The organism is Thiocapsa bogorovii, assembly GCF_021228795.1.
Taxonomy (GTDB): domain Bacteria; phylum Pseudomonadota; class Gammaproteobacteria; order Chromatiales; family Chromatiaceae; genus Thiocapsa; species Thiocapsa bogorovii.
In genome coordinates, this window is sequence record NZ_CP089309.1 from 3,717,501 (window position 1) to 3,832,843 (window position 115,343).

95 protein-coding genes and 3 pseudogenes (2 of these 98 cut by a window edge) are annotated in these 115,343 nt (G+C 64.3%); 53 read left to right on the forward strand and 45 right to left on the reverse strand.

What is annotated here, in order from left to right:
* From coaE to LT988_RS16680, 12 genes and pseudogenes are all read right to left on the reverse strand, one after another.
* On the reverse strand, positions 1 to 559 hold the 5' portion of the coding sequence (coaE, locus tag LT988_RS16625; RefSeq protein WP_232406651.1) for a dephospho-CoA kinase. 59 nt of this gene lie to the left of the window's left edge; the window shows 559 of its 618 coding nt (coding positions 1-559); the start codon lies at positions 557 to 559; the stop codon falls past the left edge of the window.
* 114 nt (positions 560 to 673) lie between these two features.
* The gene (locus LT988_RS16630) at positions 674 to 1,552 is read right to left on the reverse strand and encodes a prepilin peptidase (protein WP_232406652.1); all 879 of its coding nucleotides are present in this window, start codon (positions 1,550 to 1,552) and stop codon (positions 674 to 676) included.
* 320 nt (positions 1,553 to 1,872) lie between these two features.
* On the reverse strand, positions 1,873 to 3,120 hold the full coding sequence (locus LT988_RS16635; RefSeq protein ID WP_232406653.1) for a type II secretion system F family protein: 1,248 nt from the start codon (positions 3,118 to 3,120) through the stop codon (positions 1,873 to 1,875).
* Between the two features lie 11 nt (positions 3,121 to 3,131).
* Positions 3,132 to 4,847, reverse strand: a complete 1,716-nt coding sequence (gene pilB, locus LT988_RS16640) for a type IV-A pilus assembly ATPase PilB (protein WP_232406654.1) — start codon at positions 4,845 to 4,847, stop codon at positions 3,132 to 3,134.
* 20 nt (positions 4,848 to 4,867) lie between these two features.
* Complete coding sequence (locus LT988_RS16645; RefSeq protein WP_232406655.1) at positions 4,868 to 5,701, reverse strand: LabA-like NYN domain-containing protein; 834 nt, start codon at positions 5,699 to 5,701, stop codon at positions 4,868 to 4,870.
* 159 nt (positions 5,702 to 5,860) lie between these two features.
* A complete protein-coding gene (gene acs, locus LT988_RS16650) occupies positions 5,861 to 7,807 on the reverse strand; it encodes an acetate--CoA ligase (RefSeq protein ID WP_232406656.1) in 1,947 nt (648 codons plus the stop codon).
* Between the two features lie 151 nt (positions 7,808 to 7,958).
* Positions 7,959 to 8,636: an exonuclease domain-containing protein gene (locus tag LT988_RS16655; RefSeq protein WP_232410603.1), complete on the reverse strand. Its 678-nt coding sequence runs from the start codon at positions 8,634 to 8,636 to the stop codon at positions 7,959 to 7,961.
* A 9-nt stretch (positions 8,637 to 8,645) separates the two neighbouring features.
* The gene (locus LT988_RS16660) at positions 8,646 to 10,511 is read right to left on the reverse strand and encodes a putative nucleotidyltransferase substrate binding domain-containing protein (protein ID WP_232406657.1); all 1,866 of its coding nucleotides are present in this window, start codon (positions 10,509 to 10,511) and stop codon (positions 8,646 to 8,648) included.
* A 399-nt stretch (positions 10,512 to 10,910) separates the two neighbouring features.
* A complete protein-coding gene (locus LT988_RS16665) occupies positions 10,911 to 12,716 on the reverse strand; it encodes a sodium:solute symporter family protein (RefSeq protein WP_232406658.1) in 1,806 nt (601 codons plus the stop codon).
* Positions 12,717 to 12,729: 13 nt separating this feature from the next.
* The gene (locus LT988_RS16670) at positions 12,730 to 12,999 is read right to left on the reverse strand and encodes a DUF4212 domain-containing protein (protein ID WP_232410604.1); all 270 of its coding nucleotides are present in this window, start codon (positions 12,997 to 12,999) and stop codon (positions 12,730 to 12,732) included.
* A 369-nt stretch (positions 13,000 to 13,368) separates the two neighbouring features.
* Positions 13,369 to 14,763: an IS1380-like element ISTro1 family transposase gene (locus LT988_RS16675; protein ID WP_232406659.1), complete on the reverse strand. Its 1,395-nt coding sequence runs from the start codon at positions 14,761 to 14,763 to the stop codon at positions 13,369 to 13,371.
* Between the two features lie 98 nt (positions 14,764 to 14,861).
* Positions 14,862 to 15,041 (reverse strand): annotated as a pseudogene (locus LT988_RS16680) (DUF4212 domain-containing protein); the annotation flags it as partial.
* A 480-nt stretch (positions 15,042 to 15,521) separates the two neighbouring features.
* On the opposite strand from LT988_RS16680, the gene thrC reads away from it, so the two are divergent.
* From thrC to LT988_RS16725, 9 genes are all read left to right on the forward strand, one after another.
* Complete coding sequence (thrC, locus tag LT988_RS16685) at positions 15,522 to 16,907, forward strand: threonine synthase (protein ID WP_232406660.1); 1,386 nt, start codon at positions 15,522 to 15,524, stop codon at positions 16,905 to 16,907.
* On the forward strand, positions 16,904 to 18,517 hold the full coding sequence (locus LT988_RS16690) for an alpha-isopropylmalate synthase regulatory domain-containing protein (protein ID WP_408648011.1): 1,614 nt from the start codon (positions 16,904 to 16,906) through the stop codon (positions 18,515 to 18,517). Before thrC ends, LT988_RS16690 begins: the two co-directional genes overlap by 4 nt.
* Positions 18,518 to 18,601: 84 nt before the next feature.
* Complete coding sequence (locus LT988_RS16695; protein ID WP_232406661.1) at positions 18,602 to 18,985, forward strand: DUF6394 family protein; 384 nt, start codon at positions 18,602 to 18,604, stop codon at positions 18,983 to 18,985.
* 191 nt (positions 18,986 to 19,176) lie between these two features.
* On the forward strand, positions 19,177 to 20,895 hold the full coding sequence (locus LT988_RS16700; RefSeq protein WP_232406662.1) for a potassium channel family protein: 1,719 nt from the start codon (positions 19,177 to 19,179) through the stop codon (positions 20,893 to 20,895).
* 108 nt (positions 20,896 to 21,003) lie between these two features.
* Positions 21,004 to 21,555, forward strand: coding sequence for a hemerythrin domain-containing protein (locus LT988_RS16705; protein WP_232406663.1), 552 nt, complete (start codon positions 21,004 to 21,006; stop codon positions 21,553 to 21,555).
* Between the two features lie 8 nt (positions 21,556 to 21,563).
* A complete protein-coding gene (locus LT988_RS16710) occupies positions 21,564 to 21,986 on the forward strand; it encodes a hypothetical protein (protein ID WP_232406664.1) in 423 nt (140 codons plus the stop codon).
* The gene (gene hemH, locus LT988_RS16715) at positions 21,964 to 23,064 is read left to right on the forward strand and encodes a ferrochelatase (protein WP_232406665.1); all 1,101 of its coding nucleotides are present in this window, start codon (positions 21,964 to 21,966) and stop codon (positions 23,062 to 23,064) included. The genes LT988_RS16710 and hemH overlap by 23 nt, the downstream gene beginning before the upstream one ends.
* 35 nt (positions 23,065 to 23,099) lie before the next feature.
* Positions 23,100 to 23,564 (forward strand): gamma-butyrobetaine hydroxylase-like domain-containing protein, encoded by a 465-nt coding sequence (locus LT988_RS16720; RefSeq protein ID WP_232406666.1) that lies wholly within the window; start codon positions 23,100 to 23,102, stop codon positions 23,562 to 23,564.
* Positions 23,561 to 24,721: a PQQ-dependent sugar dehydrogenase gene (locus tag LT988_RS16725; protein ID WP_232406667.1), complete on the forward strand. Its 1,161-nt coding sequence runs from the start codon at positions 23,561 to 23,563 to the stop codon at positions 24,719 to 24,721. The genes LT988_RS16720 and LT988_RS16725 overlap by 4 nt, the downstream gene beginning before the upstream one ends.
* A 221-nt stretch (positions 24,722 to 24,942) precedes the next feature.
* Here the strand turns inward: LT988_RS16725 and LT988_RS16730 are convergent, their stop codons facing one another.
* The 4 genes and pseudogenes from LT988_RS16730 to LT988_RS16745 form a co-directional block, all read right to left on the reverse strand.
* Positions 24,943 to 26,166: an argininosuccinate synthase gene (locus LT988_RS16730; protein WP_232410606.1), complete on the reverse strand. Its 1,224-nt coding sequence runs from the start codon at positions 26,164 to 26,166 to the stop codon at positions 24,943 to 24,945.
* Between the two features lie 285 nt (positions 26,167 to 26,451).
* Positions 26,452 to 27,021, reverse strand: a pseudogene (locus LT988_RS16735) (ERCC4 domain-containing protein); the annotation flags it as partial.
* A 78-nt stretch (positions 27,022 to 27,099) separates the two neighbouring features.
* Positions 27,100 to 27,546: a hypothetical protein gene (locus LT988_RS16740; protein ID WP_232406668.1), complete on the reverse strand. Its 447-nt coding sequence runs from the start codon at positions 27,544 to 27,546 to the stop codon at positions 27,100 to 27,102.
* 199 nt (positions 27,547 to 27,745) lie between these two features.
* Positions 27,746 to 28,183: a CoA-binding protein gene (locus LT988_RS16745; protein WP_232406669.1), complete on the reverse strand. Its 438-nt coding sequence runs from the start codon at positions 28,181 to 28,183 to the stop codon at positions 27,746 to 27,748.
* A 305-nt stretch (positions 28,184 to 28,488) separates the two neighbouring features.
* Between LT988_RS16745 and LT988_RS16750 the strand changes: the two genes are divergently transcribed.
* Both LT988_RS16750 and LT988_RS16755 read left to right on the forward strand, forming a co-directional pair.
* A complete protein-coding gene (locus LT988_RS16750; protein WP_232406670.1) occupies positions 28,489 to 29,424 on the forward strand; it encodes a Gfo/Idh/MocA family protein in 936 nt (311 codons plus the stop codon).
* On the forward strand, positions 29,421 to 30,284 hold the full coding sequence (locus LT988_RS16755; protein ID WP_232406671.1) for a glycosyltransferase family A protein: 864 nt from the start codon (positions 29,421 to 29,423) through the stop codon (positions 30,282 to 30,284). The genes LT988_RS16750 and LT988_RS16755 overlap by 4 nt, the downstream gene beginning before the upstream one ends.
* Here the strand turns inward: LT988_RS16755 and LT988_RS16760 are convergent.
* Positions 30,262 to 30,804 (reverse strand): dTDP-4-dehydrorhamnose 3,5-epimerase family protein, encoded by a 543-nt coding sequence (locus LT988_RS16760; protein WP_232406672.1) that lies wholly within the window; start codon positions 30,802 to 30,804, stop codon positions 30,262 to 30,264. The two genes, LT988_RS16755 and LT988_RS16760, sit on opposite strands and share 23 nt — an antisense overlap.
* Before the next feature lie 268 nt (positions 30,805 to 31,072).
* Between LT988_RS16760 and LT988_RS16765 the strand changes: the two genes are divergently transcribed.
* The 3 genes from LT988_RS16765 (at position 31,073) to LT988_RS16775 (ending at position 32,869) form a co-directional block, all read left to right on the forward strand.
* Entirely contained in the window at positions 31,073 to 31,462 is a 390-nt protein-coding gene (locus LT988_RS16765; protein ID WP_232406673.1) for a hypothetical protein, read from the forward strand.
* Positions 31,462 to 32,505, forward strand: coding sequence for a D-2-hydroxyacid dehydrogenase (locus tag LT988_RS16770; protein WP_232406674.1), 1,044 nt, complete (start codon positions 31,462 to 31,464; stop codon positions 32,503 to 32,505). Before LT988_RS16765 ends, LT988_RS16770 begins: the two co-directional genes overlap by 1 nt.
* A 187-nt stretch (positions 32,506 to 32,692) precedes the next feature.
* On the forward strand, positions 32,693 to 32,869 hold the full coding sequence (locus LT988_RS16775) for a hypothetical protein (protein ID WP_232406675.1): 177 nt from the start codon (positions 32,693 to 32,695) through the stop codon (positions 32,867 to 32,869).
* Between the two features lie 49 nt (positions 32,870 to 32,918).
* Here LT988_RS16775 and LT988_RS16780 read toward each other — a convergent pair whose 3' ends face one another.
* From LT988_RS16780 to nhaR, 4 genes are all read right to left on the reverse strand, one after another.
* Entirely contained in the window at positions 32,919 to 36,140 is a 3,222-nt protein-coding gene (locus tag LT988_RS16780; protein ID WP_232406676.1) for a glycoside hydrolase family 15 protein, read from the reverse strand.
* Entirely contained in the window at positions 36,098 to 36,598 is a 501-nt protein-coding gene (locus tag LT988_RS16785) for a cation:proton antiporter domain-containing protein (RefSeq protein WP_232406677.1), read from the reverse strand. The genes LT988_RS16780 and LT988_RS16785 overlap by 43 nt, the downstream gene beginning before the upstream one ends.
* A gap of 297 nt (positions 36,599 to 36,895) precedes the next feature.
* Positions 36,896 to 37,207 (reverse strand): HvfA family oxazolone/thioamide-modified RiPP metallophore, encoded by a 312-nt coding sequence (locus LT988_RS16790; RefSeq protein WP_232406678.1) that lies wholly within the window; start codon positions 37,205 to 37,207, stop codon positions 36,896 to 36,898.
* A 147-nt stretch (positions 37,208 to 37,354) separates the two neighbouring features.
* Positions 37,355 to 38,263 (reverse strand): transcriptional activator NhaR, encoded by a 909-nt coding sequence (gene nhaR / locus LT988_RS16795; protein WP_232406679.1) that lies wholly within the window; start codon positions 38,261 to 38,263, stop codon positions 37,355 to 37,357.
* A 522-nt stretch (positions 38,264 to 38,785) separates the two neighbouring features.
* On the opposite strand from nhaR, the gene LT988_RS16800 reads away from it, so the two are divergent.
* The 9 genes from LT988_RS16800 (at position 38,786) to LT988_RS16840 (ending at position 49,550) form a co-directional block, all read left to right on the forward strand.
* On the forward strand, positions 38,786 to 39,433 hold the full coding sequence (locus LT988_RS16800; protein ID WP_232406680.1) for a CDGSH iron-sulfur domain-containing protein: 648 nt from the start codon (positions 38,786 to 38,788) through the stop codon (positions 39,431 to 39,433).
* Positions 39,434 to 39,632: 199 nt separating this feature from the next.
* Positions 39,633 to 40,277 (forward strand): HAD hydrolase-like protein, encoded by a 645-nt coding sequence (locus tag LT988_RS16805; RefSeq protein WP_232406681.1) that lies wholly within the window; start codon positions 39,633 to 39,635, stop codon positions 40,275 to 40,277.
* Positions 40,278 to 40,547: 270 nt separating this feature from the next.
* On the forward strand, positions 40,548 to 41,483 hold the full coding sequence (locus LT988_RS16810) for an AAA family ATPase (protein WP_232410607.1): 936 nt from the start codon (positions 40,548 to 40,550) through the stop codon (positions 41,481 to 41,483).
* Between the two features lie 12 nt (positions 41,484 to 41,495).
* Complete coding sequence (locus tag LT988_RS16815; RefSeq protein WP_232406682.1) at positions 41,496 to 42,497, forward strand: DUF58 domain-containing protein; 1,002 nt, start codon at positions 41,496 to 41,498, stop codon at positions 42,495 to 42,497.
* Complete coding sequence (locus tag LT988_RS16820; protein ID WP_232406683.1) at positions 42,494 to 43,153, forward strand: DUF4381 domain-containing protein; 660 nt, start codon at positions 42,494 to 42,496, stop codon at positions 43,151 to 43,153. The genes LT988_RS16815 and LT988_RS16820 overlap by 4 nt, the downstream gene beginning before the upstream one ends.
* A 31-nt stretch (positions 43,154 to 43,184) precedes the next feature.
* Complete coding sequence (locus LT988_RS16825) at positions 43,185 to 44,201, forward strand: VWA domain-containing protein (RefSeq protein WP_232406684.1); 1,017 nt, start codon at positions 43,185 to 43,187, stop codon at positions 44,199 to 44,201.
* Entirely contained in the window at positions 44,191 to 46,251 is a 2,061-nt protein-coding gene (locus tag LT988_RS16830; RefSeq protein ID WP_232406685.1) for a VWA domain-containing protein, read from the forward strand. Before LT988_RS16825 ends, LT988_RS16830 begins: the two co-directional genes overlap by 11 nt.
* A gap of 56 nt (positions 46,252 to 46,307) precedes the next feature.
* Entirely contained in the window at positions 46,308 to 48,290 is a 1,983-nt protein-coding gene (locus LT988_RS16835) for a BatD family protein (protein ID WP_232406686.1), read from the forward strand.
* 300 nt (positions 48,291 to 48,590) lie between these two features.
* Positions 48,591 to 49,550, forward strand: a complete 960-nt coding sequence (locus LT988_RS16840) for a DUF368 domain-containing protein (protein WP_232406687.1) — start codon at positions 48,591 to 48,593, stop codon at positions 49,548 to 49,550.
* A gap of 170 nt (positions 49,551 to 49,720) precedes the next feature.
* Here the strand turns inward: LT988_RS16840 and LT988_RS16845 are convergent, their stop codons facing one another.
* Entirely contained in the window at positions 49,721 to 50,641 is a 921-nt protein-coding gene (locus tag LT988_RS16845; RefSeq protein WP_232406688.1) for a LysR substrate-binding domain-containing protein, read from the reverse strand.
* Positions 50,642 to 50,861: 220 nt separating this feature from the next.
* Between LT988_RS16845 and LT988_RS16850 the strand changes: the two genes are divergently transcribed.
* From LT988_RS16850 to LT988_RS16880, 7 genes are all read left to right on the forward strand, one after another.
* Entirely contained in the window at positions 50,862 to 52,160 is a 1,299-nt protein-coding gene (locus LT988_RS16850; RefSeq protein ID WP_232406689.1) for an IS256 family transposase, read from the forward strand.
* A 257-nt stretch (positions 52,161 to 52,417) separates the two neighbouring features.
* Complete coding sequence (locus tag LT988_RS16855; RefSeq protein WP_232406690.1) at positions 52,418 to 52,933, forward strand: hypothetical protein; 516 nt, start codon at positions 52,418 to 52,420, stop codon at positions 52,931 to 52,933.
* 88 nt (positions 52,934 to 53,021) lie between these two features.
* On the forward strand, positions 53,022 to 53,483 hold the full coding sequence (locus tag LT988_RS16860) for a hypothetical protein (protein WP_232406691.1): 462 nt from the start codon (positions 53,022 to 53,024) through the stop codon (positions 53,481 to 53,483).
* 9 nt (positions 53,484 to 53,492) lie between these two features.
* Entirely contained in the window at positions 53,493 to 54,302 is an 810-nt protein-coding gene (locus LT988_RS16865) for a hypothetical protein (protein WP_232406692.1), read from the forward strand.
* 457 nt (positions 54,303 to 54,759) lie between these two features.
* Complete coding sequence (locus tag LT988_RS16870) at positions 54,760 to 57,729, forward strand: peptidase associated/transthyretin-like domain-containing protein (RefSeq protein ID WP_232406693.1); 2,970 nt, start codon at positions 54,760 to 54,762, stop codon at positions 57,727 to 57,729.
* 45 nt (positions 57,730 to 57,774) lie between these two features.
* Complete coding sequence (locus tag LT988_RS16875; RefSeq protein ID WP_232406694.1) at positions 57,775 to 58,131, forward strand: BrnT family toxin; 357 nt, start codon at positions 57,775 to 57,777, stop codon at positions 58,129 to 58,131.
* Positions 58,088 to 58,411: a BrnA antitoxin family protein gene (locus LT988_RS16880; protein WP_232406695.1), complete on the forward strand. Its 324-nt coding sequence runs from the start codon at positions 58,088 to 58,090 to the stop codon at positions 58,409 to 58,411. Before LT988_RS16875 ends, LT988_RS16880 begins: the two co-directional genes overlap by 44 nt.
* Before the next feature lie 231 nt (positions 58,412 to 58,642).
* Here LT988_RS16880 and yhbY read toward each other — a convergent pair whose 3' ends face one another.
* Positions 58,643 to 58,945, reverse strand: a complete 303-nt coding sequence (yhbY, locus tag LT988_RS16885; RefSeq protein WP_232406696.1) for a ribosome assembly RNA-binding protein YhbY — start codon at positions 58,943 to 58,945, stop codon at positions 58,643 to 58,645.
* Positions 58,946 to 59,513: 568 nt separating this feature from the next.
* Here yhbY and aroA point away from each other — a divergent pair.
* From aroA to LT988_RS16910, 5 genes are all read left to right on the forward strand, one after another.
* The gene (gene aroA / locus LT988_RS16890) at positions 59,514 to 60,863 is read left to right on the forward strand and encodes a 3-phosphoshikimate 1-carboxyvinyltransferase (protein ID WP_232406697.1); all 1,350 of its coding nucleotides are present in this window, start codon (positions 59,514 to 59,516) and stop codon (positions 60,861 to 60,863) included.
* Positions 60,864 to 61,010: 147 nt separating this feature from the next.
* The gene (gene cmk, locus LT988_RS16895; protein ID WP_232406698.1) at positions 61,011 to 61,688 is read left to right on the forward strand and encodes a (d)CMP kinase; all 678 of its coding nucleotides are present in this window, start codon (positions 61,011 to 61,013) and stop codon (positions 61,686 to 61,688) included.
* A gap of 138 nt (positions 61,689 to 61,826) precedes the next feature.
* Positions 61,827 to 63,506, forward strand: a complete 1,680-nt coding sequence (rpsA, locus tag LT988_RS16900) for a 30S ribosomal protein S1 (protein WP_232406699.1) — start codon at positions 61,827 to 61,829, stop codon at positions 63,504 to 63,506.
* A gap of 86 nt (positions 63,507 to 63,592) precedes the next feature.
* The gene (locus tag LT988_RS16905; RefSeq protein ID WP_232406700.1) at positions 63,593 to 63,934 is read left to right on the forward strand and encodes an integration host factor subunit beta; all 342 of its coding nucleotides are present in this window, start codon (positions 63,593 to 63,595) and stop codon (positions 63,932 to 63,934) included.
* Between the two features lie 267 nt (positions 63,935 to 64,201).
* The gene (locus LT988_RS16910; RefSeq protein ID WP_232406701.1) at positions 64,202 to 65,734 is read left to right on the forward strand and encodes an aminotransferase class V-fold PLP-dependent enzyme; all 1,533 of its coding nucleotides are present in this window, start codon (positions 64,202 to 64,204) and stop codon (positions 65,732 to 65,734) included.
* Here LT988_RS16910 and LT988_RS16915 read toward each other — a convergent pair.
* The 5 genes from LT988_RS16915 to putP all read right to left on the reverse strand — a co-directional run bounded on the left by LT988_RS16915 (position 65,710) and on the right by putP (position 73,509).
* Positions 65,710 to 68,520, reverse strand: coding sequence for a response regulator (locus tag LT988_RS16915; protein ID WP_232406702.1), 2,811 nt, complete (start codon positions 68,518 to 68,520; stop codon positions 65,710 to 65,712). The genes LT988_RS16910 and LT988_RS16915 overlap by 25 nt on opposite strands.
* Positions 68,521 to 68,675: 155 nt before the next feature.
* Complete coding sequence (locus tag LT988_RS16920; RefSeq protein WP_232406703.1) at positions 68,676 to 69,569, reverse strand: transporter substrate-binding domain-containing protein; 894 nt, start codon at positions 69,567 to 69,569, stop codon at positions 68,676 to 68,678.
* A 65-nt stretch (positions 69,570 to 69,634) separates the two neighbouring features.
* On the reverse strand, positions 69,635 to 71,044 hold the full coding sequence (gene phoR / locus LT988_RS16925) for a phosphate regulon sensor histidine kinase PhoR (RefSeq protein ID WP_232406704.1): 1,410 nt from the start codon (positions 71,042 to 71,044) through the stop codon (positions 69,635 to 69,637).
* A gap of 50 nt (positions 71,045 to 71,094) precedes the next feature.
* Complete coding sequence (gene phoB / locus LT988_RS16930) at positions 71,095 to 71,781, reverse strand: phosphate regulon transcriptional regulator PhoB (protein WP_232406705.1); 687 nt, start codon at positions 71,779 to 71,781, stop codon at positions 71,095 to 71,097.
* Between the two features lie 225 nt (positions 71,782 to 72,006).
* Positions 72,007 to 73,509: a sodium/proline symporter PutP gene (putP, locus tag LT988_RS16935; protein ID WP_232406706.1), complete on the reverse strand. Its 1,503-nt coding sequence runs from the start codon at positions 73,507 to 73,509 to the stop codon at positions 72,007 to 72,009.
* Between the two features lie 297 nt (positions 73,510 to 73,806).
* Here putP and LT988_RS16940 point away from each other — a divergent pair, with 297 nt between their 5' ends.
* On the forward strand, positions 73,807 to 74,373 hold the full coding sequence (locus LT988_RS16940) for an NUDIX hydrolase (RefSeq protein WP_232406707.1): 567 nt from the start codon (positions 73,807 to 73,809) through the stop codon (positions 74,371 to 74,373).
* A gap of 185 nt (positions 74,374 to 74,558) precedes the next feature.
* On the opposite strand, the gene LT988_RS16945 is transcribed toward LT988_RS16940, so the two are convergent.
* The 4 genes from LT988_RS16945 to LT988_RS16960 form a co-directional block, all read right to left on the reverse strand.
* Positions 74,559 to 75,389, reverse strand: coding sequence for a metal ABC transporter permease (locus LT988_RS16945; protein WP_232406708.1), 831 nt, complete (start codon positions 75,387 to 75,389; stop codon positions 74,559 to 74,561).
* A complete protein-coding gene (locus tag LT988_RS16950) occupies positions 75,386 to 75,985 on the reverse strand; it encodes an ATP-binding cassette domain-containing protein (RefSeq protein ID WP_232406709.1) in 600 nt (199 codons plus the stop codon). The genes LT988_RS16945 and LT988_RS16950 overlap by 4 nt, the downstream gene beginning before the upstream one ends.
* On the reverse strand, positions 75,982 to 76,875 hold the full coding sequence (locus tag LT988_RS16955) for a metal ABC transporter substrate-binding protein (RefSeq protein ID WP_232406710.1): 894 nt from the start codon (positions 76,873 to 76,875) through the stop codon (positions 75,982 to 75,984). The genes LT988_RS16950 and LT988_RS16955 overlap by 4 nt, the downstream gene beginning before the upstream one ends.
* A 165-nt stretch (positions 76,876 to 77,040) precedes the next feature.
* The gene (locus LT988_RS16960) at positions 77,041 to 78,699 is read right to left on the reverse strand and encodes a TonB-dependent receptor (RefSeq protein WP_232406711.1); all 1,659 of its coding nucleotides are present in this window, start codon (positions 78,697 to 78,699) and stop codon (positions 77,041 to 77,043) included.
* Between the two features lie 457 nt (positions 78,700 to 79,156).
* On the opposite strand from LT988_RS16960, the gene dksA reads away from it, so the two are divergent.
* On the forward strand, positions 79,157 to 79,582 hold the full coding sequence (gene dksA, locus LT988_RS16965; RefSeq protein ID WP_232406712.1) for an RNA polymerase-binding protein DksA: 426 nt from the start codon (positions 79,157 to 79,159) through the stop codon (positions 79,580 to 79,582).
* Between the two features lie 46 nt (positions 79,583 to 79,628).
* Here the strand turns inward: dksA and LT988_RS16970 are convergent, their stop codons facing one another.
* Positions 79,629 to 80,231, reverse strand: a complete 603-nt coding sequence (locus LT988_RS16970; protein ID WP_232406713.1) for a 2OG-Fe(II) oxygenase — start codon at positions 80,229 to 80,231, stop codon at positions 79,629 to 79,631.
* 173 nt (positions 80,232 to 80,404) lie between these two features.
* Here LT988_RS16970 and LT988_RS16975 point away from each other — a divergent pair.
* Positions 80,405 to 81,793: pseudogene (locus LT988_RS16975) on the forward strand (IS1380-like element ISTro1 family transposase); the annotation flags it as partial.
* Between the two features lie 521 nt (positions 81,794 to 82,314).
* Here LT988_RS16975 and LT988_RS16980 read toward each other — a convergent pair.
* The 5 genes from LT988_RS16980 to LT988_RS17000 form a co-directional block, all read right to left on the reverse strand.
* Entirely contained in the window at positions 82,315 to 82,794 is a 480-nt protein-coding gene (locus tag LT988_RS16980) for a CreA family protein (RefSeq protein ID WP_232406714.1), read from the reverse strand.
* A gap of 33 nt (positions 82,795 to 82,827) precedes the next feature.
* Complete coding sequence (locus LT988_RS16985; protein WP_232406715.1) at positions 82,828 to 84,021, reverse strand: protoporphyrinogen/coproporphyrinogen oxidase; 1,194 nt, start codon at positions 84,019 to 84,021, stop codon at positions 82,828 to 82,830.
* 22 nt (positions 84,022 to 84,043) lie between these two features.
* On the reverse strand, positions 84,044 to 84,664 hold the full coding sequence (locus LT988_RS16990; protein WP_232406716.1) for a hypothetical protein: 621 nt from the start codon (positions 84,662 to 84,664) through the stop codon (positions 84,044 to 84,046).
* 60 nt (positions 84,665 to 84,724) lie between these two features.
* Positions 84,725 to 85,297: a Tll0287-like domain-containing protein gene (locus tag LT988_RS16995; RefSeq protein WP_232406717.1), complete on the reverse strand. Its 573-nt coding sequence runs from the start codon at positions 85,295 to 85,297 to the stop codon at positions 84,725 to 84,727.
* Between the two features lie 272 nt (positions 85,298 to 85,569).
* Positions 85,570 to 85,905, reverse strand: a complete 336-nt coding sequence (locus LT988_RS17000; protein WP_232406718.1) for a YebG family protein — start codon at positions 85,903 to 85,905, stop codon at positions 85,570 to 85,572.
* A gap of 205 nt (positions 85,906 to 86,110) precedes the next feature.
* Here LT988_RS17000 and LT988_RS17005 point away from each other — a divergent pair, with 205 nt between their 5' ends.
* The 7 genes from LT988_RS17005 (at position 86,111) to LT988_RS17035 (ending at position 94,039) form a co-directional block, all read left to right on the forward strand.
* The gene (locus LT988_RS17005) at positions 86,111 to 86,392 is read left to right on the forward strand and encodes a helix-turn-helix domain-containing protein (protein ID WP_232406719.1); all 282 of its coding nucleotides are present in this window, start codon (positions 86,111 to 86,113) and stop codon (positions 86,390 to 86,392) included.
* Positions 86,389 to 88,404, forward strand: a complete 2,016-nt coding sequence (gene hyfB / locus LT988_RS17010) for a hydrogenase 4 subunit B (protein ID WP_232406720.1) — start codon at positions 86,389 to 86,391, stop codon at positions 88,402 to 88,404. The genes LT988_RS17005 and hyfB overlap by 4 nt, the downstream gene beginning before the upstream one ends.
* Before the next feature lie 28 nt (positions 88,405 to 88,432).
* Positions 88,433 to 89,398, forward strand: coding sequence for a respiratory chain complex I subunit 1 family protein (locus LT988_RS17015; RefSeq protein ID WP_232406721.1), 966 nt, complete (start codon positions 88,433 to 88,435; stop codon positions 89,396 to 89,398).
* Entirely contained in the window at positions 89,395 to 90,093 is a 699-nt protein-coding gene (locus LT988_RS17020; RefSeq protein ID WP_232406722.1) for a formate hydrogenlyase, read from the forward strand. The genes LT988_RS17015 and LT988_RS17020 overlap by 4 nt, the downstream gene beginning before the upstream one ends.
* On the forward strand, positions 90,090 to 91,586 hold the full coding sequence (locus tag LT988_RS17025) for a hydrogenase 4 subunit F (protein ID WP_232406723.1): 1,497 nt from the start codon (positions 90,090 to 90,092) through the stop codon (positions 91,584 to 91,586). Before LT988_RS17020 ends, LT988_RS17025 begins: the two co-directional genes overlap by 4 nt.
* A complete protein-coding gene (locus tag LT988_RS17030; RefSeq protein WP_232406724.1) occupies positions 91,583 to 93,217 on the forward strand; it encodes a hydrogenase large subunit in 1,635 nt (544 codons plus the stop codon). The genes LT988_RS17025 and LT988_RS17030 overlap by 4 nt, the downstream gene beginning before the upstream one ends.
* Before the next feature lie 297 nt (positions 93,218 to 93,514).
* Positions 93,515 to 94,039, forward strand: coding sequence for an NADH-quinone oxidoreductase subunit B family protein (locus tag LT988_RS17035; RefSeq protein WP_232406725.1), 525 nt, complete (start codon positions 93,515 to 93,517; stop codon positions 94,037 to 94,039).
* A gap of 162 nt (positions 94,040 to 94,201) precedes the next feature.
* On the opposite strand, the gene uvrA is transcribed toward LT988_RS17035, so the two are convergent.
* The gene (uvrA, locus tag LT988_RS17040) at positions 94,202 to 99,796 is read right to left on the reverse strand and encodes an excinuclease ABC subunit UvrA (protein WP_232406726.1); all 5,595 of its coding nucleotides are present in this window, start codon (positions 99,794 to 99,796) and stop codon (positions 94,202 to 94,204) included.
* A gap of 44 nt (positions 99,797 to 99,840) precedes the next feature.
* Positions 99,841 to 100,902 (reverse strand): GGDEF domain-containing protein, encoded by a 1,062-nt coding sequence (locus tag LT988_RS17045; RefSeq protein WP_232406727.1) that lies wholly within the window; start codon positions 100,900 to 100,902, stop codon positions 99,841 to 99,843.
* A gap of 311 nt (positions 100,903 to 101,213) precedes the next feature.
* Here LT988_RS17045 and LT988_RS17050 point away from each other — a divergent pair, with 311 nt between their 5' ends.
* Positions 101,214 to 101,375 (forward strand): hypothetical protein, encoded by a 162-nt coding sequence (locus LT988_RS17050; RefSeq protein WP_232406728.1) that lies wholly within the window; start codon positions 101,214 to 101,216, stop codon positions 101,373 to 101,375.
* A gap of 189 nt (positions 101,376 to 101,564) precedes the next feature.
* On the opposite strand, the gene LT988_RS17055 is transcribed toward LT988_RS17050, so the two are convergent.
* On the reverse strand, positions 101,565 to 103,175 hold the full coding sequence (locus LT988_RS17055; RefSeq protein WP_232406729.1) for an AlbA family DNA-binding domain-containing protein: 1,611 nt from the start codon (positions 103,173 to 103,175) through the stop codon (positions 101,565 to 101,567).
* Between the two features lie 193 nt (positions 103,176 to 103,368).
* Between LT988_RS17055 and LT988_RS17060 the strand changes: the two genes are divergently transcribed.
* Positions 103,369 to 103,836, forward strand: coding sequence for a PH domain-containing protein (locus LT988_RS17060; RefSeq protein WP_232406730.1), 468 nt, complete (start codon positions 103,369 to 103,371; stop codon positions 103,834 to 103,836).
* 37 nt (positions 103,837 to 103,873) lie between these two features.
* Here the strand turns inward: LT988_RS17060 and LT988_RS17065 are convergent, their stop codons facing one another.
* On the reverse strand, positions 103,874 to 105,364 hold the full coding sequence (locus LT988_RS17065) for a leucyl aminopeptidase (RefSeq protein ID WP_232406731.1): 1,491 nt from the start codon (positions 105,362 to 105,364) through the stop codon (positions 103,874 to 103,876).
* A gap of 254 nt (positions 105,365 to 105,618) precedes the next feature.
* Here LT988_RS17065 and lptG point away from each other — a divergent pair, with 254 nt between their 5' ends.
* A complete protein-coding gene (lptG, locus tag LT988_RS17070) occupies positions 105,619 to 106,683 on the forward strand; it encodes an LPS export ABC transporter permease LptG (RefSeq protein ID WP_232406732.1) in 1,065 nt (354 codons plus the stop codon).
* A gap of 8 nt (positions 106,684 to 106,691) precedes the next feature.
* Here the strand turns inward: lptG and LT988_RS17075 are convergent, their stop codons facing one another.
* On the reverse strand, positions 106,692 to 107,156 hold the full coding sequence (locus tag LT988_RS17075) for an RDD family protein (protein WP_232406733.1): 465 nt from the start codon (positions 107,154 to 107,156) through the stop codon (positions 106,692 to 106,694).
* Between the two features lie 303 nt (positions 107,157 to 107,459).
* Between LT988_RS17075 and LT988_RS17080 the strand changes: the two genes are divergently transcribed.
* The 4 genes from LT988_RS17080 (at position 107,460) to LT988_RS17095 (ending at position 113,199) form a co-directional block, all read left to right on the forward strand.
* Complete coding sequence (locus tag LT988_RS17080; protein ID WP_232406734.1) at positions 107,460 to 110,060, forward strand: PAS domain-containing sensor histidine kinase; 2,601 nt, start codon at positions 107,460 to 107,462, stop codon at positions 110,058 to 110,060.
* A complete protein-coding gene (locus tag LT988_RS17085; RefSeq protein ID WP_232406735.1) occupies positions 110,057 to 110,683 on the forward strand; it encodes a response regulator transcription factor in 627 nt (208 codons plus the stop codon). The genes LT988_RS17080 and LT988_RS17085 overlap by 4 nt, the downstream gene beginning before the upstream one ends.
* A 75-nt stretch (positions 110,684 to 110,758) precedes the next feature.
* The gene (locus LT988_RS17090; RefSeq protein ID WP_232406736.1) at positions 110,759 to 111,742 is read left to right on the forward strand and encodes an aldolase catalytic domain-containing protein; all 984 of its coding nucleotides are present in this window, start codon (positions 110,759 to 110,761) and stop codon (positions 111,740 to 111,742) included.
* 167 nt (positions 111,743 to 111,909) lie between these two features.
* The gene (locus LT988_RS17095; RefSeq protein ID WP_232406737.1) at positions 111,910 to 113,199 is read left to right on the forward strand and encodes a citrate synthase; all 1,290 of its coding nucleotides are present in this window, start codon (positions 111,910 to 111,912) and stop codon (positions 113,197 to 113,199) included.
* Between the two features lie 45 nt (positions 113,200 to 113,244).
* On the opposite strand, the gene LT988_RS17100 is transcribed toward LT988_RS17095, so the two are convergent.
* On the reverse strand, positions 113,245 to 113,742 hold the full coding sequence (locus LT988_RS17100) for a DUF7931 domain-containing protein (protein ID WP_232406738.1): 498 nt from the start codon (positions 113,740 to 113,742) through the stop codon (positions 113,245 to 113,247).
* Positions 113,743 to 114,189: 447 nt separating this feature from the next.
* On the opposite strand from LT988_RS17100, the gene LT988_RS17105 reads away from it, so the two are divergent.
* Positions 114,190 to 114,771, forward strand: a complete 582-nt coding sequence (locus LT988_RS17105) for an OmpA family protein (RefSeq protein ID WP_232406739.1) — start codon at positions 114,190 to 114,192, stop codon at positions 114,769 to 114,771.
* Positions 114,772 to 114,993: 222 nt separating this feature from the next.
* Here LT988_RS17105 and purB read toward each other — a convergent pair whose 3' ends face one another.
* Positions 114,994 to 115,343: the end of an adenylosuccinate lyase gene (purB, locus tag LT988_RS17110; protein WP_332460488.1), read on the reverse strand. Its footprint extends 1,018 nt past the window's final position; the window shows 350 of its 1,368 coding nt (coding positions 1,019-1,368); its start codon lies off the right edge, out of view; the stop codon is at positions 114,994 to 114,996.

The window sequence follows — 115,343 nt, forward strand, 5'->3', positions numbered from 1 at the left end:
CTTCGACCTGTGCCAGAAGGGCAGGGCGATCACGGCTGTTGTCGAGAATGTCATCGGCGCGGGCAAGCCGTTCGGCACGACTGATCTGACTAGAGACGATGCGGTCGATTTCCCCGTCTGTGAGGCCGCTGCGCAGGCGCACGCGTTGGCGCTGCTCCGACTCAGGGAGGTCGACGACGAGGACGCGATCGACGAGTGTGTGTTGGTTGGTCTCGAAGAGGAGTGGGATGACCAAGACGGCGTAGGGTGCGTCGGTCTCGGCAAGTTGCTTGAGCATCCGGTCTTTGATCCGCGGATGGAGGATACCCTCCAGTCGAGCGCGTGCATCCGAATTGGAGAATACCAGCGCACGCAGCGCATCGCGGTTCAGTCGTCCGTTCGGTCCGATCAGGTCAGCACCGAAGGTGGCGGCGATCTCGCGGAGCGCGGGTTGCCCCGGTTCGGTCAATTCGCGCGCGATGACATCGGTGTCGATGACGGCCGCGCCACTCGCGGCCAATGCGTCCGCAACGGTCGATTTGCCGCTGCCGATACCGCCGGTCAAGCCGATAACAAGCATCTCGTTGTCCGAATCCCCGCGCCGCGCAGCGGACGCTTTCGAAAAAGCCGTTTGAAGTTGCGCTTGGTCCCCTACTCATGGTCCATGCCGGGCGCACGCCCCGAGGGGCGCGGTTCAGAGTCCAACCATCTTTAGATAGGTCTGGTTGATCTGCTCCCCCCACATCAGGCTGATCCAGCCCGCGGCCGCGAGGAAGGGACCGAAAGGCATGGGTGCCCCACGCTCATGGCGTCCGCTCAGGATCAGGGCGACCCCCACCACCGCTCCGGTCAAGGCGGACAAAAGGATGATCTGCGGTAGGAATTGCCAACCGAGCCAGGCCCCGAAGAGCGCCAACAGCTTGAAGTCGCCGTAGCCCATGCCCTCCTTGCCGGTGGTGAGGCGAAACAGATGGAAGACCGACCAGAGGCTTAGGTAGCCCGCGACCGCGCCGATGATCGCCGAATGACTATCGGTGAAGACCGCGAAAAGGCTCAGGATCAATCCGAGCCAGACCAGCGGCAGTGTGATGCTGTCCGGCAGAAGCTGGGTGTCGACGTCGATCGCGGCGAGTGCGATCAGAGCCCAGGTGAGCAGAAGGGCTGGGCCGGTTTGCCAGTCGAGGCCGAACTGCAGGACGACGATCAAGGTCAGCACCGCGGTGAAGCTCTCGATCAATGGGTAGCGCAGACCGATCCCCGCGCCGCAGGCCGAGCATCGACCGCGCAGGAGGAGATAGCTCACCACCGGGATGTTCTCGTGGGCGCGAATCCGATGACCGCAGTGCGAGCAGGTGGAGGGCGGGTGGGCGAGTGAAAGCCGTTCCTGATTCGGTTGGCCGGCCGAACTCGGCGTGCCGGAGAGCTCGGCACAGTCCCGAGCCCATTCGTCCTCGAGCATTCGAGGAAGCCGCAGGATGACGACATTGAGAAAGCTGCCGACGATCAGCCCGACGAGGATCGAAACCGCATAGAGCAGAAGCGGGGTTTGCTCGAAGACGTCAATCCAATCCATGCAAGGCCCCCTTGGCCGGCGAGTCGGTGGTCGATGAAGGCAGATTGCCGAGACATACCCGCAACCGCGACCGCGTGCCGGGCGTCACGGTGCCCGGACGCGAGCGGCATCGGCAAGGCCCGATGCGAACAAAGTCGCGCCCAGGGCAACATGCGCAATTTTCATTTTGCGTTTGGCTCTGGAGATGTCTTCGATCTCAGTGAGACGCGGCTTAAACTTGAATCTTTTTTAATACTTTAAACCGCGCCAGCTCCGACAGTCGCCGGAGCTGGCGCGGCCAATCCACTCCAACACAGGACTCATATCGCACCGGGCGCGGTTTAAACCACCGAGGCGAGCTTGAAGATCGGCAGGTACATGGCGATGATCAAACTGCCGACCAGGCCGCCGATGACAACCATGATCAGCGGTTCGAGCAGACTACTGAGGCTGTCGACCGCATTGTCGACCTGCTCCTCGTAAAAGTCGGCGACCTTCGCGAGCATGTCGTCGAGCGATCCGGATTCCTCGCCGATGGATGTCATCTGAATGACCATATGCGGAAACAAGTCTTGCTGGCGCATCGACAGTTGCAGCGATTGCCCGGTCGCGACCTCTTCGCGCATCTTCAAGACCGCGTTCTGGTAGACGATATTGCCGGTGGCACCCGAGACCGAATCCAGCGCCTCGACGAGCGGCACGCCGGCCGCGAACATGGTGGATAGGGTTCGGGCAAAACGCGCGAGCGCGGCCTTGTTCAGGATCGGCCCGATGATCGGGATCTTCAGCGCGGTGCGATCGATCGCCTCGCGGAACGCACGGGAGCGTTTGTAGCTGTTGCCGATGACATAGCCGATCGCGCCGAGTCCGAGCAGGACCGCCCACCACCATTTCTGCAGTGCATCGGACAGGCCGATGACCATGAGCGTGAAGGCGGGCAGATCCGCACCGAAACTTGCGAACAGATCCTTGAACTGCGGGATGACGAAGATGAGCAGAACCGCGCTCACGATAATGGCCACGCCGATGACCGCCACCGGGTAGAACATGGCCTTCTTGATCTTGCCCTTGATCGACTCGGTCTTTTCCTTGTAGGTCGCGATCTTGTCGAGCAGGACGTCCAGTACGCCGGCCTGCTCGCCGGCGGCCACCAGGTTGCAGACCAGGTCGTCGAAATAGAGCGGATATTTTCCCATCGCGAGTGCCATGGCGGTGCCGCTCTCGATGTCTTGCTTGATGCCTAGGATCAAGTCCTGCATCGCCGGGTTTTCGTGGCCGCGACCGACGATATCGAACGCCTGAACCAAGGGAACGCCGGCGGACATCATGGTTGCGAGTTGCCGGCTGAAGATGGCGAGATCGGTGCTGGTGATCTTCTTTTTGCCGCTGAAGAGCGGTTGGGGCTTTTTCTTGACCTTGGTCGGGCTCACGCCTTGCCGTCGTAGATCGGCTCGCACCATCGTCATACTGGGCGCGCGGGTCTCGCCCGTCACCTTGGCTCCCCGCCGATCGCGACCTTCCCAGGTAAAGACGTAAGCCTTCTCGGCCTGCGGTTTGGGTTTCGGCTTCGTCTTGAGTGCGGTTGCCATGAGCGTTTTCGTCACTCCTTGGTGACTCGGTTGAGCTCTTCGAGGCTCGTCATCCCTTCTTTGACCTTACGAAGCCCCGATTCTCGCAGGTCCGCGACACCTTCGCGATGAGCCTGCTCGGCGAGCTGCATGGAATTGCCGCCCTCGAGAATCAGTCGCCGGATCGACTCCGTGACGGGCATCACTTGAAAGATACCGACACGCCCGCGGTAGCCCTTGGTGCAGCGTTCGCATCCGACGGGTCCGAAGACGACGATCCCCTCCTCGATATCCGCTTCGCTGAACCCTTCCTGGCGCAGGACCTCGCGGGGAAGGTCTTCGGGCGCCTTGCAGTGCGGGCAGAGGCGCCGCGCGAGACGTTGCGCCATGATGAGCAGGACAGAGGAGGCGATGTTGAAGGGCGCCACGCCCATATTGGCGAGACGTGTCAGCGACTGCGGGGCGTCGTTGGTATGGAGCGTCGAAAGCACGAGATGTCCGGTTTGCGCGGCCTTGACCGCGATCTCGGCGGTCTCCAGATCGCGAATCTCGCCGACCATGACGATGTCCGGGTCCTGACGCAGGAATGCACGAAGCGCGGCGGCGAAGGTCAGCCCCGTCTTTGGGTTCATGCTGACCTGATTGATCCCCGGAACCTGGATCTCGACCGGATCCTCGACTGTCGAGATATTGATGTCCGGCTGATTCAGGAGATTGAGCGCGGTATAGAGCGACACCGTCTTCCCGGATCCGGTCGGGCCGGTAACCAGGATCATGCCGTACGGCTTATGGATAGCCTCCAAGAATGCCGTACGCTGGTCGAGCTCGAAACCCAGGGCCTCGATGCCGACCTGAGCAGACGCGGAATCGAGGATCCGCAGGACCACCTTCTCGCCGTACAGGGTGGGCAAGGTATTGACGCGGAAGTCGATGTCGCGTGTGCGGCTGACCTTGAGCTTGATGCGTCCGTCCTGAGGCACACGACGCTCTGCGATATTCATCCGCGACATGACCTTAAGTCGTGCGACCAGGCGCCCGGCGATATTCATGGGTGGACTCGCCACCTCGCGCAACATGCCGTCTTGTCTGAAGCGCACGCGAAAGAACTTCTCGTAGGGCTCGAAGTGGATGTCCGAAGCGCCCGCCGCGATGGCGTCGACCAGCACCTTGTTGACATACCTAACGATCGGTGCGTCGTCGATGTTGATGTCGGCGTCTTCGCGAAGATCCTCGTCGTCCGGGGTGATCTCGAGTTTCTCCAGGTCCGCGTCCATGAGCTCGGTCATGGTCGTGTCCTGGGCCTCGATCGCCGTCTCGATCGCGGCCTTGAGCTTGTCCTCTTCGACCAGCACCGCGTCGGTCGCCAGACCCGTGTTGAAGCGGATCTCTTCGAGCGCCTGGTCGTTGGTGGGGTCCGAAAGGGCCAGGAAAAGGCGGTTGCCGCGGCGGAAGATCGGAAGCGCCCGGTGTTTGCGCACCAGACGCTCGTCGACCAGGTTCACCGGAAGGTTGAGCAAATCCAGTGCATGGAGGTCGAGCAGCGGCACCCCGAACTCGTGTGAGGCCGCGACCGCGATTTGCCGGCTGCCGAGCAGCTTCTGCTCGACGAGATATGACACGAACGCTTGACGACGACGGGTCGCGTCGTCGTAGGCGGCGATCGCTTCACGCTCGGTGATGAGGTTGTCTCGCACCAGGCGCAGTGCGAGGCCCGAGAGCTTGTTCTTGGCTGTTTGATCCGTCGCCATAGCTCGTGTGTCGTCGGACCTCAGCGGTTGACGGAAAAGGCGAGTCGGACATTGCTTGCAACCAGGCCGTTGTCCTTCTGCTCGCTCTCATTGAGGTAAAACTCAAGCACCGTCTCGCGGCTCATCAGCATGTCCTCTGTGACATCGTCTGCCAACTCGTTGGCATGACAAAAGACACTGATGTAGGGAGAATCCGCCTCCCGCGGATCCGTGACCCAGAGCGACGGCGAGATGCGGTCCATGATCCTCAGGAAACCGTAGCCTTTGTCCGCGAACCATTTGGTACAGACCCCGCGTACGCAGGATCCGGGCTTGCCCCACTCGTTGCGCGGTTCGTAGGAGATCGGCAACAGGTCTGGGATCAGGAATCCGGAGTAGTAGGCGTCAACCTGCTGCTGAAGTTGGCGCGAGACGTTTTTGAACCCCATCAATTCGACCCGGCAGCCGGTGTTCTGCAGTGCTTCGACGACTTGTAGAAAGTCGCCGTCGCCCGTCACCAGCAGGACTTGATCGAGTTTGTTGGCCTGCAGCATGGCATCGACCGCCATATCGAGATCGGCGTTCGCCTTGGTGGTGACATTGCCACTTTCGTCAGTATAGCGCCGGACCAACTTCACGGTGATCTTCCAACCGAAGTCCCGCACCATCTGTTGATAGGTCTGTGCCTTTTTTCTGTATTCCAGGTCCTCGCGAGCCCGCTCGGCATCAAAGGCCATGTAGGTGTTCAAGCGTTGCAGGATGCCGCCTTCACGCGCGGCGAAGCGTCGCAGCACGTCGTAGCGCATCTGAAAACCGCCGTTGTAGCGGACATTCTCGGCATCGACGAAGACGCCGACTCGGAAGCTGGAGCTCATAGGGATGATGATTTCGCGTTCGATGCACGGCAAGCGCGGCCCTCGTCCTCTCGGATATCGAGTCCGGGGGTCGCGTGTACCCTGCGGTCCGCCGCCGGCGGACCGCTTCGTCTGGTCGGTCGTGTCCGCCGTGAGCGGCGCACGACCGACCCCTTCGCGCTACTGATTGGCCCGATTCTCGATCAGATCGTTCACCACGGTGGGATCGGCAAGCGTGGAGGTGTCGCCCAGCGAATCGATTTCATTGGCGGCGATCTTGCGTAGGATCCGACGCATGATCTTGCCCGAACGGGTCTTGGGCAGGCTGGGCGCCCACTGGATGATGTCGACGATGGCAATCGGACCGATCTCACCGCGCACCATGGCGACCAGCTCCTTCTTCAGGTCGTCGGTCGGCTCGACGCCGGCCATCGGCGTTACGTAGGCATAGATGCCCTGACCCTTGAGGTCATGCGGGTAACCGACCACAGCCGCTTCCGCGACATGCGGGTGCAGGACGAGCGCCGACTCGATCTCGGCGGTGCCCAAGCGATGGCCGGAGACGTTCAACACGTCGTCGATGCGTCCGGTGATCCAGTAGTAGCCGTCGGCGTCCCGACGTGCGCCGTCACCCGTGAAGTAATAGCCCGGATATTGCTTGAAGTAGGTGTCGATGAAACGCGCGTGATCGCCGTAGACGCTGCGCATCTGCGCCGGCCATGGCTGACTGATGACCAATGCACCCTCGCCCGGACCCTCGATCAGTGTCCCTTCGGCCGGATCCACCAACGCAGGCACGACCCCGAAGAAGGGCAGGGTGGCCGAACCCGGCTTGAGCGCGGTTGCGCCGGGCAGCGGGGTGATCAGGTGGCCGCCGGTCTCGGTCTGCCACCAGGTATCGACGATCGGGCAACGCTCGTCGCCGACCACGCGGTGGTACCACTCCCAAGCCTCGGGATTGATCGGCTCGCCGACCGAGCCGAGGATGCGAAGCGACTTACGCGAGGTCTTCTTCACGGGCTCTTCGCCCGCGCGCATCAAGGACCGGATGGCGGTCGGAGCGGTGTAGAAGATATTGACCTGGTGCTTGTCGATCACGTCCCAGAAGCGGGACATGTCCGGATAGTTCGGGATCCCCTCGAACATCAGCGAGGTTGCGCCGTTGGCCAGCGGGCCATAGACGATATAGGTGTGACCGGTGACCCAGCCGACGTCGGCGGTGCACCAATACACCTCGCCGTCCTGGTAGTCGAAGGTGTACTTGTGGGTCATGGCGGCGAAGACCAGATAGCCGCCCGTGGTATGCAGGACACCCTTCGGTTTGCCGGTGGAGCCGGAGGTATAGAGGATGAACAGCGGATCCTCGGCGTCCATCTCCTCCGGCGGGCAATCCGCAGATGCGCTTGCAAGGGCTTCGTCGTACCAGATGTCGCGACCTTCGGTCCACTCCACGGCGCCGCCGGTACGGCGCACGACCACGACGGTATCGACGTTGGGGCACTCCTGCAGCGCGGTGTCGGCGTTCTTCTTCAACGGGATGTGACGCCCGCCGCGCACGCTTTCGTCGGACGTAATGACTAGGCGGCACTCGGAGTCGAGCACGCGATCGCGTAGCGAGTCCGGCGAGAAGCCGCCGAAGACGATGGAGTGGGTTGCGCCGATGCGGGTGCAGGCGAGCATGGCGACTGCGGCCTCCGGGATCATCGGCAGGTAGATACAGACCCGGTCACCTTTGCGCACGCCGCGCGACTTGAGCACGTTCGAGAGTTTGCAGACCTCCGCATGCAACTCGCGGTAGGTGAGCTTGCGATCTTCGGCCGGGTTGTCGGCCTCCCAAATAATAGCGACCTGATCGCCGCGCGTCTCGAGATGGCGGTCCAAGCAGTTGTAGGAGACGTTCAGTTTTCCGCCTTGAAACCACTTGATGTGCAGATCTTCGGCCTGGTAGCTGTAGTCCATCACAGAGTCCCATTTCTTGGACCAGGTCAGGAACGCCTCGGCCTGCTCAGCCCAAAAGCCCTGCGGATCCTCGACCGACCGCTTGTACATGGCGGCATACTGCTCGGCGTTGACGTGGGCCTTCGCGGCGATGGCCGCGGGAACCTGGTAGACCTTCTCTTCCGACATGGTTGTTGTCTCCTCGACGTGGTGGAGTGATCTGTGCCGGCGCACTGTGGACTTTCATCGGTGCCGGCTTGAGCGAACGACTAATAGTAAACGCTCCAATAGGGCGCAGCTAGCCGGGATATGCCGGTGCCTGCCCGGGGCGCGTCGACTCTCAGCACAGGAAGTCGCGCAGCGGCAGTCCGTTGCCGTTGTCTCGATAGGCGGCCTGGGCGAGGAACAGCTCGGCCGAGGCCAAGGCGTCGCTCAGTGCGTTGTGTGCGCTGTAATGGGGCAGATTGTAGCGATCCCCGAGCGCGTGCAGACGTAGATCGGAGGCCTTAAACGGCGTTTGGCGGCGCTCGAAGGTTCGGTAAGCCAATGTCTGGGTGTCGACGACCGGCATCAGAAGTCCCTGCTTCCAAAGTCGTTTGCAGGCGTTGGTGAGGAAGCCGCGCTCGATGCGTGCGTGATGGGCAATCATGACCTTACCCGCCAGTGTCTCGAGAAGCTCCTCGAGGACGTCGGAAAGCTCGCTGCCTTCCGCGGACTCGTCGTCCGTGATCTGATGGATGATCGCCGTTGCCTCCGGGATGGATCGATCGATCCGCACCACCCGATGACGGGCGCTCGATAGGTCGATGGATGTGCCTCTGACCCCGACATAGCCAACGCTCAGGATCAGATCATCGGCGATATTCAGTCCAGTGGTTTCGAGATCGATGGCGAGATACTCCACCTCACGATAGTCCGTTCTCGCCGGCGGAAACGGATGTTCCAGGTAGGAGCGCAAGGGCCCCGGTGGGGTCCGGCGCAGTTGCCATCGGCGGCGCCAATCAAGCAGTCGCGACATCATCCGGCCCTACGCGAAGCGGCCCGCTTGATAGCGCTGTCCGAGGGACTCCTGCATGGTGTTGATGAGGAGAAAGGCGTCCTTCAGATGTCCGCGTTCAAGCGGAGAGAGCTCGTCCGGCGACAGGAAGTTATCCGCTTTTTTCCCGTGCGCGAGCTGATTGGCCTGATGACGCATCCGCAGCGTTCCGACCAGCTCGATGGCGTCGGTCAGGTTGGCAGCTCCGTCCTTGCTCAAGGTCCCGTACTGGGCAGCGGCGCTCAGGCGCTCGATCGTGTTGGTCTCGGGGAGTCCGCCCGAGAGTGCATAGATCCGCGCCAGGTCGACGATGGGTACGATGCCCTTGTGCTTGATGTCGAAGGTGTGGTCGTGGTCGCCGCCTTGAATCAACACGATGTTCCGGAAAAACCCCAGCGGCGGCCGATATTTGAGCGCATTCGCGACCATGTAGGCGATGAAGATTCGGTTGGCCTTGGAGCGTTCGAGAACGCGCTCCTGAAGCTCGGCGAAGAGATTGTCCGGGTCATAGACGGCGCGCAGGTCGAAAAAGACGTTTGCGAGCATCAAGGACATCGGTTCGGGCTTCAGGATCCAGTTGGTGAAGTACTTGTGCCAGATCCGCAAGGGCTGGCGCCATTTCGGGTTCGAAGCCATGACATCGCCGGGGCAGTAAACGAAGCCGCAAGCATCGAGACCGTCGTTCACGATCTTGGCGAGTGCGGCGAAGTAGGCGTCGTCGTCCGGTTGTGCGTGGTCCGCGATCAGGAGCGCGTTGTCTTGGTCCGAGTGTGAGGACTGCTCCCGGCGCGCCTGCGAGCCCCCGACGATCCAGGCGTAGGGCACGGGCGCGCTGCCGAGATCCGCTTCGGCCAGCGTGATCAGTCGCTGCGTGATGGCGTCGGTGACGGCGCTGATGGCCTGACCGACGTGGTTTGCGGTTGCGCCCCCGTTGACGAGATGGACCTGAAGCTCGGGGATCTTGGCGCTGATCTGCACCAGCGTCTCGATCGATGTCGCGCGGTGGATATCGCCGACGAGATAGACCGCGTTCGCGCTCTGAAAGCGGGTAAGGTCGGTTGTCGAGATCAGGCCGGCGACACGCTCCCCGTCTAGGACCGGCAAATGATGCACGTTGAGGCGTGTCATCGTGATCAGGGCCTGGAAACCCAGTGTATCGACCTGCGCCGTCTGCAGTTTCTCGGTCATGATCTCGCGGACCGGTCGGTCCGTCGACAGACCGACCGCGACGCAGCGACTGCGCAGGTCCCGATCCGTAATCATGCCGGCGAGTCGATCGCTTTCCATGATCAGCAACGAGGAGACGCGATGCTCCGACATTACCTGAGCGGCCTCCCGAATACTCGTCTCCGGGCTCGCGACGATCGGTGTGCGGTTGATCATATCGCCGATCTGGACCGTCATCAGGCCGGTGCCGGCGGCCGGGGCGTCCACCATGATGTCAAGAGCCTTGCGCAGGCGACTGGAGATGGATTGATCGAAATGCTCGGCGAACTCGGCGTGACGCTCACGCAGATCCGCCAGCTCGGCGCAGGGCAGGGCGTAGACGAGCGTATCCTCGGAGGTGTTGCCGAAAAATCGACCACCTTCGGGTGTGGGCCGACAGGGCATGTCGCATAGGTCGCCCTCGGCCAGTTTTCCGACCAGCTCGCCATTGGAGTCACGCAGCTCCACTGCGCCGCGACGCAGGAGATAGACGCAGGACGGATCGGCGTTTTCGGGCGGAAACGGCGTGCCGCGTCGAAAATATCGGACGGAGAGGCGCTGGGGAAGACGGTCGAGCGTCTCCTGCGGAAGTTGGTCGAAGGGCGGGTGAGTGGCGAGGAAGTCTCGGATCTCGATCAGCTCGATGTTCATCGCGCGACTCTCTGTGGTCTAACGAAAATGATGGTCCGTGGGTCCAGCGGCCGATGCCGCAGGGCTTTAAACCCCGCCCGGTAGGGTATGGGTAACTTGTTGGAGTGGCTTGGCCGCGCCGGTTCCGACGACTGTTGGAGCCGGCGCGGTTTAACCTATTCAAAAATATTAAATTCTAAACCGCGTCTCACTGGGATCAAGGATATCTCCGAAGCCAAACGTACAAAGAAAATGACGCATATCGCTCTGGACGCGGTTTGGCTGACCCGAAATCAACAAAAAGCCCCGCCGAAGCGGGGCTGGAATCTTGGGCGAGTGACCTTGCGGATCCGTCCTTCGGTTACCCGCTCACGCGCCGGCAGGACACTTGCTTCGGGTGCCTGCCGGATCGCGTCGCGCTCAGTGGCCGGTTGCCACTCCCGAGCCGCGCGGGATGCGCACATCCTCGACGAGGTGCTGGATGTGCTCGGGGGGCGCAGCCGCGAATTTCGACACGACGATCGCGACGATGAAGTTCACCAGGGCGCCGACCGCACCGAAGGCGTTCGGCGAGATGCCGAAGAACCAGTCAGGCCCCATGCCGAGCTCCGGCGCGAGGAACTCTGTACCCGGGATGAAGAAGATCCCTTTGTGCTGGAACACGTAGAGCAACGTCACCGAGATACCCGCGATCATTCCGGTGACCGCGCCCGCCGTATTCATGCGCTTTGCGAAGATGCCGAGCATGAGGGCAGGGAAGATCGACGAAGCGGCCAACCCGAAGGCGATGGCCACGGTTCCTGCCGCGAATCCCGGTGGATTCAGACCCAAGTAGCCGGCCAGGATGATCGCACCGATCATCGACAGACGCCCCGCCATCAGCTCGCGCTTCTCCGAGATCTTCGGCATGAAGACGCCCTTGAGCAGGTCGTGAGAGATCGAGGAAGAGATGGCGAGCAGGAGACCCGCAGCCGTCGAGAGCGCCGCCGCGAGTCCGCCCGCAACGACCAAGGCGATCACCCAAGCCGGTAGATTCGCGATCTCCGGGTTGGCCAACACCATGATGTCGTTGTTGACGGTGACCATCTCGTTGCCCTTCCAGCCGAACCCTTCGGCCTTCGCCGCGAACGCCTCGTTCTTGTCGTCGTAGTACTGGATACGGCCGTCGTCGTTCTTGTCTTCCCACTTGAGCAGACCGGTGGTCTCCCAACGCTTGAACCACTCGGGACGCTCGTCGTAGACGAGGTTTCCGGTCTCGCTGCCGACCGGGCCGATTTGGATGGTATCCATCAGATTCAGGCGAGCCATGGCGCCGACAGCCGGTGCCGTGGTGTACAGGATTGCGATGAAGACCAGTGCCCAGCCGGCCGAGAAACGTGCGTCACGCACCTTCGGAACCGTGAAGAAGCGGATGATGACGTGCGGCAGCCCGGCCGTACCGATCATGAGCGACAGGGTATAGACGAACATGTTGAGCGAGCTGCCCATGACCTGCGTGGTGTATTCCTTGAAGCCGAGGTCGGTGACCACCTGGTCGAGCTTGGCGAGCAAGGTCAGGCCGCTTGCCGTGCCGTCGGCGACGTATTCACTGCCGAGACCGAGCTGCGGGAGCGGGTTGCCGGTCAGATTCATGGAGATGAAGATCGCCGGGACCGTGTAGGCGAAGATCAGGACGACATACTGTGCGATCTGAGTGTAGGTGATGCCCTTCATGCCGCCGGTGATGGCGTAGATGGCGACGATGCCCATGCCGACCAGGATGCCCATCTCGTAGGTGACGCCAAGAAATCGCGAGAAGGCCACGCCGATACCGGTCATCTGGCCGATAACATAGGTGACCGAGGCCAGGATCAAGCAGATGACGGCAACCACGCGCGCGGTCTGTGAGTAGTAACGGTCGCCGATGAATTCAGGCACCGTAAACTTGCCGAATTTACGCAGGTATGGGGCCAAGAGGAGCGCGAGCAGCACGTAGCCGCCTGTCCAGCCCATCAGAAAGACTGATCCGCCGTAACCGCCGAAGGCGATCATTCCGGCCATGGAGATGAATGACGCGGCCGACATCCAGTCTGCTGCTGTTGCCATGCCGTTGGCGACCGGGTGCACGCCCCCACCCGCGACGTAGAAGTCCCCGGTGGTCTTCGCTCGGGCCCAGACCGCGATCCCGATATAGAGCGCGAAGGTCACGCCGACGATACTGTAAGTCCAAAGTTCAAGTGTTGTCATAGTGTTGCGCCCCTTATTCCTCGCCGAAGTCGTATTTTTTGTCCAGACGGTTCATCGATGTCGCATACACGAAGATCAAGACGACAAAGATGTAGATGGATCCCTGTTGTGCAAACCAGAAACCGAGCGGATAGCCGCCGAGCATGATGGCATTCAACGGCTCGACCAGGATGATGCCGAAGCCGAAGGACACCACAAACCAAATCGTCAGCAGGATGGCGAGTAGACGCAGATTCTCACTCCAATACTGCGCGTGCTTGCTCGGTTGCGCGGGTGAATGCAAGGACTGCGTCTCATCGCTGCCGGAGTGATAGGGCGTCCCGCTCACGGAATCCTCGCCGACATCGAATTTATTGTCGAGCGTATTCATCGATACGGCATAAATGAAGATCAGCGCAACGAAGATGTAGCCCGGATGTTTCATAAACCGACACAGCCGACACTGGCCTCGCGGATTTGCGCGGCGCTGGGCGTCACCGAGGGCGATGACCGGGACGCCGCGGGGGTTGAATGGTGGAAATACCGAGCGGCAACGGGCTTGATCAACGGGGCACGAGTAGTTTTGTCGCCGCGCAGGCGTACGATGCCCTGCCCGAGGTGGGCATAGTCGTCGTGCGCGTGCTGAAATCCCCGTGCGGGGATGTATGTGCGTCTAGGCGGGCGCCGCCCGGGGCTGCGCGTTGAAGAGCCTCTCGGTGACCTGCTGCAACAGCGTCTTGACCGGACAGCTCGAGGGCAGGTGCAGGCGCACGCGGTCTTTGTACTGCACCACGCGCACGGCGAGCTTGAACAGTTTGATGATCACGGTGGCAGGCTGGGCGTTGGCCAGTTCCGTGCCGACGAGGACCTCGGTGCGCAGCGTTTGGTGCAAGACGTAAGCGGCGCAGGAGAAGAACAAGCGCATCTGATTGGCCAAGAAGGTGCTGTCGGAAGTGCGATCGCTGGCCAGATCGTTCTTGATCATTTTGATGAAGTTCTCGTCCTGGCCGCGCGCGCAGTACAGATCGCGGTAGACGCACTCGGGACTGGGCAAGTCCAAGGAGGTGACGACGAAGCGGAGGTTGTCGCCGCGCGCCGTCACCTCGGCTTTGAGGATGGTCCGACACGCGCCGGGCCAGGAACCGGCACGGTAGTCAACCTCGTGGTAGGTGCGGGTCCGCTCGGGTACGTCGGCGTCGGCGCGCCGGGCGTTCTCGATGCGCAGCGCATGGAGCTTGCGGGCGTCGGCCAAGAACGGCTCGGCCCGTGGCGTGAGAGCCCGGTTACCCGCCAGGCCGAAGATGAAATCCGTCAACGGATCGGCCATCGCCAAGGCCATCAACTCGGGGTTGGAGAAGTGTCCGTCGCCGCGCAGGATGATGCGTGTGCGTGGCCACGCGGCCCGCAGCCGCTTGAGCACGCGCTTGAGGATCATCGCGTTCTCGGCGCCGGTGGGGCGCTTGCCGGGACGCAGCACCGCGGTGATGAACTTCCCCGAGAGGCCCTCGAAGAGAAACAGCGGCAAGTAGCAATGGTTGCCGTAGTGATGATTGTAGAACGCGAACTCCTGCTGGCCATGGGTGGCGTCTTCGGAGTGGTCCATATCGAGCACGATCACCTGCGGCGCCTTCGGGTAGCTGGCGATGAAGGCCTCGACGAAGGCCTGCGCCATGCGGTAGAGGTCGCGCGCGCCGACCCCATTCTCCAAACGCGAGAAGGTCGGCCCGCTGGCCAGGTCCGTCGTCGCATCCAGCGGCTTGCGCTCCAGCCCCAGCTTGAACAGCGCATCACGGCGCAGCGCATTGGCGTCGTTGCCGTCTTCGTAAGCACAGGCGATCTGGTAGACCCGTTGCGCGATCAGCTCACGCATCGGATGGGTGGTGTAGGACGGATGGCGCCAATCATCGATCGCTGCGCTCAACCGCTCGGTCAGGCCGATCTGCCGATCAACCCCGCGCAGAATCATGGGGCCAAAGTCAGACGACATGGCGCCGCCGTCGAAGTCGCCGCGGACCGTGAAACCGGCGACCGGGGGAAAACGCAGCTGTTCCGGGGTAGACTCGGGCATGGGCGACCTCGTTTAGCTTCTTCCGAAGCGTTCTTGGCGGAACAGCCATTTTATCAATGGGTTGAACGAGAGTCGCCCTTTTTTATGAAATATTCGGGGTAGATGGATCCCTGTTGAGCGAACCAGAAACCGAGCGGGTAGCCGCCAAGCATAATGGTGTTCAACGGCTCGACAAGGATGATGCCGAAGCCAAAGGAGACAATGAACCAGATCGTCAGCAGAATCGCCAGGAGACGCAGATTTGCGCTCCAGTATTCCGCTCGTTTGCCAGGAGTCATGGATTGTGTCACTCCGTAGTGTCGGATGAGTGTTTTGGGTCGGGGTGACGGGGCGATGACGGAACCCTTAAATGCGGCTGGCTCGTCGGCCTTGAACAGTGCCCCCTCGGTCGATCTTGTTGTTGTCGACTGCTCGCCGCGCGCATCCAGCCTAGCGAACAGTCGGTCGCGCAACCCGAACCCGTGCTCTCATATCGAGTTGCGAAGCCGGTCTCGCCCAGTGGCGTGGCCCGGCAATTTTCCTTTCTTGCCGCGTCCGAATCTCCGGGCGAGGCGCCGGCATTGTCTGGCGCGCCACGTCATGCTGTCAACGACGGCGCGGTCTTTCCGGTGTCGCGAATGTATCGGTAAAGCACGATCTTCGGCAACATCGCGTCACACATTCCCGAGCTCGGACGGAATCTCGGTTGCCAACGGTCGCGGTGTTTCTTACCCTGCAGCGCGATCATGTCACAACATTGAGCGGTGGGTTCGATCGATATGCAGTATTCAAGCACGCGCGGCGGGATTGAACCGGTCGGTTTTGCCGAGGCCGTCTTGATGGGCTTGGCGACCGACGGGGGGCTCCTGGTCCCGACGGATCTGCCGCGAGTGGATGCGGCGACCCTGCGCGCATGGTCCGGCCTGCGTTTTCAGGACTTGGCTCTCGAGGTCATGGTTCCCTTCGTCGGGGAAGACATCCCGCGGGACGATCTGCGTCGGCTGATCGAGTGCTCCTACGCGACCTTTACGCACCCCGAGGTGACGCCGATCGTCGATGTCGGCGATCGACGGATCCTCGAGCTTTTCCATGGGCCGACCGCGGCATTCAAGGACGTTGCGCTTCAATTCCTCGGAAATCTCTTCGAGTATCTCCTGGAACGCGACGGCGGGGAGCTCAATATTTGCGGCGCCACCTCCGGGGATACCGGCTCCGCGGCCATCTACGGCGTTCGCGGCAAGGCGCGGATCAGCATCTTCATGCTTCATCCGAAGGGTCGCATCTCGCCGATCCAGGAACGTCAGATGACGAGTGTGCTGGATGCCAACGTTCACAATATCGCCGTGAGGGGGAGTTTCGATGATGCCCAACGCATCGTCAAAGAGCTCTTCAACGACCTGCCGTTCAAGTCCGAATTCAGCCTGGGCGCGGTCAACTCGATCAACTGGGCACGGATCCTCGCCCAGATGGTTTATTACGTCTTCGCTTGGGCGCGCTGCAGCGGCGGCGATCCGGAGCGTCGGGTGAGCTTTGCGGTGCCGACCGGCAACTTCGGGGATGTCTTCGCGGGGTATCTCGCCAAGCGGATCGGTGTGCCCATCCATCGGTTGATCATTGCGACCAATCGCAACGACATCCTCACGCGATTCGTCGACGCGGGCGTCTACGCCGTCGGCGAGGTCTTTCAGACCCTCAGCCCCGCCATGGACATCCAGATCGCGTCGAATTTCGAGCGCTACCTCTATTTCCTGCACGACGAGGACGCCGGGAAGGTCCGCGCTCTTCTCGAGACGCTGCAGACAACCGGCCGGCTCGAAGTGGATACAGCGCATCATGACCGCGCCCGGGCCGATTTCGACGCCGTCGCGGTGAGCGATGCGGAAACGCTGGAGCAGATTCGTCGGACTTACGCCGCCAGCGATTACATCCTTTGCCCCCACACCGCCGTCGGGGTCAAGGCGGCAGGTTCAGGCGACGCCATCTGCCTCGCCACGGCTCACCCGGCCAAGTTCAACGAAGCGATCCGTTTGGCCATCGGCCGCGATGCCCCGGTGCCGCCCGCGCTGCAGGGGCTGATGGATCTGCCGACGCGTTGTCTCGAGCTCGATGCGGGTGCCGCGACGCTCAAGGCGCATATCCGGGAAACCTTGAAGGACACCCGATGAGCCCGTCGACACGCGCACCGCACGACGAAACCCCGGCCGCAAGCGTGCCGGGTCGCGATGTCTACATCATGGACACAACCCTTCGCGACGGCGAGCAGACCCAAGGCGTCTCCTTCTCTCCGGATGAAAAGGTCAATATTGCCAAAGTTTTGCTTGAGCTTGTTCGGGTGGACCGAATCGAGGTGGCGTCGGCCCGAGTGTCCTCCGGCGAGGCCTATGCCGTTGCTCAAATCATCGCTTGGGCCGAAGAGCGTGATCTGGCGAGTCGCGTCGAGGTGTTGGGTTTCGTCGACGGCGGGCGCAGCGTCGACTGGATCCGCGATGCCGGCGGGCACGTGATCAACCTGCTGGCCAAGGGCAGCGAGAAGCATTGTCGCGGCCAGCTCGGCAAGACGCTCGATCAGCACGCCGCCGACGTCAGGAACACCATCGCCATCGCCCATGACCGTGGCCTATCCGTCAATCTCTATCTTGAAGACTGGTCGAACGGCTACCGCGACAACCCGGCCTACGTGTTCGGGCTGGTGGAGCGATTGGCCGATTGCGGGATCGGTCACTTCATGCTCCCCGATACGCTCGGCGTCATGACGCCCGAGCGTGTGTTCGATGCCTTTACCGACATGCTCGGGCACTTTCCCGGCATCAAGCTCGATTTTCATCCGCACAACGACTACGGGCTCGCGACCGCCAACGTGCTCGCCGCCGCTCGAGCCGGTGCGGCGGCTGTTCACTGCACCGTGAATTGTCTCGGCGAGCGTGCCGGCAATGCCTCCCTGGCCGAGGTGGCCGTGAATCTGCGTGACCAACTCGGCTTGCGGATCGGGATCGACGAAAGCCATCTGGCTCGCATCAGTGAGTTGGTTGAATACTTCTCTGGCAAGCGCATCGCCGACAATGCGCCCATTATCGGCGCCGATGTCTTCACGCAGACCGCCGGTATCCATGCCGACGGCGATCGCAAAGGCAGCCTTTACCACACGCGTCTCTCACCCGAGCGTTTCGCGCGGCGGCGCAAATATGCACTGGGCAAGCTCGCCGGCAAGGCATCGCTTGCGAAGAATCTGGAGCGTCTGGACATTACGCTCTCCGAGGAAAACCAAGCCAAGGTCCTGAGAAGGATCGTCGAGCTCGGCGATTCGAAAAAGACCATCACGATCGAAGACCTGCCCTTCATCATTGCGGAGGTCCTGGAGAGCAAGGATTACAACTATGCCGAGCTGCTGGCCTGCTCGGTCTCCTCGACCCTGGATCTGGAGTCGACGGCGAGCATCAAGATCCGCATTGCCGAGGAGATCCTCACCGCCGCCGGCAGCGGCAACGGCGGCTTCGACGCTTTCAACAATGCACTGGCCAAGATCCTGAAGAAGCGCGGTTTGACACTGCCGACGCTGCTCGACTACGAGGTCCGCATTCCCAAGGGCGGGCGCACCGATGCACTCACCGAATGCAGCATCACCTGGGCGACCGACCAGGGCGAGCTGCGTACCCGCGGGGTCCATGCTAATCAGGTCTTTGCGGCGATCGGGGCGACCGTGCGAATGCTCAACATCGTCATGCATCGTGCGCTTGCCGCGCAGCGGGCCGCCGAAGCGGCCTCCTCGGCGGCCTAGAGGCATGCAGCCGTTCATGCGACACGCCCCGACGAGCACCCTGAACACGACAACCGCGAGACACCGCGCGAGGAGCCCCGCCGCATGAATCCCGAAAAAGTCGTCTTCGGCTTCTTTATCGTCTTGGCCTTGACCCTGAACTTCGGGTTCTTCGTCGGCGAGATCGACAATCCGGAACACCATCATGTCTGGGAGCTGTTCGCCGTGATCTTGGTCAACTTGGTCGCGACCGTGCTGAAGTTCGGCGACCGCACCCACATGGGCGCCTTGCTGTTGGCCACCAGCCTGGTCGCCATCCTACAGCTGATCGGTGCGGCCCTGATTTGGACGATTGCGGTTCACGCGACCGAGGCCGGTATGACACCCGCGATCATGGCCAGCATCGTCTCCTTGAGCGGCGGGGCCATGATCGCCAACGTGGTGTCGGTAGTGCTTCTGGTGATCGAGACCTTCACGCTGCGTCGCTAAACCGCGTCCAGAGCGAGATGCGTCATTTTCATTTTGCGTTTGGCTTTGGAGATGTCCTCGATTTCGGTGAGGCGCGGTCTAAACTTCAATATTTTTAATATCTTAAGCCGCGCCGGCTCCAGCGGACGTCAAGTCTGCCGGGGCCGATCCCATCCAAAAACATCGCATACCGCGCCGGGCGCGGTTTAATTATGGACAACGTCGTCTATCTCATCATGCGGCGGATGCGCGCACCGCTGTTGGTTCTGATCGGGACCTATGCCGTTGCGATGGCGGGCATGGCGCTGATTCCGGGGCAGGACGCGGCCGGCAATCCCGCGCCGATGAGCGTCTTCCACGCCTTTTACTTCGTCAGCTACATGTCGACCACCATCGGTTTCGGCGAGCTGCCGAATGCCTTCACGGATGCACAGCGGATTTGGGTCGCCTTCAGTGTGTTCGCGACGGTGGCGGTCTGGCTCTACGCGATCGGGACCCTGATCACGCTGCTGCAGGACACGACCTTTCAGCGGGCCATCACGGAGGCGCGTTTTCGTCGGCGCGTCCGGGCACTGCGCGAGCCCTTCTACCTCGTCTGCGGCTATGGGCAAACCGGCACGGCATTGGTGCGGAGTCTGACCGACCGACACCAACGCGTGGTGGCGATCGACGTCGATCCGGAGCGGGTGAATCTGCTTAAGCTCGATAACTTGCGCGAATATGTTCCCTCCTTGTGCGCCGATGCCCGGCAGCCGTCCAGCCTCGAGGGCGCAGGTCTGCGACATCCGCTCTGCAAAGGGGTCGTGGCGCTGACCAACGTCAACGAGGCCAATCTCAAGATCGCCATCGCGGCGAAGCTCCTTCATCCGGAGATCACCGTGATCTGCCGGGCCGATTCGCATGAGGTCGAGGCCAACATGGCCTCGTTCGGAACCGATCACATCTACGACCCGTTCGATACCTTTGCGCTCGACATGGCTGTCGCCATTCAGGCGCCTTGTCTCGCCCTGTTGAGCAAATGGCTGGCCGGCTACGAGGATCAAGCGCTCGATGCGCCCATCTTTCCGCCGGCAGAAGGGCGCTGGGTACTCTGCGGTTTCGGCCGCTTCGGCAAAGCGATGTACCGGCACCTGAGCGAACAGGGCCTGGACCTTACCGTGATCGAGGCGCTTCCGCACAAAACCGGCATCCCGAAGGAAGGCGTCGTGCACGGGCGCGGCACCGAGGCCGTAACGCTCGAACAAGCGGGGATCGGCGAGGCAGTCGGCCTCGTGGCCGGCACCGACAGCGACGCGGACAACCTCTCGATCATTATGACTGCCCTCGCGCTGAACCGGTCCCTGTTCGTCGTGGCGCGACAGAATCAACGCCACAACAAGATCCTGTTCGAGCGCGTCGGGGCGCAGGTCGTGATGATGCCCAGCAGCATCATCGCCGACCGCATCCGGGTGCGCCTGGGCACGCCCTTGCTGGCGGAGCTCACGGTGCTGGCTCGCCATCGCAAGGACGATTGGGCCTGCGAGCTGGTCAGTCGGGTTGTCGCACTGGTCGACGATCACGCGCCGCATGTCTGGGAGATCAAGATCGACGAGATCGATGCACCTGCCCTTTGCGCCATGGATCGACGGGGCATCCCCGTCACCGTCGAACAGCTCGCGCGCGATCCACGCGACCGCGAGCGGACGCTGCCGCTGATCGTCTTGTTGCGAATGGACGACGACGAGCGCGAGCTGCTCCCCGCGCCGGACGTGCCGGTGCGCAGGGGTGATCGTCTGTTGTTGTGCGGACGCGCCGATGCAAACCGCAGCCTGGCGTGGACGCTGCGAAACCTCAATGTGCTCGATTATGTCCTGACCGGGAACGCCGCTCCGGGCGGGCTGGTCTGGCGTTGGCTGGCACGGCGTCGCGCGCGCACCGCCTCCGGCACCTGATCCGCCTGCGGAGCGCCCCGATGCGGCGCTTCGGCGCGATGCTCGTTACGGGGACAAGGATGATGGCATACTGCGGCCACGTCGACCGCTGTCACGAGGAAAAGGCCTATGTACCCGGTAATGACTCGACTCGCCGAGGACCACGTCCGTCTCGCAAGGCTGCTCGATCTGTTCGAAGATCTCCTGAACCGCTTTCACGATGGCGCGGAGCCCGACTACGAGCTGATGGCGGAGATGCTCGAGTACATGGACAACTACTCCGACATCGTCCATCACCCGACCGAGGACCTCATCTTCGAGCGTGTTTTGGAGAAAGGTACCGAGCGACGCGATGTCTTCGAGGTTCTGATGCGGCAGCACAATGCGCTCGGGCAGCTGAGCAAGCGCTTTCGCCAATCGCTCGACGGTATCCTCCACGAGGAGGTCTTGTTGCGCGAAGACGTCGAGGCGCACGGGCGCGAGCTGATCGGGACACTGCGTGCACACAAGCGGCTCGAGGACGAGGAGGCATTTCCGATCGCGCTCGAACGCCTGTCCGAGGAGGATTGGGCACAGATCGAGGCGCAGGCACCCACTCAAGACGATCCTTTGTTCGGGACCCTGGATCCGTTGCGTTATCAAGCACTCTACGCGCGCCTTTCGGCCGAATCCAAGGGCTGAGCTGCGCGGTGGTTGAAGACGTTCGAGCGGTCTGTCCCGGTCTGCGGCGCGGCAACACGTCTCCGGGCGTGGTCGCGGCGGTGCGCCGCCTGGAGTCCGTTGCGATCGGCATCGATGCGGTCAACGGGCGCGAGGACGTTGATCGGCGCCTGTTCGACGCTTTCCCCATCTGGCTTTCGCTCGATCTCCCGGACCTCCCCCATCTCTCCTGCGCGACCCGCCGCGGGCTCGAGCGCGCGGCGTTCGAGCATGCGCGCCTTGTCGATGCCATCCGGCGCCTATACCCCCGCTTTTTCGACAGAGACATCTTCAGCCGGACTCGGGTCGAGCCCGGGCTCGGACGCGATCGCGCCCGAGATCCGTTCGCGCGACCCATCCCCGGATCCACTCCAAAGCCGAGACGGAGTCATGACGTTCGTAAGTACCCCTGATTTTCGCCACGATACCCCGGAATGCCTTGGGGTCCTGCTCGTCAACCTCGGCACCCCGGATGCGCCGACCGTGCCGGCCGTGCGCCGCTATCTGGCCGAGTTTTTGGCCGACCCGCGGGTCGTAGAGCTGCCGCGCGCGCTGTGGCTCCCGATCCTGCACGCCGTCATCCTGCGCCTGCGTCCGGCCCGCTCCGCAAAGGCCTACCGGGCGGTGTGGGAGGAGGATGGCTCGCCGCTTCTGAGTATCGCCCGGCGGCAGGCCGCCGCCGTTCAGACCCGTTTGAGCGAGCGGTTCGTCGGACCGGTCAAGGTCGCCTTGGGCATGCGCTACGGTAATCCGTCCATCCCTGCAGCGCTGGCCGAGCTGCGCCAAGCCAACGCGCGCCGAATCTTGGTCTTTCCGCTCTACCCGCAGTATTCCGGGTCCACCACCGCCTCCGTGTTCGACGCCGTCACGCGCGAGCTGCAGCGTTGGCGCTGGCTACCCGAGCTGCGTTTCATCAACCATTACTACGACGAGCCGGCCTATATCGACGCGGTGGCCGAGAGCATCCGCACCCACTGGGCCGAGCGGGGTGAACCCGAGCGCCTGCTGTTTTCTTTCCATGGGATTCCCAAGGATTATTTCGAGAACGGCGACCCCTATTTTTGCCATTGCCAAAAGACGGCGCGTCTGGTCACCGATCGTCTCGGTCTGCCGTCGGATCGCTGGGCACTCACCTTCCAGTCGCGTGTCGGTTTCAAAGAGTGGCTCAAGCCTTACACAGACGAGACTCTGAAGGCATGGGGCGCCGAAGGTGTGCATTCGGTCCAGGTCTTGTCGCCCGGTTTCTCGGCCGACTGCCTGGAAACCATCGAGGAGATCGATGAAGAGAACCGCGGTTACTTCCTCGGTGCGGGCGGCGAGACGTTCAGCTACATCCATTGTTTGAACGACGCCACCGCGCACATCGAGATGTTGGCCGGTCTCGTGGAACGACACGCGTCCGGCTGGCCGGAGGTCACCCGGGTCGCGGCCGACGACGCGGCGCTGGCCGCGCGACACGGCCGCGCCGCCGCCCTCGGCGCCGCGGCTTGATGCCCTGAACGATCGCCAGTTTCGAGGAGTGGACCATGGACCAACGCGCCCGACCGACCGAAATCAACCTGCATCAAAAGTCACGCATCCTCGAGGTCGCCTTCGACGACGGGGCACGCTTCAGACTGCCGTGCGAGTACCTGAGGGTCTATTCGCCGTCCGCCGAGGTCCGGGGGCACTCGCCGAGCACCGCGAAGCTCCAGGTCAAGAAGGAAGAGGTCAATATCACCGACCTGCAGCAAGTCGGTAGCTATGCGGTGAAGATCTTCTTTGACGACGGCCACAAATCCGGGCTCTATGACTGGGAGTACCTCTACAAACTCGGGCGGGCCTGGCAGCCGTTTTGGTTCGACTATCTGGAGAAGATCGGCGCGGCGGGGTACAAGCGTACGGCACCGGATCCCTTCGAGGCCATGAAGGCGCGCGGGGAGGCGCCGTCCGAGCTGCCTGACCGCTCCACGGCGAGCCCGACCGAGACCGCGGAGGAGGCGACACCGTGATCCGCCCAATCCTTCTTGCGGTCCTCGGATCGATCTGGCTTCCGCTTGCCCACTGCGCACCGGTCGAAGGCCCTGTGAAACCTACCGGGGATGTGCCCGAGGCGAAGGGGTGGGGCAGCGAGGTGATCGTGGATGGGCTCGAGCATCCCTGGTCCATCGCCTGGCTCCCGGACGGGTCGGCCCTGATCACCGAGCGACCGGGGCGTCTGCGGATCCTGCGCGACGGCGTCTTGGTGCGCAAACCCGTCCCTGGACTACCTTCGGTGTTGTCCCACGGCCAAGGCGGGCTGTTGGATGTCGCCCCGCATCCGGATTTCGAGCGCAACCGGTTGGTCTACTTCACCTTCGCGACCGGAACCCCGAACGCCAATCGAACCGCGCTCGCACGTGGACGGCTCGAAGCGGATCGGCTTCGGGATGTCGAGGTCATCTTCGAGAATGCCGACGTGAAGAGCGGCGGGCAACACTTCGGCTCGCGCCTGCTTTGGCTGCCGGACAAGAGCCTGCTGATGAGTATCGGCGACGGCGGCAATCCGCCCGTCTCCTTTGCGGGCGGCAACATCCGCGACCAAGCCCAGCGTCTGGAGACGCACTTCGGCAAGATCCTGAGATTGACCGAAAACGGACGCCCTCATCCCGATAACCCCTTCGTCGATCGAAAGGGCGCGAGTCCCGAGATCTACAGCTACGGTCACCGCAACATCCAAGGCCTCGCCCTGGATCCAGCAAGCGGGCGCGTCTGGGCCGCCGAGCACGGCGCCCGAGGCGGAGACGAACTCAATCTGATCGAGCCAGGCAAGAACTACGGATGGCCCGAGGTCACCTACAGCATGGAATACCGGGGGGGGCGCGTTTCAGAGGAGACCAGTCGCCCCGAGATGGTCGACCCGCTGATCAACTGGACACCCTCCAAGGCGCCGAGCGGCCTCGCCTTCTACACGGGCGATCGCTACCCCGGCTGGCAAGGCAACCTCTTCAGCGGCGCCTTGGTCTTCGGCGAAGTTCGGCGCATCCACTTGGACGGCGCGCGAGTCTCCGATGAGGAGAAGCTCACCATCGGCAATCGCGTGAGAGACGTCCGGCAAGGGCCGGACGGTTATCTCTATGTGCTGATCGACTCGGGTGAAGGGTCTTTGCTGCGCATCGAGCCCCGCTGAAGCGCGCTAAAGCGCGTCCCGAGTGCCTCCGCCATGTCGGATGGATACGCGATTCGCGGTGCATCGACGCAAGGCATCATCGGACGCGCTTTAGGATTCAAAAACACCTCTCCCGAAACGCTTTTTGATCCTAAACCGCGTCGCGCCAACGCAATGGATGGCGAGGAGGTTGGAATCGTCTCCGGCCAAGCAGATCGCCTCGGACGCGGTTTAGCAGCGGTCTAGCGGCGGTTTTTGCGCCCCGCCACCCGCAACCGCAACGCATTCAACCGAATGAACCCCGTGGCATCCTTCTGATCGTAGGCCCCGGCATCCTCCTCGAAGGTCGCGATCGAGGCGTCGAAGAGGCTGTTGGTCTCGGACTTGCGCCCGACCACCATGACGTTGCCCTTGTAGAGCCGCAGGCGCACAACGCCGTTCACCACCTCCTGGGTCGCGTCGATCGCGGCCTGAAGCATCAGCCGCTCGGGCGCGAACCAATAGCCGTTGTAGACGAGGCTCGCATACCGCGGCATCAACTCGTCCTTCAGGTGCGCGGCCTCGCGGTCGAGCGTCAAGGATTCCATGGCGCGATGGGCCTTGAGCAGGATGGTGCCGCCGGGGGTCTCGTAGCAGCCGCGCGACTTCATGCCGACATAGCGGTTCTCGACGATGTCGCTGCGCCCGATGCCGTTGGCACCGCCGATGCGGTTGAGTTCCGCGAGGACCTCGGCCGGTGACATGCGTTGTCCGTCGATCCCGACACAGTCGCCGCGCTCGAACATCAGCTCGATCAGGGTTGCACGGTCCGGTGCATCCTCGGGCGCAACACTCCAGCGCCACATGTCCGCACCCGGCTCGACCCAGGGATCCTCCAGGTCGTAGCCTTCATAGGAGATATGCAGCAGGTTGGCGTCCATCGAGTAGGGCGACTTGGTGCCGTCGCGCTTCATCTCGACCGCGATCCCGCGGCTCGCCGCATAGTCCATGAGCTTCTCGCGCGAGAGCAGATCCCACTCGCGCCAGGGCGCGATGATCTTGATGTCCGGGTTCAGCGCATAGGCGGTCAGCTCGAAGCGGACCTGGTCGTTGCCCTTGCCGGTCGCGCCGTGCGAGATGGCGTCGGCGCCGGTCTCGGCGGCGATCTCGATCAGACGCTTGCCGATCAAGGGCCGCGCGATCGAGGTGCCGAGCAGATACTCGCCCTCATAGATGGCGTTGGCGCGGAACATGGGGAAGACGAAATCGCGCACGAACTCCTCGCGCAGATCGTCGATATAGATCTCCTTCACCCCCGCCGCGGTGGCTTTGGCGCGCGCCGGCTCCAACTCCTCGCCCTGCCCGATGTCGGCGGTGAAGGTCACGACCTCGCAGCCGTGCTCCTCCTGCAACCACTTGAGAATCACCGAGGTATCCAGACCACCGGAGTAGGCCAGCACCACCTTCTTGATTGCGCCTTGCGCCATCGTTTTGCTCCAACTCGGAAAAGTCGGTGAGTATATACCGAGCGCACGTGGCTTTTTCGGAAAGCAGGTTACCTCTCGCGCGCGCCGGGACAAAGCCAGTCGACGGGGCGTAGTGGCCCTTCGGGCCGGAGGCGCGCGCCGGTCCCGGCTCATGCGGGGCGTACAATGCGGCGAAAAATCCGTGTGTGCTCGGTATATGCCGGCGGGGCTCTCCCGCACCACCCAACGGATCGTCTCGGCGACTGCATCGCCGATGCCGGGCACCGCGGTCAAGGCATCGGTATCCGCCGCGATCACGGCCTCGATACTGCCGAAATGCTCGATCAGTCGTTTCGCCCGTTCAGGCCCGATCCTCGGCAGTCCTTGCAGAATATGGCTTTGGAGACGCGCTTTCCCGCGTGGTCGTTTGCCGTGACGCGGGATGGCGCCCCGGGCGAATGCCCGTTGCTGGCGCGCGGCGAAGAGCATCAACCGCGCCGATTCCTCCGGATCCCGAGCGCGTAGAAGCGGCAGACCGAAGAACAAGGTCAGGGTCACGAGTGCACCCTGGATCGCCTCGCGCCGCATGTGGCTCTTGGTCAGGTCTCGTGTGGTGCCTTCGAGGATCAGCGCACCGCGCGGCCCGGCAGTCGCCAGACGTTCGGCCTGCGCGAAAAGACGCCCGTCCTTGATCGAGGCCACCAAATCAATCAGTGTCTTGCGCTCGAAGAGCAGGCTGTCGTCGATCAGGTAGTCGCCGACCGGGAGGCGCTCGATCCGAATTCGGAATTCCGGGTGACGACGCAAGGCCGCGAGGACCGGGCTCGATGTCTCGCGATCGTCCACATGTATCGAGAACGCCTGACTCGGATCCATCGCGTCGTGCCTCCATTCAGGGATCCCCTCGCCGAGGCGCGATGTCGAATCGCCGCCTCGTTCAGGTCCGAGCTCCTCCTATCCGAACAATCGGTTCCACCAGTGCCGCCGGTTCTTCGGCGGGGGACGTGTGCTCGGTAGATCAACCGGTGGAATCAGGCTCATCACCCAGCCGGGCAGCGGAGGGGCGTTGCTGAAACCGCACACCACACCTAAGTTGTTCGGGTCATAGATTTTGACGAAGGTCGGTGCCTGTAAATCGTCGGCATAGACGATGCCGCAATAATCCTCGCGATGCTCGGCGCGCAGCAGTCTGTCGATCTCCGCCACGAAGGTCCTGACGCCGGTCGCATCGGTCGCGGCTGCCGGCGGTGGCTCGCCGACCGCGTAGATAAACCAACCCGCATCCGCGCGCGCGTCGATCCGCGCCCAGAGAGCGTCGAGCTGATGCCAGCGCAGTGCGGAGGTGAAGCTGCCGCGAAAGGCACGCAGGTAAGGGTCCTCGGGGGTGTCAGGTCGGCTCATGTTCGTCTCGGGTCGTGATCGGTATGCTCAGGGTTCGCGCCGTCGCGGAATGCGGGCCTGGAACCCTTTCCCGCGACGCCACGACATGCGGTCCCGAAGTTCACGGATCGAGGCTCCGGTAGTTGGTCGGCCGAGGCGCCCGCGTCCCGGGCACTGCGAGCGGGACGGGCCACCTTCGGGCCGAATCGACGGGCGCGCGTCAGTACTTCCCGGTCAGCTTCATGACGAGCTTGTGGATGCCGTGAACGGACGGTCCGGGATTGAGATACATGACGGCGCAGGTGCCGGTGCGCAGATTGATGCCCTTCTCCGCGGCGATTGCGACTGCCTCCGGTGTGTCGTGGGCCATGTGGATCCAGACATGCCCGATCCCGGCATCCGCGGCCGCGGAAACCCAGCCTGCGGTCTCGGCCTTCGGAACCTCGATGATGAGTCCATCGACGGCTTGGGGTAAAGATGCAAGCGTCGGATATGCGGGATCACGGTCGACGAGCATGGTGCTGGGGTCGATCGGATAGACGGTCTTGCCCATCGCCTTCAGTCGCCGATAACTGAGGATCGGAAAGGGCTTGGTTACGGTGTGTCCGACGATGCCGAAGCGGCCGAGGTTAAAGAAGTCTTCGTAGTTCGAGGCCATGAGGGCGTGGTTCCGGTTGAATGGGTGGTTGAGGCATGCGTACCGACGGGGCCGGAACAAAGCGCGAGCCTGTTGCGGATGGATTGTTCTCGGTAGTTTGCGGGGTACCCGATACTACTCGGTCGGAGTGAGGCTGTAACGGGCGGCGTGCGAATCCCCGCGGCGGCGTGGAGGGCGGCGCGATACCCTTGTCTCGGTCACGCGCCTCGATGTGGCCGCGGATTGCGTTATGCTCTCGCATCCGCGACGCCATCGCGGTGCAGCGTGGGATCCGGGGATTATTGCTGAGGGGATCGGTAGTGCCGATGAAAAACGATACGATGCGTCTCGGCCTGATCGGATACGGCATCTGGGGCGAGGCGATTCTGCAAACACTCCTTGCGCTTGGGGTGCAACCCGACATAGTGGAAACATCGGAGTCGCGCCGCAAAGCGGCAATCGCGGCGGGCGCACGCAGCGTTTCGGCCGAGATCGCCGCTTTGCCGGCAGTCGACGGTATCATCGTTGCTACTCCGGCGACGAATCATTGTCGGCTCGTTCTTCAGCTCCTCGACCAATTCTCCTGTCCGCTGTTCGTCGAGAAGCCCCTTACGGCGGATGCAGAGGAGGCTCGCCTGATCGTTCGCCAAGGCGGTACGCGCGTCTTCGTGATGCATATTTGGCGCTATCATCCGGGCATCCGGGCGCTCGCCGAGATTGCACGAAGCGGCGAGCTTGGCTCGGTTGCAGGTGTGCGGACGGTAAGAACCAATTGGACGAGTCCTCGCACGGATGTCGATAGCCTCTGGAATCTCGCGCCTCACGATATCAGCATCGCCCTTGCCGTCTTGGGGTTCATTCCTGCTCCCAGGTTCGTGCTCGCCGAACGGCAAGGCTCGCGCATCTGCGGCCTCGTCGGGGTATGCGGCGAGTCGCCCTGGCTGGCCCTGGAGGTGTCCAACCGCTATCGCGATAAGCGTCGCGAAGTCCGTTTGCATTGCGAAGGTGGTGTCGCCGTAATGACGGATCCGGACGCGGGATTCATCGAGATCACGCGCGAGGGCGACACGCGGATCCCATTTGATTCGAGGACCGAGCGACGCCCTGTCTCGCGTGAGTCCGCGTTGAGTCTTGAGCTGGGCTGTTTCATCGATTATTTGGGCGGCGGCCCGGTGCCGCCGACCGATGCCGCCGAGGGTCTCGCCGTTGTCGAGACACTGATGTGCCTTCAGCAGATGGCCAACAGCGGAGGCGCTTCATGAGCTGCCGGGCGACCGTCATCGTACCGACCAGTATCGATCGAGGTCCATTGCTTCGATACTCGGTCGGCAGCGTCTTGCGTCAGACGGTTACGGACCTCGAGGTCTTTATCGTCTGTGACGGTGCCGAAGACGACACGCGTGCGGCGTCCGAAGCGCTCGCGCATCAGGACTCGAGGGTTCGCGTCTTCGATTTCCCCAAGGGCACCCGGCGCGGCGAGACCAACCGTCATAAGATCCTGACCAATCACGCCGACGGGGAGATCGTCTGCTATCTCTGCGACCGGGACCTCATGCTCCCGCATCATGTCGATCAGATGCACCGAGCACTGACGCGCCATGACTTCGCCAACTGCGGATATCTCGATGTCAAGGAAGACGGTCGGGTTGTCCCCGAGTTCAAGCTCGACAGCGGAAACTCGGCGCAGCGTGCGCGACTCGTTCGCAATGGCCGTATGGGTGTCATGTTGTCGACGATGGCGCATCGTCTGGATTTTTATCGAAAACTCCCGTTCGGGTGGCGAACGACGCCGGACGACTGGTTTACCGATCATTACATGCAGCATCAGATGCTGTCGCAGCCGGGTTGCAGAGGTGTCGGTCTCGCAACGCCCTCGATCGTCTACTTCAAGCGCGGCCATCATCCCGGATGGCCGACGCAGCAGCGTGCCGAAGAACTGAAGGTCTGGTCGGCCCTAATCAACGATCCCCCGGCGCTCGCCGAGAAGCTTTATGGCGCGCTCGGCGAGGTGCTCACGGATCGGCTCACGCTGCAGGAGCGTCTCAAGCGCGCGCTGCTCGTCGGCGGGCATCCTCCCGCCATTGCGTTCCGCCGCTGGCTTAGGCGTCGATTGCGTCGGTGAGTCTGGCGCGGAGGTCCTGAAGGGTCGGGAAATTTGCAGCCGAATTGCTTAGAATCGCATGCGTCTGCGGCCATGGAATCTCCAATTCCGGGTCGGCCCAGTGGCACCCCCAATTGTCGTCGTCGCCATAGTCGCAGTAGGCTTCGGAGACGGCTTGGATATGCAACGAGCGCTCGGGGAAGTACCAGCCGTGCAGGATCCCACGCGGGAATGTCAGCGCGGCAGGGTCCTCGCCGTGCAACTCGTAGAGGGACCATTTATCGCGGGTCGGGGATGTACCTCGAAGATCACGAAGACCAAGTAAGACCTTTCCTTCCAGACAGCAGAAATACTCGTCGTGACGGAGGTGTAAATGCATCCCGCGCAGCACTTCTGCCTCGGAGCGCACGAAGCTCCATTGCACGGGGGAGATGCAGCTCCCCCAGTGTTCTTGGAAGATCTCCGCAAATGATCCTCTTCGATCCTTCTGGGCTGCGATTCGGTGCAGCTCAGCGCCCTCAAGCGGATGTCCGGCAATCAATCTCGATCTCGATAAGGGTTTTGTCATGCGTCGTTGACTCTCTTTTTTATCGTACAAAAGGAATGTAAAGCATATGAAGCATAGGGGTTCGATCACCACGGCATCCGACGACGCCCTTTTCGCTTCCGCACTTCGAGTGGCCCGGCGAATACTTGCGCGTCTCAAGGAAAAGACGAGGCGTCAGGCATGCGCGATGTTGCGTCGTGCGGATTCGGCCGTCCTCGACGGTTTGGCGTCCGCGGCACCTAAGCGGGTTGGGGTTTCTGATTTGCGCACCTACCCAATGGGCCCGAGGGTCGAGCTTACCGTCTACTGGCTCGATCGACCAGGCGTGCTCGGGCCATCGGCATCCGTGTATTGGAAAAACCAAGAACTCTTGCGGTTGGATCTGCACGAGGCCAGTCCGCATGTCCACTACGGAATGGCTCAGTCGAGGCTTTGGCATGCGGGTGGGGAGCGTATTTACCTCCCGGAGACACCGATCGAGACGCGCGCCGGCTTCGCCGCCTATCAGATCAACCGGAACCTCGCCTGGTGCTTTGCCAACCATCCCGACCCTCAAGTCAGCGTAGATCTGCCCGATCACGCTGTCCTTCAAGAGGCGGCCGCATGGCTGAACGAGTGCATCCTTGAGCTTGACCGATCCAATAGACGCTGATGGAGATTCGCCATGCCCTCGTGACCGTCCGTTGGCCGGAGTCCTTACGCCTTGAGCTGGTCCAGCGACTCGGGGCAGCGCAGGTTACGCTCGCCGATCCGGGCAGCACGGCGGCGCGGGAGGCACTCCGAGAGGCGGACGTCGCGATCCTGAACGGCAACCCGGACCGTCACGTTTTGGAGGCACCCTGTTTGCGTTGGCTCCACTGCGACCATGCCGGCATCGACGGCTTTGCACCGCCCGAATTGCTCGACGGCCGATTCATCGTCACGACCTCGGCCGGTCGCTCGGCCTCGGCGGTCGCGGAGCACGCGCTCTATTTCATGCTCGCACTCTCGCACGAGGCGCCCCGCCTGTGGCGAGCGCAACGTCGCCGTGTGTGGGGATTGCCGGGACTCGAGAATCGACGGAGCCTCGAGGGGCGCACCCTCGTGATCGTCGGTTGCGGGCATACGGGGAGCCAACTGGCACGCTATTGCCGGGTCATGGGGATGACGGTAATTGGCTATCGTCGTCGTGTCGCGCCCGTTCCAGACGGTTTTGATGAAGTCTACGCCGCGGATGCGGGTGACCGATTGAGCCCCCAATTAGAGCGTGCGCAAGTCCTTGTGCTGGCGGCATCCCTCAACGACGTAAGCCGGGGGTTGGTCGGCTCGGCGGAATTGGACGCCTTGCCTCGGGGTGCATACCTGATCAATGTCGCGCGCGGTGCTTTGGTCGACGAGCGGGCGTTGCTGGCCGCACTCAAGCGCGGACACCTCGGCGGAGCAGGACTCGATGTTGTGGCAATGGAGCCTTTGCCGCCTACGAGCCCGCTCTGGACCGCCCCTCGGACACTCATCACGCCGCATGCGACGCCCCGAGTCGCCGACCGTGACCAGGCGTCGTTCGAGATCATCGGCGCTTTGATCGCCCGCTATCTTCGCGGAGAGACGCTCTCAGGCGCGCTCGATTCGCGCGACGTCTATACCTCCGTGCGTAAGCCAAGCCCGCTGCAGCGGCGCCTTACACGCTTATGGGCTCGCTTTGGATCGCCGCCATGAGCGGTCGTCTTGCTTGGGAGCTCTGTTGGGTTCGTACTGCTTCAAATGGACACGGCTCGGCGTATCCAGCCGGCAGATGGCGTGTGGTTAACGGAGATCATCGGCCTGCACGCTCTGGAAAGGTCAGCAAGACCTCAGTGCTCCTCTAGGGACCGGTGCGACGCGCATCTCGTCGACGTGCTGCTTGATGCTGTCGATCCAGTTACCGACCGGAACCGCACCGGGGCGCGCCGAAGTGGCGTTGCAAGCCCTTACCACCGCGATGATGTTGCCGCGAACTGAACAGGAATCCCATCAGATGAAACGGTTCAAGAACATCCTATTCGTCGTGGATCCGAGGCACCCCATCGCGGACATCGCTTAAGGTCATCTCACGCATCGCGAAGGTCCAGATGTCCCGACGCCGCCTCTGCTCATCCGCGCTCTTCGCCGGCGGCAAGCCGATCGCTCTCGCTCAGCAGAAACACCAGCGCATCCATGACATGGTTGGCCACGGCGGACGGCGGGTCGAGATAGAGCGCGTTCCATGCCTCGGCGCGATGCTGGTCGTAGTCCGGCGCCTGCCGCGGGTGACGTTGCTCCCAAGCGAGGCGCACGGCATGGCCGATCACGACGTCCAGATAGAGGGTGTCGTCGATGCGCAGCTCGGGATTCTTGCTCATCACAAGCATCAAGACGTGCAACGCCTCTTTGTAGAGTTGGAGGCTGTCCGGTGCCGGAGTCTTGTTGAGGATGTGGGTGACGCGGTCTTTGAAGAGCTTCTCGCCGCGTGTCATGTCGGCGCACAGCTTGTGGTCGAGCCGCAGCTTGGGGTTCCACTGATCGCCGATGACCAGGCCGAGGCTCTGATTGACGATGTCCCAAACCCCTTCGAAAAAGCCGTCGCTGAAGCGCGCGAGGTTGCCTTGCGCGGTGCGCCATTCGTGCCAGTCCCCGGCGTCTGCGAGGTCCGGGTCCATGCTGGCGTCGAAGTTCACGCGGACCATGCCGCTCGAATCCGACGACACCTGCATGAGCTCCCTCTTTTGCAGGGAGTCCGTGGCATCCTGGTAGTGCTCGAGCACGTCCCGAATCGCTTTGGCGAACCGGTGCGGCGGCAGAGCGAGCAGTTCATCCAGCGCATCGCTGATCGACAAGCGGGCCTCCGGCCGCTGCCGCACCGCGATCAATTGCAGCAGCCGTCCGGTGCGGATCAGCGTCATGTCGCTGAAGAGGTCCGAGTGCGAGCGCAGGAGCAGGCCGAGGTTGAGGATCAGCTCCTGCGTCAGGATCTGGGCGCGGAGATCATCGGGGTTGAATTGGCGGATGGCCTGCAGCAGCTCGGCCGCCCCCATGGGGCGGCGAAAGGTCGAGTGACGGCTGTAGGAGCGGGACACACTCAGCGCGATCTGGTGCACGACGATCTCGGTGGCGGCGCCCTCGAGATTGATGTCGTGCTTGCCCAGCACCGCCGCGCTGAGGCGGATCAGGTCCCAGCGGCGTGCCTCGCAGGCACGCATGTAGACCTCTTCGAACAGGTCGCTGAGACGGGCCGGTCTGTTCTCCACGTCCTGGAGTCCGGTGTCGAATGCGAGACCATGTCGGGAGGCCAATAGACGCAAGACATCGAACTGGGTGTGCAGATCCGTGCGCGTGATCAACAGCCGCATCAACGCATCGTCATCCAGGGCGTCGAGGGGCTCTGATCGGTGCACCGCCGGATCACCGTCGGTCTGGTCCCCGGCGCTTGGCAGTAGTGGGTAGCAGGGGCGGTCGTCCTGCTCGCCCGCGTCTTCGGGGAATTGGTAGCCGTGCAGGATGTCGATGCGCTCGCGCCCAGCCGTGGGCAGAAATGCCGCAACGCGGCCGAGCTGTACCGGTGTCCCGCCGACCTGGCCCTCTCGGCAGGCGTTCATAAAGTCGAGTAACGCAACGTGACCATCGTCCGTCAGCATGCGCTGGCTCACCACCAAGACGACCAACGGCCTGCCGGGCTGATCCCACTGCTTGCTGACATAGGTCAGTGCCATCTTCAGCCGCTCGACCAGCATGGCGTTGTCGAGGGCCAGGTAGAAGTCGTGGCGATTCATGAACTGCGGCTGGAACAGCATCTGCCGTCCCTCGATGGTGTAGACGGTGCTGGTTGCCAGGCCGCGCAGGTGACGCAGGGGCCGACCGGTGAGGCCGAGGCGCGGGTTGCGGCCGAGTTGGCCGTAGGCCTCGGCCAGGGCGGCCGCCTCGTGGATGACGACCGGCGAGACCTCGCGGCGGGTCTCCGCCTTGATGCCCTTGTCCTCGAGCTGGAGTTTCACGCTCGGCGACTCGGCCAGCAGTGCAAACTGCACCCGACGCCCGCGGTGCCGTCCGACCTGCAGGCGTCGGCCGAGCGGGTCGACGTCGGCGACATCGAGCAAGCCATCCTGGATCAGCGCGCCCAGGACGTAGAGGCTCTGCGCCCAGACCAGTGGCACGTTCTCGTTGGGCTCGCGCGCTTGGCTGTTGGGGGCCTGGCGTTCGGCGTCGATGCGGTCCGCGGGCACCCGAAAGAGCTCCGGCAGGAGCAGGTCGCCCTCGCGCTCAACCAACAGACCTTCCAGCTTGTCGCGGTACGCCCGGGCCGCTTGCTCATTGCCGCGGAACAGGTGATGGAGCAGCAAATAGGTGAAGAACAGCGGCCATTCGCATTCGATGTGCTCGAACTGCAACATCTCCTCGGGCTCGTAGTGCAGCCGCTCGGGGTCCTCGATCGCCGTTTGGTGGCCGTCGCGAAGAAACCGCTTACAGCCGTAGCGGCCTTCCAGCTTGCCGACGACCTCCTCGACGGTTGCGTCGACCAGCGTTGTATCCTCCACTGCAAAGGCCGGGAAACCGACGACGCTCAAGGTCGCGGCGTCGACCTCCTTCGACAGGGACTCGCTCGGCAGGCTCGATTCGAGCGTGATGCGGGCGCGTGCCACATCGTCGGGCACCACATGCACCACGGACGCCTGGCCGCCGCCCTGGTCGAACAGGTTGAAGCCGTTCAGGGCCTCCAGCGCGGCCTTGGCCATGCCGACCGAGCTGCTGTTGATCTCGGCGACGCCATGGTTGGCCTTATTGCCGCGCTCCCAAATGCCGAAGTCCGGGGTCCGGTAGGCGCGGCCGATGTAGTGCACCAGGTTCTGGACGAAATTGACCTCGTCGATGGTGAAGACGATGCGCAGGCCCGAAGCGGTCATCTGCGCCAGCATCAGCAGGAACAGGGAGGTCGCGTCGATCTGCAGGTGTCCCCATTCGTCGTCCCCGACGACGGGGTCACCGGTGCCGGTGTCGTATTTGGCATGGAGGGCGTCGAGCGGGTCGAGCGTCTGCTTGAAACGCTCGACCTTGTCGGATTGGCGCATCATCGCGATCAACAGCCCGCGCATCAGCTTGACCACGCTCTGTTCCAACAGCACGGTTCGGCCGTCGCTTTCATCGAGTCGGCGATAGGCTAGGCCCAGTCCCCAGGCGGCCAGGATGCTGTAAACGTTGTCGCGGACCCAGGCGTCGGTGTAGTCCCCATGGGCCGTAACGGCCGTACTGGCCGGCAGTAGGCCCGTGATCGGATGCTGGCGCGACAGGATGATCCGGGTCACCTGCTGGTAGTAGCGCTCCAGCTGATCGAAGGATGCCATGGGCGATGCTCGGGGGGATGTTCGCTGCATGCTGCTTGCTGACCTCTTGGAAGCTGTGTTTCGACCCCTGCAAACTGACCGGCGCGGGCAGTCGACCACCGCGGCGCGTGTGTGATTGAACCTGGCGTGCTTGATGGCACCGGGTGCTTGTGGATGCGTCCCCCCAGCGAGATCGGGGCACTCCAGGCCGACACGTCGGCGCCGGTACTGAGCGCACTCATCGCCATCACCGCCAGCACGACGGCGATATCCTGCACGATCACGACCCCGATTGCGATGCGCCCATGCAGCGCGTCGGGCTCGCCCTTGTCGGAGAGCAGCTTGACGATGATGATGGTGCTCGAGAAGGTCAGTGCGACCGCGACCTCGAGGGCTTGGACCGGTCCCTTGCCCGAGGCCATGACGATCACGGAGCCGACGACGATGGTAAAGGTCAGCGGGCCCCGTCCGGTGGCCAAGGCGCGGATCCCGTGGCCGTCCGGAACTGATTTGATTGGCCTGAAAACGTTCAGGTCGAGCTCGGTCGGGGAGCCGATCGAGTGCGAGCGTCCTTCACATCAGGAGGGGATGACGCACGGTCACCATGGGTTCGGATCGCCTTTGCCGATCCACTCGTTCGGGACGATCCCGCAGAAATCGACCTCCACTGACGCCCGCTCGGCCGAAGCGTGCGAGCGGGCGCGCCAATCGCAAGCCGGCACCATGGCAAACGCGTTGGATGGCTTATGGCCGGCCGCGAAGCTGATTCAGGTGGTTCAGGTGGCGCCGTCGGTCGCGCCGTCCATGCCCATGTCGGCGCCGCATTTGCCTTCGCCGCACTTGCCTTCGGTGCCCTTTTCGGCACCGCCTTTGCCTTCCCCGCCTTTGCCGTCCATATCCATGTCGGCGCCGCATTTGCCTTCGCCGCACTTGCCCTCGGTGTCGGCACCGGCAACCTGCAGATAGCCGGTGTCGAGCGGCTGAGCGGCGAACGGGTTGCCGGCTTGGGCAACGCCGAAGGCGCCGAGGCTGCCGACGATGGCGGCACCGACGAGGGCGGCGGCAGGCGTGATGGTTTTCTTGTGCATGGTCTCGTCCTTACGTTGATCGATGAAGGGCTGCGTCCGGGATCGGACGTCCGCAGCGATTATCGCAGCTTTGCGCTCGGATTTGATCCGTCGGAACCTCCGGGGTTCAATCCGGGCTCATCGATCTAACCGTGGCCGCGCGTTCCGTCATGCTCGCGGGACAAAAAGGTCGTGCCGGGCCGACTCCGTGATGATCGAGACCGCCGGGTGCTTGATGTGGCGCTCGGCGGAGATCGCGTAATAACGCTCCTTGATGTCGTCGACCCGGGCGAGCAGCGCGACCCCGTACTTGTCCAGTATGTCTTGCTCCACCGCGGTCGGTGTCGTGAAGATCCCGACCCCGGCCTCCCCGAAGGCCTTCATGAGCGCGCGGTCTTCGAATTCCGCGGCGATGCGCGGCTTCACGTCGTGCCGGTCGAACCAATGCTCGAGTGCACGATAGAGTGCGCTCGAGCCGGTCGGCATCAGCATCGGTGCGCCGTTGAGCGAGCGCGGAAAGTCGTCGCGATAGCGTGCCGCGAGATCCGGAACGGCAAAGAAGCTGATTCCGGATTCACCCAGGATGTGATTGTAGGCGCGGATGTTGAGCGCCGGATTCACCGGGCTGTCGGCGAGAACCAGGTCGAGCTTGTGCACCGAGAGGTCGGCCAGAAGATCGGTCAGGGTTGCCTCGTGGCAGACCAGGCGCACCGGGTCCGGGAGCGCCAGCACGGGGGCCAGCACGCGATAGGCGAGCAGCTTGGGCACGACCATGGCGATTCCGACTTTGAAGGTCACGCCGGAGGCCGGTGGACGGCCCGAAACCACGTCCTGCAGCTCGCTCGTCAGCCTGAAGATCTCGTCGGCGTAGGAGAACACGAGCTGCCCGCTTTCCGTCAGGGCGAGGTTGCGTCCGGCTTTTCCGAACAACTTGGTCCCGATCTGCTCCTCGAGCTCGCGCAGCTGCCCGCTGATGGTCTGGGGCGTGAGGTGCAGTACCTCCGAGGCGCGTGCAATGGAACCGTGGGTCGCCACGGCCCAGAAGTAGCGCAGGTGCTTCATGTTCAGGTTCGGCATCGGGAGCGGATCCGCGCGATTGATGTGGAATGCAGAGGATCCGGGCCGAGGTTTTGCCCGCGGGTGGCCTCGGCGATGGCTATCGGCAAGTAGGCTGGGGCGGCCGCGACCGGATCGGTCGGGATGATAACCCGAAAGCCGTTTTGCGGATGCAAAGCCCCGCGCAGGGCGCGCTCCAGGGGCCGTAGCGGCCGTCACCGGGCGGATGAGGTGTCAGATGTCCACGATCGTCTACCGCGTCAAACCCTTAGCATGGGGCACGAAGCGGTCAACTGCCGGATCTCGTTCAATGTTCACGTCGCCTGCGTCCAAACCGCTTGCAACGCTTCACGGCGCGGGATGTTGCCTGTTCATCCCCGGGGCCCCATCCTAATCGAACCGGGCGGACGTCGGTGATCGCGCGCGTGCGAATCGCCGGGGCCGTTGAGTTTTTCCGGTCCGAGCGTCCATCAATCCCAAGATATCGGCGGAGCGCCCCGGAACATCGCGGGCCGGGTCCCGGCCGATCCCATCGAGGTAGGCATGAGCAAGAAACAACCATTGGATTTCGCGGGGCAGGAGATCGACGTCCGGTTCGACGGCCGTCTCTGCATTCATGTCGGGGAATGTGGTCACTCCGAGGGTGACCTATTTGTGGCCGAGCGTCAGCCCTGGTGCATGCCGGATCTGGTGTCGAAGGCGGAGGTCCGCGAGATCGTCGAGCGCTGTCCGAGCGGCGCCTTGACCTACACCGACAAGGCCGGTGTTCCCGAGACGCCACCTGCGGAAAACAGCCTGACGGTCGCCTACAACGGCCCGCTCTATCTCACCGGCGACCTGGAGATCGAAGGTGCGGGAGACGACATGCCCGGCGTGCGTTTCCGCGCGGCGCTTTGCCGGTGCGGGGCTTCCAAGAACAAGCCGTTCTGCGACAACAGTCATGTCGAGGCCAAATTCGAGGACTATGGCGCTGTGGGTCAGAAGGGGCCGGGACTCACCGCGACGGGAGGCAAGCTCGGCGTGGAGATGCGGCCCGATGGCCCGCTGGTCCTGACCGGTAATCTGAGCATCCGCGCCGGCAGCGGTCGGCTTGCCTGGCAAGGCGACAAGGCGTTTCTCTGTCGCTGCGGGGCCTCGAAGAACAAGCCCTTTTGCGACGGAACACATAAGAAGGTCGGTTTCAAGGGCTGAACCGCGTCCTGAGCGACAGGCGTCGTGTGTCACGTTGCTCCGCCTCGTCGCGGCCAATGGCGATGGTGAGACGCGGTTCAGGAATGAACAACCAGAAAAGGACTTTAAACTGCGTCCGCTGTGATGGGTTTAGGCTGAGCTCGAAGCTGACCTTCCGGAAGACAGTGCATGAGCCGCGGGACGCAGTTTAAGAGGGCTGATGTCGACGCATATCCTGTTCGATTTCGACGGTACCCTTGTCGACAGTCTCGATGCGGCACTGAAGGCCTTCCGGCAGGTGGGCCCGGAGTTCGGTTGCGCGCCCTTGAGCCGGGAGCGTCTGGAGGCGCTCAGGGGGATGCACGCGCTCGAGGTCGTGCGAGCTTTAGGTGTGCCCATGTATCGGCTGCCGCAGCTTGCTACACGGATGCGTTGCGCGATGCGTGTTGATCTAATGGAGACGGCCCCGATCGAGGGTATCGGGGAGGTGCTGGAGACGCTGCTGCACCGCGGGCATCGGTTAGGTATCCTGTCCTCCAATGCGCGGGCCAGCGTGCAGGAGTACGTCCGCCGTCATCGTCTACCCGGCCTGGAGGCCGTCGTCGGCGGAACCGGTCTCTTCGGCAAGGCCGGCGCATTGCGCCGTCAGGCCAGCGTGCAGGGGATCGACCCCGGGCGCTTGGTCTATGTCGGCGACGAGCTGCGCGATCTCGAAGCGGCGCGCGACGCGCGAGCCCTCTTTGCAGCCGTCGCTTGGGGCTATACGCCTCTGCAGAGCCTGGCGGCCGCAGGGCCTGATTTTCAGTGTCGCCACCCGCGGGATCTGCTCTCGATCGACCTCGGGCTCGGGCGTGCGGAGATCTAGCCTCAGCGTATGCCGGAGCATGGAGGACTCGCGTCCATGCCTTACGCAAAGACAACCGGAACGCAGGCACAATAAGAGACGCATGACGGAACGGGTCCGAAAACGGCCCGCGCCGATGGCGTCCGATACGACACCACGACGGAGGAACCGACGACCTTGGATCAAACCACCGCCTCGAAACGCGACGATGCAGCGACTGCCTCGTCCACCTTCGGCTCCGCTGCTGCCGCCGACACCTCGCCTGATTCACTCGCGACAGAATTCTCCGCACTGCGACGGCAGGTCAGCGAGAGCATCCTGGGCCAGCACGGCCTGATCGATCGTCTGCTCATCGCCCTGCTCGCCGACGGCCATCTGTTGGTCGAGGGGGCCCCGGGGCTGGCCAAGACCACGGCCGTGAAGGAGCTTGCCGCCGGGCTCGAGGGCGACTTCCATCGCATCCAGTTCACCCCGGATCTGTTGCCGGCGGATCTCACCGGGACCGAGGTCTATCGCCCCCAAGACGGGACCTTTCGGTTCGACCGCGGCCCGATCTTCCACAACCTTCTGCTCGCCGACGAGGTGAACCGCGCCCCGGCCAAGGTGCAATCTGCCCTTTTGGAGGCGATGGGCGAGCGCCAGGTGACCGTCGGCCGCGAGACCTATCCGTTGCCGCGTCTCTTTCTGGTCATGGCCACGCAGAACCCGATCGAGCAGGAAGGCACCTATCCGCTGCCAGAGGCCCAGCTCGATCGTTTTCTGATGCACGTCCGGGTCGACTACCCGGATATCGAGACCGAGCGAGCCATCCTGCGGCTCAATCGCGACGGGGCCCGACGGGATCACTCCGCGTCGCCCGGCGTCGTCCTGAGTCAGGCCAGCGTCTTTGCTGCACGGCATGCCATTCTCGATCTCTATATGGCGCCTGAGGTCGAGGACTATCTGGTCCATTTGGTCATGGCCACCCGCAAGCCCGAGGCCTACTCGCCCGACTTGGCCGGGTGGCTGCGTTTCGGCGCAAGCCCGCGCGCGACCATTGCCCTGGACCGCTGCTCGCGCGCACTCGCCTGGCTGAACGGGCGCAGCTTTGTCTCGCCAGAGGATGTCCAATCGCTCGCTCCCGATGTGCTGCGTCATCGCGTGCTCCTGTCCTACGAGATGGAGGCGGAAGGCCGCCGGCCGGACGACTTCATCGAGGCACTGCTCGCACGCGTCCCGGCGCCTTAGGTGGCCCTCGCCATGCGATCGAATCCACCAACGGCGCAGGACGCGAAGACGCCTCGCGCGCGGACCGAGGGCGTCCTTCCCGAGCTGACCGAGCTGATCGCTCTGCGCGAGCAGGCGCGGCGGCTCGATCTTGCGCCGCGCGGGCGGGTCCTGGCGACGCGCACCGGCGGCCATGTCGCGCGTTTTCGCGGGCGCGGGATGGAGTTCGACGAATCGCGGGTGTATCAGCCCGGCGATGACCCGCGAAACATGGACTGGCGCGTCACGGCCCGGGCCGGCCGCCCTCACGTCAAACTTTTTCGGGAGGAGCGCGAGCGTCCGGTGTGGCTGCTGGTCGACCAAGGGCCGTCCATGCGCTTCGGCACCCGCATTGCCTTCAAGTCCGTCGTCGCTGCGCGGGCGGCCGCGCTGCTTGGCTGGGCCGCGGTGGACCGCGGTGATCGGGTCGGCGGTCTGGTGTTCGACGAGACCCGGCACTTGGAGCGCCGCCCGGCTTCGCGTGCCGCCGGGCTCCTGCCGCTACTCGACCGTCTGGCGAGTCCGGCGCCCGCCTTCTCCCCGGATGCAGGGCCGTCCGGGCAGTCGGGCGGCTACGCTTCGCTCGGGGATGCCGCGGGACACCTCGTCAGGCTGGTCCGTCCCGGCAGCCTGGTCGCCGTGATCAGCGATTTCGCGGACATCCTGCGTGCGCAAACGCGCTGGATGACCGAGCTGGCGGCCGGCTGCGAGGTCATCCTCTTGCCCGTGCACGACAGCATCGAGATCCAGGCACCGCCATCCGGACGCTATCCCGTCATCAACGGCCGCCGGCGCAGCCTACTCGATCTGACCCGTTCCGGGAGTTGCAAGGCGTACGAAGACCTGTTTCGCAGCCGGATGGAGGCCATCGAGCGGTTGGCGCGGCGCAACCGCGCGCACCTGTTGCGCCTGACCGCCGATGACCCGGTCGGTCCCGCACTCGCGCTCGGCCTCGGGGGGCGTGGGCGCTTGCCTGCAGCGGGGGGCATCGTGTGAACGGCGATCCGTTGGCGCAACTGCGTGACTGGCATCTGCCCGATCCCATCCATTGGTGGCCACCGGCCCCCGGTTGGTGGATCTCCGCCGCCGTGCTGCTGGCGGTTCTGTTTTGGGTGGCCGGCGTGCGCTGGCGCCGCCATCGGCGAAGAGGAGCCGCCGCCCGCTCGGCCCTGCGCGAGCTCGCCGCGCTGCGGGCCGATGTCCAGGCCGACGGCGATACCCGCGCCTTCGTCGCCGCGCTCTCGCGCCTGCTGCGTCGGTTCGCCCTGGCACGCTTTCCGCGCGAGCAGGTCGCCGGACTCACCGGGGATGCCTGGCTAGCCTTCCTGGATGCGACCGGTGGCGGGGAGGGCTTTCGTCGCGGAGCGGGTCGGGCACTCGCCGACTTGGCCTACGGCGCGGGTCGCGACGGCGATCCGTCATCGACTCCGGATGCGCTCGCTGACTTGGCCGAGACCTGGATCCGCACCCACTATCGGCATGGCGGCCACGCACCTCGGAAGGCCGCCAAAACGCCGACGCCGGTGGATGTCGGGGTGCGCTCTGCTCACCCCGGCCGACATGTTTCGGTTGATTCTGAATCCTTTCCTAGACCCCCTGAAACGCGCCGCTCCGAGACCGAGATGTCGCGCGACATCAAGGCCATGCCATGACCATTCAAAGATCCGCCGAGCGCGTTTCAGCATGATCACGATGGCCTGGCCCCTCGTCTTGCTCGCCCTTCCCGTCCCGCTTCTGGCGACCTGGCTCCCGCGTGCGCCCGACGAGCAGGGCGCGGCCCTGCGCTTTCCCCTGGATCCCGACCTCGCGGCAGACGTCGCGCGGGGCACCCAAGGTACCGGCTCGCTGAGTCCGCGCCTGATCCTCGCGTTGGTTGCCTGGGTTCTGCTGGTGCTCGCGGCGGCGCGTCCCGAATGGGTCGGGGAGCCCGTCAGACTCCCGGTCTCGGGCCGTGACCTCATGATCGCGCTCGACATCTCCGGCAGTATGGAGGTGGCCGACTATGAGCTGAACAGCCGTATGGTCTCGCGCATTGCGCTGGTGAAGGCGGTTGCGGAGCGATTTATCGGGCGGCGCGAGCAGGATCGTCTCGGACTCATCCTCTTCGGCTCTCGGGCCTATCTGATGACGCCGCTCACATTCGATCGCACCACAGTCGGGACCATGCTCAGCGAGGCGGTGGTCGGACTGGCCGGTCGCGAGACCGCGGTCGGCGATGCCCTTGCCTTGGCGGTCAAGCATCTGCGCGACCAACCGGAGGGCAACCGCGTTGTCATCCTCATGACCGACGGCGCCAACAACGCGGGGCATATCGAGCCGCTCGCGGCCGCGGAGCTGGCGGTTCAGGCCGGCGTGCGCGTCTACACCATCGGGATCGGGGGCGGAAACGGTGGCGGGATGTCGCGGTCGCACTCGCCGTTCGGCGGTTTTCCGGCGCGCGGGGGCAGCGATTTCGATCCGGCGACACTCGAGCGTATCGCCGAGATGACCGGCGGCCGCTTCTTCTCGGCCCACGCCCGCGAGCAGCTCGAAGAGATCTACGCCGAGCTCGATCGTCTCGAGCCGAGCGAGCGCGACGAGCGTTCGGTCAGTCCGAGACGCTCCCTCTACATGTGGCCGGCGGCCGGCGCGCTGCTCCTGAGCTTCGGGTTGGCTGCCGCGCCGCTTCTATCCGCGGGGGTGCGCCGTCGTGTGGTCTGAGCTGCAGCTTCTGCGTCCGATGTGGCTGCTGGCCCTGATCCCGGCGGGGATCCTGCTCGTGCTGGTGTGGCGACGGCCGAGCGGGGCGCCGATGTGGCGACGCCTGGTCGATGCCCATCTGTTGCCGCATCTTCTGGTGGGCTCCGACCGTGCACCGCGACGCTTGCCTCTGTGGCTGTTGGGTTTCGGTTGGCTCCTGGGGACGCTGGCGCTGGCCGGGCCGGCCTGGGAGCGTGTCGCGCAGCCGGTCTACGGAACCAGTGCGGCGCGGGTCGTCCTGCTCGACCTCTCCCCGAGCATGAACGCGGCCGACTTGCGACCATCCCGTCTCGCACGGGCCCGGTTCGACGTCATGGATCTCCTGAAGGCATCGGAGCAGGGCCAGATCGCGCTGCTTGCCTTCGGTCCGGAGCCTTTCGTGGTCTCGCCGCTGACGCGGGATGCCGCGACTATCTCGGCTCAGGTGCCCCAACTGAAGACCGACCTCATCCCGGTGCAGGGAGCGCGCGATACCGCACGGGCATTGAGTGCGGCCGGCGAGCTGCTCGCGCGGGCGTCCGTCCACAGAGGCGACATCGTCCTGGTGACCGACGGGGTCGGCGATATGGCCGCGGCCTGGCTTGCCGTGCAGGCGTTGGTGGCCGGCGGGCATCGCGTCTCGGTACTTGCGGTCGGCACCTCCGACGGCGCCCCGGTGCCCATGGCCCCGGATGGAACGCGTGGTTTCGAGCCGAACAGCGACGGTGGGGTCCGGATCGCACGCCTGCCCGAGTCCGAGCTGCGCGAGCTGGCCCGGCTCGGAAACGGCCGATACGTTGAGTCGGACGCAAGCGACGAGGACACCCGCGCACTCATGGGACTCGGCTCGATGGAGACGCAGATCACCGAGGAGCCGTCGCTCTTGTCCGATCAATGGCGCGAGGAGGGTCCTTGGCTGTTGCTCGCACTCTTGCCCTTCGCCGCCTTGGCCTTCCGGCGTGGTTGGCTGTTGTCGATCCTCGCCTGTGTCATGATCCTGCCGCCGACCCCGGGTTGGGCCTTCGAGTGGTCCGACCTTTGGTGGACGGACGATCAACAGGCCGCCCGGCAATTCGACGCCGGCGCGAACGCCGAGGCGGCCGAGCTGTTTCGGGACCCGGCGTGGCGTGCCGCCGCCAGCTATCGGGCCGGCGACTACGAGCGCGCGCTCTCGGCCTTGTCAGACGCGCCGGATCCGGATGCGGACTACAATCGCGGCAACGCACTCGCACGCCTCGGGCGGATTGACGAGGCCATCGCCGCCTATGAGCGTGTGCTGGAGCGCGATGCAGACCATGCGGATGCGCGTTACAACCTGGAGTTGCTCGAGGCGCTGCGGGACCAACCGCCCGAATCGTCCGAGGGCGGCGACTCGGGCGAGAGCCAAGGCGATGAACAAGGGAAGGGCGAAAGCGAGAGCGCCGACGGTGACGCCGCAAGCGACGCGCAGAGCCCCTCGGGCGGCAGCGGAGATCCAGCCGACGCGCCCGGCAGTGGCGACACACAGGCGGACGCGGCCGAAAGCCCGGAGGGCTCGGGCGAGCAGACGGGTGAGGGCAAAGAAGGCGCCGAGCCGACATCCGAACCCTCGTCCGAGACAGCGTCCGATTCGGCCGAGCACGGCGGCTCGGATGCCGCGGCCGAGCCAGTTGCCGACGCGTCCTCCGATCAGGCATCGGGGAGCCGATCCGAGACCGGACCCCCGCCGAGCGGCAAAACCGGGCCGACCGGCGACCCGGGCGACATCGGTCCGGACGACGTCGCCGAGACCGAGGATGTCATGCTGCCGGAGGATGCGTCCGACGGATCGGCGCAGCACCCGGACGGGACATCGGATCCGAATACCGAAGAACCTGCGCCCTCGGAGAGTGCCCTATCGGATAGCTCCCTGTCGGAAGCGCCGAGCCCGGAGGCTCTGGAACGCGAGCAGGCGATGGAGGCGCAGCTGCGCCGAGTCCCGGACGACCCGGGCGGTTTGCTGCGACAGCGGTTTCTCCTGCAGCATCTGCGCCGCGAAGGGCGCTTGCCCTGAGCCGCGCCATGCGCGACATGGCCTCATTGGAACGCATGCGTCGACCTGGATTCTGGATGGATGACTTGATTCGACTCGACCCGACCTGTTCTCGAGGAGCGCGGCGCACCACGGGCAAGCGGTCCCGCCGTCCGCTGCACGCCGTCCTGCTCCCGATGCTCTGCGCCATCACGGTATTCGCGGCCTCGGTGTGTGTTGGCCTGATGGTCGTCACCCCGGCGCTGGCACAAGGAGCACTCCTCGACGGGGTTAGCGCCGAGATCGATCGCGACCGCATCGCCGCGAACGAGACCCTGATCCTGCAGCTGTTCGGTGACGGTCGACTCTCCGGAGAGCCCGAGCTCCAAGTGCTGGAAGAGGATTTCGACATCCTGAGTCGCAGCCAGAGCGAGCGCATGAGCGTTCTGAACGGGTCCGTGTCCCACACGCGCGAATGGCGCATCGAGCTTGCCCCCAAGCGAACGGGTCGGCTGGAGATCCCCGCACTGGCGTGGGGCGATGCCCGCAGCGAGCCGATCACGGTCGATGTCGTGGAGGACGCCGCGGCCGATGACCCTTCCACCGGCCCGAAGCCGATCTTCGTGCGGACCGAGACGGACGAGCAGACACCTTACGTGCAGCAGGCGTTTCACTACCGGGTTCAGGTGCTCTATCGCGAGCGCGAGGCGCCGCAGCGTGCGGTCCTCTCCGACCCGCAGGTGGAGGGGGCGACGATCGAGCGCGACGGCGAGGATCGCGCCTCGGTCGAGGTGATCGACGGCCAACGCTATCAAGTCATCGAGCGACGCTTCCTTGTGGTGCCGCTCCAAAGCGGACCTCTCGTCATTCGCGGTCCGCGACTCGAGGCGGTGATGCCGGCACCGCGGCCGGCCGGACGCAGTGCGGCCGACGAGTTCGATGCGCTGTTCGGCGCCGGACCCTTTGCCGGGCTGTCGCGGATGACGACCAGCGGACGACGGATCGTGGAGCGCTCCCCCGATCTGGAGATCCAGGTCCGCGCGCAGCCGCCCGGTTCGAGCTCTCCCTGGTTGCCGGCGGAGTCCGTCGAGATCTCGGACGAGTGGATCCCATCGTCGCCGCGATTCCAGGTCGGCGAGCCGGTGACACGTGTCCTCACGGCCACTGCGCGCGGAGCCACTGCGGCCCAGTTACCGCCGCTCGCGCTGGATCCGCCGGACGGTGCGCAGATCTACCCCGGTCAAACCCGTGCGGAGGACCTGCCCGGTGTCGGTGCGCCTGTCGGAATCAGAAGCATCGAGGTGGCCTTGGTGCCGACCCGCGCCGGGCGCGTGACCCTTCCCGAGGTCCGTGTTCCCTGGTGGGATACGCGCGAGGATCGTGAGCGGGTGGCGATCGTGCCTGCTCGGACCCTGGAGGTGGCCGAAGCGCCCGCCGGGGCCGCGGGCGGCGGGAAGACCCAGCCATCCGAGGTCTCGGGCGAGCCGGAGTCGGAGGATGCGGCCGCGGTTCCGGATCGCGTCGACGAGGCCGCCGAGCCGCGCGAATCGGGCACAGGCCCGTCCGCGGCGGAGGACTGGGTGCGCCGGGCGATCGCCGGTCCGATCGGCCTCGGGGTTTCCGCGTTCGGCCTGATCGGTCTCGGTTGGCTCGCGGCACTCGGCTGGCTCAAACGGGGATCGCGCCGTCGCGAGGACGCGGATCGGGTCGAGACCCGCGCCTCCCCGCAGGCGCTGCGCGAGGCACGCCGTCGCGTCGAGCAGGCCTGCCTGAACAACGACGCCCGCAGCGCGCGCACGGCCTTGCTGGATTGGGGGCGGGTCCGCTGGGGCGGGGAGGCTCCGGCGGGGCTCGGTGCCTTGGCCTTGCGGCTGGACGATGCCGCGGCGGCCGAGACGCTGGCGCAACTCGACCGAGCCCTCTATGCGGGCACCGGTGGCGCAGCGGCTGGACCGGCTGGAGCGGCATGGGACGGGATCGGTGCCTGGCAGATCCTCAAGCCGCGTCTATCCGGCGACGGGGCGGATGCCGCGTCGGATCGCTCCGCGGACCTGCCCGAGTTGTATCCGCGTCGGATCTGACGCGCCCCGCCCCGTCTCAGCCCGATCCCATTGGACACCCTCCTATTCGGTCGGATCCGGCACGTCGCGCGGGCGCTCGCTTTCGGATTGTCGTTCCGGATGGGAAGATAGAGCGGGCGTACGCGCGCTCGTTATTTCGGCGGCGATCGATCGCAGCCTGGCCGAGGCGTGTGCCGATCGACGCACTTCATTGCAACGGGGCAACGGCGCCGTCCGACGGACGGACGCCTCGAGCGCGGTCCGGTCGCCCCTCTCGGCGGTTGATACGCTTCATTTCATGCTGTTTTTCAAGGATAAACGATGTCGCGCTTGAGCCTGATCCTGAAGGGTGGTGCCATGGGTGTCGCGGAGGTGATTCCGGGGGTGTCGGGCGGCACCATCGCTTTCATCACCGGCATCTACGAGCGTCTGCTCGATGCCGTGAAGGCGTTCGGTCCGGGACTGATCGGCGTGCATCGCCGCGATGGGCTCGACGGTGTCTGGCGGGCGGTCGACGGGGGCTTTCTGGCGCTCCTGCTCGCCGGCATGGCGATGGGCGTGCTGGTCGGCGTCTTCGGCGTCTCCTGGATGCTCGAGCATTACCCGCCGCTGATCTGGGCCTTCTTCTTCGGGCTGATCCTGGCCTCGATCCTCTTTATGGCTCGGCGCATCGGGCAATGGCGCGCCGGCGAGTTGGGGGTCTTCGTCCTCGGGGCGATCCTGGCCTACGGGATCACCACCCTCACGCCCGCGAGCGGCAACGAGGCGCTCTGGTTCGTCTTTCTTTGCGGTGCCATCGCCATCTCGGCACTGATGCTGCCGGGCGTCTCCGGGAGCTTCATGCTCCTGGTGCTCGGGATGTATCAATTCATCATCCAGGACACTCTCAAGGGGTTGCTGGTCGACTTCTCCCTGGAGAAGCTCCTTGTCCTGAGTGTCTTCGCCCTGGGCTGTCTGACCGGGATGATGACCATGTCGCGCCTGCTCTCCTGGACCTTCAAGCGCTACAGAAGCCTCACACTCGCTATCCTGACCGGTTTCCTGGTCGGCTCGCTCAACAAGGTCTATCCCTGGCGCAACGCCGCGGACTGGCTGCGGGACGGCTCGGGTCAGGTCGTGATGGCAGCCGACGGGCTCACGCCCGAGAAGATCCTCTCCGAGGTCAACGTCCTGCCCTCCGGCTACGAAGGGGACCCCCTGGTCCTCGGCGCGATCTTGACCTGCGTGCTGGGTTTCCTCCTCGTCTACGCGTTCGACCGCTTCGGACCGCGAACGGACTGAGGCGGTCTCGGCGCGGCCAAGTGACGAGTCGGAAACAAGGTGAAAACCTTGTTGAACCGTAGGATGGGTAGAGCAACCGCGAAACCCATCCAGCCCGCGCCAACGGCATCGGACCGAAACCCGGCGACGCGGCGGTTTGGAGGATGGGTGTCGCTGACGCTCTACCTATCCTACGAGTCGATGGCCTCGCCGATCGTCGTCGGGGTGATTTGGGGTGCGAGGACGCTTAGGAAGTTGAAGACATGGCGCGGGGGAGAGGCCCGGCGCGGCAGCACCAGGTCGGTGGTCAGGGGCCGGAACAGATGGTTCACGTCCAGCCCGATAAGCTCGGGGTAGTCGTCGGCGGAGAAGGCGGATTCCGCCACGATGGCGATACCGAACTTGCTGTTCACGAACTGCAGGATCATGTGACTGCTTGCGAAGGAGATGTTGACCGGGGAGTGAAGTCCCGCGCCGGCAAACGCCTCGTCGATGACAAAGCGCGATTGCGCGGCGTTATCGTAGGAGCCCACCGAATAGTGCGCGAGATCCTCCAGCCCGACCGTCGGCAACCCCGCCAAAGGATGATCCCGCGGCACCACCAAGAGCAGCCGCCACTCCTCGATTGGAAAATAGAGCAGGTCCGGATCCTGATCCGGCGCCTCCGCCAGCAGTCCCAGATCGGCTTGGCCGATGCGCAGCATGGCCGTCGCCTGAAGGGTGTTTTCCTCCGAGACGTCCACCTCGATCCTCGGCATCATCTCGCGAAAGTCGACCATCGCATGATGCAGCAGGTTGTGCGCGGCGTGCCGATTGGCCACCACCTTCAGACAATCGTGCCGATCGGTCGCGAGCGAGCGGCCGATCTCGTGGATCCGACGCACGTCGATCAGCACGCGCGCGACGATCTCGGCGATCTCCATCCCGGCACGGGTCAGACCGACCAAGCGCTTTCCTTCGTGGAGGAAGAGCTCAACACCCAGCTCGTCGGCCAGCTCGATGAGCTGGCGGCTCACGCCGGGCTGGGAGGTGTAGAGCCTCTTGGCGGCGGCCGAGATGTTGAAATCCTGCTCGATGACCTCGTGAAAATACTCTAATTGCCTCAATTTCAATGCTTTACGCGCCTGTTGTGCAGGGCGTCCAGCCCAGTGCCTTACGCAATGCCTTTCGGGTATATAAGCATAGCCTAAAGGTATTTCACCTGCGAACGGGCGCGCTGAGCTATGCTCGATTCTGGTGTATGAGCGGGGACTGATAGAGCTTGAGCAGGCGGCGCACCGTTGCTGACAATGTGGTTGTCGAGACCCAAAGCAGCAACGAGAGAGGTGCGCCATGAGCGACGATACGAGTACGGGGGCCCGCCGTGCAAGAGGGGATCGGGGCGAGGTGCTGGCCGAGCTGGGCCTGCCGCTGGAGGAGCTGGTGCGCCGCGGGGCGCGCGACATCCTGCAGCGGGCCATCGAGGCGGAGGTGGAGCAGCTGCTCGAGGAGTTTGCCGGGGTGTCGCTGATGGACGGACGCCGGGCGGTGGTGCGCAACGGTTATCTGCCGGCGCGCGAGATCCTCACCACGGTGGGTCCGGTGGAGGTGCAGGTGCCTAAGGTACGCGACCGCTCCGGGGCCGGGGTGAAGTTCAACTCCGCGCTGGCCCCGCCGTACGTGCGCCGCAGTGCTCGGGTCGCCGCGGCGCTGCCGTGGCTCTATCTGAAGGGGATCTCCAGCGGCGACCTCGGGGAGGCGTTGGAGGTGCTGGTGGGAGAGGACGCCAAAGGGCTCTCCGCGGCGGCTCTGGGCCGGCTCAAGGCCGCGTGGGCCGAGGAGTACAAGGACTGGACCCAGCGCAGCCTCGAAGGCCGGCAGTACGCCTACTGGTGGGTCGACGGCATCTACACGACACTGCGCGAGAGCGACGATCCCAAGCTCTGCCTGCTGGTGATCATCGGGGTGCGGCCCGACGGCACCAAGGAGTGGGTCGCCATCGTCGACGGGTTGCGTGAATCCACCGAATCCTGGCTCGATGTGCTGCGCGATCTGAAGGCACGTGGTCTGCAGACGGGTCCGCGCTTGGCCGTCGGCGACGGGGCGCTGGGGTTCTGGGGTGCGCTTGAGCAGGTCTACCCCGAGACCGCGCATCAGCGCTGCTGGTTCCACAAGATGGGCAACGTGCTCAATGCCTTGCCCAAGTCGTTGCAAGGCAAGGCGAAGGCGGATCTGCAGGCGATCTGGATGGCGCCGACCCGCAAGCAGGCCGACCAAGCCTTTAAGCGCTTCATCAACCGCTATGGGGCCAAATATCCCAAGGCCACCGAGAAGCTCGAGAAGGACCGCGAGGCCCTGCTCGCCTTCTTCGCCTTCCCGGCCGAGCACTGGGTGCACCTGCGCACCACCAACCCCATCGAGTCGACCTTCGCCACCGTGCGCCATCGCACCGGCCGGACCAAGAACTGCGTCACCCGCGCGACCTTCCTCGGCCTGGCCTTCAAGATGAGCGAAGAGGCCGCCAAGACCTGGCGGCGCATCCGTGCCCCCGAGAAAGTGGCCGAACTGCTCGGCGGGACACGTTACGAAGACGGGATTCCGGTGTCCGACGACCCACCGGAGACCCAAGAGGAGCAACGGGAAGCCGCCTGATCAAACTCTGGCCCTATGGTCATACACCAGATTTGACAATAGCTCGGGCGCGCTCCATACTCCTGCCGTGGGAAGCGAGCAAGGGATCCACCGCCCAGCCGCCGCACCGAGGGCCTCGGCCCGCGCCGGCGCGATGCGGGCCAGGGTCACCGGACGACCGCAGTCCGGCCAGGGACGCCCGAGTGTCCGACCGGTCAGGCCCTCGCTGATTCTCCGAGGCAGGTATCGACATTGACGCACATGACAGGGTGAACAGAATGAACGCAAACAGGACGATGAAACTTTCTACGTTGGCGGCGGCGGTTGGATTCTTGGTGACGGGTGCAGCCTATGCCCTCGATGCCAACCAGGCAGAGCAGACGGTCGGCTATGAGGTGGAAGGCTACGGCGTGATCTCGGTGAGCGCTAACGTCACGGGGCTGACCATCAGCGCGCCTTTGGTCCCTGGTGACGCGCCAGCCGATGCCACGGACACCGGTAAAACGTACTCATACTCGACTAACAAAACCGACCAAGTGATCACTGCGCAACTCAACGAGATAATGGAGACAGGCCTCGCGCTCAAGCTCACACTGGGAACTCCAACAGGAGACGATGCAGCTGGAACGTCGGGCGGAGAACAAACGTTGGACAATGTCACCGCGAAGACGTTGGTGACGGGCGTAGCGGGTAATGGCTCTGGAAGCATCGCTTACACCCTCAGCGCGACGACCGCAGCGGCGGTGGGTGCGACCTTGTCAAAGACAGTGACCTTCACGATCACCGACGCATGACGTGACCGCATGCCTGTCTGACCGGAGCGGGCTAGCGGCCTGCCCCGGTCGGGTGTCGGCGCGTCCCGCCGTCCGTAACGGAGCCATCATGCGCAGTCTTCATCCCTTGGCGGTCCTACTGCTAGGCTGCCTCGCTGGCGTAACGCCGCAACTGCGCGGTGCGGACCTTCAGGTCAGCGGTAGCTGGTATCGCCAGATCGGCCCGGCGGATCTCGTCGCCGGGGCGGGCAGTGATTTCGCCTCGCCGCTTTATGCGGATCAGAATCCTAGCAGCCTTGGGGTCAGCAACACCGGCGGGGAGGGTTGGACGGTTTCTGCGCGTCTGATCACCAGCGCCCTTCCGTCAGGCGTGAGCATCGGGGTGCGGGCCGACAGTGCCAATGGCGTCGCCTGCGGCACCGAGTATCTGACCCTGAGCAGCTTCGAGCAGACCTTGTGCACCGGCATTGGGGACCGCAGCGGTATCGGTCTAGCGTTGCGGTTGCACGGGGTCTCGAACGCTCAACCTTCCGGCGGCTACGGCGCGACCGTGCAATACCGGGTTTACTGAGGACAGGTCATGCGGATAACTACCTCCTGCATCGCTGCGGCGACCATCCTGACGGCCCTGCTGGCCGCATCGCCTGTCGGCGCGACGGTGACCGTCATCGGCGACTTCACCCACGAGCATGTGGCGCGGCCCGGCGAGCGGTACCGGGGCACCATCGTTTTGCGCAATGACGGCAGCGCTCCGGGCGAGGTCAAGCTCTATCAGACCGACTACAGCTTCGCCGCCGATGGCAGCACCGACTACGGCCAGGCAGGTCAGCTGCCCCGCTCTAACGCCGGCTGGGTCCGCCTGTCACGCGATCTGGTCACCGTGCCTGCCAGTGGTACCGAGCGCATCGACTACGAGGTTCAGGTGCCGACAGGCGGGGGCCTCAAAGGCACCTACTGGAGCATGGTGATGGTCGAGGCGATCACCCAGGCCTCGCCCGAGGCGTCGGCGGACGTGACCGTGCAACTGACGCATTCAGTCCGCTACGGGGTACAGATTGTCACCCAGGTCGGTCGGAACGACGACGCTGCGGGGCTCAGTTTTACCAACCCTGGGCTGGTTCGCGAGGACGGCAAGCGGGTGTTCGTGGTCGACGTTGAGAACACCGGGCAACGGTGGCTGCGTCCCGGCCTGTCGCTTGAGCTTTACAGCCAATCGGGGACCCCAGTCGGTAAGTTCCAAGGAACGGCCAGGAGGCTGTACCCAGGCACCTCCGTGCGTTTTAAGATGGACCTCGGCGACATACCGAATGGCAGCTACCTCGGCCTGGTCGTCGCCGACGGCACGGGCGACAACCTCTTCGGCGCCAACGTCGAATTGGAGATCGAATAACCTCATTGGGCCGGGTTGAGCGCCCGCTTCAGCGGGCGCTCAACCCGGCCCAAGCACGCGTCACCCACTCCTGGCGGTCGGGTTCGGGGAGGGTTCGGCCAGGGACGCCATGGAGCGGCGCGGCCCGATCCCTTCCCCGCCTCGCGCCGCTCGGGGGAGGCACACCAGGGGCGAGCATCGTGGTCATTGGCGGAGCCATCGACCGGCGAGGACCCGCCTCGGAGTACGACAACAACCCGCGACCGACCGGCCAAGTCCATCGGTCGCATAGCTCGGTCAAGGGTGACGCACGCCACTGGATCCTCTCGCCACCGGTCCGGCCAATGCCTGGACCGCAGCGCCGCTCGCCGCTACGGCGGACACGACGCCCCGGTTCGCACAAGGCCGACCTTGCCGATGAGCGCCTGACAACACAGCGGCCGGAACGACCGTCACCCGCGACCCGGAGGTTTTCCGGATGTCCCGGCCCGACGGCCGCAATCGCACAGAGACCGCACCCCGGCGCGCGACCCAGCGCGACGGGCGCGGTGTTCGGCGTTGCGCTCGGCTGCGACCGGGGCTCGGGCCGCTCGCCTGGATCTTCCTCGGCCTGCTCCTGGTCGGCTCGCCGCTCCTCGCCCAGGCGCGCGGCGTGGACGTGCGCCCGATGGAGTCGCGCGTCTTCACGGTCGACCCGCGCGAGGTGGTGACGGTCGTCTTCCAGGTCGCCAACCAGACCGGTCAGCCCAACGACTTCGAGGGTCGGCTGCTCATGCCCGAGGGCTGGCGGGCCATTACCCCGGAATTCCCCTTCAGCCTTCCCGCCGGCGGCTCGGTCATGCGGCTGGTCAGCTTCTTTGTGCCCGAGCGAATCGCGGCGGGCGAGTATCGGGTGAGCTACCAGGTCGGCCTGCGGGGGCGCGGCGGCGCACTCGGCGGCTCGACCCTCGCGGTGCGGGTGCGGCCCGTCTTCAAGCTCCAGGTCGATATCCTGGACATGCCGAACATCGCGATCGCGAACGAGCCTTACCAGGCGACCTTCCAGATCGGCAACTACAGCAATACCGCTCTGACCGTCGGCTTCGGCGCACAGAGCAGCCGTGAGTCTAAGATCGAGCCCTCGGCTGGTAGCATGACCCTGGCGGCCGGCGAGGTGCGCCCGGTGGAGCTGACCATCAAGCCGCCGGCCATCACGGAGCCGACCCGCGACGAGATCAGCCTGACCACGACCGCATCCACGCCCGGACTGGAGACGCCGCTCAGCGACACCGCCAAGAAGAGCGTCGAGACCCTGCCGCGCATGACCGGCAAGGAGACGCCCTATCACAGCATGAAGACCTACTTCACCCGACGTGTCGGCGGCAGTTGGAGCGGCAAAAACGACGGTGACGACGGCGCGGGCGTGCAGCTCGAATGGTCCGGCAGCGGGGCGCTGGACAACACGAACGAGCGTTTCCTGAGCTTTCTGCTGCGCTGGCCGGGCCTGAACGACGAGACCGTCTTCGGTCAGGACAGTTGGTTCTATCTGGATTACCGCGGGCGCGACTTCGACGTGACCCTCGGCGATGCGAGCTACGGCCTCTCGCCGCTGACCGAGATGGGGGTGAGCGGGCGCGGTGCGCGCTTTGCCTGGCGCGGCGAACGCTGGGAGGTCTCCGCCTATCACGTCGGCTCCTTCGATTTCGGCGACGACGAGGAGGATTTCGACGGCCATCAAACCGGCTTGGGGGCAACCTATGCGTTGACGCCGACCTGGTTGGTTGCCCTCAATTACCTGGACCAAACCGACAACCTGAACGGCCACAACCGGATCCTCGGGCTGCGACAGAAGGCGGCGTTGGGTCCCGAGCTCGCCTTGGACGTGGAAGTCGCCGGCAGCACCGGGGATGCCGGGAGCGGCGCCGCCTTCTGGGGGGATCTGGTCAAGTTGGGTGCACCCTGGCGCTATCGCCTGACCCTGCTCTATGCCTCGCCGGACTATGCCGGTTACTACCAGAACCAGGACCGCGCCTATCTGGACGTGAACTATGCGCCGGAGGACCGGCCCTGGAGTCTGCGCGCCTTCTATCACTACAACCGGTACCACGACGACGAGCCGCCAGACGACGAGGATGGGGACGACTTCGTGGTCGATCTGGACACGGACAATTGGGGTTGGTACAGCCCCGACAGCGAGGAGCACGAGGCCGGCATCGGCGTGAATTGGCGCACTCCGAGCGACAGCAGCTATCGGGCCGAGCTGCGTTATCGCCAACGCAACGACCTGAATCCGGCGCCGACCTTCGACGAGACCGAGAACATCCTGCGCCTGGGTTACGCCAAGAGCTTCAAAGACCTGAATCTGAGCCTCAACACGAGCGTGGACGTGGGACAGAAGCTCGATCGCGTGACCGGCGAGCGCTCCATGACCGACGCCTATCGCGGCAGCCTCTTCTGGCGTCCGACCAAGCGCTTGAACCTGGGCGCCTATCTCTTCCTGGAGAATCAGGCCGCCGCGAGCTTCGACGAAGAGCCGAGCATGACCGCCGGGGTCAGCGCCAACCTCGTCATCGACGCGCGCTCCAACCTGAGCCTGGATGTGCAGGGGCAGAACTACAACGGCCAGAACAGCGTCATCGCCAACGCCCAATACAGCTATCTGCGCGAGAACGGCGACATGATCCGGGTGCAGGCGCGCCACGGGTCACGCTATGCCGAAACCTACGACAACGGCATGGATATGGACAACAGTCTGATGGTCTCCTACACGGTGCCGATCGAGGTGCCGACCCTGCGGCGGAAGGATGTCGCTACGCTGCGCGGTCGTGCGTTCGATCAGGAGACCGGCAAGGGTCTGGCGAACGTCGTGCTCAAGATGGACCGGCTGGTCGCCATCACGGACGCGAACGGCTATTTCATGTTCCCCTCGGTCAGGCTCGGGGTCTACCAGCTCACCCTGGCCGGTGGGCGCCTGCCGGTGGGCATGATCCCGCTGGTCGAGATGCCGCAGGAGGTCAATCTCTTCTTCGATGCCGGCGTGCCGGTAAACCTCCCCTTCATCCGCGGCGCGACCATCGACGGCAAGGTCCAGCTCTACGAGCCGGACCCGAGCCTGCTGCCCTCGCAGACCTTCGTGCAGGTCGGGCGCGGCGTCAAGGCCCCGCCCCCGCCGACGTCGGAAGAGCTCAAACCGAGCCGCGGCCTCGGCGGCATCCTCGTCGAGGTGCGCAGCGGCGAGCAGGTCTATCGGCGCCTCACCAACGGCAACGGCGAATTCCGCTTCGCCGGTCTGCAACCCGGCACCTGGACCGTCACCATCGATCCCGAGAAGCTGCCCGAGAATGCGACGATCGAGGAGACCGGTTACACCCTTGAGGTGGAGCCCAGCGCCGATCAGGAGGTCGAGTTCAGGGTCGAGCTAAAGATCCGCACCATGCGGATGCTCGGGACGTTGAAGGTGAAGGGTTAAACCGCGTCCAGAGCGGCATGCGTCATTTCGACGTTGCGTTTGGCTTTGGAGCCGGGCAACCTGACATCCGGCGCCACCGTCGGCGCATCGTTGTCATCGGTTGCTGGGGTACAATCTCAGGCCATGGCCACCTGGGACGAGTCCAAGCGCATTTCCAATCTGCGGCGGCACCGTCTGGATCTCGCCGATTGCGACCGCGTCTTCGATCATCCGACCCTGGCCGCCGAGGATGCCCGAGCCGACTATGGCGAGCCGCGCATGAACCTGCTGGGCTGGCTTGACGGTTGCGTCGTCCATATGACCTATACGGAACCCAATAGAGAGCTGCGCGTCATCTCCTTACGGAGGGCAACGAAACATGAAACCAGAATCTATCTCCAAGCGGTTTCCGGAAAGCGATGAGGAGCGTCGCGCTTCGATCGATGCGGCGCCGGATTCGGCGTCCGATCCCGAGAGCGCCTACGACCCGAGCGACCCGGCGGCGGTCGAGTCTTTTTGGCGCGGCGCCGTCGCTCAACCCCCAAGGAGGCGCCAGCCCCCGACGATGGATGGGCGAGAGCAAAGCCAGCCGGTCACCCTGCGCCTGTCGCGCGAGGTGCTTGAGTATTTTCACGCCGGCGAGCAGGGATGGGAGCGCCGTATCGACCGTGCGTTGCAGGACTATGTCGAAGAGCACCGCTAAACCGCGCCGGCTCCGGCAGTCGTGAAGTCAGCCGGGGCCGATCCCATCCAAAAACATCGCATACCGCGCTGGGCGCGGTTTTGGAGCCTGTCCGACTCCAGACACACCAGGCCGAGCCAAGGGCATCGGAGCGAAACCCGGCAACGCGGCGGTTTGAGGGATGGGCTTCGCTGACGCTCTACTCATCCTACGCTGCTTGTCCGTCCGGCCGATGCGGTCGGCGAGGTGGTCTCAAAGGTTCGGAAGCAGGATCGGATCGCGTTTTTCGGGGTTGGCGCGATAGAAAGACGCCACATGCCCGATACGCGCGACCAGAACGGCCTCGGTGCGCTCGCCGATCAGCGCGATCGCGGCGTCGCGCTCGTCGCGATCGCCGGCATTGACCTTCACCTTCAACAGCTCGTGGTGGCTTAGCGCCAGCTCGACCTCGGCGAGCACGGCCTCCGTGAGCCCGTGCTGCCCGAGCGTGACGACGGGTTTCAGGTGGTGTGATTGCTTCTTGAGCCAGCGTTTTTGTTTTTCGGTAATCGACATGATGGTCCTGATGACGGAATGAATGCCCTAAACCGCGCCCAGCGCGGTATGCGTCGTTTGTCGGATTGGCTTGGCCGCGCCGACTCCGATCATCGTCGGAGCCGGCGCGGTTTAAAGTATTAAAAAATATATAATTCAAAAGCGCGTCTCACCGGGATCGAGGACATCTCCGAAGCCAGACGCAAAATGCAAACGACGCATGTCGCTCCGGACGCGGTTTAGGTTCAACAGCCGCGGCCAGCGCCCGGCTCGTCGGCGGAATGCTACACCGTGAGCGTGGCTTAGGCGATTTCACGTCTGAAGCGGATTGCGGCAAACCGACTGCCGGCATAAGCTGACTACATGGTTTTGTCTTGGGGTTGGTCATGCGTAGGGTACAAGTGGTTGAAGCCACATCCAAAATTTCAGAATTATTGGCCGCGGTCGAAGCCGGCGAGACGATCTCGAATGGTCTCGGAATCTCTGAACCGTTGCGGTAGGTTCACGGATTCCGCAGTTTACCCACTCCGCCTGCAGGACTAATATACCGGGCTTTTCAGCGTCCGGGCGCAGTCGCGCGGGAGAGCACTTGGCACAGCCTTCGGATACCCGCTACCTGGTCGCGCCGGGCGGCACCTTGCGCGGGCGCCTGCGCGTGCCCGGCGACAAGTCGATCTCGCATCGCTCGATCATGCTGGCTGCGATCGCGGAAGGCGAGACACGCATCAGCGGGTTCCTCGAGGGCGCGGATGCCTTGGCGACATTGCAGGCCTTTCGGCGCATGGGCGTGCGGATCGACGGGCCCGACGGCGGCGAGGTGCGCGTTCAGGGTGTCGGGATGCGTGGTCTTCGAGCACCCGATGGTCCGCTCGACATGGGCAATTCGGGGACCTCGATGCGGTTGCTCTCGGGCCTCTTGGCCGGTCAGTCGTTCCCGGTGACCCTGGTCGGAGACGCCTCTTTGTCCAAACGTCCGATGCGGCGTATCACCGAGCCTTTAGGGCGAATGGGGGCGCGGATCGGCACGACCGAGGCCGGTACCGCGCCGCTTGAGTTGACACCGGTCGAGCGCCTGTCGGGCATCGAGTACGCGATGCCGGTGGCCAGCGCGCAAGTCAAATCGAGCCTCTTGCTGGCGGGCCTCTATGCCGAGGGCGAGACCTGCGTGACCGAGCCCGCGCCGACGCGCGATCACACCGAGCGTATGCTCACGGCCTTCGGCTATTCGGTTCGGCGTCATGCGGCGAAGGTCTGTTTGACCGGCGGCGGACGGCTGACGGGTTGTCGGTTGACGATACCCGCCGACATCTCCTCGGCGGCCTTCTTCCTCGTCGGGGCCAGTATCGCGCCGGGCTCCGATCTGATCCTCGAGGGGGTCGGCATCAATCCGACGCGGGTCGGTGTCATCAATATCCTGCGCGCCATGGGCGGGGATATCGAGCTGATGGATCGGCGCACGGCCGGCGGCGAGCCGGTGGCGGATATTCGGGTACGTCATGCGCCTCTGCGCGGCATCCGTATCCCGGTCGATCAGGTCCCGCTGGCGATCGACGAGCTGCCGGTCCTCTTCATCGCAGCGGCCTGCGCCGAGGGCGAGACCATCCTGACCGGTGCCGAGGAGCTGCGGGTGAAGGAGAGCGACCGCATCCAGGTGATGGCCGACGGTTTGGCCAAGCTCGGGGTGTGCGCCGAGCCGCTGCCGGACGGCATGCGCATCCACGGCGGGGCCCTGGGCTCGACAGACGGGCCGGATGCGGGCGTTACGGATGCGATCGATGCGCACGGCGACCATCGGATCGCCATGTCCTTCGCCATCGCGGCCTTGCGGGCGAGCGGACCGGTCGCGATCCGGGACTGCGCCAACGTCGAGACCTCCTTTCCCGGATTCGTCGAGCTGGCTGGAGCCGCCGGCTTGAGCATCCAAGTGACGCGGGTCTAAGTCGATGTCGGCCCCGGTGGCGTTGTTCCTAATCCCGGCCGTAGGGTGGACGACCGAGAGCGAAGTCCACCGAACCCCGCGCCGACGCTGGTGGACGGCGCTGCGCTTGTCCACCCTACGGCTGCGATCAGCGAAGTGGTGGGGTTGATGACCGAGACCGCCCCGGTCATCACCATCGACGGTCCGTCCGGGACCGGCAAGGGCACCATCGCCGAGCTGCTGTCGGCGCGGCTAGGCTGGCATTGTCTGGACAGCGGCGCCCTCTATCGGGTGCTCGGTCTGGCCGCGGAGCGCCGCGGGGTCTCGCTCGACGCTGCCGAGGCGGTTGCCACGGTCGCGGCCGACTTGCCGGTCGCCTTCGTCTCGGGCCGCGTGCTTTTGGACGACGAGGACGTGAGCGAGGCGATCCGCACCGAGCAGGCGGGGATGGCGGCCTCGCGTGTCGCCGTGCATCCGCCGGTGCGCGCGGCCTTGCTGCAGCGTCAGCGCGCCATGGTGTGCCCGCCGGGCCTGGTGGCCGACGGGCGCGATATGGGCACGGTCGTGTTTCCCCTCGCCCCGGTGAAGATCTTTCTCGACGCCAGCGCCGAGGTGCGTGCGGATCGCCGGTATAAACAGTTGAAAGGAAAGGGGTTGGATGCTAACCTCCCCGACCTTGTAGAAGACATCAGGGCGCGGGATGCGCGTGATCGCGGTCGTAGCGTGGCACCCTTGTGTGCCGCGGAAGACGCGATCATCGTGGATTCCACCGCGATGTCCATCGAAGAAGTGCTCGATCGGGTCCTGAAAGAGGTGAGGCGCGTCTTTCCGGAGCTGGTCCCTTAAGAAATCGGCAGTCGGTCCAGCGGGACCTCTGTCGATCCGGTCGGGTCGGAGCCGAATGCGCCGACCTTTTCATCTCATTCATACCCCTCGTCCCGGACGGGACGGGTCAGCGCGCCGTTCTCAGGATAATTTCATCTCATGACCGAAAGCTTTGCCGAACTATTTGAACAGAGTCTGACTACCACCCAACTGCAGCCGGGTACCATCGTCATCGGAACCGTGATCGAGATCACCTCCGACAACGTTGTGATCAATGCCGGACTCAAGTCCGAGGGTGTGATCCCCAGAAGTCAATTCATAGGCCCGGACGGCCAGCTCGAGGTCGCCGTCGGCGACGATGTCGAGGTCGCCCTGGACGCGGTCGAGGACGGATTCGGCGTCACCCGTCTCTCGCGCGAGAAGGCAAAGCGGTTCGCCGCATGGGATCATCTCGAGAAGGCGTTCGAGGCGGCCGACACCGTCAAGGGCATGATCAACGGTAAGGTTAAGGGCGGTTTCACCGTCGACCTGGGCACCGTTCGCGCCTTCTTGCCGGGGTCTTTGGTGGATGTGCGCCCGGTGCGCGACACCACGTACCTCGAAGGCAAGGAGCAGGAATTCAAGGTCATCAAGCTCGACCGCAAGCGCAACAATGTGGTCGTCTCCCGCCGCGCCGTGGTGGAAGAGGAATACAGCGCCGAGCGTGATCAGCTGCTGAAAAACCTTGAAGAAGGCATGGAGGTCAAGGGTATTGTCAAGAACCTGACCGACTACGGCGCCTTCCTGGATCTGGGCGGCATCGACGGTCTGCTGCACATCACGGATATGGCCTGGCGTCGCGTCAAGCATCCTTCCGAGGTGGTCGAGATCGGCGACGAGGTCACCGTGAAGGTGCTCAAGTTCGACCGCGAGCGTCAGCGTGTCTCGCTCGGTCTCAAGCAGATGGGCGAGGACCCGTGGGTCAACATCTCGCGCCGTTACCCGGAAGGCACCCGCGTCTTCGGCAAGGTCACCAACATCGCCGACTACGGCTGCTTCGTGGAGATCGAAGAGGGTGTCGAGGGTCTGGTCCACGTCTCCGAGATGGATTGGACCAACAAGAACATCCATCCGAGCAAGGTCGTGGCACTTGGCGACGAGGTCGAGGTCATGGTCCTGGATATCGACGAGGAGCGTCGCCGCATCTCGCTCGGTATCAAGCAGTGCGCCATGAACCCCTGGGATGAGTTCGCGGTCACCCACAAGAAGGGCGATCACGTCTCCGGCAAGATCAAGTCGATCACGGATTTCGGCATCTTCATCGGTCTGGACGGCGGCATCGACGGTCTGGTGCATCTGTCCGACATCTCCTGGGACGAGGCGGGCGAACAGGCCCTGCGTCGTTACAAGAAGGGCGACGAGCTCGAAACGGTCGTGTTGTCGGTCGATCCGGAGCGCGAGCGCATCTCCCTGGGTGTGAAGCAGTTGGATAAGGATCCCTTCTCCAGCTTCGTGGCCCTGCACGAGAAGGGCAGCGTCGTCACAGGCACCATCTTGGATGTAGATCCCAAGGGGGCGACCATCGCCCTGGCCGACGGCGTCGAAGGCTATCTGCGTGCCTCCGAGATCTCGCGCGACCGCATCGAGGATGCGCGTGCGGTTCTGAAGGCCGGCGAGGAGATCGAGGCCAAGTTCCTGGGCGTCGATCGCAAGAACCGCACCCTTTCGCTGTCGATGAAGGCGAAGGATGTCGAGGAAGAGCAGGCGGCCATCAAGGGCTACTCGCGCGATTCGTCCACCGCGACCACCCTTGGCGATCTCCTCAAAGAGCAGATGGAAGAGGCTCAGCGCGGCGGCTGATAACCCGTCACGATGTCTCTTGCATGATGTCTCTTTAGGCGGGGCCCGTATCGCGGGCCCTTTCTCCTTTTCCAGGAGTCGACACCATGACCAAATCAGAACTGATCGACGTACTGGCGGCGGCGCAGGACCACCTTCCCTACAAAGACGTGGAGGAGGCGGTACGAAAGACCCTCGATCGCATGAGTACTGCACTTGCCTCCGGCGAGCGGATCGAGATCCGAGGTTTCGGAAGCTTTTCGTTGCACTACCGGCCGCCCCGGATCGGGCGTAACCCGAAGACCGGCGACTCGGTCGCCTTGGCCGGGAAGCATGTCCCCCATTTCAAGCCCGGCAAGGAGCTCCGGGACCGCGTCAACCAAGCGTTTCAAGACGAGCAGGGCACGCAGGAAGAAGAGCGCATCCCGCTTGCGGCGGCCTCTCGCTGACACTGTCGTATCGGGCACCGCATTCGGCGGTGCCCCTCTCGGGTCTCTGCCCCTCCCGTCCTGTGATCGCCTTCACAGGTCTGTCGATCGATCCTGATTAAGCTCCCGTTATCCGTGTCGTTCGGTCCCCCGGCGATGGATGGGGTGCGTGTGATTTCACCTCTTTCTTCCGTCGTCGTCGGATCCGTGCGTTCGGTGTGCCATGGCACGAGCAGCTCACCCGAGAGTGGATTGCTCCGGATCGATCTTCAGCGCAAGGGGTGTGTGATGACAGCGAGCAAGCAGGGTTCGGGCCTTGATCGACGTGATTTTCTAAAGGGTTTTGCATCCGCCGGCATTGCGGCGGGGTTTGTTGGGCCCGGCGAGGTCCTCGCCAAGGCCCAGTCGGGTCCGCCAGCGGTTCCGCCCGGCCAATTCGGGCGCAATTTGCTGCCCCCGCCGACGATCTCCGGTCCTCAGTCCGGCGAAGGTTATTGGGCAAAGGTTCGCAAGACCTTCTCGTTGCCTAACGATTACATCCATATGAACACGGGCACCACCGGCTCGCCGCCTCAGTTCGTGGTCAACAACCTTGCCGTCTACAACCTCTACAAGGCGGAGGATCCCCGCGACTGGGGTGCCAATCTGGCCGCGGACTTCCCGACGCTCTTCCCGACCAGCCCGTCGGCGACCGGCGCGCGTCAGGCGCAGGTGGCCGAGGTTTATGGCGCCAATCCCGATGAGATCGTGCTGAGCTACAACACGACCGACGCATGCAATCTGATCTTTGCCGGGACCCCCTGGAAGCCCGGTGATCGGATCGTCACGACCAGCTTCGAGCACCCCGCCTTGGCCGGTCCGATCGCTTGGGCCCGTGACTACCATGGGGTCGAGGTCGTGATCGTCGATATCCCGTCGAATTTCACCGCTGCCATCACCGTCGACGAGGTGCTGGACTGGTTCGAGTCGGAGCTTTCCGTGCCTTTGGATCCAGCCAACAAGCAGTACCTTGCCATCTCCGAAATCTTCTACAAGAACGGTGTGCGGATGCCGATTCCCGAGTTGTGCGCATTGGCACGCCACTACGGCGCTTACTCGATCATCGACACGGCCCACGGTTGGGGGATGCTGCCTATCGACTGCCACGCCTACGGTGCGGATTTCATCGCGGGGGCGGGTCACAAATGGCTCTGCGGAGGGCCCGGGACGGGGATTCTCTATGTCCGCAACTCGGGAACCGACCCTCTGCCGCCGTTTGCAATGGGCAACTTCTTCTTGTACGGGAACCCTTTCGTTGCCCAGAGCACCTGGTACGAGAGTCGTGCGTGGAACCCGAGCGTTTATATGCAGTTCCGCGGCGAGAGCAATACCCCCGCGCTCTATGCAATGACTGACTCGGTCAGCTATTTCGATCAGATCGGCGTGATTGCCATCTATGATCGCGGGGTCGCGCTCGGAAATTACCTCAAAGGGCTCATCGCCGCGCAATGGGGCCCGAGTGCGCTTTGGGTCCAGGAGAATTCGGACGCCCGCTTCGCGACCGCACTGACCTCGTTCAACCCGTTCGCGGACAAGGACAACGCGGCAGCCTACGGCGCAATGAATGCGGCCATCAGTGCGGTGAACGGCGCCTTGGCCGCGGAGACACCGAAGATCTATATCCGCTCCGTGACCTGGCGAAGCAGTTCCGCGGCACCGGCGGACGATCGCGTGGGGTTCCGCATCTCCACCCACGGCGTATACAACAACTACGACGAGATCGATGACGTCTTCGATCGGCTCGTCTATCACATCAATCAGAGCGACTTGGCGCAGCTCTGATGACTGTCCGTCGGTCGAGAGGAGTCGCCGGAGCCATCCGACCGGGTCGCGTGCCCTGCCGGATGCTTTTCGATTCCGTTGAGGAGATCGATCAGCTCGGATCGGTTCAAGGGCTTGGTCAGATAGCCGTCGATACCTGATTCCAGAGCGGCCGCCCGCTCCTCGGGCAATGCGGCCGCCGTCAGTGCGTGGATGGGGGTTCGGCCCAGACTCGGGTCCGCGCCCTCGTGCTCGCGGATCAGCCGGGTCGCCTCCAAACCACCCATCACCGGCATCTGCATGTCCATCAGAATGAGATCGAAAGTGTCGCGCTCGACGTGCTCCAGCGCCTCTCGGCCGTTGTTGGCCAGGGTTATCTCATGGCCCCACTTGCCCAGAAGTCGGATCATGAGCTTCTGATTGACCAGGTTGTCCTCGGCCAGCAGGATCTTCAGCGGCTTGGCTGGTTGCTGCGGTGAACGAGCTTGCGGCTGCGCCAAGGGCGCCGCATCCCGCGTGCGCTCGCCCAAAGCGTTTTGAACGGCCTTCAGCAGCTCGTCGTGGGCGACGGGCTTGGCGAGGAGGGCGTCTATACCTAAGTCTCGGCAGCGCTCGGCATGGCCGGGGATGACACCCGAAGAGAGCATGATCATTTTGAGGTGTTGTGTCCGCGGGATCCGCTTGAGCGCGGAGACGACCGCGAAACCGTCTAGATCCGGCATCTCGAAGTCGATCAGGAGCAGATCGAACGCCCGCATGTCCGGGTCGGCAACGACGGCGAGGCATCCGGTGCCGTTACGCGCCTCGGTCACCTGCATGCCCCACTGCACGAGCATGCGGCAGAGAATCCGGCGATTCACCGCGTTGTCGTCGACCAGCAAGACGCGTTTTCCCCCCAGCTCGGGCGGTTGCGGTGCAACGAAGTCCCGGTCGCCGACGCCGAGCGGCAGGGTCACATGAAAGGTGCTGCCCTCGCCGAGCTTACTCTCGACCCAGATGCGTCCACCCATCAAGGCGGCCAACCGATTGGAGATCGTCAGACCCAGGCCAGTACCGCCGAAACGTCGCGTGATCGAGCCGTCCTCCTGCGAGAATGCATCGAAGATACGCTTCTGGTTTTCCGAGGAGATGCCGATTCCGGTATCGCGCACGGCGAAATGAACCTCTACCCGATCCTCTGCGATCGGTCGTGCAGCCACGTGCAGAGCGACCTCGCCCTGCTCGGTAAACTTGATGGCGTTGTTTAGAAGGTTGACGAGGATCTGTCGCAGGCGACCCGGGTCTCCGATCAAGCGACGCGGGACATCCGGCGCGAGCTCGCTGAGAAGCTCCAACGGTTTCTCCTGCGATTTCACCCGCAAGGAGCGCATGATCTCGTTCACGAGGGCCTGAAGGTCGAGATCGATCGACTCGACCGCCAGCTTGCCTGCCTCGATCTTGGAGAAATCGAGGATATCGTTGATGATCGTCAGGAGGCCGTCGGCGGATGACTTCACGACGTTGAGACAGTCGCGTTGCTCTTCGCTCAGTGGTGTCTCGAGGGCCAATTCGGTCATCCCGATAATGCCGTTCATCGGTGTTCGGATCTCGTGGCTCATGGCTGCCAGAAACTCGGATTTCGCCCGGCTGGCATCCTCGGCACGCCCGACGCTGGTCTTCAGAGATTCCGCCATCTCTTCGAGCCGACGGGTGTTGTCGAGCAGATCCTGCTCTAACGCCTCGCGGCGCGCGATCTCCTCGGAGAGTCGTTGGTTCTGGTGCTCGAGGCGGTCGCGCAGACGATCCGATCGGGCATATTTCTCCTCGAAGAGAATCGCCCGCAACCGCATGCGGTCGAAGCCGACCGCCGCGAACAACAGGACGAAGGGAAAGGCACCCAGGGTGTAGAGAAAGAGCCTCGAGCTGAGATGCCCGTAGACGGAGTCTTCCGTCATCAATGTCAGCAGCGACAAAGGCGTACCCGGGACCGCGCTGCGCACCGCCAGCCACCCATCGAGATCCGCCCGAGCAGTTCCCCGACGGTCTGCTCGACGGCTCGCCCGATGATCCGCAGGGCGATCCGGCGCCGCGTCGATCGGCATCAGCGTGTTTTCGGGCAAGCGCGCAAGGGCATGCGCCAACTCGGGATCGACCTCGATCTCGGGACCGGGCGGCGCGATCACCAGGCCGTCCGGTCCGACGAGAAGCTCCTGATAGCGCGCCGAGGATGTCTCCTCGTCCCCGCTCGAGATCAGCAGCCAGGCGAGTTGATCGAGACTGCCGACCGTGACGACGACGCCTTTGTAGATCCCTTTGTGGAAAACCGGGGCGCTCGCGATCAAGCGGTGTGATTCGTTTTGAATCGAGATCTTGCCTTCATGCTCGAATCCCTCCGGGAGATCGACGGGTGGAGCATCGGGCTGCAGGTCGACGAGTGTCTCGCCCTGCTCGTTTCCGTAGAGGATCCGCTGGTAGAGGGGCGATCCGCGCAGGGTCTTCTGCTCGAGATGTCGGCGGAAACGCTGCTCGATGGCATCGAGATTGGTGTTCAATCCGTACTGCAAAGACATGCCCAAGGCGAGATTGATCAGGTAGGCCTCGATCTCATGGCTTTCGGCGAGGTCGATGGCGCTGTTGCGGCGCTCGGCGGTAAAGTCGGCGACGGCGATCGCGCGACGTTGGCTGTCCGCAACCAATCGAGCGTCCGCGGCCGAGCGCAACAGGTCTTGTGCCGTGAAGACATTCCAAAGAAGAACAATGGTATAGACGCAGAAGATGACCGCTAACAGGAGCGGCCAGCGAGGGGCGAGTCGACCTAGCAACGCCATCTTGGTGTGGATCGCTCAAGGCCTGCGCGGCTGCACGAGGAGGCCTGTCGAGCGCTCAAGGTGTGGTTGCGCGGCATGTCGAGATCACCCCCTCTTCGGGCGGTGCCTGCGGTTCCCGACGTGATCGGGCGTCAGGCGCTCCGACGCCGCCCGATTCAGGAGTTGCGGTCGAAGAACCCCGGAAAATAGCGGCGGATCCCCGGGTAGTATTTGTCGACCAAGCGATCGTAGGTGCCATCGGCCTTGATTCTCGCGAGGTAGTCGTCGAAGGCGTCACGCAGAGCCGGCGAGCTTTTCGGAAAAGCGGCGGCAAGATTCTGATGTTCCGAGATGGGGCCGATGATCTTGATGGCTCCGGCCCATTTCTTCAGATCGAGAATGGCATCCGGCACGTCCAAAAGGGTCAGCTCCGCCTCCTCGTTGAGCAGCGCCGGGACCATCTCGTTGAGGTTCGAGCTTCTGGTATAGGACTTCAAATCGACCCCGGCACCGGTCAAGCCGTAGTTGGCCGGGTCGAGACAGGTCCGCTCCATCACCAAGAGGCTTTTGGATCCGATCAGCGCCTTGGTTTGAAGAATATCACGGGAGAGGTCGTCGCTACCCGAGATCGGGGAAAGCTCGGATTCCGAGCGGGCGACCAGGAGCACCTGAGACGGAAAGGTGGGTTGTGAATAGAGCAGTACCTGCTCGCGCCAGGGAAGCACGGTAAATCCGGCAGCGATCATGTCCCCGCGGATCGGGTAGTCGCCTTCGAGGGTAACCTCCGAACCGTTTCGCACCACGTCCTTGCCCAACAGATCGCGCATGACGTTGTAGAAGTTCGTGTCGACGAGGACGTAGTTGACACCGAGCTCCTTCGCGAAGCCTTTCACCAATTCAACGTCGAAACCGTCACCGGAGCCGGTGACGAAGTTGGCGTATTTGATGCCGAGATGGCGCAACTCGCCGCGCTCCCGGATCTCGTCGAGATCGCTGCACCAAGCGGCCGATGAAAGCCACGCAAGCACCAGAGCACAGCCGAGGGTGAGACCTCTGCTTAAGACGTTCATCAGCGCATCCTCCGGGACCTGTTTCGACCGGGACCGGCTCCAGATCCTACGCCCGCGCGCGATCATCAACAAGCGGCCGAGCGTCGACCTCGGTCCAGGTGTGAGCCTGCCGTATCCGGCGCCGGAGTCGATCGGGCTTCGATCGTGGTGGGTTCAGGCACGGCGCGAGGTGCGGTGGCCTGTTCGACCTCTTCCCGGAGGATCGCTCGAGCCCTCGGGAAGACGCACGAAAAGGTCGATCCCCGCCCGATCTCGCTAGCGATCAGCAGGCGCGCATCGTGCCGGTTCATGATGTGCTTGACAATGGCAAGACCGAGTCCGGTGCCTCCGGATTCGCGCGAGCGGGCCTTGTCGATGCGATAGAAGCGTTCCGTCAGCCTCGGCAGATGCTCGGGCTCGATGCCGGGGCCGTTGTCTTCGACCCGAAGTTCCAGGCTGTCGCTCAATGCCGACCAACGGACATGGATCTCAGTACCCTCGGGTGTGTGCTTGACCGCGTTGAAGACGAGATTGGAGAAGGCACTGCGCAGCTCGGGCTGGCTCCCGAGCAGGAGTAGATTCTCGTCGACGTCGGTCGAAAACAGGTGCCGGCCCTTGCTCAGTGCGTGGGCCTCTTGGAGGATCAGATGCAGCTCGTCGGGGACATCGACAAGCTCTTGCGCCTCCGGGTGCTCGTGCATCTCTAGGCGAGAGAGTGTCAGCAGGTCTTCGATGATGAGGCGCATGCGCTCGGCCTGATTGTGCATCAGCGACAGAGGCCGACGATGGTTCTGGGGTGTCGCCGAGGCGTCGATCAGGCTCTCGAGGAAGCCGGCGATGACGGTCAAGGGCGTGCGCAGCTCATGCGAGGCGTTCGCGACGAAGTCGCGCCTGATCATGTTGAGGTGATAGATCTTGGTGATGTCGCGCGCGACGACGAGTCGCTGGCGCTTGCGCTCGCCGAACGGGGTAATGCGCAGCGACAGCATCAGTGCTCGGTTGTGCTCCGGGGCGAAATCCATCGGCCTCAAGGATTCGCCGACTTCGACGAAGTCCTTGAGGTCCGGATGGTTCAGGATCTCGAAGAGAGGCCGCCCGTCGTCCTCGGGCCAGTGCACGTTCATCAAGGTCGCCGCGGCGGGGTTCGCCCATTCCACCCGATGCTGCTTGTCGAGGATGACCAGGCCGTCCGGTACCGCGTTGGCCGCCTCGCGGAAGCGACGCGTGAAGCGGATCTGGCGCTTGCGGCCCTTGCGCCCGCGCTGTTGATACTGTGCGATGCTGCGATAGATCTCGCCCCAGAGCCCGCGCGGAAAAGGCGGGATCAGTCTGTGATGACGCCGGATCAGCAGCGCGAGATGAATAAGGAGGAAGAGTTGGCGCAGCAGATAGGCGACGAGGACCGGTGTTCCGACCCAAGCCCATTCGGGTGCGGCCAGCCATGGCGCGGTGCACAGGACGATCGTGGTTGTGAACAGCCACACCTCGAACGACACGGCGTGCCGCCAGGACTCTCCCCGTGGGTGCGGTTTATCGGCCAATCTCGTCAGGTCTTGTCCGAGAAGCGATAACCGACGCCGCGCACGGTCTGGAGCAGTCGGTCGTGGCCCGAGGCTTCGAGCGCCTTGCGCAGGCGGCGGACGTGCACGTCGACCGTGCGTTCCTCCACATAGACCTGATCGCCCCAGACTTGATCGAGCAGCTGCGAGCGGCTGAAGGCGCGATCGGCGTGGGTCATGAAGAAATGCAGCAGGCGATATTCGGTCGGTGCGATCTCGACGGGGCGTCCCTCGGCGGTCACCCGGTGGCCGATGTTGTCGATGCGTAGCCCCCCGACGTCGATTTCGTCCGCCGGCTCGTCGGTCTTGGCGCGCCGCAGGACCGCCTTCACGCGAGCCACCATCTCGCGCGGCGAGAAGGGCTTGGCGATGTAGTCGTCGGCCCCGGTGTCGAGACCCTTGATCCGGTCCTCTTCCTCGCCGCGGGCACTGACCATGATGATGGGTACGGCGCGCCTTTTGGGATTCTGCTTGAGCTGTTGGGCCAGCTCGAGACCGGAGCGTCCCGGCAGCATCCAGTCGAGCAGGATGAGGTCGGGGCTCTCGATGGTCAGGAGCTTGCGCGCTTCGTCCGCATGGGCAGCCTCGATCACGCGATAGTCGGCATTTTCGAGCGCGAAACGCATGACCTCGCGAATATCCGGTTCATCGTCGACGACAAGAATGGTGGTCATGGTGTTCTGAACCGCGTTCGGTGTGATCTGTGATGTGTCGAATGAGCCGCGGCCCGGCAGCGACTTTGCGCCGTCGCCTCGACGCCGTTCAGGTAAAAACCTCGAATGTGCAGCGTGGGTTCACCCGGGTCGACCTGGTCTTGCGGGGTTGGGGTAAGTCGACCGGGGTGCATTCTATTGACGATTGATGACGACACGATGACGGCGTCGCCCATTGTCGCCCGCTCATGCCCGAGACGCCTTCAGCTCGGTCTCGACCTTCGTGAAGCGCGCGGCGAGGCCCTCGTGTTTTTTCTTGTCCGCGCGACTGACCAGGACGATCGCGAGCGTCGCGAAGAGGATGCCAGGCACGATCTCGTAGAGCTCGAACAGGCCGCCTTGGAGTTGCCGCCATCCCAACACTGTCAGGCCGCCGACCAAGATCCCGGCGAGCGCCCCAAGACCGGTCATGCGCGGCCAATACAGTGAGAGGACCAGCGCCGGACCGAAGGCCGCTCCGAAGCCTGCCCAGGCGTAGGCGACGAGATCGAGCACCATAGCATCCGGGTCCAGCGCCAACCAAAAGGCGGCGACGGCGATCACGACGACCGTGATCCGCCCGACGGCGACCAGCTCGCGTGCCCCGGCCTTGCGACGCAGCAGGGTGCGATAGAGGTCCTCGGTGAAGGTGGACGAGGAGACCAGCAGCTGCGAGTCAGCGGTGCTCATGATTGCGGCCAGGATGGCGGCGAGGAGAAGACCCGCGATCAACGGATGAAACAGCAGATCGACGAGCAGGATGAAGACGGTCTCGCGCGCCTCGGGCGCGAGCGGCTGCTCGATGATCAGAATGCCCGCAAGGCCGGTCAAGGTGGCGCCCGCAAGCGTGACGGCGACCCAGGTGACCGCAATCCAGCGGGCCAGCGGCACCTTTCGCGGCGACGCGATCGCCTGGAAGCGGGCGAGGATGTGCGGCTGACCGAAATAACCCAGGCCCCAGGCGGCCAGGGAGAGGATACCGATAAAGCCCAGTGCGCTGCCGTCGGCGCGCGTGAAGGGGTCCAGGAGGTTCGGGTTGGCGGCCTCGATCACCTCGAGCGCCAACGCGGTATCCCCGATCTGCGATACGGCCACCCAAGGCACGGCGACCAGGGCCACCGCCATCAGCATCCCCTGCAGGACATCCGTCCAGGAGACGGCCAAAAACCCGCCGATCGCGGTGTAGATCATGATGGAGAGGACGCCGATCCCCACGGCCCAGAGATAGGGCAGCCCGAAGACCGACTGGAAGAGCTTGCCCCCGGCCACCAAGCCGGCGCTGGTGTAGAGCAGAAAGAACAGCAGGATAAACAAGGCGGCGATGCCGCGTAACCATCCGGCCCGGTCTTCGAATCGGTTGGCGAAATACTCCGGCAGGGTCAGTGCGTTGCCGTACGCCATGCTGAAGACCCGAAGGCGCGCCGCGACCAGGCGCCAATTCGCCCAAGTGCCGAGCAAAAGCCCGCCGGCGAGCCAGACCGACTCAACGCCGGCCGCGTAGGCGAATCCGGGAAGACCGAGCAGCAGCCAGCCGCTCATGTCCGAGGCGCTGGCGCTCAATGCGGCGACCCCGCTGCCGAGCCGCCGGCCGCCGAGGATAAAGTCCGACAGATCCCGGGTGCGCCGATAGGCGTACCAGCCGATCATCCAGACCACGGCGAAGTAGACGGCGAAGGTGAATGCGAGAAGGAATGGATTCTGGGTCGACATGCGGGGTCCTTTCGATTGGCCGATTCGCCTTGTCGGATCGGTCTCGGATCGTTAGTTTAGGGTTTGCCGGCGGTCGTTTCCAAAACGACTGAACCGCGCCCGGCGCGGCATGCGGTGTTTTCGGATGGAATCGGCCCCGGCAGACTTGACGCGCGTTAGAGTCTGCGCGATTCAACACATTAAAAACTATATTCTTTTAAAACGCGCCCCTTCCAGGGGTCATGGATGCACCAAAGGTCGAGAGCGCTCGAGCACGAGCCGCTCACTCTGGACGCGGTTTAGATCGAGGAATCTCCCATGACCGAAGCACGGATCCTGAAGCGTGAGCCTGTCTTTGAAGGCCGGGTGATCGACGTCGCCCTCGAGACCGTCGCTATGCCCTCGGGGCAGGAGGTGCAGCTCGAGATCATCCGTCACCCCGGCGGTGCCGCCGCGGTCGCCTTGGACGAGCAGGATCGCGTCTGTCTGTTGCGGCAGTTCCGACACGCCGCGGACGGCTGGCTCTGGGAGCTTCCGGCGGGCAAGATCGATCCGGGCGAGACGCCGCGCGACACGGCGACCCGCGAGCTCGCCGAAGAAGCCGGCCTGACCGCGGAGGACTGGACCGATCTCGGACGCATGCACAGCTCGCCCGGCGTCTTCGCGGAGGTGATTCATCTCTGGATGGCACGCGGGTTGACCCGGCAGCCGCACGCGCACGAGCAGGACGAGCTGATCGAGATCCATTGGCTGCCCTTGGCCCAGGCACTCGACTGGTGCAACGACGGCGAGATTACCGACGCGAAAACACTTGTCGGTCTCTACCGTGCGCACGGGATGATCAAGAGTGCCCTCGAAATGCTCTCCGAGGATGCGGGCTGCTAAACCGCGCCCAGTGCGCCATGCGATGTTTTTGGATGGGATCGGCCCCGGCAGACTCGACGACCGTTGGACCCGGCGCGGTTTAGAGGATTAAGGAACAGATCCTGTTCACTGCGTCCCCGCGAAGGGTTGTGGATGCACCGAGCGTCGAGCGCATTCACACGAGATCATCTCGCTCGGGACGCGGATCAACGCACCTGCCGCGGGCGCACCAGCCGTCTTCGGCCGATCAGACCTCGCCCGGCCTCGACCGTCGCGGCCAGCGCGATCAGCACCGCGACCAGCACCGGACCGAAGGGCTGATCCAGCGCCAGAGCGGCGAGGTAGGCCAGGAGATAGCCGCCGGCGCCGCCGAGCGCGCAGATCGCCATTGTCCAGGTCCAGCCGGGGGCAATGCGAAAGGCGATCCAGGCCGGCACCAAGACCAGCGCGAAGGCCCCCATCAGACCGACGGTCGCGGTGCCGATCGCCATCGCCAGCGCGGCCAAGAGGTCGAAGCTCAGGTGCCAGCGGTGTGTCGGCAGGCGGTTCGCGGTTTCGTCGTGCGGAAAGAAACGTGCGCGCATCAGCCGGGGTACGAGCCGTGGCAGGGCGGCCGCGGCGAGCCCGGCGAGCGCGAGTGCGGCGCACAATTCCGCTGCCCCCGCGAAATACAGCTGACCGTCGACGAGCGCATGGCCGAGTGTCGCGCCCAGGCGCGTGTTCGCCGCGATCAGAAAGAGCGCCGACCATCCGAAGAGGATCATGAACCCGTAGGCAAGATTGCCGCGTGCCCCGGTCAATGATTTGACCGCACCCCCGGCCAGCGCGCCGAGCGGTGCACCGAGGACCGCGGGCAGCCCGAACGCGAGTCCGAGCAGTGCGCTCGCCGCGGCCAGATGCGCGAGTCCGAGCGCGGCCAGCCATTCGTCGCGCAGCACGAGCAGGGCCCCGATGGGCGGCAACACCAGCGCGATGGCCAGCCCAGTGATCAACGGCACCCGAAACAACGGATCCAAGACCAAATCCAGCGCGCTCATGCGATCGCGATGACCCGCGAGCAGGCATCCTCGAGGAATCGCTGCTCGTGGCTGACGAGCAGAACCCCCCGCTCCGAACCCCTCTGCGCACCGCTCGCGTCTCGCCGGGTCAGCCGACTCGGGTCGAGCATCTCGAGCAGCAGGGCCTCCCGCTCGGGATCGAGATTGTTGGTGGGCTCGTCGAGGAGGATCAGATCCGCCTCGCCGGCGATGGCGGCCCAGACGCACAAGAGCTGATATTGACCGCCGCTCAGGCGGTCGATACGCCGCCCCGAGACGGCTTGGATGGCGGCCGGCATGTCCTGCATGGATGCCCCGGCAAAACGCAGCAGCTCGCGTCCCGTCACCGGCATGCTCGCCAGTCGGACCGGTGTCTGCTCCTGATAGGCGATGACCAAGCCGGGCCTCCGCAGGATGTGCCCCGAGAGCCGATCCGCGCGGTCCGCAATGGCATTGAGCAAGGTGGATTTACCGCACCCGTTCGCGCCCCACAAGCCGACGACCTCGCCCGGCGCGATGTCGAGCGAGACGGGCCCGACCACGGGTCGGCCGTAGCCGGCGACGAGGTCCTCCACGCGCAACAGCGGTGCGCTCAAGGCGGCGGCGCCAAGGTCTGCACCCAGAGGTCGATGTGATCGAGATAACCGCTTCCGTCGGCGCCCATCGGCGGGTCGAGCGTGAGACGGCGGGCGTCCCATCCCAGGTCTTTGGCGAGGCGTTCGGGTGCCCGCGCAGACGCGTAAGGGGCGTAGACGATCACGCCGGAACGACCCCGAAGCCCCTCCGAGAGGGCCTTGATCTGCCGGGCGGTCGGCGGTACGCCGGGGATCTCCTCGATGGTACCCAGCAGCGGAACCCCGAAGCGATCGAGCAGATAGAGCGCATCCCGATGGTAGAGGACCACACCCGGCGCACCCGCCAGTCGGGCTTGCCAAGCAGCCATGCGTTGCTCCGTCGCGGCGGCGAAGGACCGCGCGTTGGCCCGATAGGTCTCGGCGCCCGCGGGATCAAGGAGTGCCATGCGCTCGCCCAATGCGGAGGCGACGCGCGTCATCCGCACCGGATCCATGTTGACGTGCGGGTTGCCGATCGGATGGACATCGCCGAGCGCACGGTCCGCCGGCGAGCCGACCTCCAACAGATCGACCTGGGCCGCGCCTTCGAAATAGCCCGGCTGTCCGGGCAGGATAAGCGGATTGGCGGCGCTGGCGATCGCCACCGGCAGCCAGCCGACCTCGAGCTCCGCGCCCACGGCGACGACCAGATCCGCATCGCGCAGCGCACGAATCATGGTCGGCTTGGCTTGGAGGCTATGCAGATCGCGATCCGGCGAGGCCAGCACCGTGACCTGCGCGCGACCGGCGCCGACCGTGCGCGCCAAGGCGCCCATACCCGAGCTGGTCGCCACGACATCCAGCCCGGCGGCGTTGACGCCCCCGAAGGCGATCAGCCCCCCGACAACGAAACCGACAAAACCCTTAACCATCACAGATCCCTCGTCAACCGCGTTAAACAAAGCGACCACCTCGACCCGATGCAGACCGAGATCGATTCATCCTGAAATCGCGTCGGCTCCAAGATCACGGACACATGCGTCCAGCGATCCCGAGTGAACCCGCTGCATGTACCGGGGGACGCGATTTCAGCGATTTCAGAAGGCGTGCGCCCCGTGCGATCCCATGCTGACCAGGAACTGCAGATAGAAGGCGTCGAACCGCTCGCGCTCCCCGGGGGCCACCAGGATGTCGTTGTGCGCATACTGAGCGCGCAGTCGCGAGAATTCCGAGAGGTTCCAGGTCACATCGAAGGTCCACCGATCCGACGAGCCGAAGCTCGCGTTCTCGCTGCCGCTGATCTCGTTGGTCATCCCGAGCACGTCGTAGCGCAGGCCGGCCGTCCATTTCGGGGCGAATCCGTAGATCGCCTGGGCATAAAGACCGTCCGTGGTGAAGGTACGGCGCGTGCCGAGAACCTCCGGATGGGCGCTCGAGGTGATCTTCATATCCTTGATCGAGCGCAGATACTCGCTCTGGAACTTGAAGCTCTTGTGTCCGTAAGCGCCGCCGCCGTCGTAGGTGTAGACCAGATCGACACCCCACAGCTGGGCGTCGCCGGCGAGGCCGTCGCGGAGGATCTCGATCTCGTGATCCGCGTCATGCGCATCCTCGTGATCACCGTCGTGTTCGAGCGTGTCCTCCCGCGCCTCTTGATGCTGGTTGTTGTTTGCGTAGGACAGTCCGAGCTGAAGCGCATGATTGGTGCCGATCTCGGGTGCGACCTTGGCGAAGGCGGTCCAGAGTCGCGGGCCGTCGTCGGTGTCGCCGAGCTCCAGCGCCGCCTGGTCGTCGTCGCCCAAGGTCGCGCCGAAGATCTCCTGGTTGCCCTGCAAGCCCTCGACGCCGAGTAGGGTATAGACCGGCAGCTTCGGGAGCCAGGTGAGCTGGAGTCCGGTGTCCTGAAGCCCGTGCGGGCCGAGCAGATTGAGGTAAGGCAGATTCTGATCGACGAAGTCCCATTGATGGGGATGCTGTCGATTGATGTACCCGAAGTCGCTGAGGAACTTGCCGCCTTTCACGCGCAGGCCGGCCGGGAGGCTGCGGGTTTGAAAGAAGCCCTCTTCAAGCTCCACGGTGCCGTCTCCGTCGATCGAGAGGAACAGGGAGGCGTCGAAGTAGGGGTCGACGGTTGCCGAAAAGGCGATCTCGGCCTCGCGGAAATTAAACCCGTTCTCGGTGAGACCGTGCAGGTGGCCGCCATGCTCCTCGTCGCCATGGTCCGCCTCGTCGCTGTGCGGCACCCCGCGCGAGGGCTGGTAGGCAAGCCCGACGAGCGTCGCGCCCTCGCCGTCGATCCCGTCGTGGTAATAGTTGCCGTCGAGGAAGACCGAGATCTGCGGGTTGAACGCGTTGCCCGAGTCCAGTGCGCCGAGAACCGTCTTGCCGGACTCCGGGCTCGCGGGCGGCGTGACCGCCGGCGCGGTCATGGGTCTGGACTCGGTTGTCGCGAGATCGGCGGCCTTCTCCGCGCGCTCCGCAGCCGCCTCCGAACGCGATGCGGCCTTGGCTGCGTCACGCTCCGCCTTGGCGAGGCGGGACTCAAGATCCTGAATTTGGCGCTCGTACTGGGACTTCATCTGATCGACCATCGCCCGGAGCTCGGCGAGCTCGGTATCCGTTGCGGGGAACGCGCTCATCGGCGTCAGCAAGGCTATCGCGACGGCGACCCGCACCCCGGCCCTTTCAGCGAGCCGGTGTCGGACCGCAAACCCCTCTCGCGGCAGGCCCTGTGGGTCGATGTTATAACGTTTCATGATTAAGGCGGGCTTCTCAGGCTAACAGCTAAAAGAGAGGTCATGCGCCGGTGCGCGAAACGAGGCCGATTCAGCCCGTGGCGCGGCGCAAGGGCGGTTTTGGGTCCAACGCTCCTAAAGGAGCCGCTCGCGTTTTCGGTGGCCGGACCGGCGGCCCGGAACGGCTTGTCTCCGATAGACTTGCCGAAGGCCACCCGAATACGCGATGCTCCGCGGATGTCGCCCGGCTTGCCGGCGGTCTGACCGGCTGGGGCCAAGGACAGTGCGCGATGCACTCCTCGGGCGGCGTGCCGGCGAGATCCCCGGCGGTTCGATCGGGAACACAAGGTTGCATCGGGGCCGATGCGTTGCGTGGTCCAGATGCCGACAGCGCGTTCGGATCAGCCTACTCAAGAAGGTACTAAAGTCGTGTTATGTTATTACATATTCGATCTGCGTCAAGGTGAGGGGGTGTCCGATGGCTGAGGATCCAGGATCCGACTATTCTCCCAGTCCCGATGAGGAGTACATGAACGAGCGCCAGCTGGCCTACTTTCGCGCCAAGCTGCTCGCCTGGCGGGCCGAGCTTCTGGACGAGGCTCAAGGAACGCTCGACGGCTTGCGCGACAGCGCCCATCAAGAGGTCGGCGACGATGTGGATCGCGCCACCCGCGAGGCGGATCAGGCGCTGGAGCTGAGGACCCGCGACCGTTGTCGCAAGCTGGTCCATAAGATCGACGAGGCGTTGGTGCGAATCGAGGACGGAAGCTACGGCTACTGCGAGGAGACGGGCGAGCCGATTGGTCTGGCACGGCTGGAAGCGCGGCCGGTCGCGACTCTCTCCGTCGAGGCGCAGGAGCGGCGCGAGATCAAGGAGCGCCAGCGGTTGAGCGGCGCCATGTGAGGCCGGCTCCGGCCCCTCGCTCGGACGAGGGCGGGCCGTTCGGCTCTCAGAGCGGGCCGATATTGATGCCGATCGACAGGCGCGGCAACGCGCTGCGATTGGTCTCGACGGCATGCGGGAGGTTCGGCGGGAAAAAGATGAAGGTCCCGGCTCGCGGCTCGATGCGAATCGTCGATGGTCCGTCGTAGAGGATCAAATCGCCCGAGTCCGGTGGTACGGCGACGTAATAGACGCCCGAGAGAAGCTCGTCGTGCTCGTCGTGGGTGTGCTTCGAGGTGCTTTGACCCGGTCCCGTGAGATTCAACCAAAACCCGCAGTGCACTGATCCTGGAGCGCGTCCGAGGATCAATCCGGCGCAGACGACGGCCTGGTCCAGGACGGAGGTGATGGCGGGGATGCGTGTTCGTTCGAGGTAGAGATTCTCGAACCGATCGCCGATAAAATGGGTGCGACGTTCGAAATCATCCGCTTGCATCCCGCTTACGGCGGCCGAGATCGCCGCGTTGACCCGCTCGGCATCGGCTAGGCCGCATCGGTGGATTTCGGCGTTGGACCAGCCGACTCGGCTCGGCACCCCGGAAGCGGATTCGCTGCCGCGGAATGCGATCCTCTGCGCCGCCCCTTGCGCATCTGTGGTGGGCTGTTTCATCGAGCTGTTTTCCCCCTTCGTTCCTTCGAGATCGGGTCTGGCGGGCCGTGCGCTCGTTGTCAACCGAACACCTAGCCCGAATATTTCATAAAAAAGGGCGACTCTCGTTCAACCCATTGATAAAATGGCTGTTCCGCCAAGAACGCTTCGGAAGAAGCTAAACGAGGTCGCCCATGCCCGAGTCTACCCCGGAACAGCTGCGTTTTCCCCCGGTCGCCGGTTTCACGGTCCGCGGCGACTTCGACGGCGGCGCCATGTCGTCTGACTTTGGCCCCATGATTCTGCGCGGGGTTGATCGGCAGATCGGCCTGACCGAGCGGTTGAGCGCAGCGATCGATGATTGGCGCCATCCGTCCTACACCACCCATCCGATGCGTGAGCTGATCGCGCAACGGGTCTACCAGATCGCCTGTGCTTACGAAGACGGCAACGACGCCAATGCGCTGCGCCGTGATGCGCTGTTCAAGCTGGGGCTGGAGCGCAAGCCGCTGGATGCGACGACGGACCTGGCCAGCGGGCCGACCTTCTCGCGTTTGGAGAATGGGGTCGGCGCGCGCGACCTCTACCGCATGGCGCAGGCCTTCGTCGAGGCCTTCATCGCCAGCTACCCGAAGGCGCCGCAGGTGATCGTGCTCGATATGGACCACTCCGAAGACGCCACCCATGGCCAGCAGGAGTTCGCGTTCTACAATCATCACTACGGCAACCATTGCTACTTGCCGCTGTTTCTCTTCGAGGGCCTCTCGGGGAAGTTCATCACCGCGGTGCTGCGTCCCGGCAAGCGCCCCACCGGCGCCGAGAACGCGATGATCCTCAAGCGCGTGCTCAAGCGGCTGCGGGCCGCGTGGCCACGCACACGCATCATCCTGCGCGGCGACGGACACTTCTCCAACCCCGAGTTGATGGCCTTGGCGATGGCCGATCCGTTGACGGATTTCATCTTCGGCCTGGCGGGTAACCGGGCTCTCACGCCACGGGCCGAGCCGTTCTTGGCCGACGCCCGCAAGCTCCATGCGCTGCGCATCGAGAACGCCCGGCGCGCCGACGCCGACGTACCCGAGCGGACCCGCACCTACCACGAGGTTGACTACCGTGCCGGTTCCTGGCCCGGCGCGTGTCGGACCATCCTCAAAGCCGAGGTGACGGCGCGCGGCGACAACCTCCGCTTCGTCGTCACCTCCTTGGACTTGCCCAGTCCCGAGTGCGTCTACCGCGATCTGTACTGCGCGCGCGGCCAGGACGAGAACTTCATCAAAATGATCAAGAACGATCTGGCCAGCGATCGCACTTCCGACAGCACCTTCTTGGCCAATCAGATGCGCTTGTTCTTCTCCTGCGCCGCTTACGTCTTGCACCAAACGCTGCGCACCGAGGTCCTCGTCGGCACGGAACTGGCCAACGCCCAGCCTGCCACCGTGATCATCAAACTGTTCAAGCTCGCCGTGCGCGTGGTGCAGTACAAAGACCGCGTGCGCCTGCACCTGCCCTCGAGCTGTCCGGTCAAGACGCTGTTGCAGCAGGTCACCGAGAGGCTCTTCAACGCGCAGCCCGGGCGGCGCCCGCCTAGACGCACATACATCCCCGCACGGGGATTTCAGCACGCGCACGACGACTATGCCCACCTCGGGCAGGGCATCGTACGCCTGCGCGGCGACAAAACTACTCGTGCCCCGTTGATCAAGCCCGTTGCCGCTCGGTATTTCCACCATTCAACCCCCGCGGCGTCCCGGTCATCGCCCTCGGTGACGCCCAGCGCCGCGCAAATCCGCGAGGCCAGTGTCGGCTGTGTCGGTTTATGAAACATCCGGGCTAGTACCTCGTTCCACCTTATTTTGCGTGCTCAGCGAGGCGAGAAGCATTCAGCGGCTAGGCGCGCGAGCGCAGGAAGAGTGACCCTCTTTCAAGCTCGGGCAACAACGGCGCTGAACGCTTCTCACCTCGCCCTTCGGGAGCCCCCCAAAGGCGCCAGGGCAGCGTTACAGCCCTTGGAAATAGCTTCCCACTATTCCCCGCGGTCTGTGCCTTGCCCTGACGCCTTTGGGGGGCTCTGAGCATGCAAAATAAGGTGGAACGAGGTACTCGCTTATGGGGCGTGCCCGCTCCAAGGTAGAATCGGTACGGCGGTAATGCTGTTCTTGGGCGAGCCTTCGATGACCCTGTCGCTATAGCTCAAATACACCAGTGTGTGGCGGGGCGCGTCGTAGAAGCGCACGACCTGGAGGCTTTTGAACAGCAGAGATGTGCGTTTCTTGAACACTTCGTCGCCGTTCCGCTTGCCGTCGCGAATCTCGTCGGCGAGCGTAATGGGACCGACCTGAACACAGTGGATCGCCGCATCGGAGGTGTCCTCCGCGACCCCGACAGCACCTGAAACACCTCCCGTCTTGGCTCGACTCAGATAACAGGCCACGCCCGGGATCTCCTCGTCATCGAAGACCTCGACGAGGATCTTGTCGTTCGGCCCCATCCACTTGAACTTGGTGGCAACGCTTCCGATGATCTCGGCGGCGGCTGTCCCGATCAGGAGCAATAGGGCTAGGCCGAGTGCGATGCGTCTTCTCATGGGGGCGATCTCGAGCGGTGGCGCTGTTGGACCTTATCTCGCGAAGAGTCGGTCCGACTCGCTGCGGCTACGTGTCAGGGCGTCCTCGATCGAGACGCCGAGGAACCAGTTTCCGGTGACGGCGAGCCGGGTCCCGGCGAGGGTCTCGTCGAGCCGCCTTACCCGTGCGGGATGGCCCGTGCGCAGGGCAGGCAAGCGATTGCGCACCCGCGCCTGCGCAGCGATGTGACGCGGCGTGGTGCCCAACGCGAGACAGGCTCGCTCGATCTGTGCCTGCTCGCTCAGCACGCCGGGACGGAAGTGGAATGCAAATCCGCGGTAGCTCGGGTCGGCGAGAAAGTCGCGCGAGACGGCCGAGTAGAATGCTTCGTCGACGGCGATGAGGCCCGCGATGGGTTTGAGCCCGAGGTCCGAGGTGCGGAACGCCAAGACCAGGGTCTCGATCTCCGCCACGCCGATATCGGTGATCGCGGCCCGTGCGGCGTCGAATCCGGCCGGCATCAGCGCGGTGGCGACATCGGGCGGAACGGCGAGGGTCAGCGCGCCGCAGGTCAGTGTCTCGCCACCGGCGGTCACGCGAAAGCCCTCGCCGTTGCGCTCGACCCCGGAGATCTGCTGTCCGGTGCGGACCTCGAGCCCCTTTTGGGCTGCGATCGCCGTCGGGATGGCGGAGAGCCCGGTCGAGAAGGTGAATGCCTTGATCACGTCCTTGCGGCGCGGTTTGCGCCGAAACAGGGCCTCGGCGGGGTAGTCGTCCGCCGGCTGGCAGATGACGGCTTGAAAGGCATAACGCAGCAGGTCGCGATAGTTGCGGTGCCCGAGCACATCCCCGTAATAGGCGGAGACGCTGCGCCCTTCTTTGGGGGCGGAAAAGATCTTCGGAATCGAGCGCATTGCCTCCCAGAGGTGCAGCGCCGATAGGATCGAGGTCCGCTGTCCGCCTTTCCAGAGCAAATAACCGACCTTTCCCTTGGGCTGAACGTGTCGGGTCAATCCGAGATCGTCCAGGATCGACAGAAGGTTGCCGTAGCTGTTGAAGCAGGTGTGACCGCCGGCCTCGGTCCAGAAGCCGCCGAGCTCCGGGAAGCTCTGGCTGTTGATGCAACCCCCGACGCGATCCGAAGACTCCAGCACGAGGGTCCGCCGGCCGCGACGTGCTGCGAAATGGGCGGCACCCAAGCCGCTGATGCCGGCGCCGATCACGATATGGTCCAAATCCGTACTCATACTCTGCTCATAGGCTGATGCGTCAGTCGTGCGGCTCTTGCGTCTCGCTCGAAGGGGTCTCGTTCCGCGTGCGTTCAAGCCCCGGGCGTTCGGCCGGTGGATCCATCGCGGCGAGCGAAAGATAGCTGATGTCGGGAATCGGGATCGGTGTGGGCGGCGGCTCGCAGTCCGCTAGGCTCCAGTCCTGCCCCGAGACGAGACTCAACTTGCCTGTGTCGAAAGCCGCTATGTTAACCGTGCGTGAGGGCTCGAGAAAGTCGTCTTGGGTGGTCGCCAGCGAGAGGGGCGGGTTGTCGGTGCCGCGGTCGCTGGACGATTCCGGCTGCGGCTCTGCGTTGGGGTGCGACGTGGGGTCGGCATCGGTCGCGTTTCCGGATGTCCCCGACGGTTCCGCCTCGCCCAGGGGTGTCACCGTCAGGAGGGCGCCGGCTTGCTCGAAGACCTCGTTGAAGCGTGCGGTGGTCGCGACATCGGCGTTGCGCTTGACGATCACCGGTCGACCTGTAAACAGGCGCTCGGCACCGGCCTCGCTGAGCCTGAAAAGCGCCGTCAGACGCTCGCGCACCCTCGCCGGATCGGCTCCGGTTACCAGATCGCCCCTATAGCTGAGATCGAACCGTTCCTCGGCCATGTTTGATGTCACGCTGGCGGCTCGGTGCAGAGCCCGGGCCGATGCTGAAGCGATCGCCCGGGCGGATTGGGGTCAGAGCGGCTTGGACAAACTGAATGCGCCTCGGACATCGCCGAGGCTGTAGCCGCGTGCCTTGTCGTCAGGATAGCGCTCATCGATGGCCGCCGCGACCTCCGGCGTGATGTCGCTGCCGTGGCAGGCGAGGCAGACCTCGCCGGTCGGGATCGCCTTCATGAAGCGAAAGGTCTCCCCGTCGGCGGTCTCGACGACAGCGGCATAGGCCATGGGTTGAACGTCTTCTCCGGCCACGCGGCGGGCGTCGAAGTCGGCGAGAACCTCTTGTTCCCAGGCATCGGGCGCATTGCCGGCAGTGTTTCGGGTCTTGAGGCTGGTCCGACCGACCTGCCAGCCGGAGCGCTCGGAGAGGTCCGCTGCGATGGCGGGTGCACGGTCCTGACAGACCGCGATGGCATTGGTTGGACCGCCTTCCTTGATGGCGGCCTGCAGCTCGCCCTGCAGGGTGGTGGCAAACTCCTTGACGATCCCTTTGGCCTCCTCGACGTTCGGGTTCGGCGTTGTTTCGGCGCTGAGTGTCGTCGTGGCGAGGATGGCGGTTGCAGCGGTCAAGCGTGCGATCAGCTTCATGCGCAAGGTCTCCGGGTCGATGGGTTGGGAGCAGGGTGTCGGGTCGTGTTGGCAGAACGGGTTTCGAGCGATTCGGGCGGGTCGCCGATCCGCGATCCCGGCGCGAGTCTCGCTGTCTTTGACGGATCGACCGTCGAGAGTTCCGCGCGCCCGTCGCTCGGCGGAACGCTACACGGGATCGAACTGGCCTGCATTGATTTTCGGTGAACCGCACGCGCCGGGTATTGCCGGTCCTCGCCCCCGCGGGCTCCTCGGCGGGATCGGCGTTTCGGTCAGCCTGTGGCTCGCAGGGGCGCGATCTTGGACGTCGCCTCCGGTTGCTGCGCGACCTTCTCGATGTCCCGCTTCTCGGTTTCGACGGTTTCGATCTCGGCCGACTTGCCCTTGAGAATGCGCTCGACGGTCTTGGCGTTGCGCGCGAGATAGATGGTCAACTCCTCGAGATCGCTCTCCGGGAGGTCCGGCAGGATCTTATCGTGGCGCAGGAGCTCGGCGAGACGCTCCGCGCTTTCGAGTGCTTTGTCATAGGCGTCGGCGGCCTTCTTGTCGGTCGTACGCAAGCGTTCGGCTCCCTTCTGGTCTCTGACGACGTATTCGATCTCGATCACGGTCTTGGGCTCCGGGGTCGGCTGTGGTGGTGCCCCGCGAGAGGGCTCGGTCGGGCATTATACTGTTGAAAAAGACAGGCATGCACGCTAGACCGTCGGCACGACGCCGGACACAGGACGGCTCGATACATCGAACGGTGTCTTGCTAAATGATTTCGAAACGCCATAAAATGGCATCTCAAGCATGATAAGTGATGTCTGAAACATGATCATTGCCGCGCAGATCCGCGCCGCTCGTGCGCTGTTGGGGATCGACCAGAGGCGTTTGGCCGAGGCTGCGGGTCTGTCTCTGCCGACCATTCAACGGATGGAGGCCAGTGACGGTCAAGTCCGCGGCAACCTGGATTCGGTCATGAAGCTGATCGAGGCGCTCGACCGGGCCGGAATCGAGCTGATCGGCGACGGTCAGGTCAGCGCAGGCGGCGGGCGCGGGGTCCGCCTCAAGCAGACACACTCGGAGGCGAGCGGCGTCGACGCGGCGCCATGAGGATCGAAATCGCGTTGTCGATCGCCGGACTCGCGGTGGCGCTCGCCCTCGGGTCGGCCGCCGTTTCTCTGCTGGCGGCGCGATTTCCCAAGGTGGTGCGGTTCGTGGCGATGCCGCTGACCGGGCTTTGCGGTGTGACGGCGATCCTCGCCGGACTTAGTGCCTTGTCGTCGGGCGGCGTGGCGACGGCGACCTTGCCCTTGGGCCTGCCTTGGCTGCCCTGGCATCTGCGCATCGATGCACTCGCCGGGTTCTTCCTGCTCCTGATCGGTCTGGTGACCAGTGCGATCGGGCTCTACGGTCCGGCCTATGTGCGCGGGCTCGAGCAGGGCCGGGATTCGCTGGTTGCGCTCGGTGGCTTCACCGGGCTCTTCCTGGCCGGGATGCTCTTGGTCGTTCTGGCCGACGACGCCTTCCTGTTCATGATCGCCTGGGAGGTCATGTCGCTGGCGTCCTACTTTTTGGTCGCCTTTCAGCACGATCAAGCGGCCAACCGACGCGCGGCCTTTCTCTATCTCCTGATGGCCCATATCGGCGGGCTGAGCATCCTGCTCGGGTTCGGCGTGCTGGCTTCCTTCGGCGACGGCTTCTCCTTCGCGTCCATGCGTGCCGCGGAGCTTTCGTCGATCTGGGCGAGCCTGACCTTCGGCCTGGTCTTCCTCGGCTTCGGCATGAAGGCCGGTTTGGTGCCGCTGCACGCCTGGCTGCCCGAGGCCCATCCCGCCGCGCCCTCGTATATCTCGGCCCTGATGTCCGGCGTCATGCTCAAGGTGGCGGTCTACGGCTTCATCCGCGTGGTCTTCGATCTGATCGGCGATGTCCAGTGGACCTGGGGGATGGCAGTCCTGGCGATCGGCAGCCTCTCCGCATTCACGGGCGCACTCTTTGCCCTGATGCAGACCGATCTTAAACGCCTTCTGGCCTATTCATCGGTCGAGAATCTCGGCATCGTCTTCATTGCTCTGGGGCTGGCGCTGATCTTCATCGGCACCGGCCATCGACAGCCGGGCGCGATCGCCTTTGTCGCGGCGCTCTATCACGCGCTCAATCACGCCCTCTTCAAGGGGCTGCTCTTTCTCGGCGCCGGCTCGATTCTCCACAGCACCCACGAGCGGGATCTCGAGCAGATGGGCGGTCTGCTGCGGCGCATGCCCTGGACGGGGCTCTTTTTCCTCATCGGCTGTCTGTCGATCGCGGCACTGCCGCCCTTCAATGGCTTCGTCTCCGAATGGCTGACCTTCCAGGCGGCCCTGCAAGCCTGGCAGCTCGAAAGCGGCGTCATGCGCAGCCTCATCCCGATCGCGACCGCTGTGCTTGCGCTCACCGGCGCCCTGGTGGCGGCGACCTTTGTAAAGGTGTATGGCATCGCCTTCCTCGGTCAAGCGCGCAGTCGGCATGTGCGCCGCGCCCGGCCGGGCCCTTGGGGAATCCGTGCCGGCCAGGGTCTGCTCGCCGTACTCTGTGTTCTGCTGGGTCTCTTCCCGACCCTGGTCATCGGTCTGATCGACGCTGTCCCGCGCCAACTCCTCGGTCTCGGTTTGCCTGAAGCGGGCAGCCGAGGCTGGCTCTGGCTGGTGCCCGATGCGTTCGAAGCGGCCAGCTACAGCGCTCCTCTGGTGACCTTGCTCCTGATCGCCATTGCCGTTGTCGTGGTCTGGGGCCTGCATCAGGTCGGCGTGCGCCGGGTGCGGCGCTGTGATGCCTGGGACTGCGGCTTCGCGCCGCCGACGTCGCGGATGCAATACACCGCAACCGCCTTCGCCCAACCGGTTCGGCGCGTCTTCGCGCTGCTGTTCCGGGTGGAGGAGGGGCAGGTCGCGCGCGACGGCGGCGGGATGCGCCATCAGATCAAGATCGGCGACCGCAGTTGGGACAGGCTCTATCTCCCCCTGGCCGCTTTGGTCGACGGCGCGGCGCGACGCGTCGTCCGTTTGCAGTCGGGCAACGTCCGCGTCTATCTCGGGTCGACCCTGGCGACGCTCCTGGTCTTGCTGTGGATCGTCTCGGCGTAAGCAACATCAGGGTGCAGAGCTAAATCCGGTGGTCGACGCACTCACCCCATCCGCCTGGTTGCTCGCTTTCGAGCAGGCGCTCCTATATCCGGCGCTTGCGCCGCTCTTGGTGGGCTGGGTCCGCAAGGTCAGAGCGCGCCTTCAGAACCGGCGCGGGGCCTCGGTCCTTCAGCCCTATCGCGAGCTGCGCAAGCTGCTCTTCAAGGAGGCGCGAGTCGCCCACTCCGCCTCGCCTCTGTTTCGCGCCGCGCCCTCCGTGGTCTTCGTCGCCACCTGGCTGGCGGCGGCGACGGTGCCGCTCCTCACCATCGATCTGCCGATCGCGGTGGTCGCCGACATCATCGTCCTGGCCGGGTTGCTGGCGCTGGCAAGGGTCTTCCTCGCCCTTGCCGGCATGGACGTGGGCACCGCCTTCGGTGGCATGGGCGCCTCGCGCGAGATGATGATCGCCGCCCTGGCCGAGCCGGCGATGCTGATGGCGGTCTTCACCCTGGCCATGACCGCCCACAGCACCAATTTGGGCAGTGTCATCGCGCAGCACCTGGGGGATGCCTTCATCCTGCGCCCCTCCTATCTCTTTGCCTTTGCCGGCCTGACCCTGGTGGCGCTTGCCGAGACCGGTCGCATCCCGGTCGACAATCCGACGACCCACCTGGAGCTGACCATGGTCCACGAGTCCATGGTGCTCGAATACTCGGGTCGGCATCTGGCTCTGATGGAGTGGGCGGCACAGATCAAGCTTCTGCTTTACGGTGTGCTGGTCGCCAACATCTTCTTTCCCTGGGGAATCGCGACGGATCCGGCACTCCTGTCGTTGGCGATCGGCTTAGGTGCCATCCTGCTGAAGCTGGCGGTGCTCGGGGCTGCCTTGGCGGTGGCCGAGACCGTCTTGGCGAAGATGCGCCTGTTCCGTGTTCCGGCCTTTCTGAATCTTGCCCTGCTGCTGGCCCTGCTCGGGCTCTTGAGCCATGTGATCCTGGAGGTCGGGGCATGAACCTTCCGGCGTTGCCGCTGCTGCAACAGTTGGTGGTTCTGCTGGCCGCCCTGGTGCTCTTTCTCTCTTTTGTCCTGCTCGCGCAGAGTCGGCTGGTCTCGGCGATCCATGCCTTCGCCTGGCAGGGCGCTCTGGTCGCCGCGGTCACCGCGGTCGTGGCCCTGAGCGGCGAGGTCCATCATCTGTACTTCTCGGCGGGGTTGACGCTGGTCCTCAAGGCACTGGTGATCCCGGCGATGCTTCACCGACAGGTCCGCGGCCTGCAGCTGGAGCGTCACACCGAGGCCCTGCAGCGTCCGACCCTGGCCATCATGGCGGCCGTCGGGCTGGTGATCTTCAGCTACTGGCTGGTCTTACCGATGGTCGCCGAAGAGCTGGCCTTCACACGCAACATTCTCGCCATCAGCCTTGCGGTGGTCCTGATCGGCTTTCTGATGATGGTGGTGCGCCACCAGGCGGTCGCTCAGGTGCTGGGTTTCATGTCTATCGAGAACGGGCTCTTCCTCGCCGCCGTCTCCGCCACCGGCGGCATGCCCTTGATCGTCGAGTTGGGCGTGGCCTTCGACGTCCTGGTGGCCATGGTCCTGTTCGGGGTCTTCTTCTTTCAGATCCGCGAGAGCATCGATTCGCTGGACGTGGATCGGCTCAATCGTCTAAGCGAGACGGCGGAGATCGCGGGGGAGGAGCGGCCATGACCGCACTCCTGCTTACCCTGCTTGCGCCTTTGCTGGGTGCGCTCGTGCTGGCGCTGGTCAGGCCGCCTGTTGTGGGCGGCTGGCTGAACCTTGCGATCTCGGCGCTCACATTGGCTGCGGCCGGCTGGTTGGCCTGGACGGTGGCGCTGGACGGCGACGTCTTCGGCCGGCTGACCGGTATCGGTTTTCGGGTGGACGCCTTCAACGTCTACCTGGTGGCCTTGACCGCCTTCGTCGGTCTGACCACGTCGATCTTCTCGCGGCCCTACATGCGCCACGTCCGTGCCGAGGGTCGCGTTTATCTCGGCGGGATGCGCGTCTATCACAGCATGTATCAGACCTTCATGCTGACCATGCTTGTCGCGCTCACCACCGACAACCTGGGTGTCCTCTGGGTCGCCGTCGAGGGCGCGACCCTGGCCACCGTTCTGCTGGTCTCGCTCTACCGCACACCCGAGGCGATCGAGGCGGCCTGGAAATACTTCATCCTCTGCGGTGTTGGCATCGCGCTCGCCTTGTTCGGCACGGTCCTGACCTATTTCGCCGCTCAGCACGTCGATTTCGGGGCGGTCGACGAACCCGGCGCCGGTCTGATCTGGAGTAGCCTCTTCACCCATGCCGCCGCGCTCGACCCGACCGTCATGCGCATCGCCTTCGTCTTCCTGCTGGTCGGCTACGGCACCAAGGTCGGCCTGGTGCCCATGCACCAGTGGCTGCCCGACGCCCACTCCGAGGGACCGACACCCATGTCCGCCGTGCTCTCCGGGCTGTTGCTGAACGTCGCACTCTATGCCCTGGTACGCTTCAAGATGCTGGTCGACGGCTCACTGGCGGCGACCGCCTCGCCGCACCTGGCGGGTGGCTTGCTGATGGGCTTCGGGTTGGTCTCCTTCACGGTAGCCGGGCTCTTCCTGCACCGCCAGCGCGACATCAAGCGCCTATTCAGCTACTCCTCCATCGAGCACATGGGGCTCATGACCTTTGCCTTCGGGCTCGGCGGCCCGCTCGCCACCTTCGGCGCGCTGCTGCACATGCTGGTGCATTCGCTGACCAAATCGGCCATCTTCGTCACCGTCGGTTATGCCGCGCACATCGCCGGGAGTCAGGGCATCGAGAAGATCCGCGGACTCATCCGCACCCAGCCGGCGGTCGGCTGGTCGCTGCTGATCGGCGTGGTTGCGATCGCGGGCTTCCCGCCGTTCGGTGTCTTCACCAGCGAGTTTCTGCTGCTCACCGCCACCATGCAGGCGCAGCCTTGGCTGACGCTTCCGCTGGTGATCGGTCTGGCCATCGCCTTCGCAGGACTCTTCCGGCATCTGCACCCGATGGTCTACGGCATCCGGCCTGAAGGCCAACAGCCGGTCCAGGCCAACCTGATCCCGGTCGCTGTCCACCTGGGTCTGGTGCTCTGGCTGGGGCTCGCGATCCCCGGCTTCCTCGCCGCGTGGCTGAACCGGGCGACGCAACTCATCACGGGGGCAAGTCTGCTGTGAGCCGCTTCGACTGGCTGTCCGAGTTTCTCGCACGGTTCGAAGACGATCATCCGATCGCCCGATATGAAGACGTCCGCGCCTTGGCCCCGGCCCATCGTCTGGAGCTCGACGCCGAGGACTGGGGGGCGGCCGGGAAGATCGCTGCGGCGATGGGGCTGAGGCACGCAGGTGTCTGGGCCGACCCGCTCGGGGATCGTCCATCGGAGAGCCCGCAGGAGAGCGGGAGCGAGATCGAAGGTCCGGCCATCCGCGTTCAAGCGTGCCTCGAGCGGGACGGCGACTACCTGATCCTGCAAACCCTGGTTCCGGAAACACGCCCGGTTCTGGACTCGCACACCCCGCTGTTCCCCGGCGTCGATCGCCTGGAGCGCCATGCCCAAGACCTGACCGGCGTGCGCTTTCACGGGCACCCGGACGAGCGGCGTTGGACCCGCCATCAGGCCTGGTCGACCGATGACTTTCCCCTGCGCGCGGATTTCCCGATCGAGGGACGCAGCGTGCGGCGTACCCCGGCCGATGTCGACTACCCCTTCACCCGCATCCAGGGCAGCGGCGTCTACGAGATCCCGGTCGGACCCGTCCATGCCGGCATCATCGAGCCCGGGCACTTCCGTTTCCAGGCTGCGGGCGAGGATGTCATGCGTCTGGAGGCGCGCCTCGGCTATGTCCATCGCGGGATCGAGAAGCTCGCCGTCGGGCGCGATCCGCAGGGTCTGATGCGACTCGCCGGGCGCGTCTCGGGCGACTCGACCGTCGCCCATGCCTGGGCTGCCGCTCAGGCGATGGAACGGGCCGTTGGTTGCGCACTGCCGCCACGCGCGACGAGCCTGCGCGCCATCCTGGCCGAGCGCGAGCGCATTGCCAACCACCTCGGCGACATCGGCGCCATCTGCAACGATGTCGGCTTCGCCTTCGCCCATGTCCAATGTGCCCGGTTGCGCGAGCAGTGGCAGCGCCGCAGCGCCGCGCTCTTCAGCCACCGCCTGATGATGGACACACTGGTCCCGGGCGGTGTCGCCCACGACATCTCGGAGACCGACTTCCGCGAGCTGCGTCTCGACCACGCGGCCCTTCACAAGGCCATCGCGCCCCTGTTCGATATCATCGACGACCACCCGTCGCTCGACGACCGTCTGATCGGCACCGGCATCCTCGCGCAGGCCGACGCCCGCGCGCTCGGTTGTACCGGCTATGTCGGCAAGGCCAGCGGCCTTGCGTTCGATGTCCGTCGCGACAATCCCTATGCGCCTTACGACCAGGTGCGTGTCGAGGTCCCCGGAGAGACGGCGGGCGACGTCGCTGCCCGCGTTCGGGTTCGCATGAAGGAGGTTTGCGCGAGTCTCTGGATGCTCGATCGACTGCTGGATGCCCTGCCGGAGGGCGAGATCGCCGTACCCTTCCCGCTTCCGGAGGAGGGTGCCGTGGGCCTTGGCCTGGTCGAGGGTTGGCGAGGGGAGATCCTCTGTTTCGTGCGGTTCGCCGCGGAGGGCCGGATCGCCCGCTACTTCCCGCGCGACCCGAGTTGGTTCACCTGGCCGGCCCTGGAGCGCCTGATTCACGGCAACATCGTTCCCGATTTTCCGGTGTGCAATAAGTCGGTCAACGGGTCTTATGCGGGGGTGGATCTCTGAACCGCGCCACCATGCGACAGGCGCGATTGGCTCTTGATTCGGGCCTCAAGTCCATCAACGAACGCTTCAGCGGGCGCGGTTCAGGATATTGAATGCTTTTTTTGGAACCGCGTCATGCGGAGGTTCCATGGGTATCTTCGACATCGCCGGTGGCGATAACCGTCCCTTAGCCACCGTTCAAAGCGATCCATCTTAGCCCCTCCCTCGCGGGAGAGGGGTTGGGGAGAGGGGGAGAATGAACCGAAATGGCTAAGTTGTTTCTGCACCGTCCCCTAGCACTCGGAGACGCGATTCAGCATGTTCCGAATCCTTAAGCAATCCTTCCGCACCGGTGTCGTCACCGAGGCACCGCCGGATCACGACGATGGCGAGCTCGAACGGCTCGGGATCGAGGTGCGCCGACGCATCGATGCGCGCTTCGGCGGCAGTCTCGCCATCCGCCAGGTCGATGCGGGCTCCTGCAACGGCTGCGAGCTCGAGATCCATGCGCTCGACAACCCTTTCTACGATGTGGAGCGCTTCGGCATCCACTTCGTTGCCTCGCCGCGCCATGCCGACGTGCTGCTCGTGACCGGTCCGGTCTCGCGTCATATGGAGACCGCACTGCGTCGCACCTGGCGCGCCATTCCGTCCCCGAAATTCGTCGTCGCCGCCGGGACCTGCGCCTGCGACGGCGGGGAGATCGGGGTCTCTTATGCCTCCTGCGGTCCGATCGAGAACGTCGTCCCGGTGGATGTGAAGATCCCTGGTTGCCCGCCTTCGCCGATGGATCTTTTGAAAGGATTGCTCGGGGCGCTGGTGATCGATCGAGAGCGCGTTTGACCCACAGCGCCTCGCGGTGGCCGGGGACGCCTGGTCTCCTTCGCGGCTCCGGGCGACAGCGATTCCTGCTTGGTTGACATGCCCGGAAACTGCCTTATCGTTTGAGGCATTGATCGGCCGAGTTGCGGGGTCGGTGAACGCCGATGCGACGTTCCGAGCGTGCTACTGTGCCGAGCCCGTCTGATCTGTGCTTCGGAGATGCTCCCGCAACGCGCAGGCGGTCGGCAATTCGCCGGCGGCTGCAATCGTCTCGGGTGTCCCTTCCGCGACGATCCGGCCGCCCGCGTCGCCGGCTTCGGGGCCGAGGTCGATGATCCAGTCGGCCTCGGCCATGAGGTCGAGGTTGTGCTCGATGACCAGGACCGAATGGCCGGCGTCGACCAGTCGGTGCAGGACGCTGAGCAGGCGCTCGACGTCGGCCATGTGCAGTCCGACGGTCGGCTCGTCGAGGACGTAGAGTGTGGGGCGGGCGGTACGCTGGGTCTTGATCGAGGCGGGGCCGGACTCCTGTCCCCGCGTAGGCGTCGACCGGGCCTTGGTCAGCTCGGTGACGAGTTTGATGCGTTGGGCCTCGCCGCCCGAGAGTGTGGGGCTCGGCTGGCCGAGTTGCAGATAGCCGAGTCCGACATCTCGGAGCAGGGCGAGCGGGTGGTGGATGGCGCGGTGGGCGCTGAAGACATCCACGGCCTCGTCGACGCTTAGGCGCAAGACCTGCCCGATATCGAGTCCTTGGTAGCGGACCTCGCGGGTCTCGCGGTCGAAACGGCTACCGCCGCAGACCTCGCAGGTCATGCGGACATCCGGCAGGAAGCTCATCTCGAGCTTCTGAACCCCCTGTCCTTCGCAGGCGCTGCAACGCCCGCCGCTGGTGTTGAAGGAGAAGCGTGCCGGGCTCCAGCCGAGGATGCGGGCTTCCGACGTGGCGGCGAAGAGACGGCGGATCGGGTCCCAGAAACCGACGTAGGTGGCGGGGCAGGAGCGGGGCGTTTTGCCGATCGGGGTCTGGTCGACCTCCAGGACGCGGGCGAGGCCCTGCCAACCGATCAGGCGTTTGCAGCCGACCAAGGTGCCCTTGCCGGGTCGCGCTCCGGTCTTGCCCTCCTGCGCGAGCAGATTGCGCAGGCTCTTGACCAGGACCTCGCGCACCAGTGTCGACTTGCCCGAGCCCGAGACGCCCGTAATGCAGACCAGCCGGGCGAGCGGGACGCACACCTCGATGTCCTGAAGGTTGTGCCGGCGGGCACCCGAGATCAGGAGCCAGTCGTCGCCCTTGCCGGTCGCACGGGCCGGTCGCGAGCGTTCGCGCGGGCGTGCGAGACAGCGCCCGGTGACGGAGGCCGGATCCTGCATCAGCTCCAGCGCGGTACCGCGGGCGATGATCTCGCCGCCGCGCGTGCCGGCGCCCGGCCCGAGATCGATGACCTCGTCGGCGCGGCGGATGGTTTCCTCGTCGTGCTCGACCACCAGGATGGTATTGCCCTTGGTCTGGAGTCGGTCGAGCCCGTTAAGGAGCAAGCGGTTGTCGCGCGGATGTAGGCCGATGGTCGGCTCGTCGAGGATGTAGCAGACACCGCGCAGATTGGAGCCGAGCTGCGCGGCGAGCCGGATGCGCTGGGCCTCGCCGCCGGAGAGCGTGGGCGCGGCCCGGTCCAGCGTGAGATAGCCGAGTCCGACCTCGGCGAGGAAGGCGAGCCGTTCGCGCACCTCGGCGAGTAGGTCGTGGGCGATGGTGCTCTCGCGGTGATCGAGATGGAGATCGGCGACGAAGTCCCCGGCCTGTTCCACGGTCAGGGCCGAGAGATCGGCGATCGAGCGCTCGCGAAAGCGCACGGCGAGTGCCTGCGGGTTGAGGCGCGCGCCGTGACAGCTCGGGCAGGGGGTCGATTCGATGGCGTCGTCCTCCTGCCACTGGTCCTCTTCGCCCGACTGCTCCGCGTCGAAACCGCGTAGCGCCAGTCCGGTTCCGAAACAGTCGCCGCACCAGCCTTGCTTGGAGTTGAAGCTGAACAGCCGCGGGTCCGGCTCGGGCAGGGCGATCCCGCAGCTCGGGCAGGCGCGTCGGGTCGAGTAGGGCGTCTCCGCGCCCCATGTGCCGTCGGCGACCGCCACGACACGGAGCGCGCCCTTGCCGAGATCCAGGGCCTGGTCCAGCAGGGTGCGCAACGCGTCTTCGTGATCGGGCCGGATGGCGATCTCCCCGACCGGCAGGTCGATGCTGTGCTCGCGATAGCGGTCGAGCCGGGGCCATTCGCGGGTCTCGACCGGCTCGCCGTCGACCCGGAGCACGAACCAGCCGTGCCGCGCGGCCCACTCGGCCAATTCCTTGTAGATGCCTTTGCGGGCGACGACCAAGGGAGCCATGAGGGCGACCTGTTGGCCCGCGTGATCGCGCTGAATCCGTTCCAGGATGGCATCCCGGCTCATGGGTTCGATGGGGACCGCGCAGGTGGGGCAGGTCTGAAGCCCGAGCCGAACGTAGAGCAGACGCAGATAGTGGTGGATCTCGGTGAGCGTGCCGACCGTGCTCTTGGCCCCGCCGCGGCTGGTGCGCTGCTCGATGGCGACGGTGGGCGGGATGCCGAGCACGGCATCGACATCGGGGCGCGCGGCGGGCTGGACGAACTGCCGGGCGTAGGCGTTGAGCGACTCCAGAAAGCGCCGCTGGCCCTCGGCAAAGAGGATATCGAAGGCGAGCGTGCTTTTGCCGCTGCCCGAGACCCCGGTGATGACGGTGAAGCGGTCGCGCGCGATCGTGAGGGACAGATCCTTGAGGTTGTGCTCGCGGGCGTGGATGACCGAGATGAGCCCGTTGTCGGCAATTACGGCGTTGCCGGCGCTCGTCATGAAGCGCGGCGGGGCCTCCGCGATCGCGGTTTCCGGTGTTCCCGCGCGCGACAGGTCGCGCAAATGCTCGGCCAGGGCGCGCCCGGTGTGGCTCGTCGGATGCGCGGCGACCTGCTCGGGTGTGCCCTTGCAGACCAGTTCGCCGCCGGCCTCGCCGCCCTCGGGGCCGAGGTCGATCAGCCAGTCGGCCGCACCGATCAGGTCGAGATTGTGCTCGATCACGAGCAGCGAATGGCCCTTGTCGAGCAGTCGCCGGAAGGCGTTCAGCAGGACCGCGACATCGGCAAAGTGCAGCCCCGTCGTGGGTTCGTCGAGCAGGAACAGCAGGCCGCCGTCGCGCGCCTTGCTGCGACCGGACTTGGCCAGATGGCCGGCTAGCTTCAGACGCTGGGCCTCGCCGCCCGAGAGCGTCGGCACCGGCTGGCCGAGGCGAAGATAGCCGAGTCCGACCGCGAGCAAGGGCTCCAGCGCGCGTTTCAGGTCGGTATCCTCGTGGAGAAAGGCCAGTGCCTCGGTCGCCGTCATCTCCAGGACATCGGCGATCGAACGTCCGGGCGCGCCGGGTCGGGCGCCGATCTCGACTTCCAGCACGGGTGCGCGGTAGCGCCGGCCGTTGCAGTCGGGACAGCGCAGATAGACATCGGCGAGGAATTGCATCTCCAGATGCTCGTAGCCGTTGCCGCCGCAGGTCGGACAGCGTCCGGTGCCGCTGTTGAAGCTGAAGGTGCCGGCGGTGTAGCCGCGCTCCTTGGCAAGCGGCAGCGCGGCGAAGCGCTTGCGCAGCACGTCGAGCGCGCCGACATAGCTTGCCGGGTTCGAGCGCGAGGTGCGTCCGATGCTCGATTGATCGAGCAACACGACATCGGCGATCAGGTGATCCCCGTCGATCCCGGCGTGCGCGCCCGGCGGCTCGTCGGGGTGGCCCTTGCGCTGGCAGAGTGCGTTGTAGAGAACCTCCTGTACCAGGGTTGACTTGCCGGATCCCGAGATGCCCGTGACGACCACCAAACGGTGAAGCGGGATCTCGACATCGACCCCTTTGAGGTTGTGAGCCTGTGCGCCGCGGATGCGGATGCGCGGCCCGTTGGGGGCCGGGGGATCGGGCGGATGGCCAGCGGCGACCTGTCGCCGTCCCGCCAGATAGTCGCCGGTGAGCGAGCCGGGCGTCCGGATCAGGTCCGCCGGCGGCCCCTCGAAGAGGATGCGTCCGCCCTGTTGGCCGGGCCCGGGACCGATGTCGATGATCCGATCCGCCGCCCGCATCACCTGCGGATCGTGCTCGACCACCACCAGCGAATTGCCCTGGTCGCGCAGCCGTCGCAGGATGGAGACGACCCGGTCCATGTCGCGCGGATGCAGGCCGATGCTGGGCTCGTCCAGCACGAAGAGTGCGTTGACCAGCGTGCTGCCGAGTGCCGTGGTCAGGTTGATGCGTTGCACCTCGCCGCCCGAGAGGGTGCGCGACTGGCGATCCAGTGTGAGGTAGCCGAGCCCGACCTCGCAGAGATAGCGTAGGCGCGAGCGGATGCCCTCGATTAGCAGATCCAGCGCCGGATCCAGCGGCAGGGCGTCGCAAAAGTCACGGCAGGCGTTCAAGGGCAAGCGCATCAGATCATGGATGCAGAGTCCGGGTAGCGCCTGCCAGGGCGCCTCCTCCATGCCGATTCGCCCGTGCCGGAAGCGGCGCTCGGGCGGCAGCGCCCGATCCGCAAGCGTCCTGTCCCCCACGCGCCAATCCAGCGCCTCGTCGGTCAGTCTGGCCCCGTCGCAGGCGGTGCAGACATCGTAGGCGCGGTAGCGCGAGAGCAGCACGCGCACATGCATCTTGTAGCTGCGCCCTTCGAGCCAGGCGAAGAAGCGTCGCAACCCGTACCAGACACCGGCCTCCCACTCGCCTTCGCCCTCGATGACCCAGGCCCGATCGTCGTCGGTGAGGTCGCGCCAAGGCAGATCGGTCGGGATGCCGCGGCGGTGCGCGAAGCCCATCAGGTCTTCTTGGACCTCCGAATAACTGTCGGACTGGATGGGCTTGATCGCGCCTTCGAGCAACGATTTCGACGGATCCGGCACGACCAGCGACCAGTCGATCCCGATGGTGCGCCCGAAACCCCGACAGGTCGGGCAGGCGCCGACGGGCGAGTTGAAGGAGAAGCGGCTCGGCGTCGGGTCCGCATAGGCGATGTCGCAGTCGGCGCAATGCAGATCGGCCGAGAAGCGCCAGGGCGGGCCGGGTTGACGGTTCGCATCGAGCGGATAGACCCGGATGCGTCCGTGACCGCGGGCCAGCGCGGTCTCGATGGCCTCGATCGCGCGTCCGCGCTGCTCGGCGCTCAGACGCAGCCGGTCTTGAATCACCTCGATGGCGGTCGCGTCCTCCGACAGGATCCGGACATAGCCCTGTTGGGCGAGCAGGATCTTGACCGCCTCGACGTCGAGCGATTCGGGCACCGGAACGGCGAAGGCGATCGAGACGTTTCGGTCGGCGGCCTCTGGCAGGGTGATCAGGTGCTCCCAGATCCCCTCGGGCGTATCGCGCCGGACCTCGCGGCCGCAGCCCCGACAGAAGAGCCGGGCGGTGCGGGCGAACAGGAGCTTCAGGTGATCGTTCAGCTCCGTCATGGTGCCGACGGTGGAGCGCGAGGTGCGCACCGGGTTGGTCTGATCGATCGCGATCGCGGGCGGGATGCCCTCGATCCGGTCGGCCGCAGGGCGGTCCATCCGATCGAGAAACTGACGCGCGTAGGGCGAGAAGGTCTCGACATAGCGTCGCTGCCCCTCGGCATAGAGTGTGTCGAAGGCGAGCGACGACTTGCCGGAGCCCGAGACGCCGGTCACGACGATCAACTCGCCGAGCGGCAGGTCCAGATCGATGTCTTTGAGGTTGTTCTGGCGCACCCCGCGCAGGCGGATCATCTCCGTTTGCCGGCTCGGTTCCGACGTTGGTGTCTCGGGTCGATTCAACGCTTGGAAATCTCGCTGTAGGCCACGACACGGTTGCGTCCGGCGTGCTTGCTTGCGTAAAGCGCCTCGTCGGCACGCACCATGAGGTCGTCGACATCGGTCGCCATGCTCGGGTAAGTGGCGTAGCCGATGCTGACCGTCGTCGTGACCGCGTCCTCGCGCGTGTCGATCAATGTGTTGGCGACCATCGCTCGGATGCGCTCGCCGGCCTCCCGTGCGTCCTGCTCGGTGGTTTCGGGTAGGAGCAGAATGAACTCGTCGCCGCCGTAACGGGCGACCAGATCCGCGGTGCGGATGCTTCGGCGGATCCCCTCGGCGACGGCGCGGATGACCTGGTTTCCGACGCTGTGTCCGTAGCGATCGTTGACCTCCTTGAGGTTGTCCGCGTCCACCATCATGAGCCCGAACGGACGGGCCTGCAGCGCGGCGGCCTGTTTGTGGCGAGCGAGGGCGGCCGAGAAGGCGCGCATATTCGGCAGGCCCGTGAGATCGTCGGTCTCCGAGAGACGCTGCACGAAATTGCGGGAAAAACTCATATCCGAGGCGATCAGCGAGGTGACGTAGGCGACCAAGGCAACGGGCGCGAACACGAGCATGAGGCGACTGAAGGTGGAGTAGGCGAAAAGCTCGGTTCCTTCGATCGTGTAGGCCGCCAACAGATAGAAGCTGGCAATGAGACCGACCTCGAGGAGCGTGATGAGCTTGCCGAGCGTCAAGGCGCTGAAGACGATGACGAGCAGGAAGAGACTGATCAGAGGGCTGTCGACCTTGCCTGTGTGCCAGACCACGAAGGCCGTGAAGGTCAGCATGGCCCAGGTCTCGATCGTGAGCTTCCAGCGCGCCGGCAGGGTGAAGAGGTTCAGGTAGCGGAAGCCCAAGATAAACACGGCGAACACGGCGATCGCAGCGGCGATGCCCAGGGTCTGCTCGACGGGCTCGTCCGGCACGACCAGGTAGACCAGGACCAAGACAAGCAACAGCCATTCGATCTCGGCGAGGGTTCGATTGAAGCCGGTCAGCTCGACCGGATCCGGTGCCGCGACATCCCGTTTTTTCATTTCTGATCGTCCCGCCGACGGCTTGTCTGTTTCGCGATGGTTCGTAAGGAACCGATTCTAAACCGCTCTAAACCCGTCCTTCGCGGACGAACGGCGCATTGCCTTAGCCGGCTCGCGAGGCTTCATCCGCGGGGAGACCCCCGGCGCGGACCGATTTCCACGCATTCTCCATTGTCATTCTGCGTCACGGGGTCTGTAGTTGAGCCTTGTGGTTGGCTTTGCTGACCCTACGTTTCTCTCGTCGGGCAAGCCGGATCAGAAATTCGGCGGGCCCAGCTTCAGCAACCCATCTCGATCGAGGATCCAAGCCCATGTCGATGCGTCTCTCCACCCTTGCCACTGCCATTCTCCTGGGTTCCATGCTGGTCGCCGGCTCCCTCATGACGGCTCACGCCGGTGAAGGTTGCACCAAGGACAAGAACAAGGAGAGCGGAACCTCCGCAGCCTACCCGTCCACGATTCGGCAGCTCTAAGCCGCGCTTTTCAGTCCTTTAAGATGATCGAGGCGGGGCAACCCCGTTTCGATCGCTTGCTTCGACGAGGCGCAGTTCAGGATTTTTCGTGTTTTAACTTCCTGAACCGCGTTTCTTCGACACCCCCGAATCTCACCGACAACCAAATAAGTCCCACTCCGCGCCTAACCTGCCCTAACGCGGTTCAAATCAGAACCGACCGCGAATATATTTGAGTGCACGGCTGATCGGCAGCTCGATGTTCGACGGACCATTGCGGATGATAAACAACTCGCGGTTCTTGTCGTCGTGCAGGAAGGTCGGCGTGTCCGCGCGCTCGCACTCGACCGCTCCCACGCGTAGACCCTCCAGGTCATAGAGGTCAAAGCGCACGAATCGTGCGTACTCGGCGCCGATATGGTGGTTGAGCAGGTTCTTGAAATGCAACCTGCACTTGTCCTCGTTCTCGAACTTGTCGGCCTCCAACCCCAGCACGGTTCCCTTGTCCGATACCCCGAGCAACAGTATCCCGCCTTCCGAATTCAGGAAGGCCGCGACGGCCTTCAGCCAAGCAAGCTCGATCTCGCGACCCGTCGCCTTGCTGTGCAGGTTCATGCGCATCGTCGATTTGAATTCCAGATGCGTACTTTCGCCCGAGTCGATCAGCTCGCGCAGATCGTCCTCGGCGCGACGCCGGTCGATGCTGAGCTTGGGAGTGTCGCGTAATTGGCGGTGATACTTGCGCACCACCAGCGTTGTCATGCCCAGACTCGCCATCAGGATGCCAAGCACCGTCAGCGCAACGATATGCCACCGGCTCTGGAGGATCGCGAGGGTCTCGGAGACAGGGATGACCACGCCGGCCCAACCGCCCGAGAGGTCCTCGGTCAGCGGTCTGAAGCCGCCCCACCACTGAACCCCCGAGCTGGTGAAACGGATGAGACCCTGTGACGGTCGGCCCGCCAGGTTCCAGGCCGACACGGCGTCGAATGCCAGGGGCCCGCCGGGCGTAAGGTGGGCTGAAAAGAAACCGCTGGCCTGCTCCGGATCCGGGGCTCGTGCGCTGTCCACGGGAACATAGACGCCGCCCGCCCCGCTGAAGAGAAAACCGCGTCCTTCGGCGGCGACCGCATGTCGCTCGATGCTCTCCACGATTGTCTGAATGGTGACGTCCAGTGCGGTGACCCGCAGCTGTCCCGACTGCATCCAACCCAAGGATGCGGTGAGTCCTGGGACCTGGGTCGACTCGAACACATAGGGTCGGGTCCAGAGCAGGGTGCCGGGTCGATCGGCCGCGGCGGTGAACCAGGGGCGCGTGTTCGAATCGTACTCGCTTGTCTCCTCGCGCGTCCCCAGAGGGCGCAGCTCGGCGTCCCAGCGCGTGATGCGCATCGGCTGTCCCGTTCCTGGATCCCGCAGTCGGCTCATCCAGCCGTCGCCGTCGCGCCGCAGAAAATACTCGGCGCCGTCGGCCGAGGCATCGATCGCGCCTGCGATTTGGCCCATGTGCGCGAGAATCGGAGTCAGGCGTTGATTCAACGCCCCCTCGTCGGTTGGGGTCAGACCCGCAGCCGCCAGACCGTCTCGAATGATCAGGAGTTGTTGCTCGACCGGCACCAAGAGGCTGCGAACCTCGTCGCGAACCAACGCGGTTGCGGCCTCGATGCGGCTTTCGGCCAGATCTTCCTTGATGAGGTTGATCAGGAGGATATTGATGGCCACCAACAGGCCGACGGTCAGGAGCACCAGCAGCACAAGGTCGCGAAGGAGCCGCGAGCGGATCGGACCCGACGAGGTCCGCAGCAGTGAGAAGGGTGTCATGGAGAGGCTTGTCGTCCTGAGACTGAGGGGCGGTGTTGCGTCCGGGGTTCGGCGACACGCAATCGCGCGAAATATTCCCCTGCTCTGGGTATAGTAGCCCCGCCCGCACGTGGTGACCGCGTGCTCACGTCGCGCGGGACGCGGCGGCGAGACATGTCGACCGATCCTCCAGGCAAAGAGATAGGAGATGCCGATGTCCGAGATCCATTACGACGCTCATCCCTCGATGTTGCGGATTCGTCCCTTTTCGACCCCATTGATCATCATCCTGATGCTGGCGGGGATCCTGTTCGCCGTCACGGGTTCGGCATTGATCCCGGTTCCACTGCCCGAGCCGCTCGATGACCGAATCGTGAAGATTGCGGGCATGGTCGTCGCCGGACTGGCCTTGTTGCAGTTGTGCGTCTGGTGGTTGGCCACGCGATCCGACCATCTCGTAATCCGCGACGACGAGCTGGTCTGGACCCATGGTCTGCTCAGCAAGAACTACACCGAGATCAAGCTCTCCTCGGTCCGCACGGTGCGGCTCCATCAAAGCCTCCTGCAGCGCATCTTGAACGCCGGCGACATCAAGATCTTCACCTCCGGGGACGTTCCGGAATTGATCGTCCGTGGTCTGCCCAACCCGAATCGGCTGCGCGAGCTCCTCAAAGGCCTCTGAACCGCGCGACAGGATCGCATACACCGCCGGACGCCGTTCAGGTGCGATTGAGCAGGAGCTGGGTGAGCAAGGCGACCGGCCGTCCGGTCGAACCCTTCTCCTTGCCGCTCAGCCAGGCGGTGCCGGCGATATCCAGGTGCGCCCAGCGGTAGGCCTTGGCGTAGCGCGCGAGAAAACAGGCGGCGGTGACGGCACCGGCCTCGCGGCCTCCGACGTTGGCCATGTCGGCGAAGTTGGTGTCGAGCTGCTGCTGATAGTCGTCCCACAGGGGCATGCGCCAGGCGCGATCGGCGGCGGATTGGCCGGCCGCGATGATTTCTTCGGCGAGATGATCATCCGTGGTGAAGAGGCCGGAGGCGTGCTTGCCGAGGGCGATGACGCAGGCGCCGGTGAGGGTCGCCAGATCGATCACCAGCTCCGGGTCGAAGCGTTCGCTGTAGGTGAGTGCGTCGCAGAGGATGAGGCGGCCTTCGGCATCCGTGTTGAGGACCTCGATGGTCTGCCCTGACATGCTGGTGACGATGTCGCCGGGTTTGTTGGCGTCGCCGTCGGGCATGTTCTCGGACGAGGGTACGACACCGACCAGGTTGATCGGCAGGCCCAGCTCGCAGGCGGCGAGCATGGTCCCGAAGACGCCTGCCCCGCCGCACATGTCGTATTTCATCTCGTCCATATCGGCGGCCGGCTTGATCGAGATGCCGCCGGTATCGAAAGTGAGGCCCTTGCCGACCAGCACGACCGGCTTGGTGTCGGGCTCGCCGCCGCGATAGTGCATCACGATCAGCTTCGCCGGTTGGCGACTTCCGCGCGATACCGAGAGGAGGGCGCCCATCTTGAGCTCCTCCATGTCGGCCTCTTCGAGGATCTCGGTTTCCAGGTGCTCGTAGCGCTCGCCGAGCTCCACGGCTTTCTCGGCCAGATAGGTCGGGGTGCAGATGTTGCCCGGCAGGTTGCCCAGCTCTTTGGACAGCGTCATGCCGGCCGCGATCGCGCTGCCGTGACGGATCGCCTGCTCGGCGCTCTGCGCGTCGGCCTTCTCGGAGAGCCAAACGTCGAGCCGCTTCAGCGGGGTCTTGGGTGCGTGCTTGTCGTCCTTTTTGGTCAGGGTGTAGCGATAGGTCTTGTCCTCGGCGGTCGTAACGAGATCGCGCACGGCCGCGTAGAGGTCGAGCCCGTCGGGACCGAGCTCTGGCAAGGTGCAAAGCGCTGCCCCCGCATGGGTCTGCTGCAGTGCCGCCACGGCGCCGACCAGTGCCTTGCGATAGTTGTCACGCCCGAACTCCTTGTGTTTTCCGCAGCCGACCACGAGGACCCGCTCGCTGGCCAGGCCGGGCAGATCATAGAGCATGAGGGTGCCGCCGACACGACCGTCCATGTCGCCTTTCTTCAGGAGCTCGGACAGTCGCCCGCCGGTGGCGAGATCGAGCGCTACGGATGGCCCGGCGAGCTTGCGCCCCTCGAAGATCCCGATCAGGATACAGGGCGTCTTGAGTTGAGCGATCTCGCCGGTCTTGATTCTGAATTCCATCGTCGGACTCCTGTTGGAGGGCCAGGGTGAAAGCGTTTTTCGGGCCGGTCGGTCGCGACGGGGTGCGCTGCCGACGGTCGACCGCCTGAGGATCTGGTGCTTTTGATGTCGAACCACGAGTCTACCGGAAGAAATCGTTCGGTCGAAGCCCGCCCGCTCGAGGCGCGCGTGCGCGGCGCGTCGGCTGTGCATCGCCGAGGCGGGTCCGGCGCCCGGGCAAGCGCCGCCCCGGTCGTGTTGCCGGGTCGGGCCTCATGATCATCCTCGAGCGCTATCTGGCGCGCGCGGTCATCGGGGGCACGCTGCTCACCCTTGCGGTCCTGTTGCCGCTTCTAGGTTTTTTCATCCTCGCCGACGAGATCGACGCCGTCGGGGTCGATGGGTATGGACTCGCGGATGCGCTGGTGTTCATGGCGTTGACCCTGCCGCGCTATGCCTATCAGGTCTTCCCCATTGCGACCCTCATCGGCGCCCTGATCGGTCTCGGGGCCTTGGCGAGTCGCTCGGAGCTGGTGGCGATGCGGGCCGCCGGCTTCTCGGTGGCGCGGATCATTCGGGCCGGCCTACTCGGAGGTGTGCTGTTGGCGGCGCTTGCGGTGGTGGTCGGGGAGGTCGTTGCGCCGGTTGCCGAGCAGCGTGGCTTGGAGCTGCGCCGCCAAGCACTCTCCGGCGATGTCGCCCAGCAGACCGCCTACGGTTTCTGGGCCATCGACGGTCGTGCCTATGTCAACATCCGCGAGATCGCCTCGCCGACGCGTCTGCGCGACATCTTCATCTACCAGGTCGACGCGGATGTAGGGTCCCTGGTCGCAACCCATGCGGCCAGTGCGCGCTACAGCGGGGACGGCTGGGTTCTGGAAGACATCGCGCGCAGCCGGGTAAGCGCGGCCGGGGTCGAGGTGGAGCGCACGGAGCGGGCCGAATGGAGCTCGATGCTGGATCCGGGACTGCTCAAGGTGGTCGTCGTCGATCCGCAGATGCTGCCCGTCTGGGGGCTTTACAAATACATTCGCTTCATGACGCTGAACAAGCAGGATGCCGGACCTTACGAGGTCGTCTTCTGGGGGAAGGTGCTGCACCCGGTGCTGACGCTTTCGATGATCTTCGTGGCGATCCCGATCATCCTCGGCTCAGCGCGCACGATTGGGCTCGGGCCGCGTATCTTCGTCGGCGTCTTGGTCGGCATCCTCTACTATCTGGTCAGCCGGACCTTTGCATTCGTCGCGCTGCTGTTCGGGCTTGACCCGCTTGTTGCGGCGATCATGCCGCCGCTGTTGTTCATCACCGGGGCCCTGCTCTTGATGCGCCGGGTCGGCTAGGGACGGCCTCAGGACGTCTTGCCGGGACGCAGAAGCATGACCGGCCGCGTGTGCGAGCGGCGGTCGTGCCAGGCCAGACCGTCTCGGTCGATCAGGCTCCACCAGAGGCCCAGTCCGGCAGGCAAGAGGCTCAACGCGGCCCAGCCGAAGCGTTTGAGTGCATCGCCTGTGTTCAGGTTTTCTCCGTCGTCGCGGATGACACGGAACCTCCATGCGCGCATGCCGAGTGTCTGACCCCCGTGGGTCCAGAAGTAGACGTAGAACCCACAGATCACGATCGCCAGGTAGATCTGCATCAGGGCAAGATGAAGCGGTTGCTCGTTCGGCGAGGTGCCGGTCAGGCTCGTATAGGGGATCACGACCAACATGACCGCGAACATCAGAACGCCGAGCAGCAGCACGCTGTCATAGAGCAGTGCCCCGATACGGCGCAGCAGGGAAGGGATCTTGGCAAGGCTGATGTCGAGGTCCATGGTGTCCTTAAACCGCGCCCGGCGCGGTATGCGATGTTTTGGGATGGGATCAGCCGCTGCCGACTTGACGAGCGTTGCAGTCGGCGCGGTTTAAGATTTTAAAAAATATATTATTTTAAACCGCGTCGCCGCTAAAAGTTGCGGCTGCACATCCGTTGAGCTCACTCGAAGACCAGCATCTCGCTCTGGACGCGGTTTCGGTCTTTGGATTTTTCACTGAAACCGCGTCGAGGAAAAGGCGTCCGATGGACGCGAGGCCGGCCCTGACTCAACGTTGTTTCTTGACACTGCGGACGAGGTTTCATGCGGCTCTCCGTCAAATCCATCCTGTTCGTCCTGTTGCGGCGCGTACCCATGCCCGTCATCGCGATCCTGGTCGGCCTTGCCGTGGGACTTGCGGTGTGGGGCCTTCTCGATCAGGTGCAGAGCCGTCAGGTCGACAAGATCTTCGAGCAGGAGCTTCAGGCGCAGCTCGACCAGCGTGCACGCGAGAGCCTGATTCGCTTCGACCGTTATCTCTCCAACTATGGGGCGACCACACGCCTGCTCGCCAACCATCGGCGCCTATCCGAGTACCTGGAGCCGCTGTTCTGGTTCGAGGACGACGACGCCGAGCCGGTCGTCTACAAGGAGTTTCGGCCGCATTGGCTCCCGGATTTCTTCGAACGCGCGGCGCTGAGCTCCCCGAGTCATGTTCTGCTGACCGACCCGCAGGGTCGGATTCGCGAGGTCTTCCAATCCGGCAACGATCCGCTCCCCGAGGAGATTGCGACCCGAATCCCGACGCGCTTGCTCAACGTGCGCGATGTGCGCTCGGTCATCGAGCGATTCGACGACAAACTCTACTTGGTCAGCAGCGATGCTGTCGAGGACGCCGGTGGCTACGCGATGGGACATCTGGTGGTCCTGGTGCCCGTGGACGACGCCTTTCTGGCCTCGTCCCAACGTGGCGTCTACGTCGGACGCGCCGCGGTAGCCTTGGTGGACGGGGCCGACCAGCGGATCGTCGCGAGCGTCGACTCCGAGATGCTGGTTCCCGGAACTCTGCTGTCGGACTGGTCGGGAAGCTACCTGGTCACCTCGCAGTCCATGGCGGAGTACGAGGGCTCAGACTCGAACGTTTTGTTCGCGACCTTTATCCCGCATGCCGCGGTCGAGAAGATGTCGCGGCATGTCCGCATCTTCGAGCGCCGGCAGCGCGGGATCGCCGCCGCGGTCTACATCCTGGTGTTTACCGCGGTCATCTATCTGGTGTCGTCGCGATTGAATGCGGTGCTGAAACGCATGACGCGGTTCTCCCAACGGGCGCTCGGTATCCCGGAGCCCGGTTTTCATCGCGGCGGCAATCAATTGCTCCTGCTCGAGGAATGGATTCAACATTTCACCCAGCTGGTGCTCAAGGCGCGCGAGGAGATGAGCATGAAGCATCAGGCCGAGATGCGCGAGAGCGAGGCACTTAAAGCGGCCGTCATGGAGGCGTCGCTGGACGCGATCGTGACGCTCGACCAAGGCGGTCGGATCATCGAGCTCAATCCGTCGGCGGAGCGTGTGTTGGGACTCGATCGCGGCGAGGCCACGGGAACCGTCTTCGCCGAACGCTTTCTGCCCGAAATCGCGCGCCCGGCCTTTCAGCGGCTTCTCGATCGCTCGCGCCATCTGCATCGCGAGCCCCAAGGGCGGGGCGAGCTGGTCGCGCTGCGCTCGGACGGCTCGGAGATCCCGGTGGAGATCTCGATCGTGCCGATCGATCTGGAGTCCGAGCGCTTCTACACGCTCTACATCCATGACATTACCGCGCGCAAGCAGGCCGAGCGGGAGATCAAGAGCCTTGCGCGGTTCGCGAGCGAGAGCCCGAACCCGATCCTGCGCGTGACGGGTGAGGGCCTGATCGTGTACGCCAATCGAGCCAGTCGTCCCTTGCTGCAGGCATGGGGCGCCGACCCCGGCGAGCTCTTGCCGGAGGATTGGTGCGCGGAGATCGCCGTCGCGCTCGAAAGCGGTGAGCCCCAAGAACGGGAGCAGGAGATCGCGGGCCAGGTCTATTCGCTGCTGTTCGCACCCATCCGGGATCTCGGTTATCTCAACATCTATGCCCGCGACATCACCGCGGTGCGCCGTGCAGAGCAGGAGGCCCGCCAGCATCAGGCCGAGCTGGTACACGTGTGCCGACTCAGCACCATGGGCGAGATGGCGACCGGCATGGCGCACGAGCTCAATCAGCCCCTCTCGGCGATCGTCAACTATGCCAACGGCTGCTCGCGCCGCCTGCAGAGCGCCTCGTCGAAGACCGAGGATCTGGTCGGCGCCATGGGTCAGATCACGGTGCAGGCGCAACGCGCGAGCGAAATCATTCGTCGCCTGCGCGCCTTGGTCGGCAAACAGCCGCCGATCCGCACCGATGCCGATCTGAATCATCTAGTACGCGAGGTGTGCTCGTTCGTCGAGTTCGAGACCACTCGGCTGGCACTGCAGATCGAGGTGGATCCCGGCGCGCATCCGATTCCCGTCAACGTCGACCTGGTTCAGATCGAGCAAGTGCTGTTGAACCTGGTCCGCAACGCGATCGACGCCCTGCAGGATTCGCCAGAGGACCGTCGTCGTTTGCGTATTCGGACCCGGGTGGAGGGAGATCAGGCCATCGTCGAGGTCGAAGATACCGGCCCCGGCATCACTGCAGATCGCATCCTGCATCTCTTTCATCCCTTTTTTACGACGAAGGAGGGCGGCATGGGCATGGGCTTGGCGATCAGCCAGACCATTGTGGAGAATCATGACGGCCGCATCTGGGCCGAGTCCGAGCCCGGAAAGGGCTCGATCTTTTACGTCTCGCTGCCCCTCGCGCAGGCCAGTGCGCCCGAAGAGACGGCTGCCAGCGAATCCGAGCTCTTGGAGAGCCTGACATGAACACCGACGCAACCGTCTTCGTCGTCGATGACGACCAAGCCATGCGAACCTCTCTGCAGTGGCTGATCGAGTCGACCGGCATGTCGGTCCAGACCTACGAGTCGGCCGACGTCTTTCTCGCCAGCTACTATCCGGGGCGCGCGGGCTGCCTGCTGCTCGATGTGCGGATGCCGGGGATGAGCGGCCTGGAGCTGCAGAGCTACCTGGCACGCGAGGGGTATCGTCTACCGGTAATCCTGATCACCGGGCACGGCGACGTCTCCATGGCGGTGAAGGCGATGAAGGCGGGAGCGGTCGACTTCATCGAGAAACCGTTTCACGACGAAGACCTGCTGCGCAGCATTCGGCGCGCACTCGAGGATGATCAGAGGCAGCGTGCCGGTCAGGCGGTGCGTGCCGATATCGCGGCACGACTCGCGGAGCTCACGCCCCGCGAGCATGAGGTCATGGCGATGGTCACGGACGGCAAGTCGAACAAAGACATCGCCGCCGCACTCGGCGTGAGCGCCAAGACGGTCGAGGCCCACCGCGCCCGGGTGATGGAAAAGATGCGGGCCGACTCCCTTGCCGAGCTGGTCCGGATGGCTTTGATTGCGGCGGCGGACGGGCCCGCCGTGCGCTGAGGTGGGAGAGGTTTGCTCAGAAGTGGTCCGGGCCTCAAAATGACCGATCCTCAATCTTTCTCCGGAGCATGTTTGATGTCCGAAAAGGCCCCCTGGATTACCTTCCGACCCGAGCTTAAGGTGCTCGATTGCACCGTTCGCGACGGGGGGCTCGTCAACGCCCACCGGTTCGGGGATGACTTCGTCGCGGCGCTGTATCGCGCCTGTATCGACGCCGGTATCGACTACATGGAGATCGGCTACAAGAATTCGCCGCGCGTCTTCCCGAAGGACAAGTTTGGTCCCTGGCGCCACTGCGACGAGGCCGATCTGCGTCGCGTGGTCGGTGACCACGATCCCGAGGCCACGGGACTGAAGCTGGCGGTGATGGCCGATGCTGGCAAGAGCGATTGGCAAACCCAGATCCAGCCCGCGAGCGAGAGTGTCCTCTCGATGATCCGTGTCGCCTTCTATGCCCACCAGGTCTCCGAGGCGGTCGATATGATCCGCCACGCGACCGAGCTCGGCTACGAGACCACCGCCAACCTGATGGCGGTCTCCAACATCACCGAGACCGAGATCGATACCGTCCTCGAGGCCATCGCCGAGACGCCGGCGAGCACCATGGTGATTGTCGACAGCTTCGGCTATCTCTATCGCGAACAGATCGACCGGCTCTACCGAAAATACACCGCGGCACTCGAAGGGACCGGCAAGGAGATCGGCATCCACGCCCACAACAATCTCCAATTGGCCTTCGCCAACACCATCGAGGCCATCATCCTGGGCTGCAACCGGGTCGACTCGACGATCTTCGGCTTCGGCCGCGGTGCGGGAAACTGCCATACCGAACTGCTGCTCGGTTTTCTGCGCAATCCGAAGTTCAACGTCCGCCCCATCGTCGAAGTCATCCAAAACCAGATGTTGCCGCTGCGCAAGGAGCTGGATTGGGGCCCGTCGGTCCCCTACAACATCACCGGACAGCTCAATCAACACCCGCGCTCCGCGATCGAGTGGCGCGAGGGTGCGACCCCGGATGACTATCTGACCTTTTACGATAAGGTCGTCTCGGAGATTTGACGGTTGTCGGCCTTCTGCCGCCAGCGACCAGCCGCCGATTCCCGGGCCCAGCGGTCAGCCTCCCCCTCGACAAGCCGGGGTTGAAAGCCGAGAGCAGGCCGCAGAAGTCAGCCGAGCCGTCCGAACGCCGATCCGCGTGAATTCCCCCTCATCCCTTGGAGGATGTCATGTCCGACGAAGCGACCTTGACCGTGGGCGACGCCACCTATCGTTTTCCGATCATCGAGGGGACGGAGGGGGAACGCGCAATCGATATCCGAGCCCTGCGCGCGGAAACCGGCCTGATCACACTTGACCCCGGATACGGCAATACAGGGAGTTGCCGGAGCGCTATTAGCTTCATCGATGGCGAGCAAGGGATTTTGCGCTACCGGGGAATCCCGATCGAGCAGTTCGAAGAGGCGCCGAACTTCGTCGAGGTCGCCTGGCTATTGATCTTCGGTCATCTGCCGAGCCCGGAAGAATACGACACCTTTGCCGCCGATTTGACCGGGTGCGCCAATCTCGACGAGGGGATGAAGCATCACTTCGAGGGTTTCCCTCGGGCAGCGCCGCCGATGGCCATCCTTTCGGCCATGATCAATGCCCTGTCCTGTTTCCATCCGGAGATCTTCGAGCTCCAGGACAAAGATGCGGTGCGGATCGCGTCCGCCGGCCTGATCAGTAAGATCCGCACCATTGCCGCCTACGCCTATCGTCACTCCAAGGGGCTGCCCTACATTTATCCGGATCCTCGGCTCAGATACGTGCCGAATTTTCTGCACATGATGTTCTCGCAGCCTTACGAGCATCATGTCTGCGAGCCGATCGTTCGAGACGCGCTCAACTTGATCCTGTTGCTGCACGCCGATCACGAGCAGAACTGCTCGACCTCGACGGTGCGAATGGTCGGCTCGAGCCAAGCCAATCTCTTCGCCTCCTGTGCGGCTGGCGTCTGTGCGCTTTGGGGTCCGCTGCACGGCGGGGCGAACGTTGCGGTGCTCGAAATGCTCGAGCAGATCCATCAGGGACAGATGACGCCGGACGACTATGTGCGGCTGGCCAAAGACAAGGACAGCAAGGTCCGGTTGATGGGTTTCGGTCACCGGGTCTATCGGAATTTCGACCCGCGCGCACGCATGCTGGCGAAGATCGCAGAGCGACTCTTGCCGCAGCTCGGGGTCAAGGACCCGTTGCTCGACATCGCACGTCGTCTCGAAGAGATCGCGCTCGAAGATCCCTACTTCGTCGAGCGTCAGCTCTATCCCAACGTGGACTTCTACAGCGGCATCATCCTCCGAGCCATCGGGATTCCGGTGAACATGTTTACGGTCATTTTCGCGATCGGGAGACTTCCCGGCTGGATTGCCCACTGGTGGGAGCAGGACCAGACACCCGGCAATAAGATCGCCCGACCGCGCCAGATCTATGTGGGTCCCGAAGAGACCGATCGCGTGCTGTTGAGCGAGCGCCGTTAGTTCGTGCGAGCCGCGTGGGTTCGTGCCCGAAGACCGGATGCGGCGTCACAGATGAAGGCGCCGCAGCTCGACGTGGATCTCGGCATGCTCCCACATTTGCTCGAAGTCGTTCCGCAGTCGACGCGCCTCCACGCGGCCGTGCATATCGGCGATGCCCTCGCTGCCTTCGGCCAAGGGGCGCTTGAGATAAGTGCGCTCGTCCGCGATCAAGAAGGCGTCGGGGCGGACCGGGAGGTCGTCGACAAGGCGGCGGATCGCGATTCTCGAGGTCAGGCGCTGCGCGAGCTCGACGACCTGATTGACGTTTTTGACCCCTTGTTCGGGATAGCTCAGCAGCACGCGCACGGGCGCGTCAGGGCGTGCGAGCGCGAGTCTTTTTACGGCCTCGACAAATGTTTGTGCGTTGTAGAGATCGCAATCCAGGGTGCGGTCGAACACGAGCAGCTCGCGCCGCGCCGTCTGTGCGATTGCAACCCCGGCGTCACGGATTTCGCTGCGTGTCGCGAGTAAGCGCGGGTCTGACGGCGGATGGGTTCGGTTCATCTCATCGGGCCCCGGCCGGGTGTGGCACGGCGGTCGTCCTGTCTGTGTCGAGCTGAAAAATCATGTCGCCGCCTGTTCGAAAGAAGTAGTTGCGAAATCGCAACAGGGTCGTTGGGTGGAGCGAATGCCGCATGGATGCTGGTCTTTGCGCTCGATATGCACCAGGGTGATGTGGTATTCTGACAGCGGTCGTTGCAAATATGTTTCGCGCACTGAAAAAAGTTGCACTTTTGTGCCTGTTGTAGGCTAAAATGTCGTTGTCCCAAGTGCGGTCTGTCCATGCCGTCCGCGCGCACTCTTAAACCGATGAGCAGGCCTGCGGCGACAGACCCACGGCGAACGAGCGATTCACTCACGATGATGTTGCTTTTTCCAGACATGTCCTCCGCCTTCGGTCAACGTCGACGTTAGAATCATCATCCATCCACCTGAACAGGAACTATAAAGATGCGCAAACAGAAAAAGACCTCAAGGCTGGCCGCGCTTGCAGCACCGCTCGCGATGGTCATCACGATGGCGGCTCCGCTGTCCGTCCAAGCCGACTACAACTACGAGCATTTCTGGTCTGCCCAGCCGGAAGGTACCGCATGGGTGACCAGCTACGGCGAGTGCTGGCAGAGTATCCACGGTCCCGATAACCTCGAGCCCTGCGTCAAGGAAGTGGAGGTTCCGAAGGAGTTCACCGTCCGATTGAATTTTGAGTTCGACAAATACGAGATCGCCAACGTCGTCAACGACAGCGAGCTTCAGCGCCTCGACGATTACATCGCCCAGGTCAACTCGACCCAGGCTCGCGAGCAGATCTCCCTTGTCGGTCATACGGATGCCAAGGGATCCGACGAGTACAACATGGCACTCGGCATGCGTCGTGCCGACGCTGTTCGCAACTATATGATCAGCAAGGGTATCCCGGCCAGCGACATCGTGTCCGTCACGAGTATGGGTAAGCGGGATATGCTGCCTGAATACGACATCTTCTCGGTTCAGCAGCGCCGCGTGAAGATCCTCGCGGATTCCCAAGGTAGCTGACGCCACGCCACTCGGATACGGCCGAATCGATCGCCCGGCTTCGCGCCGGGGATCGATCGCCCCCGCCGCTTCGGTTGGATCTTCTGAGCGTTTCCTTTATGAAACCGCACCGATCACGTGTGTGACCGGTGCGGTAGGGTCCAATAAGCCTCATCCCCCCGACCGGGGCTTATGGATAGGCCGTTCGCGTCTACGTGAACGGCCTTTTTATTGTCCCACTACTCAGATTTCGCGTGCAAGCCGGGCGGCATCGCCGAGATAGGTTGCGGGCGTCAGGGCTGCGAGCTCGGCCTTAGCGCCTTCCGGGATCTCCAATCCGTCGATGAAGACCTGCAGCGCTTCCGGTCCGATGCGCTGGCCGCGCGTTAACGCCTTCAGTCGCTCGTAAGGGCGGTCGACACCGTAGCGACGCATCAAGGTCTGGATCGGCTCAGCCAAGACCTCCCAGTTCGCGTCCAGATCGGCCGCCATCCGCGCGGGATCGGCCTCGAGCTTGCCGATCCCCCGGAGAGTCGATTGGAGTGCGATGCTGGTGTGGGCGACGCCGACGCCGAGATTCCGCAGAACCGTGG

Coding starts and splice junctions, on each gene's coding strand:
- cmk (WP_232406698.1), top strand. CDS start 61,011: ATGACCGAGACCGCCCCGGTCATCACCATCGACGGTCCGTCCGGGACC.
- LT988_RS17075 (WP_232406733.1), bottom strand. CDS start 107,156: ATGGACCTCGACATCAGCCTTGCCAAGATCCCTTCCCTGCTGCGCCGT.
- LT988_RS16985 (WP_232406715.1), bottom strand. CDS start 84,021: ATGAGTACGGATTTGGACCATATCGTGATCGGCGCCGGCATCAGCGGC.
- LT988_RS16800 (WP_232406680.1), top strand. CDS start 38,786: ATGAGCAAGAAACAACCATTGGATTTCGCGGGGCAGGAGATCGACGTC.
- LT988_RS17005 (WP_232406719.1), top strand. CDS start 86,111: ATGATCATTGCCGCGCAGATCCGCGCCGCTCGTGCGCTGTTGGGGATC.
- LT988_RS16960 (WP_232406711.1), bottom strand. CDS start 78,699: ATGAAACGTTATAACATCGACCCACAGGGCCTGCCGCGAGAGGGGTTT.
- LT988_RS16700 (WP_232406662.1), top strand. CDS start 19,177: ATGGACAACGTCGTCTATCTCATCATGCGGCGGATGCGCGCACCGCTG.
- LT988_RS17100 (WP_232406738.1), bottom strand. CDS start 113,742: ATGAACCGAACCCATCCGCCGTCAGACCCGCGCTTACTCGCGACACGC.
- lptG (WP_232406732.1), top strand. CDS start 105,619: ATGATCATCCTCGAGCGCTATCTGGCGCGCGCGGTCATCGGGGGCACG.
- LT988_RS16915 (WP_232406702.1), bottom strand. CDS start 68,520: ATGGCGTTGCTAGGTCGACTCGCCCCTCGCTGGCCGCTCCTGTTAGCG.
- LT988_RS16910 (WP_232406701.1), top strand. CDS start 64,202: ATGACAGCGAGCAAGCAGGGTTCGGGCCTTGATCGACGTGATTTTCTA.
- LT988_RS16655 (WP_232410603.1), bottom strand. CDS start 8,636: ATGTCGCGACTGCTTGATTGGCGCCGCCGATGGCAACTGCGCCGGACC.
- LT988_RS16790 (WP_232406678.1), bottom strand. CDS start 37,207: ATGCACAAGAAAACCATCACGCCTGCCGCCGCCCTCGTCGGTGCCGCC.
- LT988_RS16855 (WP_232406690.1), top strand. CDS start 52,418: ATGAACGCAAACAGGACGATGAAACTTTCTACGTTGGCGGCGGCGGTT.
- LT988_RS16730 (WP_232410606.1), bottom strand. CDS start 26,166: ATGGCGCAAGGCGCAATCAAGAAGGTGGTGCTGGCCTACTCCGGTGGT.
- LT988_RS16775 (WP_232406675.1), top strand. CDS start 32,693: ATGCTGTCGATCCAGTTACCGACCGGAACCGCACCGGGGCGCGCCGAA.
- LT988_RS16690 (WP_408648011.1), top strand. CDS start 16,904: ATGAGCCCGTCGACACGCGCACCGCACGACGAAACCCCGGCCGCAAGC.
- LT988_RS16835 (WP_232406686.1), top strand. CDS start 46,308: ATGGATGACTTGATTCGACTCGACCCGACCTGTTCTCGAGGAGCGCGG.
- LT988_RS16645 (WP_232406655.1), bottom strand. CDS start 5,701: ATGAGCTCCAGCTTCCGAGTCGGCGTCTTCGTCGATGCCGAGAATGTC.
- LT988_RS16660 (WP_232406657.1), bottom strand. CDS start 10,511: ATGAACATCGAGCTGATCGAGATCCGAGACTTCCTCGCCACTCACCCG.
- hyfB (WP_232406720.1), top strand. CDS start 86,389: ATGAGGATCGAAATCGCGTTGTCGATCGCCGGACTCGCGGTGGCGCTC.
- LT988_RS17050 (WP_232406728.1), top strand. CDS start 101,214: ATGTCGATGCGTCTCTCCACCCTTGCCACTGCCATTCTCCTGGGTTCC.
- putP (WP_232406706.1), bottom strand. CDS start 73,509: ATGTCGACCCAGAATCCATTCCTTCTCGCATTCACCTTCGCCGTCTAC.
- LT988_RS16940 (WP_232406707.1), top strand. CDS start 73,807: ATGACCGAAGCACGGATCCTGAAGCGTGAGCCTGTCTTTGAAGGCCGG.
- LT988_RS16780 (WP_232406676.1), bottom strand. CDS start 36,140: ATGGCATCCTTCGATCAGCTGGAGCGCTACTACCAGCAGGTGACCCGG.
- LT988_RS16805 (WP_232406681.1), top strand. CDS start 39,633: ATGTCGACGCATATCCTGTTCGATTTCGACGGTACCCTTGTCGACAGT.
- uvrA (WP_232406726.1), bottom strand. CDS start 99,796: ATGATCCGCCTGCGCGGGGTGCGCCAGAACAACCTCAAAGACATCGAT.
- LT988_RS16880 (WP_232406695.1), top strand. CDS start 58,088: ATGAAACCAGAATCTATCTCCAAGCGGTTTCCGGAAAGCGATGAGGAG.
- LT988_RS16920 (WP_232406703.1), bottom strand. CDS start 69,569: ATGAACGTCTTAAGCAGAGGTCTCACCCTCGGCTGTGCTCTGGTGCTT.
- LT988_RS17095 (WP_232406737.1), top strand. CDS start 111,910: ATGTCCGACGAAGCGACCTTGACCGTGGGCGACGCCACCTATCGTTTT.
- phoB (WP_232406705.1), bottom strand. CDS start 71,781: ATGACCACCATTCTTGTCGTCGACGATGAACCGGATATTCGCGAGGTC.
- LT988_RS16675 (WP_232406659.1), bottom strand. CDS start 14,763: ATGCCCGAGTCTACCCCGGAACAGCTGCGTTTTCCCCCGGTCGCCGGT.
- nhaR (WP_232406679.1), bottom strand. CDS start 38,263: ATGCCGAACCTGAACATGAAGCACCTGCGCTACTTCTGGGCCGTGGCG.
- LT988_RS16945 (WP_232406708.1), bottom strand. CDS start 75,389: ATGAGCGCGCTGGATTTGGTCTTGGATCCGTTGTTTCGGGTGCCGTTG.
- thrC (WP_232406660.1), top strand. CDS start 15,522: ATGCAGTATTCAAGCACGCGCGGCGGGATTGAACCGGTCGGTTTTGCC.
- yhbY (WP_232406696.1), bottom strand. CDS start 58,945: ATGTCGATTACCGAAAAACAAAAACGCTGGCTCAAGAAGCAATCACAC.
- LT988_RS16860 (WP_232406691.1), top strand. CDS start 53,022: ATGCGCAGTCTTCATCCCTTGGCGGTCCTACTGCTAGGCTGCCTCGCT.
- LT988_RS16850 (WP_232406689.1), top strand. CDS start 50,862: ATGAGCGACGATACGAGTACGGGGGCCCGCCGTGCAAGAGGGGATCGG.
- LT988_RS17090 (WP_232406736.1), top strand. CDS start 110,759: ATGTCCGAAAAGGCCCCCTGGATTACCTTCCGACCCGAGCTTAAGGTG.
- LT988_RS16980 (WP_232406714.1), bottom strand. CDS start 82,794: ATGAGAAGACGCATCGCACTCGGCCTAGCCCTATTGCTCCTGATCGGG.
- LT988_RS17055 (WP_232406729.1), bottom strand. CDS start 103,175: ATGACACCCTTCTCACTGCTGCGGACCTCGTCGGGTCCGATCCGCTCG.
- LT988_RS16635 (WP_232406653.1), bottom strand. CDS start 3,120: ATGGCAACCGCACTCAAGACGAAGCCGAAACCCAAACCGCAGGCCGAG.
- LT988_RS17020 (WP_232406722.1), top strand. CDS start 89,395: ATGAACCTTCCGGCGTTGCCGCTGCTGCAACAGTTGGTGGTTCTGCTG.
- LT988_RS16740 (WP_232406668.1), bottom strand. CDS start 27,546: ATGAGCCGACCTGACACCCCCGAGGACCCTTACCTGCGTGCCTTTCGC.
- hemH (WP_232406665.1), top strand. CDS start 21,964: ATGACGTTCGTAAGTACCCCTGATTTTCGCCACGATACCCCGGAATGC.
- LT988_RS16905 (WP_232406700.1), top strand. CDS start 63,593: ATGACCAAATCAGAACTGATCGACGTACTGGCGGCGGCGCAGGACCAC.
- LT988_RS16695 (WP_232406661.1), top strand. CDS start 18,602: ATGAATCCCGAAAAAGTCGTCTTCGGCTTCTTTATCGTCTTGGCCTTG.
- LT988_RS17065 (WP_232406731.1), bottom strand. CDS start 105,364: ATGGAATTCAGAATCAAGACCGGCGAGATCGCTCAACTCAAGACGCCC.
- LT988_RS17080 (WP_232406734.1), top strand. CDS start 107,460: ATGCGGCTCTCCGTCAAATCCATCCTGTTCGTCCTGTTGCGGCGCGTA.
- LT988_RS16755 (WP_232406671.1), top strand. CDS start 29,421: ATGAGCTGCCGGGCGACCGTCATCGTACCGACCAGTATCGATCGAGGT.
- LT988_RS17085 (WP_232406735.1), top strand. CDS start 110,057: ATGAACACCGACGCAACCGTCTTCGTCGTCGATGACGACCAAGCCATG.
- LT988_RS16870 (WP_232406693.1), top strand. CDS start 54,760: ATGTCCCGGCCCGACGGCCGCAATCGCACAGAGACCGCACCCCGGCGC.
- LT988_RS16955 (WP_232406710.1), bottom strand. CDS start 76,875: ATGGTTAAGGGTTTTGTCGGTTTCGTTGTCGGGGGGCTGATCGCCTTC.
- LT988_RS16815 (WP_232406682.1), top strand. CDS start 41,496: ATGCGATCGAATCCACCAACGGCGCAGGACGCGAAGACGCCTCGCGCG.
- LT988_RS16745 (WP_232406669.1), bottom strand. CDS start 28,183: ATGGCCTCGAACTACGAAGACTTCTTTAACCTCGGCCGCTTCGGCATC.
- LT988_RS16825 (WP_232406684.1), top strand. CDS start 43,185: ATGATCACGATGGCCTGGCCCCTCGTCTTGCTCGCCCTTCCCGTCCCG.
- LT988_RS16630 (WP_232406652.1), bottom strand. CDS start 1,552: ATGGATTGGATTGACGTCTTCGAGCAAACCCCGCTTCTGCTCTATGCG.
- acs (WP_232406656.1), bottom strand. CDS start 7,807: ATGTCGGAAGAGAAGGTCTACCAGGTTCCCGCGGCCATCGCCGCGAAG.
- LT988_RS16705 (WP_232406663.1), top strand. CDS start 21,004: ATGTACCCGGTAATGACTCGACTCGCCGAGGACCACGTCCGTCTCGCA.
- LT988_RS16995 (WP_232406717.1), bottom strand. CDS start 85,297: ATGAAGCTGATCGCACGCTTGACCGCTGCAACCGCCATCCTCGCCACG.
- LT988_RS17035 (WP_232406725.1), top strand. CDS start 93,515: ATGTTCCGAATCCTTAAGCAATCCTTCCGCACCGGTGTCGTCACCGAG.
- pilB (WP_232406654.1), bottom strand. CDS start 4,847: ATGGCGACGGATCAAACAGCCAAGAACAAGCTCTCGGGCCTCGCACTG.
- dksA (WP_232406712.1), top strand. CDS start 79,157: ATGGCTGAGGATCCAGGATCCGACTATTCTCCCAGTCCCGATGAGGAG.
- LT988_RS16770 (WP_232406674.1), top strand. CDS start 31,462: ATGGAGATTCGCCATGCCCTCGTGACCGTCCGTTGGCCGGAGTCCTTA.
- LT988_RS16665 (WP_232406658.1), bottom strand. CDS start 12,716: ATGACAACACTTGAACTTTGGACTTACAGTATCGTCGGCGTGACCTTC.
- LT988_RS16865 (WP_232406692.1), top strand. CDS start 53,493: ATGCGGATAACTACCTCCTGCATCGCTGCGGCGACCATCCTGACGGCC.
- LT988_RS17105 (WP_232406739.1), top strand. CDS start 114,190: ATGCGCAAACAGAAAAAGACCTCAAGGCTGGCCGCGCTTGCAGCACCG.
- LT988_RS17025 (WP_232406723.1), top strand. CDS start 90,090: ATGACCGCACTCCTGCTTACCCTGCTTGCGCCTTTGCTGGGTGCGCTC.
- LT988_RS16840 (WP_232406687.1), top strand. CDS start 48,591: ATGTCGCGCTTGAGCCTGATCCTGAAGGGTGGTGCCATGGGTGTCGCG.
- LT988_RS16750 (WP_232406670.1), top strand. CDS start 28,489: ATGAAAAACGATACGATGCGTCTCGGCCTGATCGGATACGGCATCTGG.
- rpsA (WP_232406699.1), top strand. CDS start 61,827: ATGACCGAAAGCTTTGCCGAACTATTTGAACAGAGTCTGACTACCACC.
- LT988_RS16720 (WP_232406666.1), top strand. CDS start 23,100: ATGGACCAACGCGCCCGACCGACCGAAATCAACCTGCATCAAAAGTCA.
- LT988_RS17045 (WP_232406727.1), bottom strand. CDS start 100,902: ATGAAAAAACGGGATGTCGCGGCACCGGATCCGGTCGAGCTGACCGGC.
- LT988_RS17060 (WP_232406730.1), top strand. CDS start 103,369: ATGTCCGAGATCCATTACGACGCTCATCCCTCGATGTTGCGGATTCGT.
- LT988_RS16970 (WP_232406713.1), bottom strand. CDS start 80,231: ATGAAACAGCCCACCACAGATGCGCAAGGGGCGGCGCAGAGGATCGCA.